The sequence below is a fragment of the Mycobacterium kyorinense genome, from assembly GCF_001672775.1.
In the GTDB taxonomy this organism is placed as follows: Bacteria; Actinomycetota; Actinomycetes; order Mycobacteriales; family Mycobacteriaceae; genus Mycobacterium; species Mycobacterium kyorinense_A.
On sequence record NZ_LZKJ01000145.1, the window covers coordinates 1 to 88,617 of the forward strand.

The 88,617-nt window shown below is 66.8% G+C and carries 88 protein-coding genes, 2 pseudogenes and 1 riboswitch; of the genes and pseudogenes, 51 read left to right on the forward strand and 39 right to left on the reverse strand.

Annotation, left to right across the window (positions count from 1 at the left end; translation table 11 throughout):
* Positions 1–1,123, reverse strand: a 1,123-nt coding sequence (locus tag A5707_RS16095; protein WP_156658028.1) for an Hsp70 family protein, incomplete at its 3' end; no start/stop codon positions are given.
* 380 nt (positions 1,124–1,503) lie between these two features.
* A complete protein-coding gene (locus A5707_RS24195; protein WP_065015462.1) occupies positions 1,504–1,929 on the reverse strand; it encodes a hypothetical protein in 426 nt (141 codons plus the stop codon).
* Positions 1,930–1,937: 8 nt separating this feature from the next.
* On the opposite strand from A5707_RS24195, the gene A5707_RS24975 reads away from it, so the two are divergent.
* Positions 1,938–2,423, forward strand: a complete 486-nt coding sequence (locus A5707_RS24975; protein ID WP_197495343.1) for a hypothetical protein — start codon at positions 1,938–1,940, stop codon at positions 2,421–2,423.
* Positions 2,424–2,613: 190 nt separating this feature from the next.
* Here the strand turns inward: A5707_RS24975 and A5707_RS16110 are convergent, their stop codons facing one another.
* The 7 genes from A5707_RS16110 to A5707_RS16140 all read right to left on the reverse strand — a co-directional run bounded on the left by A5707_RS16110 (position 2,614) and on the right by A5707_RS16140 (position 9,160).
* Entirely contained in the window at positions 2,614–3,117 is a 504-nt protein-coding gene (locus A5707_RS16110) for a hypothetical protein (protein WP_065015463.1), read from the reverse strand.
* 18 nt (positions 3,118–3,135) lie between these two features.
* Positions 3,136–4,074, reverse strand: a complete 939-nt coding sequence (locus tag A5707_RS16115) for an LLM class F420-dependent oxidoreductase (RefSeq protein ID WP_065015464.1) — start codon at positions 4,072–4,074, stop codon at positions 3,136–3,138.
* 17 nt (positions 4,075–4,091) lie between these two features.
* Positions 4,092–4,649 (reverse strand): hypothetical protein, encoded by a 558-nt coding sequence (locus A5707_RS16120; protein WP_197495344.1) that lies wholly within the window; start codon positions 4,647–4,649, stop codon positions 4,092–4,094.
* A 138-nt stretch (positions 4,650–4,787) separates the two neighbouring features.
* Positions 4,788–5,258, reverse strand: coding sequence for a (2Fe-2S)-binding protein (locus A5707_RS16125; RefSeq protein WP_065015465.1), 471 nt, complete (start codon positions 5,256–5,258; stop codon positions 4,788–4,790).
* Positions 5,251–6,126, reverse strand: a complete 876-nt coding sequence (locus A5707_RS16130; protein ID WP_065015466.1) for an FAD binding domain-containing protein — start codon at positions 6,124–6,126, stop codon at positions 5,251–5,253. The genes A5707_RS16125 and A5707_RS16130 overlap by 8 nt, the downstream gene beginning before the upstream one ends.
* Positions 6,123–6,815 (reverse strand): SRPBCC family protein, encoded by a 693-nt coding sequence (locus A5707_RS16135; protein ID WP_065015467.1) that lies wholly within the window; start codon positions 6,813–6,815, stop codon positions 6,123–6,125. The genes A5707_RS16130 and A5707_RS16135 overlap by 4 nt, the downstream gene beginning before the upstream one ends.
* Before the next feature lie 11 nt (positions 6,816–6,826).
* Positions 6,827–9,160 carry a xanthine dehydrogenase family protein molybdopterin-binding subunit gene (locus tag A5707_RS16140; protein WP_065015468.1) on the reverse strand — a complete coding sequence of 778 codons (2,334 nt, stop codon included), beginning with the start codon at positions 9,158–9,160 and terminating at the stop codon, positions 6,827–6,829.
* Between the two features lie 108 nt (positions 9,161–9,268).
* Here A5707_RS16140 and A5707_RS16145 point away from each other — a divergent pair, with 108 nt between their 5' ends.
* The 5 genes from A5707_RS16145 (at position 9,269) to A5707_RS16165 (ending at position 15,146) form a co-directional block, all read left to right on the forward strand.
* Positions 9,269–10,396, forward strand: a complete 1,128-nt coding sequence (locus A5707_RS16145; protein WP_065015540.1) for an XdhC family protein — start codon at positions 9,269–9,271, stop codon at positions 10,394–10,396.
* A complete protein-coding gene (locus A5707_RS16150) occupies positions 10,393–11,037 on the forward strand; it encodes a nucleotidyltransferase family protein (RefSeq protein WP_082969503.1) in 645 nt (214 codons plus the stop codon). Before A5707_RS16145 ends, A5707_RS16150 begins: the two co-directional genes overlap by 4 nt.
* A gap of 8 nt (positions 11,038–11,045) precedes the next feature.
* Positions 11,046–11,645 carry a TetR/AcrR family transcriptional regulator gene (locus A5707_RS16155; protein WP_065015542.1) on the forward strand — a complete coding sequence of 200 codons (600 nt, stop codon included), beginning with the start codon at positions 11,046–11,048 and terminating at the stop codon, positions 11,643–11,645.
* Between the two features lie 181 nt (positions 11,646–11,826).
* Positions 11,827–12,231 (forward strand): MmpS family transport accessory protein, encoded by a 405-nt coding sequence (locus A5707_RS16160; RefSeq protein ID WP_065015543.1) that lies wholly within the window; start codon positions 11,827–11,829, stop codon positions 12,229–12,231.
* Complete coding sequence (locus tag A5707_RS16165; protein ID WP_065015469.1) at positions 12,228–15,146, forward strand: RND family transporter; 2,919 nt, start codon at positions 12,228–12,230, stop codon at positions 15,144–15,146. The genes A5707_RS16160 and A5707_RS16165 overlap by 4 nt, the downstream gene beginning before the upstream one ends.
* 55 nt (positions 15,147–15,201) lie before the next feature.
* Here the strand turns inward: A5707_RS16165 and A5707_RS16170 are convergent, their stop codons facing one another.
* The 4 genes from A5707_RS16170 to A5707_RS16185 are packed head-to-tail and all read right to left on the reverse strand — an operon-like array spanning position 15,202 to position 18,174.
* Positions 15,202–15,870 (reverse strand): enoyl-CoA hydratase-related protein, encoded by a 669-nt coding sequence (locus tag A5707_RS16170; protein ID WP_419866435.1) that lies wholly within the window; start codon positions 15,868–15,870, stop codon positions 15,202–15,204.
* The gene (locus A5707_RS16175) at positions 15,866–16,504 is read right to left on the reverse strand and encodes a TetR/AcrR family transcriptional regulator (protein ID WP_065015544.1); all 639 of its coding nucleotides are present in this window, start codon (positions 16,502–16,504) and stop codon (positions 15,866–15,868) included. The genes A5707_RS16170 and A5707_RS16175 overlap by 5 nt, the downstream gene beginning before the upstream one ends.
* A 42-nt stretch (positions 16,505–16,546) precedes the next feature.
* Positions 16,547–16,729 (reverse strand): hypothetical protein, encoded by a 183-nt coding sequence (locus tag A5707_RS16180; RefSeq protein ID WP_065015471.1) that lies wholly within the window; start codon positions 16,727–16,729, stop codon positions 16,547–16,549.
* The gene (locus A5707_RS16185) at positions 16,726–18,174 is read right to left on the reverse strand and encodes an amino acid permease (RefSeq protein ID WP_065015472.1); all 1,449 of its coding nucleotides are present in this window, start codon (positions 18,172–18,174) and stop codon (positions 16,726–16,728) included. Before A5707_RS16185 ends, A5707_RS16180 begins: the two co-directional genes overlap by 4 nt.
* A gap of 163 nt (positions 18,175–18,337) precedes the next feature.
* Between A5707_RS16185 and A5707_RS16190 the strand changes: the two genes are divergently transcribed.
* Complete coding sequence (locus A5707_RS16190) at positions 18,338–20,074, forward strand: acyl-CoA dehydrogenase family protein (protein ID WP_065015473.1); 1,737 nt, start codon at positions 18,338–18,340, stop codon at positions 20,072–20,074.
* A 4-nt stretch (positions 20,075–20,078) separates the two neighbouring features.
* Here the strand turns inward: A5707_RS16190 and A5707_RS16195 are convergent, their stop codons facing one another.
* On the reverse strand, positions 20,079–20,375 hold the full coding sequence (locus A5707_RS16195) for a type II toxin-antitoxin system RelE/ParE family toxin (RefSeq protein ID WP_065015474.1): 297 nt from the start codon (positions 20,373–20,375) through the stop codon (positions 20,079–20,081).
* Positions 20,372–20,623 (reverse strand): type II toxin-antitoxin system ParD family antitoxin, encoded by a 252-nt coding sequence (locus A5707_RS16200; protein ID WP_065015475.1) that lies wholly within the window; start codon positions 20,621–20,623, stop codon positions 20,372–20,374. Before A5707_RS16200 ends, A5707_RS16195 begins: the two co-directional genes overlap by 4 nt.
* Before the next feature lie 310 nt (positions 20,624–20,933).
* On the opposite strand from A5707_RS16200, the gene dnaK reads away from it, so the two are divergent.
* From dnaK to A5707_RS16220, 4 genes are read left to right on the forward strand one after another with little or no spacing between them, the layout of a single operon-like run.
* Positions 20,934–22,790, forward strand: a complete 1,857-nt coding sequence (gene dnaK / locus A5707_RS16205) for a molecular chaperone DnaK (RefSeq protein WP_065015476.1) — start codon at positions 20,934–20,936, stop codon at positions 22,788–22,790.
* On the forward strand, positions 22,787–23,431 hold the full coding sequence (grpE, locus tag A5707_RS16210) for a nucleotide exchange factor GrpE (protein WP_065015477.1): 645 nt from the start codon (positions 22,787–22,789) through the stop codon (positions 23,429–23,431). Before dnaK ends, grpE begins: the two co-directional genes overlap by 4 nt.
* A 41-nt stretch (positions 23,432–23,472) precedes the next feature.
* On the forward strand, positions 23,473–24,651 hold the full coding sequence (gene dnaJ / locus A5707_RS16215) for a molecular chaperone DnaJ (protein ID WP_065015478.1): 1,179 nt from the start codon (positions 23,473–23,475) through the stop codon (positions 24,649–24,651).
* Positions 24,651–25,037 (forward strand): heat shock protein transcriptional repressor HspR, encoded by a 387-nt coding sequence (locus A5707_RS16220; RefSeq protein ID WP_065015479.1) that lies wholly within the window; start codon positions 24,651–24,653, stop codon positions 25,035–25,037. Before dnaJ ends, A5707_RS16220 begins: the two co-directional genes overlap by 1 nt.
* Positions 25,038–25,111: 74 nt before the next feature.
* On the opposite strand, the gene A5707_RS16225 is transcribed toward A5707_RS16220, so the two are convergent.
* The 3 genes from A5707_RS16225 to A5707_RS16235 form a co-directional block, all read right to left on the reverse strand.
* Complete coding sequence (locus A5707_RS16225) at positions 25,112–26,002, reverse strand: aldose 1-epimerase (protein WP_065015480.1); 891 nt, start codon at positions 26,000–26,002, stop codon at positions 25,112–25,114.
* 26 nt (positions 26,003–26,028) lie between these two features.
* A complete protein-coding gene (locus A5707_RS16230; protein ID WP_065015481.1) occupies positions 26,029–27,201 on the reverse strand; it encodes an FAD-binding oxidoreductase in 1,173 nt (390 codons plus the stop codon).
* 67 nt (positions 27,202–27,268) lie between these two features.
* Positions 27,269–27,940, reverse strand: coding sequence for a GAP family protein (locus tag A5707_RS16235; RefSeq protein WP_065015482.1), 672 nt, complete (start codon positions 27,938–27,940; stop codon positions 27,269–27,271).
* 125 nt (positions 27,941–28,065) lie between these two features.
* Between A5707_RS16235 and clpB the strand changes: the two genes are divergently transcribed.
* The 8 genes from clpB (at position 28,066) to A5707_RS24780 (ending at position 36,924) form a co-directional block, all read left to right on the forward strand.
* Positions 28,066–30,612: an ATP-dependent chaperone ClpB gene (clpB, locus tag A5707_RS16240; RefSeq protein ID WP_065015483.1), complete on the forward strand. Its 2,547-nt coding sequence runs from the start codon at positions 28,066–28,068 to the stop codon at positions 30,610–30,612.
* Between the two features lie 140 nt (positions 30,613–30,752).
* Positions 30,753–31,565 (forward strand): trehalose monomycolate transport factor TtfA, encoded by an 813-nt coding sequence (gene ttfA, locus A5707_RS16245; protein ID WP_065015484.1) that lies wholly within the window; start codon positions 30,753–30,755, stop codon positions 31,563–31,565.
* Between the two features lie 24 nt (positions 31,566–31,589).
* The gene (locus A5707_RS16250) at positions 31,590–32,366 is read left to right on the forward strand and encodes an SDR family NAD(P)-dependent oxidoreductase (RefSeq protein ID WP_065015485.1); all 777 of its coding nucleotides are present in this window, start codon (positions 31,590–31,592) and stop codon (positions 32,364–32,366) included.
* Positions 32,335–32,901 carry an orotate phosphoribosyltransferase gene (gene pyrE / locus A5707_RS16255; protein ID WP_065015486.1) on the forward strand — a complete coding sequence of 189 codons (567 nt, stop codon included), beginning with the start codon at positions 32,335–32,337 and terminating at the stop codon, positions 32,899–32,901. The genes A5707_RS16250 and pyrE overlap by 32 nt, the downstream gene beginning before the upstream one ends.
* A gap of 5 nt (positions 32,902–32,906) precedes the next feature.
* Positions 32,907–33,797 carry a hypothetical protein gene (locus A5707_RS16260; protein ID WP_065015487.1) on the forward strand — a complete coding sequence of 297 codons (891 nt, stop codon included), beginning with the start codon at positions 32,907–32,909 and terminating at the stop codon, positions 33,795–33,797.
* The gene (locus A5707_RS16265; RefSeq protein ID WP_065015488.1) at positions 33,794–34,444 is read left to right on the forward strand and encodes a TrmH family RNA methyltransferase; all 651 of its coding nucleotides are present in this window, start codon (positions 33,794–33,796) and stop codon (positions 34,442–34,444) included. The genes A5707_RS16260 and A5707_RS16265 overlap by 4 nt, the downstream gene beginning before the upstream one ends.
* A 12-nt stretch (positions 34,445–34,456) precedes the next feature.
* On the forward strand, positions 34,457–35,572 hold the full coding sequence (locus A5707_RS16270) for a glycoside hydrolase family 76 protein (RefSeq protein ID WP_065015489.1): 1,116 nt from the start codon (positions 34,457–34,459) through the stop codon (positions 35,570–35,572).
* On the forward strand, positions 35,572–36,924 hold the full coding sequence (locus A5707_RS24780) for a 3-oxoacid CoA-transferase (RefSeq protein WP_065015490.1): 1,353 nt from the start codon (positions 35,572–35,574) through the stop codon (positions 36,922–36,924). Before A5707_RS16270 ends, A5707_RS24780 begins: the two co-directional genes overlap by 1 nt.
* A 3-nt stretch (positions 36,925–36,927) precedes the next feature.
* Here the strand turns inward: A5707_RS24780 and A5707_RS16280 are convergent, their stop codons facing one another.
* Positions 36,928–37,605, reverse strand: a complete 678-nt coding sequence (locus tag A5707_RS16280) for a DedA family protein (RefSeq protein WP_065015491.1) — start codon at positions 37,603–37,605, stop codon at positions 36,928–36,930.
* A gap of 153 nt (positions 37,606–37,758) precedes the next feature.
* On the opposite strand from A5707_RS16280, the gene fbaA reads away from it, so the two are divergent.
* On the forward strand, positions 37,759–38,793 hold the full coding sequence (gene fbaA, locus A5707_RS16285; protein WP_065015492.1) for a class II fructose-bisphosphate aldolase: 1,035 nt from the start codon (positions 37,759–37,761) through the stop codon (positions 38,791–38,793).
* Positions 38,794–38,796: 3 nt separating this feature from the next.
* Here fbaA and A5707_RS16290 read toward each other — a convergent pair whose 3' ends face one another.
* Entirely contained in the window at positions 38,797–39,669 is an 873-nt protein-coding gene (locus tag A5707_RS16290; protein WP_065015493.1) for a hypothetical protein, read from the reverse strand.
* 110 nt (positions 39,670–39,779) lie between these two features.
* On the opposite strand from A5707_RS16290, the gene A5707_RS16295 reads away from it, so the two are divergent.
* Positions 39,780–40,196 (forward strand): DUF3151 domain-containing protein, encoded by a 417-nt coding sequence (locus A5707_RS16295; protein WP_065015494.1) that lies wholly within the window; start codon positions 39,780–39,782, stop codon positions 40,194–40,196.
* On the opposite strand, the gene A5707_RS16300 is transcribed toward A5707_RS16295, so the two are convergent.
* The 5 genes and pseudogenes from A5707_RS16300 to A5707_RS24980 form a co-directional block, all read right to left on the reverse strand.
* Positions 40,197–41,078, reverse strand: a complete 882-nt coding sequence (locus tag A5707_RS16300) for a cation diffusion facilitator family transporter (protein ID WP_065015495.1) — start codon at positions 41,076–41,078, stop codon at positions 40,197–40,199.
* Between the two features lie 39 nt (positions 41,079–41,117).
* Positions 41,118–41,897: a site-2 protease family protein gene (locus A5707_RS16305; RefSeq protein ID WP_065015496.1), complete on the reverse strand. Its 780-nt coding sequence runs from the start codon at positions 41,895–41,897 to the stop codon at positions 41,118–41,120.
* Between the two features lie 9 nt (positions 41,898–41,906).
* Entirely contained in the window at positions 41,907–42,557 is a 651-nt protein-coding gene (locus A5707_RS16310) for a peptidase M50 (RefSeq protein ID WP_065015497.1), read from the reverse strand.
* Between the two features lie 69 nt (positions 42,558–42,626).
* Complete coding sequence (locus A5707_RS16315; RefSeq protein WP_232000739.1) at positions 42,627–43,802, reverse strand: hypothetical protein; 1,176 nt, start codon at positions 43,800–43,802, stop codon at positions 42,627–42,629.
* 153 nt (positions 43,803–43,955) lie between these two features.
* Positions 43,956–44,063, reverse strand: a pseudogene (locus A5707_RS24980) (DUF2510 domain-containing protein); the annotation flags it as partial.
* 215 nt (positions 44,064–44,278) lie between these two features.
* On the opposite strand from A5707_RS24980, the gene A5707_RS16320 reads away from it, so the two are divergent.
* The 7 genes from A5707_RS16320 to A5707_RS16350 all read left to right on the forward strand — a co-directional run bounded on the left by A5707_RS16320 (position 44,279) and on the right by A5707_RS16350 (position 51,519).
* The gene (locus A5707_RS16320; protein WP_065015499.1) at positions 44,279–45,580 is read left to right on the forward strand and encodes an adenylosuccinate synthase; all 1,302 of its coding nucleotides are present in this window, start codon (positions 44,279–44,281) and stop codon (positions 45,578–45,580) included.
* Positions 45,577–46,215: a PaaI family thioesterase gene (locus A5707_RS16325; RefSeq protein ID WP_065015500.1), complete on the forward strand. Its 639-nt coding sequence runs from the start codon at positions 45,577–45,579 to the stop codon at positions 46,213–46,215. Before A5707_RS16320 ends, A5707_RS16325 begins: the two co-directional genes overlap by 4 nt.
* Before the next feature lie 9 nt (positions 46,216–46,224).
* Positions 46,225–47,397, forward strand: a complete 1,173-nt coding sequence (locus A5707_RS16330) for an XdhC family protein (protein WP_065015501.1) — start codon at positions 46,225–46,227, stop codon at positions 47,395–47,397.
* 5 nt (positions 47,398–47,402) lie between these two features.
* Positions 47,403–48,623: a formate-dependent phosphoribosylglycinamide formyltransferase gene (gene purT / locus A5707_RS16335; RefSeq protein ID WP_065015502.1), complete on the forward strand. Its 1,221-nt coding sequence runs from the start codon at positions 47,403–47,405 to the stop codon at positions 48,621–48,623.
* A gap of 13 nt (positions 48,624–48,636) precedes the next feature.
* Positions 48,637–49,050: a rhodanese-like domain-containing protein gene (locus A5707_RS16340; protein WP_065015503.1), complete on the forward strand. Its 414-nt coding sequence runs from the start codon at positions 48,637–48,639 to the stop codon at positions 49,048–49,050.
* Positions 49,047–50,276 (forward strand): O-succinylhomoserine sulfhydrylase, encoded by a 1,230-nt coding sequence (locus tag A5707_RS16345; RefSeq protein WP_065015504.1) that lies wholly within the window; start codon positions 49,047–49,049, stop codon positions 50,274–50,276. The genes A5707_RS16340 and A5707_RS16345 overlap by 4 nt, the downstream gene beginning before the upstream one ends.
* An 88-nt stretch (positions 50,277–50,364) precedes the next feature.
* On the forward strand, positions 50,365–51,519 hold the full coding sequence (locus A5707_RS16350) for a 1,4-beta-xylanase (protein WP_065015505.1): 1,155 nt from the start codon (positions 50,365–50,367) through the stop codon (positions 51,517–51,519).
* Here A5707_RS16350 and A5707_RS16355 read toward each other — a convergent pair.
* From A5707_RS16355 to A5707_RS16365, 3 genes are read right to left on the reverse strand one after another with little or no spacing between them, the layout of a single operon-like run.
* Positions 51,516–52,910, reverse strand: a complete 1,395-nt coding sequence (locus tag A5707_RS16355; protein ID WP_065015506.1) for an NAD(P)/FAD-dependent oxidoreductase — start codon at positions 52,908–52,910, stop codon at positions 51,516–51,518. The genes A5707_RS16350 and A5707_RS16355 overlap by 4 nt on opposite strands.
* 40 nt (positions 52,911–52,950) lie before the next feature.
* Entirely contained in the window at positions 52,951–53,808 is an 858-nt protein-coding gene (locus tag A5707_RS16360) for an SDR family oxidoreductase (protein ID WP_065015507.1), read from the reverse strand.
* 44 nt (positions 53,809–53,852) lie between these two features.
* A complete protein-coding gene (locus A5707_RS16365) occupies positions 53,853–55,349 on the reverse strand; it encodes a potassium/proton antiporter (RefSeq protein WP_065015508.1) in 1,497 nt (498 codons plus the stop codon).
* Between the two features lie 163 nt (positions 55,350–55,512).
* Between A5707_RS16365 and A5707_RS16370 the strand changes: the two genes are divergently transcribed.
* Complete coding sequence (locus A5707_RS16370) at positions 55,513–56,187, forward strand: potassium channel family protein (RefSeq protein ID WP_065015509.1); 675 nt, start codon at positions 55,513–55,515, stop codon at positions 56,185–56,187.
* Here A5707_RS16370 and A5707_RS16375 read toward each other — a convergent pair.
* Genes A5707_RS16375 through A5707_RS16395 form a run of 5 tightly spaced genes read right to left on the reverse strand, consistent with a single transcriptional unit; the run spans position 56,156 to position 60,653 of the window.
* Positions 56,156–56,794 (reverse strand): TetR/AcrR family transcriptional regulator, encoded by a 639-nt coding sequence (locus A5707_RS16375; protein WP_065015510.1) that lies wholly within the window; start codon positions 56,792–56,794, stop codon positions 56,156–56,158. The genes A5707_RS16370 and A5707_RS16375 overlap by 32 nt on opposite strands.
* Complete coding sequence (locus A5707_RS16380; RefSeq protein WP_065015511.1) at positions 56,794–57,939, reverse strand: acyl-CoA dehydrogenase family protein; 1,146 nt, start codon at positions 57,937–57,939, stop codon at positions 56,794–56,796. Before A5707_RS16380 ends, A5707_RS16375 begins: the two co-directional genes overlap by 1 nt.
* Positions 57,936–59,108: an acyl-CoA dehydrogenase gene (locus tag A5707_RS16385; protein ID WP_156658035.1), complete on the reverse strand. Its 1,173-nt coding sequence runs from the start codon at positions 59,106–59,108 to the stop codon at positions 57,936–57,938. The genes A5707_RS16380 and A5707_RS16385 overlap by 4 nt, the downstream gene beginning before the upstream one ends.
* Positions 59,105–59,836 (reverse strand): SDR family NAD(P)-dependent oxidoreductase, encoded by a 732-nt coding sequence (locus A5707_RS16390; protein ID WP_065015513.1) that lies wholly within the window; start codon positions 59,834–59,836, stop codon positions 59,105–59,107. Before A5707_RS16390 ends, A5707_RS16385 begins: the two co-directional genes overlap by 4 nt.
* Positions 59,837–59,849: 13 nt before the next feature.
* Entirely contained in the window at positions 59,850–60,653 is an 804-nt protein-coding gene (locus A5707_RS16395) for an enoyl-CoA hydratase-related protein (RefSeq protein WP_065015514.1), read from the reverse strand.
* 55 nt (positions 60,654–60,708) lie between these two features.
* Between A5707_RS16395 and A5707_RS16400 the strand changes: the two genes are divergently transcribed.
* The 7 genes and pseudogenes from A5707_RS16400 to A5707_RS16430 all read left to right on the forward strand — a co-directional run bounded on the left by A5707_RS16400 (position 60,709) and on the right by A5707_RS16430 (position 65,865).
* Entirely contained in the window at positions 60,709–61,077 is a 369-nt protein-coding gene (locus tag A5707_RS16400) for a DUF3054 domain-containing protein (RefSeq protein WP_065015515.1), read from the forward strand.
* 50 nt (positions 61,078–61,127) lie between these two features.
* Complete coding sequence (locus tag A5707_RS16405; protein ID WP_082969504.1) at positions 61,128–61,421, forward strand: type II toxin-antitoxin system Phd/YefM family antitoxin; 294 nt, start codon at positions 61,128–61,130, stop codon at positions 61,419–61,421.
* 4 nt (positions 61,422–61,425) lie between these two features.
* Positions 61,426–61,821 carry a PIN domain-containing protein gene (locus tag A5707_RS16410; protein ID WP_065015516.1) on the forward strand — a complete coding sequence of 132 codons (396 nt, stop codon included), beginning with the start codon at positions 61,426–61,428 and terminating at the stop codon, positions 61,819–61,821.
* Positions 61,822–61,863: 42 nt separating this feature from the next.
* Positions 61,864–62,346: a GNAT family N-acetyltransferase gene (locus A5707_RS16415; protein ID WP_065015517.1), complete on the forward strand. Its 483-nt coding sequence runs from the start codon at positions 61,864–61,866 to the stop codon at positions 62,344–62,346.
* Positions 62,343–63,419: an LLM class flavin-dependent oxidoreductase gene (locus tag A5707_RS16420; protein WP_065015518.1), complete on the forward strand. Its 1,077-nt coding sequence runs from the start codon at positions 62,343–62,345 to the stop codon at positions 63,417–63,419. The genes A5707_RS16415 and A5707_RS16420 overlap by 4 nt, the downstream gene beginning before the upstream one ends.
* Complete coding sequence (locus tag A5707_RS16425; RefSeq protein WP_065015519.1) at positions 63,416–64,537, forward strand: LLM class flavin-dependent oxidoreductase; 1,122 nt, start codon at positions 63,416–63,418, stop codon at positions 64,535–64,537. The genes A5707_RS16420 and A5707_RS16425 overlap by 4 nt, the downstream gene beginning before the upstream one ends.
* A pseudogene (locus A5707_RS16430) lies at positions 64,534–65,865 on the forward strand (NtaA/DmoA family FMN-dependent monooxygenase). Before A5707_RS16425 ends, A5707_RS16430 begins: the two are co-directional and overlap by 4 nt.
* Here A5707_RS16430 and A5707_RS16435 read toward each other — a convergent pair.
* Both A5707_RS16435 and A5707_RS16440 read right to left on the reverse strand, forming a co-directional pair.
* A complete protein-coding gene (locus A5707_RS16435; RefSeq protein ID WP_156658037.1) occupies positions 65,841–66,227 on the reverse strand; it encodes a heme-binding protein in 387 nt (128 codons plus the stop codon). The pseudogene A5707_RS16430 and the gene A5707_RS16435 overlap by 25 nt on opposite strands.
* 300 nt (positions 66,228–66,527) lie before the next feature.
* A complete protein-coding gene (locus tag A5707_RS16440) occupies positions 66,528–67,283 on the reverse strand; it encodes an MBL fold metallo-hydrolase (RefSeq protein WP_065015521.1) in 756 nt (251 codons plus the stop codon).
* Positions 67,284–67,318: 35 nt separating this feature from the next.
* Between A5707_RS16440 and fgd the strand changes: the two genes are divergently transcribed.
* From fgd to A5707_RS16465, 5 genes are all read left to right on the forward strand, one after another.
* Positions 67,319–68,329, forward strand: a complete 1,011-nt coding sequence (gene fgd, locus A5707_RS16445) for a glucose-6-phosphate dehydrogenase (coenzyme-F420) (protein WP_065015522.1) — start codon at positions 67,319–67,321, stop codon at positions 68,327–68,329.
* 1 nt (position 68,330) lies between these two features.
* Positions 68,331–70,397, forward strand: a complete 2,067-nt coding sequence (gene pta, locus A5707_RS16450) for a phosphate acetyltransferase (RefSeq protein ID WP_065015523.1) — start codon at positions 68,331–68,333, stop codon at positions 70,395–70,397.
* A complete protein-coding gene (locus A5707_RS16455) occupies positions 70,394–71,539 on the forward strand; it encodes an acetate kinase (RefSeq protein WP_065015524.1) in 1,146 nt (381 codons plus the stop codon). The genes pta and A5707_RS16455 overlap by 4 nt, the downstream gene beginning before the upstream one ends.
* Before the next feature lie 61 nt (positions 71,540–71,600).
* A complete protein-coding gene (locus tag A5707_RS16460; RefSeq protein ID WP_065015525.1) occupies positions 71,601–73,442 on the forward strand; it encodes a serine/threonine-protein kinase PknD in 1,842 nt (613 codons plus the stop codon).
* 51 nt (positions 73,443–73,493) lie between these two features.
* The gene (locus tag A5707_RS16465; RefSeq protein ID WP_065015526.1) at positions 73,494–74,357 is read left to right on the forward strand and encodes an endonuclease domain-containing protein; all 864 of its coding nucleotides are present in this window, start codon (positions 73,494–73,496) and stop codon (positions 74,355–74,357) included.
* An 83-nt stretch (positions 74,358–74,440) separates the two neighbouring features.
* Here the strand turns inward: A5707_RS16465 and A5707_RS16470 are convergent, their stop codons facing one another.
* From A5707_RS16470 to glnX, 3 genes are read right to left on the reverse strand one after another with little or no spacing between them, the layout of a single operon-like run.
* Positions 74,441–76,714, reverse strand: a complete 2,274-nt coding sequence (locus A5707_RS16470) for a serine/threonine-protein kinase PknG (protein ID WP_065015527.1) — start codon at positions 76,712–76,714, stop codon at positions 74,441–74,443.
* Positions 76,714–77,685 (reverse strand): glutamate ABC transporter substrate-binding protein, encoded by a 972-nt coding sequence (locus A5707_RS16475; protein WP_065015546.1) that lies wholly within the window; start codon positions 77,683–77,685, stop codon positions 76,714–76,716. The genes A5707_RS16470 and A5707_RS16475 overlap by 1 nt, the downstream gene beginning before the upstream one ends.
* A complete protein-coding gene (gene glnX / locus A5707_RS16480) occupies positions 77,682–79,001 on the reverse strand; it encodes a protein kinase G-activating protein GlnX (protein WP_065015528.1) in 1,320 nt (439 codons plus the stop codon). Before glnX ends, A5707_RS16475 begins: the two co-directional genes overlap by 4 nt.
* A 121-nt stretch (positions 79,002–79,122) precedes the next feature.
* Between glnX and A5707_RS16485 the strand changes: the two genes are divergently transcribed.
* The gene (locus A5707_RS16485; RefSeq protein ID WP_065015529.1) at positions 79,123–79,746 is read left to right on the forward strand and encodes an NUDIX hydrolase; all 624 of its coding nucleotides are present in this window, start codon (positions 79,123–79,125) and stop codon (positions 79,744–79,746) included.
* Here the strand turns inward: A5707_RS16485 and thiE are convergent.
* Positions 79,718–80,389 carry a thiamine phosphate synthase gene (gene thiE, locus A5707_RS16490; RefSeq protein ID WP_065015530.1) on the reverse strand — a complete coding sequence of 224 codons (672 nt, stop codon included), beginning with the start codon at positions 80,387–80,389 and terminating at the stop codon, positions 79,718–79,720. The genes A5707_RS16485 and thiE overlap by 29 nt on opposite strands.
* 32 nt (positions 80,390–80,421) lie before the next feature.
* A riboswitch (TPP riboswitch) is annotated at positions 80,422–80,530 on the forward strand.
* On the opposite strand from thiE, the gene thiO reads away from it, so the two are divergent.
* The 9 genes from thiO to A5707_RS16535 all read left to right on the forward strand — a co-directional run bounded on the left by thiO (position 80,521) and on the right by A5707_RS16535 (position 88,479).
* The gene (gene thiO / locus A5707_RS16495; RefSeq protein ID WP_065015547.1) at positions 80,521–81,537 is read left to right on the forward strand and encodes a glycine oxidase ThiO; all 1,017 of its coding nucleotides are present in this window, start codon (positions 80,521–80,523) and stop codon (positions 81,535–81,537) included. Its footprint overlaps the riboswitch before it by 10 nt.
* Entirely contained in the window at positions 81,534–81,731 is a 198-nt protein-coding gene (gene thiS / locus A5707_RS16500) for a sulfur carrier protein ThiS (RefSeq protein ID WP_065015531.1), read from the forward strand. The genes thiO and thiS overlap by 4 nt, the downstream gene beginning before the upstream one ends.
* Positions 81,724–82,482 (forward strand): thiazole synthase, encoded by a 759-nt coding sequence (locus tag A5707_RS16505; RefSeq protein WP_065015532.1) that lies wholly within the window; start codon positions 81,724–81,726, stop codon positions 82,480–82,482. Before thiS ends, A5707_RS16505 begins: the two co-directional genes overlap by 8 nt.
* A complete protein-coding gene (locus tag A5707_RS16510) occupies positions 82,479–83,231 on the forward strand; it encodes an SGNH/GDSL hydrolase family protein (protein ID WP_065015533.1) in 753 nt (250 codons plus the stop codon). Before A5707_RS16505 ends, A5707_RS16510 begins: the two co-directional genes overlap by 4 nt.
* A 41-nt stretch (positions 83,232–83,272) precedes the next feature.
* Complete coding sequence (locus tag A5707_RS16515) at positions 83,273–84,289, forward strand: anti-sigma factor RsbA family regulatory protein (RefSeq protein ID WP_197495346.1); 1,017 nt, start codon at positions 83,273–83,275, stop codon at positions 84,287–84,289.
* Positions 84,289–85,125, forward strand: a complete 837-nt coding sequence (locus A5707_RS16520; protein WP_065015534.1) for an MEDS domain-containing protein — start codon at positions 84,289–84,291, stop codon at positions 85,123–85,125. The genes A5707_RS16515 and A5707_RS16520 overlap by 1 nt, the downstream gene beginning before the upstream one ends.
* Positions 85,126–85,145: 20 nt before the next feature.
* A complete protein-coding gene (locus tag A5707_RS16525; RefSeq protein ID WP_065015535.1) occupies positions 85,146–86,096 on the forward strand; it encodes an anti-sigma factor RsbA family regulatory protein in 951 nt (316 codons plus the stop codon).
* Entirely contained in the window at positions 86,093–86,959 is an 867-nt protein-coding gene (locus A5707_RS16530) for an MEDS domain-containing protein (RefSeq protein WP_065015536.1), read from the forward strand. The genes A5707_RS16525 and A5707_RS16530 overlap by 4 nt, the downstream gene beginning before the upstream one ends.
* A 35-nt stretch (positions 86,960–86,994) precedes the next feature.
* Entirely contained in the window at positions 86,995–88,479 is a 1,485-nt protein-coding gene (locus tag A5707_RS16535; RefSeq protein WP_065015537.1) for a M28 family metallopeptidase, read from the forward strand.
* Positions 88,480–88,617 lie beyond the last annotated feature (138 nt).

An 88,617-nucleotide genomic window follows, 5' to 3' on the forward strand; every position in this document is an offset into this window, starting at 1 on the left:
CGCTCGGCTCGACCTCGTCGAAACCGCGCGGTTCTACCGGGGCGGCGACGGTGGGTCCCGCCGCCGTCGGTGGGGCCGCGGCAGCCATGCCGCCCGCAGACGATTGCTGCTCGGCGAGGACCGCCGCGCCGATGGCGGCGCTCAGGGTGGGTTGCGGCGTGGTCACCACCGGGACCTGCAGCCGCTCCTCCAACTGGTGAGTGACCAACGGGATGCACGCCCCACCGCCGACCGTCGCGATCGCCGCCAATTGGGTCCGTTGGATCTCCTTGCGCCGCAACATCTCTTGGACGCAGCTGACGAACCGGCCGAGCGGTCCGGCGATCAGCTCCTCCAGCTCCGCGCGGGTGAAGCGCACCTCGTCGCCCAGGCCGGGCATCTCGGCGGGCACCACAGCCACCGTCGCCGCGGACAGTTGCTCCTTGACACGCCGGCATTCGTCGAGGCGGCGGACCGGGGACCCGACCGGCCCGGTGCCCACCGCGTCGCTGCTGGCGGTGCCGCGGGCCTGCAGGCGGTTGAGGATCGCGCGGTCGACTTGGTCGCCGGAGAATTCGGTGTAGCGAACGGTCTCACCGATGTGCCGAAAGTTCGCTGCTGCATCGGTGAGCGTGAGGCTGGTGCCGCTGGCACCGAAGTCGCACAGCGCGACGACGCCGTCCGTCGGGAATCCCGGCTTCGCATACAGCGCGGCCAGTGCCGTGGTGGCGTCGGAAATCAACGCGGGCATCACACCATTGGGGGCCAGCGCGGGCTTGGCGCGCACTGCCTCGCGCAGCGCAGCGACCGCGTTTTGGCCCCAGTGCCCGGGAACTGCGACGGCCGTTGGAGCGCCGCCGCCGGCGGCGCGAGCCACCGCATCGAGGGCTTCGGCGGCCAACACATCGCTGCGATGAGTCGACCCGTCGGGCCCGATGAACGGCGCCGGGTCGTCGACTCGCTCGATGAATCCGCTCAGGATCAGCCCCGGTTCGTTCAGCTTCGGGTTGTCCTCCGGCACACCGACCTCGGGTGGCCGGTGGTCGAAGACCGTCAACACCGATCGCCGGGTCACCGGCGCGCTGCCCACCCGCGCTGCCACCAGGTTTGCCACCCCGACCGACAGCCCGAGCGGGTCGCTCATATCGCGCACCTCTGTATCCCACCTATGGCCGACGGCCGAGACCCCCCAAGCTCACAGCGTCGGCACTGCCCCACGATCCCTATATGCAGTCCCCCGTTACGGCGCGGTCTAATCCGGTGAAGGGCTGAACTACGGCCGAGACAACATGGGAAACAGCTGGGGGATTGCTGTGAGTCCCCGGCTCGGTGGCGACGGCCGAACAGGGGGTACCGTGGCAAACTCATTGCTGGACTTCGTGTTTGTTCCGGTGCGCGATCCCGATGCCGCCGCACGCTGTGCCGCAGATCCCGCACAATCGATCGCTGACACCACCTTACCGATGCGGCCGATGTTGCCGGCTGCCCCGGGATTAGGGCCGCGGAGGACTCGGCGCTAACGGCTCAGGGGATAGAGGGCACGTGGATGTTGGGCAGGTCCTGCCACCAGTGACGGCGCGGCGGTTGCTCGGTCGCCGGTGGGTTCGTCACCGGCGGTGCCGGTTCCTCTTCGGTGGTCTCCGGCGGGACCGTCGTGGTGGTAGTGGTGGTGGTCCTGACCGTGGTGGTGGTGGTCGTCGTCGTGGTGGTCGTGGTTGTGGTCGTGGGTGACGGCTTGGTGGTGGCGGGCGTGCCGCCACCACCGCTGGCCAAGATGACCAGGCCGTAGATGATCACCGCGATCAGGATCGCGACCAGCACGCCCCAGCCGGCTAGCACCCAGGGTTTGAGAAACCAGGGCGACGGTTCGTCGGTGCGGCTGAACAGGTCGTCACTATCGCCGTTCGAGCGTGAGTCGTCGGCGTTGCCAGGTGGTTCGCTGCCCCCCACGGCGAGCGATGTTATCGCTTCAGAGGCCCGGCGGCAGCGTGATTGCCGTCGGTATCGGCGGCAGGGTGATCACCGACGGCGCGTTGAACGCTCCGGGCGGGGGTGCGCTGGCGGTCGTCGTCGTCGTTGTGGTGTCGGTGGTCGTCGTCGTTGTCGTGGTTGTCGTGGTCGTCGTCGTGGTTGTGGTGGTGGTCGTCGTGGTGGTGCTCGTCGGTGCCGTCGTGGTGGGGGCGGCCGTGCTGGGCGGCACAACCGGCGCGGCGGTGGTCGTGGGCGCCGCTGTGGTGGTTGTGGTGGTGGTCGACGACGTGGTCGTGGTCGACGTACCGCCTCCGCTCACCAGTTGCACAATGCCCCAGACGATCAGCGCGATGAGAACGGCGACCGCCACACCCCAAGCGACCAGTGCTGCGGGCTTGCGGTACCACGGCGTGGGTTCAGGTTCCGGCTCTGGTGCGGTCGCGCCGCCGTCGTCGTATTCCGGGCCCGTCTGATACTCGCTGTAGTTGCCGGCGTATTGGGTCGGGTCGCCGCTTTGGCCGTAATTGGGCGCGTACTGAGTCGGCTCGTCGCCGCCATTGCCGGGGGGTTCGTAGCCTGTCACGGTGGCTGATGGTAGCTCTGGCCACCGCAGCAGCACCGGTGCCACGCGGGCGGAAGGCCGACCCGTCGCTGGCGTTCGGCTCAGATGCCCGGCGGCAGGGTGATCACCGTGTGCGGCAGGGTGATCGTCGACGGTATATGCGGCAACGGCGGCAGCTTGGGCAGATGCGGAGGCTGGTGCGGCGCAGCCGGTGCGGGCTGCCGTGGGACGGGCGCGTTCTGAGCCGGCGGCGGTGGTGGCGGCGGCGGCTCGCTCGAGCTGGACGGTGCCGGGGTCGTGGTGGTCGTCGTTGTCGAGGGGCTGGTGGTCGTTGTCGACGTCGACGATGTCGTCGGGGTCGGCGCGCCCCCGCCACCGGTGGAGAGTTCGACGAGCCCGTAGATGATCAGCGCGACCAGGATCGCCACCACCGTGGCCCACGCGGCCAACAGCGAGCGTTTGCGATACCAGGGTGTTGGTGGGGTGTCAGTCTCGGCGAGCTGGGCAGATTCGATGGGCCCGGTCGGCTGTTGTGCGGTTGGGTCGTAGTCGGCCCGCTGAGTGGGCTGGTTGCTGGGGTTATCCGGGGGACCGTAGCGGGCCACGGATCGATCCTACGACTGTCACAGCTGGGGTAGCACCTCGTCGGCGAATAGCTGCAGGTGCTCCAGATCCGATATGTCGAGCAGTTGCAAATACACCCGCTGCACGCCGATCTCGGTGAACGGCCCCAGCCGGTCGACGATCTCATCGGGGGTGCCTACCAGTGGAGAGTTGTCCCGCAGCTCGTCGAGATCACGGCCGATGGCGGCGGCCCGCCGGCGGATCTCGGCGTCGTCGCGCCCGGCGCACACCACAAACGCCGCGGAATAGGTCATCGCGTCCACCGATCGGCCCACTGCCTGCACCGCGGCGCCGACTCGATCGAATTGGGTACGGATGGTGTCCAGCGGCGCGAACGGCACGTTGAACTCGTCGGCGAATGTCGCCGCCAGCCGCGGCGTCCGCTTGGCGCCCATCCCGCCGATGATGATCCGGGGTTGCGGTTGTTGCACCGGCTTGGGCAGGGCGGGGGAGTCGTTGATCGCGTAGTGGGCGCCGGCATAGTCGAACGTCTCGCCCTCCGGTGTGGTCCACAGTCCGCTGATGATCTCCAATTGCTCGGTCAGCCGGGCGAACCGCTCGGCCAACGGCGGGAACGGGATCGCATAGGCCCGGTGCTCCCGCTCGAACCAGCCGGCGCCGATGCCGAATTCGACCCGCCCGCCGCTCATCTCGTCGACTTGCGCGACCGACACCGCCAGCGGGCCCGGATGCCGGAAGGTCGCGGAGGTGACCAGCGTGCCGAGCCGGATCGTCGAGGTCTCCCGGGCGATACCGCCCAGGGTCACCCAGGAATCGGTCGGGCCGGGCAGCCCGTCACCGCTCATCGCCACGTAGTGGTCGGAGCGGAAAAACCCGGAGAAGCCCAACGATTCGGCGGTCTGCGCGACGGCGAGCTGGTCGGCGTAGCTGGCGCCCTGTTGCGGTTCGACGAAAACGCGGAAGTCCACGCCCGACAGACTACGGGCGCTGCGGCTCAGAACGTGTCGACGTGCTCGATGCTGACGAACATGCCGTGACCGGTGCGCTCGTTGGTGAATCGGGTGCCCTTCTCGGAGGCGTCGATCGTCCAGCCCTGGGCGTCATAGGTGCGGTAATCGATGGTGACGACAGGGATGTCGCCCAGGTTGCCGAGCACCCACTGCACGTCGCCGCTGGCGGTGATACTGACGCCGTTGGCGTGTTCACCGTCCTTGAGCGGCGAGTTGGTGAACTGCGCTTCGCAGCCCACGCTGTCCGTCGCGATCTGGCAGCGTGTCTGACCGGATTTGGTTTCGATGAAGACGTAACCGCTCTGGTCGGGCGGCAGCGCAATAGCGCCGCCCGGCGCGGTCGGGCTCGGCGAGGGACTGGGCACGGAAGGCTTCGCCGTCGGCCGCATCGACGGCCTGGCGGTCGGGAAGGACGGTTCGGGCGCCCCGGCGCCGGGGACCGCCACCGGCTTGCCGTCGGTAGACGTGCTGCAGCCGGGGGCCAGCAGCGCGGCCAGCAGCCACCCGCCGATCAGACCGAGCTTCGCTCCGCGCCCAGACATATCGGCCTCAGCCTACGCAGGAAGTGGCGCAAGTGATTGCAGTGACGCACCTTGTGGCGAGGTTGCCCGCACAATTCCGCGAAAGTGCATCCAGCGACGGCCTTACTCGGCAAACGCGTCGCCAGTTGCACTTTCGCGCTAGGAAAGGCCCGCGGCGCGGTGGACGGCGTTGACGATGCCCTGATAACCGGTGCAGCGGCAGAAGTTGCCGGACAGGCCCTCGCGGATCTCGGTGTCGGTGGGCTGCGGGTTGTCCCGCAGCAGCGCAGTAATCGACATGACGAAACCCGGTGTGCAGAACCCACATTGCAGGCCGTGGCATTCGCGCAGCGCCGATTGCACCGGCGACAACTCACCGTCGGGGGACGCGACGCCTTCGACCGTCGTCACCTCCATGCCGTCGGTCTGGACGGCGAAGATCAGACATGACCGCACCGCCGCCCCGTCGAGCAGCACCGTGCACGCGCCGCAGGCGCCGTGCTCGCAGCCCAGATGGGTGCCCGTCAGCCCGCAGTGTTCGCGCAGATAGTCGGCCAGCGTCAGCCGCGGCTCGACGATCGCTTCGGTCGGGTGCCCGTTGACCGATACGCGGACCGGCAAGTCATTCATTGCATGCCTCCTGAATCGCCTGGGTCCAGGCGCGGCCCACCATCGTCGCGCCCACTCTGGTCCGGTATGCCGCCGATCCCTGCAGGTCGGCGGGGACATCGTCGAGATCGGCCATGGCCAGTTCACCGATCTGCTGGGGTGTGATGTCGTCGACGGGACGGCCGAGCACCGCCTGCTCAGCCGCCGACGCCCGCGCCGGAGTCGAGCCCAGCCCAAGCAGCCCGATACCGCACCGACTGATCCGGTCGTCGCCGTCGACTTGGACCGCCACCGCGGCGCCGGCGATCGCGAAATCGCCGTGGCGGCGGGCGAACTCCTCGATCGCGAAACCCGACCGGCCGCCCCACACCGGAAAGCGCACGGCGGTCAGAATTTCGCCCGACTGCAGCGAGTTCTCCCACAGCCCGGTGAAGAAGTCGTCGGCGCCGATCTCCCGGCTGCCCGTCGACGACACCGCCTCCATCTGCGCGCCGAGCGCCAACGCCACCGCGCCGTATTCCGCCGCCGGATCGGCGTGGGCGATCGAACCGCCCAGGGTGCCGCGGCTGCGAATCTGAAAGTGTCCGATCAACGGCGTGGCACGGGTGAGCAGCGGAACGGAATCGGCGACCTCGTCGTCCATTCCGACCAATGCGTGCGGGGTGGCCGCACCGATCCGCACCTCGTCGCCGCACAGGTCGATGCCCACCAACTCGTCGACCCGCGAGATGTCGACGAGATTCTCGAAGTAGGTCAGCCGCATCGCCAGCATCGGCACCAGGCTCTGCCCGCCGGCCAGGATCTTTGCCGCGTCGCCGTATTCGTCGAGCAAACCGACCGCCTCTTCGACCGACTCGGGGCGGTGATAGGCGAACGGGGCGGCTTTCATGACAGCAGCCGGACCAAGGCGGCCTGCAGATCCTCGGCCAGTACCGGATGGGCATGCGCCCGCCGGTTCCGGCGGCCCAGCAGCAACCCGAGCGCCGTGCCCGCGGCAAGACCGGCGAGCACCGGCATGGCCCGCTTGGCCACCGGAAGCGCGACCACCTTGAGAAGGTCGACCGAGTCGCTTGTGGCATCCTGCACCGGCGGCGCGGATACCGTTACCGCCGAGGATGTTTCGGCGCCTGCTTGGTCGCCGAGCAGATCGGCCTCGAGCCGTTTGGCGAACTGGGCGATCAGATTGCTCGACACGTCGGCCAACACCCCGCGGCCGAACTGTGCCGCCTTGCCCGAGATGGTCAGGTCGGTGGTGATGACGACGGCGGTCGCCCCTCCCTCGTCTTTGAGCTGCGCGGTCACCACCGCGGCGGCGTTGCCGTTGCCGCGGGTCTCTTTGCCGTTGGCCTTGAGCACCACCCGCTGGGCGGCCGCGTCCTTTTCCTGGAAGAAGGCGATTCCCTGGTACGACACGGTGATTGGGCCCACCTTGACCTTGACCGCGCCGGTGAACTCGTCGCCGTCGACGCTCAACAAAGTGGCGCCGGGCAGACACGGGGCGACCCGTTCGACGTCGGTGAGCACCTCCCAGGTCTTGGCCGGCGGTACCGCGACACGAAATTCGTTGTTGAGCTCCAACTTCGGGATCCTTACTTGTCGTGAGCTTGCTCGAGCAGCGAAACGATCGACGCCGGGCTGGCGGGCAGATGAGTCAGCGTTACACCCAACGGCGCCAGCGCGTCGTTGATTGCGTTGATCACCGCCGGCGACGATCCGATGGCCCCGCCCTCGCCGACCCCCTTGTAGCCGCCGACACCGGGGCCGGGAATTTCGACGTGGCCGAACTCGATCGGCGGCACCTCGGTGGCCGTCGGCAACAGGTAGTCGACGAACGTCGACGACAACGGGTTGCCGTCGACGTCGTAGACCAGGTTTTCCATCAGCGCTCCGCCGATGCCCTGCACCGTCCCGCCGGCGATCTGGCCTTCCACCACATTGGGATTGATCATCGGGCCGACGTCTTCGCTGACGATGTAGCGCAACAGCTTGACGTGCCCGGTCTCCACGTCGACCTCGCAGGTGCAGGCGTGCGTAGCATTGGCCCAGTGGATCGGCGCCTGCGAGGTGAACCGTGCCGTCGCCTCCAACGACGCCGACGTCCCCGGCGGCAACTGCTGCGGCTCGTAGTAGGCCCGGTACGCCAGATCGGCGAAGCTCACGCTCTTCTCGGGATCGTCGTGCACGGTGGCGCGTGAATTCGCCAGTTCCACATCCGTTTCCGCCACGCCGAGATAATGCGCTGCCATCGCCACCACCTGCGCGCGCAGCATGCCGCCGGCCTCGTTGACCGCCCCGGCCGTCATCGGACCGCTGCGGCTGCCCTGGGTACCCGCCCCGTACGGCGTGACCGCGGTGTCACCCTGGATGCACGCCACGTCGGCGATGTCGGCGCCCAGCGCGTCGGCGGTCAACTGGACGACGGTGGTCTCGATGCTGTTACCGGTCGAGCCGCCGTTGACGTAGACGTTGATCTTGCCGGTCGACTCGATGCGGATAGTCGCGCCCTCGGTGGCCAGGTGGCCGGTGGCGGCGCCGGTCGGCTCGATGTAGGCCGAAAACCCAAGCCCGAGATAGCGTCCCTGCGCCAGTGCCTCGCGCTGCTCTTTGCGGAAGCCTTCGTGGTCGAGGATCTTCACCGCCTGCTCGAACGTGTCGGCCGGCGCGACATGGTCATACGGCATGCCGTTGGGATTGAAGTAGGGCATCTCGTCGCCGCGAAGGATGTTGCGCCGCCGCAACTCCACCGGATCCATGTCCATCTTGCGGGCGGCGATGTCGAGCAGGATCTCCCGCGCCAGCGTTTCGTATTGCCACGGCCCGCGGTAGGCCGCCAGGCCGGCGGTGTTGGAGAACACCGTCTTGTAGTTGAAGCTGGCCTTGGGTACTCGGTAGGGACCGGGGAAGAACATGCCGATCGCGGCGGTGGTCAACACCGGATAGGGGGTGGGATAGGCGCCGATGTCCTGGGCGAAGTCGATGTCGGCGGCCAGCAGGGTGCCGTCGTCGTCGAAAGCCATTCGGGCTCTGCCGTTCACGTGGCGTGCCTGCCCGGCCGACATCAGGTTCTCACGACGGTCCTCGATCCACTTCAGCGCCGCCGGCACTTTGCGCGCGGCCAGCATGATGCACATGTCCTCGCGCATCGGCACCACCTTCTGACCGAAGCCGCCGCCGGTGTCGCGCATGATGACCCGCACCCGCTGCGCCGGGATGCCCAGCAGGCGCGCGGCGAATGCCCGCAGTTCGTGCGGCGTCTGAGTGGAGGCCCAGACGGTGAGTTCGTCTGCCGCAGAAGACCATTCGACGACGATGCCGCGTGTCTCGATCGGCACCGGCAGATAGATCTGCTGATAGACGTTTTCGGAGACCACGCACGCGGCGGCCGCGAAGGTCTCCTCGTCCGGCGGCGCTCCGGCCATGCCGCCGGCGACGTTGTCGGGATACGCCTCGTGGACCACGACGTCGGAGCCTTGCGCCGCGGTGAAGTCGGCGATGGCAGGCAGTGGCTCGTAATCGACCTCGACCAGTTCGACCGCGTCCTCGGCGACATACCGGTTCTCGGCGACGACGAGGGCAACGGGGTCGCCGACGAACTTGACCTCGCCTTCGGCCAGCGGCGGGCGCGGTGTGTCGGGGACGTCCTTGCCGGCTACCGCGTGCCAGGCTTCCTTGACGCACGGGTTGAGGTCGGTCGCCACGAACACCGCCCGTACGCCGGGCAGTGCCAGCGCCGCGCAGGTGTCGATGCTGTTGATGCGGGCGCGGGCGAACGGGCTGCGCACGAAACAGCCGTGCAGCATGCCCGGCCGCGAGACGTCGTCGACGAAGGTGCCCCGACCGGTGAGCAACCGGGTGTCTTCGACCCGATGTACCCGAGTGCCGGCGTATCGAGGGGCGACGGTCCGTTGCGCCAGGTCAGCCATGCCATCGCTCCATCTCGATTCAGCAGGTTATCGCATTATGAGAAGTGCAATGCCATTATATGAGAGTGCGGTTATCACAGTCGATAGCCCGGGTGCCACGGAGTGATCGTGCGTGACGTCTTGCCGGAGTTGACCTCTGTCTGGAGAACCGGCGGCATCGCGGGCGTCGCCACCGTGGTGCGCACGCTGGGCTCGTCGCCGCGGCCGGCGGGTGCGGCGATGATGGTTGCGCCGGACGGAACGGTCGCCGGGTCGGTGTCCGGTGGCTGCGTGGAGGCGGCGGTCTACGAACTGGCCACCGCGGTGGCCCGCGCCGGGCGGCCCGAGCTGCAGCGTTACGGCATCAGCGCTGACGATCCGTTCGCTGTCGGCCTGACCTGCGGCGGGGAGATCGACATCTTCGCCGAGCCGATCTCCCGGCACACCTTTCCGCAGTTGCAGATGGTGGCCGATCGCATCGCCACCCACCGCCCGACCGCGGTGGCCACCGTGATCGCCCATCCCGACCCCGGCCGGCTGGGCGGTCGGATGGTCATCACCGCCGACGCGGTCGACGGCTCGCTGGGCTCAGCGCGTACCGACGCCGCCGTCGCCGACGACGCCCGCGGCATGCTGGTCGCCGGACGCACCGGTGTGCTGACCTATGGACCGGATGGCGAACGCCAGGACGTCGGCATGGAGGTGTTCGTGGCCAGCCATGCGCCGCCGCCAAGGATGCTGATTTTCGGCGCGATCGACTTCGCGGCGGCGCTGGCACGGCAGGGTGCCTTCCTTGGATACCGGGTCACGGTGTGTGACGCTCGCCCGGTGTTCGCCACCCGGGCCCGATTCCCGACCGCCGACGACGTCATCGTCGGCTGGCCTGACCGCTACTTGCGCGCGCAGGCCGCCAAGGGGGGCATCGACGCGCGAACCGTCATCTGTGTGCTGACCCACGACCCCAAGTTCGACGTACCGCTACTCGAGGTGGCGCTGCGGCTGCCCGTCGTCGGCTATGTCGGTGCGATGGGTTCGCGCCGCACCCACGACGATCGGCTGGAGCGACTGCGTGCGGCCGGACTGACCGAGGCCGAGCTCGGCCGGCTTGCCAGCCCGATCGGCCTGGATCTCGGTGCTCGTACCCCGGAAGAAACTGCGGTGTCGATCGCCGCTGAGGTCATCGCCCGCTGTTGGGGCGGCGGTGGGAGACCGCTGACCGAGGTCGACGGCCGGATCCACCACGACGTGGAGCCATGAGACGCGCCGACGACGATAGAGAAGGCAGCGACGAGGCGGGGGTCTCCCCGCTTGCGGGGGCGAGCGGCGCCATCAGGACTGTCGGGGTGCTGCTGGCCGCTGGCGCCGGCCGGCGCTACGGCAAGCCGAAGGTGCTCGTCGACGACTGGCTGCAGATCGCGGTGCGGGCGCTGCGCGACGGGGGATGCGACGACGTGGTAGTGGTGCTCGGCGCCGCCGAGGTGCCGGCCCCCGCTGATGCCACCGCGGTTACCGCGCATGACTGGCAGGACGGGCTGAGCGCAGCGGTGCGCACCGGGTTGGCCGCGGCCGATCGCGTGGGGGCCGACTACGCCGCACTGCACGTCGTCGACACCCCCGATGTCGGAGCCGACGTAGTGAGCCGAGTCCTGCAGCGGGCGTTGGCATCTCGCGGTGGGCTGGCGCGCGCGACGTTCGGCAGCCACCCCGGCCACCCCGTCGTCATCGCGCGCCGGCACTGGCCCGAGGTGCTGGCCCGCTTGACCGGCGATCAGGGCGCGGGCGCTTACCTGCGCGACCGCTCGGATGTCGAGAATGTCGACTGCAGCGACTTGGCCAGCGGCCGTGATATTGATGAGCCGCCTGAACCCGCCGGTACGGTACTGGACAGTACTAAATGAGGGACTCTATTGTGGGCGCTGTGACCCAGGTTGCCGACTGCGCAGCGGACCCCTCGCCGTGGTCGCCACGCGAAACCGAGTTGCTTACGGTGACATTGCAACTGCTGCAGGAACACGGCTATGACCGACTGACGGTGGATGCTGTCGCCGCCACCGCCCGAGCCAGCAAGGCCACCGTGTACCGGCGCTGGCCGTCGAAAGCCGAATTGGTGTTGGCCGCGCTCATCGAGGGGATCCGCCAGGTCGCCGTTCCGCCCGACACCGGCACGCTGCGTGGCGATTTGCTGCGCTTGGGTGAGCTGGTCGCCCAGGAGACTCGCCACCATGCCAGCACCATTCGCGCGGTGCTGGTGGAGACGTCGCGCAACCCGGCGCTCAACGAAGTCTTACAACGCGAATTCGTCGACGAACGGAAGGCCCTCGTCCGTCACGTGCTGCAGCAGGCCGTCGACCGCGGTGAGATCGCCGAGGGGGCCATCAATGACGAACTGTGGGATCTGCTGCCGGGCTACCTGATCTTCCGGTCGGTCGTCCAGGACCGGCCGGCCAGCCCGCAGACGGTGCAAACCCTCGTCGACGACGTCATCCTGCCCAGCCTGACCCGCTAGGGCGACCTTGCCCGACCTCCGAACTGTATACGGCAGCGTCTCTTGTGCAGTCCGGTCCGGTACCGTACTGTTCTCCTAGGTTTCCTGCCCAATACAGCGACGATGACCTCGGCGTCACCGGTGATCGAAAGGCCAACGGGTGAAGCGGCGTTCAGTCTTCGACCTGGTCAGGCGCTGGTGGATGGTGCTGGTCACCGTCGCGGTGGTGGCGCTCGCGGGGTTCGGCGTGTATCGGCTGCACGGCATCTTCGGCTCGCACAACGACACGTCCACTCCGACTGGCGTCCTCAACGACAGCGTTCCGTTCAACCCCAAGCGTGTGGTCTACGAGGTCTTCGGCGACCCGGGAGCGGTGGCCACCATCAACTACCAAGACATCCACGCGGTGCCGCAGCGCGTCGACCGCGCTCCGCTGCCGTGGAAATACGAGGACATCACTACCGACCCCGCGGTCATCGCCAACCTGACAGCGCAAGGCAACAGCAGCACGCTCGGCTGCCGAATCATCATCAACGACGAGGTCAAGGACGAGAGGACCGTCAACGAAGTGAACGCCTACACCTACTGCCTCGACAAATCCGGATGAGCGACCACCGCGCCCCGCGGGGCTTCGTGCCGCATACCATCCGCCGGCTTGCCGTACCGATCATCCTGTTGTGGGTCGGCGTGGCTGCCCTCACCAACATCGCGGTACCGAACCTGGAGACCGTGGCCAAGGCGCATCAGGTGGGCATGAGTTCCCCCAGCGCGCCGGCGCTGCAGGCGATGAAGCACATCGGCAAGGTGTTCGAACAATTCGACTCCGACAGCGCGGCGATGATCGTGCTGGAGGGCGACAAGCCCCTCGGCGACGACGCCCACCGGTTCTACGACACCTTGATCCATCGGCTCGAGCAGGACACCAAGCACGTCGAGCACATCCAAGACTTCTGGGGCGACCCACTGACGGCGTCGGCCTCGCAGAGCAACGACGGCAAGGCCGCGCTGGTTCAGGTGTACCTGGCCGGTAATCAAGGCGACGCGTTGGCCGGCGAGTCCGTCGACGCGGTGCGCGACATCGTCGACCACACACCAGCGCCAAAGGGCGTCAAGGCTTATGTCACCGGCGCGGCACCGCTGATCACCGATCAGTTCGAGGTGGGCAACAAAGGCATCCTCAAGGTCACGCTCATCACGTTCGTGGTGATCGTGACGATGTTGCTCTGGGTTTATCGTTCCGTGGTCACCACCATGCTGGTGCTCGTCACGGTCCTGGTCGAGCTCGCCGCGGCGCGGGGAGTCGTTGCCGTGCTGGGGAATTACGGCTTGATCGGACTCTCGACGTTCTCGGTCAACATCCTCACGCTGCTGGCGATCGCCGCCGGCACGGACTACGCGATCTTTGTCCTGGGCCGGTATCACGAGGCGCGCGGAGCCGGCGAAGACCGAAAAACCGCCTTCGACACCATGTTTCACGGCACCGCCCACGTCGTGCTGGGCTCGGGCCTGACGATTACCGGCGCGGTGTATTGCCTCACGTTCGCCCGGCAGCCCTATTTCCAATCGATGGGCGTTCCCTCGGCGGTGGGAATGCTGGTTTCGGTGATGACCGCGCTGACCTTGGCGCCCGCCGTGCTTGCGGTGGGCAGTCGCTTCGGTCTCCTCGAACCCAGGGTCACCATGCGGACGCGGGGGTGGCGGCGCATCGGCACCGCGATCGTGCGCTGGCCGGCGCCTATCCTCGTGGTGACTATCGCGGTCGCGCTTGTCGGGCTGCTCGCCCTACCGGGATACAAGACGAGTTACGATTCCAAGCCCTACCTACCGGCCGCGACCCCGGCCAAGATCGGATACGCGGCCGCAGAGCGGCATTTCTCCCAAGCGCGGCTGAATCCCGAGCTGCTGATGGTCGAGGCAGACCACGATCTGCGCAACCCGGCCGACATGCTCGTGTTGGAACGGATCGCCAAAAACGTCTTCCACACCCCGGGTATCGCGAAGGTGCAGGCGATTACCCGGCCGCTGGGCACGCCGCTTGACCACAGCTCGATACCGTTTCAGCTCAGCCAGCAAAGCGTCGGTCAGGTGATGAACCTGAAATACCAAAAGGACCGGGCGGCCGACTTACTCAAACAGGCCGGCGAGCTGAGAAAGACGATCGACATCTTGCAGCAGCAGTATGCCCTTCAGCAGCAGACAGCCGCGGCGACCCACGAACAGACCCAAAGCTTTCACGACACGATCGGCACGATCACCGACCTGAGAGACAAGATCGCGAATTTCGAGGACTTCTTTAGACCCATTCGCAGCTACTTCTACTGGGAAAAGCACTGCTACGACATCCCGGTCTGTTTCGCACTGAGGAACGTCTTCGATGCCATCGACGGCATCGACGAACTCACTGAACAGTTCGAAAGCATCACCGCGTCATTGGACAAATTGGATGCCCTGCAGCCGCAACTGGTGGCGCTGATTCCGCCCCAAATCCAAAGCCAGATGACGAATCTCGAGCTGACGCTGTCCAACTACGCGACCAATTCCGGGATCAACAACCAGTCGGCCTTCGCGAACGACAACCCGGCCGCAATGGGGCAAGCCTTCGACAAAGCCAAAAACGACGACTCCTTCTACCTGCCGCCCGAGGTGTTCTCCAACCCCGATTTCAAGCGAGGTCTGAAACTCTTCATGTCGCCGGATGGCAAAGCGGCGCAAATGATCATCACCCATGAAGGGGATCCCGCGACGCCCGAGGGCATCTCGCATATCGACGCCATCAAAAATGCGGCGAAAGAGTCCGTCAAGGGAACGCCGCTGGAGGGCTCCCACATCTATCTCGCGGGAACCGCCGCGACCTACAAAGACATCCAGGACTCGGTCAAATATGACCTGATGATCGTCGGGATCGCCGCGCTGAGCCTGATCCTGCTCATCATGATGATCATCACCCGAAGCCTCGTCGCCGCGATCGTCATTGTGGGCACGGTGGCCCTGTCGTTGGGCGCATCCTTTGGGCTGTCCGTGCTGGTGTGGCAGGACATCCTCGGTATGCAGTTGTACTGGGTTGTGCTGGCGCTAGCCGTCATCCTGCTGTTGGCAGTCGGATCCGACTACAACCTCCTACTGATCTCCCGGTTCAAAGAAGAAATCGGCGCCGGGTTGAAGACGGGCATCATCCGCGCGATGGCCGGCTCCGGTTCGGTGGTCACTACCGCCGGGCTGGTGTTTGCCGCCACGATGTCGTCATTCGCCTTCAGTGCGTTGGTGATTCTCGGACAAGTGGGCACCACTATCGCGCTGGGCTTGCTGTTCGACACCCTGATCGTCCGCTCCTTCATGACGCCGTCCATCGCAGCGCTGCTGGGGCGCTGGTTCTGGTGGCCGCAGCGGGTGCGTCCACGGCCGGCCAGTCAGATGTTGCAGCCGTACGGATCACGGCCCGCGGTGCGCCAACTGCTGCTCTGGGACGACCCGGAGGAGGACGACGCACCAGTGTCGAGTGTGAAACGTGGGATTCGAGTGTGAAACGCGGGCGGGATTTTCGCCCCCAGCCATCCCTGAGTTCACACTCAATGTCCAGCTAGTCCGACGATGCGGCGGCATCCGCGATCAGCGCCTCCGCGGCGGGGCCGAACATCGTTTGCTTGATCGCCCCTAGCGTGCCGGGATCCTTCCCGCCCAGTGGCCGCAGCAGGTCAACCGCCGCGGCGGTCACCGCACCTTCGCCTGCGGTCGCGTCGACCAGGCCGTGGCTCGCCGCGTCGTCACCGCCGAAGCGCCGACCGGTGGTCATCGAGGCGACCGCCGCCTGCGGGGTGAGTTTGGCCTGGATCAGTGCGGCCATCCCGGGCGTGAACGGGATGCGAATATCCGCTTCGGGAAAACAGAAGTAGCCGCGGTCGGCCCGCATCACCCGAAAATCGTGTGCCAGAGCCAGCATTGCTCCGGCGCCGAATGCGTGGCCGACAATAGCGGCAGCGGTCGGAACGGGCAGCGTCAATATCCGGGCCAATATGGCCTGGACCTGCCCGACGTACCACTGGGTCTGCTCGCCATGGGCGGCCAGCCAGTCCAGGTCCAGACCGTTGGTGTAGAACTTGCCGGCCGCTGTGGTGACGAGGCCAGCTGCACCGGACCCGACGATCTCGTCCAGGTGGGAGTTCATCTCGTCGAGAAACACTGGCGAGAACCGGTTTTCGCCGTCGCCGAGGTCCAGGACGGCGATCTTTCCGTCATACTTCAGGCTAATTCCCACGGCTTTTTCCCTTCCCATGCGGCGGTGGCCCGACCGCTAGAACCGCCCGTACTGCCGCGCGCAAATGCTCACGTGCTGTGGTGTTGCCCAGGCGGTCACGGCGCAACAGGATGGCGGTCGGCAGGTCGACGACGCATGTGGTGATGGTGTCTACGGCGGCGGCGTCTTTGCGGTCCCACGCACCGGCCGCGAGCCGGATCATCAAACCCACGAGCAGTTGCTCGAGATCACGTAGTTCAGTGGCGATCTCGTTGGGCAGGTCCTGGCTCAGCAACTCTTCACGACGCACTGACATCAATAGCTGAGACGAATGCGGATACTGCTCGGCGAATACCACCGGCACTTCGGCCGCGGCCACTACCGCCTCCACTGCGGCCTGTGGACCCGCAGCCGAGAGTGCCCGATCGACCGATGTGGTTTGCTCCGTGAGAAATCGCCGTCCTGCGCGCAACCACGCTTGGCCGATCAGGCCGGCGCGTGACCCGAACGTGTGATACACCGCGCCGTTGGAAACCCCGACGGCAGCGCTGATTGCGCGGATCGTCACCGCGGCAGAACCGTAGGTCGCCGCCAGGGACTCGACGGCATCGAGCACCCGATCGGGTTCATACACGCGAGGCCGGGGCATCGGCACACCGTAACAGAGCACTCGCTCTGTTACAACCTGCCGTTATGAGAAGTCGCGGAAGGCGAGCGCGAAACCCGTCACCGCGATCACCGCGGCGGCTCCGTAGCCCAGAATCGACCACCAGCCGGCGTGCAGATACGCGGTGACGGCGACAATCGCGATCGCGAGGAAGACCATCGCCATTCCGTAGAGCGGAGGCGTGGCCGCATATCGGTTGCGGCTCATTGGTTTCCCTCCTTAGCGGTAGCCATCACCCGGTGGCGGACCAAATACCAGCCTCCGATCAAGGCCGGGATCCCCACCGCCAGCGTGCCAATGATCCAGTGGCCGCGCCGATGGTCGAGCATCATTAGCACCAGTACGGCCGCTAGGAACGCCAATGTGGCGTAGCCGCTGTAGGGCGCCAACGGCATCCGGAAGTTGGGCCGCTGCATCGTGCCTGCCTTCGCTGCCCGGTGCAGCCGCAGCTGACACGCCACGATCGTGGCCCAGGCCGCCATCACGCCCATCGCCGCGATGTTGAGCACGATTTCGAAGGCCTGGCCCGGTTTGACTGCATTGAGCACGACGCCGAACAGTCCGATCATGCTGGTCAGCAGGATACCGCCGTAGGGCACACCGTTTTTCGACATCCGCGCGGTGAACTTGGGGCCGCTGCCGTTGATCGCCAGCGAGCGCAGAATCCGGCCCGTCGAATACAGTCCGGCGTTCAGGCTGGAAAACGCCGCGGTCAAGACCACCACATTCATCAGGGTCCCCGCGCCGCCGAAGCCGATCTTGGAAAAGAAGGTGACGAAAGGGCTTTCGTGTTCTTTGTAGGCGGTGTATGGCAGCAGTAGCGCCAGTAGCGCAACCGACCCGATGTAGAAGATCGCGATGCGGGCCACCACCGAGTTGATGGCACGGGGCATGACCTTCTCGGGCTCGGCCGTTTCACCGGCGGCGGTTCCGACGAGCTCGACTGCGGCATAGGAGAATACGACTCCAGACGTCACGAGCACCAGCGGCAGCAGACCGGTCGGCAGGAACCCGCCGTGCTCGGACCACAGACTCAGCCCGGTGTCCTGGCCGTCGACCTGGTAGCGCCCGGCCAAAAACACCGTCCCGACGACCAGAAACGTCATCAGCGCGACCACCTTGATCAGCGCGGCCCAAAATTCCAGCTCACCGAAGAGTTTCACCGAAATCATGTTCACCGACACCACCGCCACCAGCGCGATCAGCGCGAGAGTCCACTGTGGGACCACGTGGAACGCCGTCCAGTAGTGGAAGTAATTCGCGATCGCAGTGGAGTCCACGATCCCCGTCATCGACCAGTTCAGGAAGTACATCCAGCCGGCGACGAAGGCCGCCTTCTCGCCGAAGAATTCGCGGGCGTAGGAGACGAACGATCCCGACGAGGGGCGGTGCAGGACCAGCTCGCCCAGTGCGCGCAGGATCAGGAACACAAAGCCCCCGCAGATCCCGTAGACGAGGAACAACCCCGGCCCCGCCGACTCCAGCCGTCCGCCCGCCCCCAGGAACAAGCCGGTTCCGATGGCGCCGCCGATCGCGATCATTTGCAGCTGCCGCGGCCGCAGCTCCTTGTGATACCCGGCGTCTTCACGAGTCAAAAAGTCCGGGGCCGTCTCGCGTACTGCCGGCGTAGGCGCGTCGGGCAGCGGTGGCATCGGGATTCCTATCGTCGTGATCAGGCGTACACGGCGACGCCGGGGCTACCCGTGCAACGGGCTGGGGGAAAGGGTATCCGACTGCCCCGCCTGGATGGTCCGGCATTCGCTGAGCTGCGGTTTTCGATCGTCTCGGCGCTACCGACTGCTAGATTCAAACGCCATGGCGAAGTCCACCGGACTGTTGTTCAACCCGAACGTCTACGACCCCCGCCAGTTCGACCCCGAGACGCGGCGTCAACTCCGGGCCGTGATCGACTGGTTCGAAGGGCGCGGCAAGCGAAAGCTCCTACAGGACGATCTGGACGCCGTATGGGTCTCGGACTTCCTGGACTTGATCAAGCGAGAGCGAATCTTCGCGACCTTCCTCACGCCGTCGGAGTATGGCGGTGATGACCCGAACAAGCGGTGGGACACCTCGCGCAATGCGGCGCTCAGCGAGATCTTCGGGTTCTACGGGCTGGCCTACTGGTACGCCGAGCAGGTCACGATCCTGGGCCTCGGGCCGATCTGGCAGAGCGACAACATCAAGGCCAAGGAGCGCGCGGCCGAGCAACTCGAGGCGGGCGGCGTGATGGCATTCGCGCTCTCCGAGCGCGAGCACGGCGCGGACATCTACAACACCGACATGGTGCTGACACCCGGCGATGACGACGAGGGGGTCGTCTTCCGGGCGTCGGGGGAGAAGTACTACATCGGCAACGGCAACGTCGCAGGCATGGTGTCGGTGTTCTCGCGCCGGGCCGACGTCGACGGAGCCGACGGCTACGTATGGTTCGTCGCCGACAGCACGCACGAGAATTACGAACTGATCGGCAACGTCGTGCACGGCCAGATGTACGTCAGCAATTTCCGGCTCAACGACTACCCGGTGCACGAGGAGGACATCTTGTGCGCCGGACCCGACGCATTCTCGGTCGCACTCAACACCGTCAATGTCGGCAAGTTCAACCTGTGCAGCGGCTCAATCGGCATGTGCGAGCACGCCTTCTACGAGGCGATCACGCACGCCAACAACCGCATCCTCTACGGCAACCCGGTCACCGACTTCCCGCACGTGCGGGCCAGCTTCGTCGAGGCCTACGCGAGATTGGTCGCGATGAAGCTGTTCAGCGACCGCGCGATCGACTACTTCCGCAGCGCCAGCCGCGACGACCGTCGATACCTACTGTTCAATCCGGTCACCAAGTCCAAGGTGACGTCGGAGGGCGAGACCGTCGTTACCCTGCTGTGGGATATCCTGGCTGCCAAGGGCTTTGAGAAGAATACCTATTTCTGCCAGGTCGCGCGGCTGATCGGTGCGTTGCCGCGGCTCGAAGGTACGGTGCACGTCAACGTGGCGCAGATCCTAAAGTTCATGCCCAACTACATGTTCAACCCCGCCGACTATCCCGAGATCGGTACCCGCAACGACCCGGCCGATGACGTGTTCTTCTGGGCGCAAGGCCCGGCCCGGGGCGCGTCCAAGGTGCAATTCGCTGATTGGGCCCCCAGCTACGAAAAGTTCCTGGATGTACCGAATGTCGCTCGCTTCTATGAGCAGGCCGGGGCGTTGAAGGAACTGCTGGCCACCGCTGCGCCCGACCCAGACCAGATGCGCGACCTCGACTTTCTCCTCGTTGTCGGTCACCTGTTCACCCTCGTTGTCTACGGGCAGCTGATTCTCGAACAGGCCGATCTGATCGGGCTAGATCATGAGTTGGTGGACCAGATCTTCGACGTCCAGATCCGCGACTTCTCCGCGCATGGCGTCGCGTTGCATGGCAAGCCGAGTTCGACTTCGGCACAACAGGAATGGGCGCTATCGGCGGTGCGCAGGCCTGTTGTGGATGCAGACCGCTTTGACCGGGTTTGGCAGCACGTCAAGGCGTACGACGGCGCCTACGTGATGCGGCCCTAGAAGCTCAGATGTGGCGGTCGACGTCCATCCTTTGGTGCAGGATGCGCACGATGTCGACGACGCCTTCGGCGGTCACTCGGTAATACAGCGTGTGTGATCCGGCGGCGAGCTTTCGATAGCCGGGTCGGATCTCATCGCAGGCTCGGCCGATCAGCGGATTCGCCGCAGCGCGGCCGATGGCATGTTGAAGTTCGCGCAGGTACTCCTCGGCCTGGTCGACACCCCAACGGTCGTTGGTGTAGTCCCAGATCTGCTCCAGGTCTGCTCGCGCGGCAGGGGAGAGCAGGTATCGGCTACTCAACCCTCGCGCGGGGCCTCGGCCCGCTTGCGGTCGAGGAAGTCGTCGAAGTCGAAAGGTGTCGAGGTGCCGCTGCGTTCGCCGGCCTCAAGGGCATCGCGCAGCGCCCGTAGCTGGGTTTCGCGGTCCTCGAGCAGCCGTAACGCGCAGCGGACAACATCACTGGCCGACCGGTAGCGGCCTGCTGCGATCTCGCCGTCGATAAAGGCGCTGTAATGCTCGTCGAGCGAGAAGGACGTGTTCTTACCCACGAGCGCACTGTACCAATTATTGGTATTCGACGCGTGTGCGCTGTCGTGACCGGGCGTAATGCGGTGACGCCGGGGTACCCGTGCAACGGGTTGGGGGAAGTATCCGACGGCGCCGGCCGACAGCGCGGCTAACTCGTCGACGGCGGTCGGGGGAACAAACCGGCAACCGCTGCCGTTGACCCCATCGACAACTTGAGCGAACCAGACTCAATATTTGGCTTGACAGCGCCGTGGCAGCGGAGGCAGTCTTGAGCGAGGTTCACTCAGTGTAGTGCAACTGGCAAAGCTCGATAATCAGGGAGGATTCACTATGGCTCGTGCGGTCGGTATCGACCTCGGGACCACCAACTCCGTCGTCGCAGTTCTGGAGGGCGGCGACCCCGTCGTCGTCGCCAACTCCGAGGGCTCCCGGACCACACCATCGGTCGTTGCGTTCGCCCGCAACGGTGAGGTCTTGGTCGGTCAGCCCGCCAAGAACCAGGCCGTGACCAACGTCGACCGCACCATCCGGTCGGTCAAGCGGCACATGGGCTCGGACTGGTCGATCGAGATCGACGACAAGAAGTACACCGCGCAGGAGATCAGCGCCCGGGTTCTGATGAAGCTGAAGCGCGACGCCGAGGCCTACCTCGGTGAGGACATCACCGACGCGGTGATCACGACACCCGCCTACTTCAATGACGCTCAGCGGCAGGCCACCAAAGAGGCCGGCCAGATCGCCGGGCTGAACGTGCTGCGGATCGTCAACGAGCCGACCGCCGCCGCGCTGGCCTACGGCCTGGACAAGGGCGAGAAGGAGCAGCGGATCCTGGTGTTCGACCTCGGCGGCGGCACCTTCGACGTCTCACTGCTGGAGATCGGCGAGGGGGTCGTGGAGGTCCGCGCGACTTCCGGTGACAACCACCTCGGCGGCGACGACTGGGACGACCGGATCGTCGAGTGGCTGGTCGACAAGTTCAAGGGCAGCAGCGGCATTGACCTGACCAAGGACAAGATGGCCATGCAGCGGCTGCGGGAAGCGGCCGAGAAGGCCAAGATCGAGTTGTCGTCGTCTGGCAGCACCTCGATCAACCTGCCCTACATCACCGTCGACGCCGACAAGAACCCGTTGTTCCTCGACGAGCAGCTGACCCGTGCGGAGTTCCAGAAGATCACCCAAGATCTGCTGGACCGCGCCCGTAACCCGTTCCAGTCGGTGATCAAGGACGCCGGCATCGCGGTGTCCGAGATCGACCACGTGGTGCTGGTGGGTGGGTCCACCCGGATGCCCGCGGTGTCGGAACTGGTCAAGGAGATGACCGGCGGCAAGGAGCCCAACAAGGGCGTCAACCCCGACGAGGTGGTCGCGGTGGGTGCCGCGCTGCAGGCCGGTGTGCTCAAGGGCGAGGTGAAAGACGTTCTGCTGCTTGACGTCACACCGCTGAGTCTCGGTATCGAGACCAAGGGCGGCGTGATGACCAAGCTGATCGAGCGCAACACCACGATTCCGACCAAGCGGTCGGAGACCTTCACCACGGCCGACGACAATCAGCCGTCGGTGCAGATCCAGGTCTACCAGGGTGAGCGCGAAATCGCTTCGCACAACAAGCTGCTCGGCTCCTTCGAGCTGACCGGAATTCCGCCGGCGCCGCGCGGTGTTCCGCAGATCGAGGTCACCTTCGACATCGACGCCAACGGCATCGTGCACGTCACCGCCAAGGACAAGGGCACCGGCAAGGAGAACACGATCAAGATCCAGGAGGGCTCCGGCCTCTCCAAGGAGGAGATCGACCGGATGATCAAGGACGCCGAAGCGCACGCCGATGAGGACCGCAAGCGTCGCGAAGAGGCCGACGTCCGTAACCAGGCCGAATCGCTGGTGTACCAGACGGAGAAGTTCGTCAAGGACCAGCGCGAGGCCGAGGGCGGATCCAAGGTCCCCGAGGACACCTTGACCAAGGTCGACGCGGCGATCGGCGAGGCGAAGAAGGCGCTGGAAGGCACCGACATCGGGGAGATCAAGGCCGCGATGGAGAAGCTGGGCCAGGAGTCTCAAGCGCTGGGCCAGGCGATCTACGAGGCCACCCAAGCCGAGCAGGCTGCCGGCGGCGGCGCTGAGGCCGGCCCGAGCGGAGCCGATGACGTCGTCGACGCGGAGGTGGTCGATGATGACCGGGAGGCCAAGTGACCGAAGGCAACCCACACGAACCGGTAACCGTCACCGACAAGCGGCGGGTTGATCCCGAGACCGGCGAGGTACGACACGTGGCTTCCGGTGCGGCCCCAAGCGGGCCGCCACCGGAGGCCGCCGGGTCCGAAGGGCCGGCCGATGCCGACAAAGTCGCCGAGCTGACCGCCGATCTGCAGCGGGCACACGCCGACTTCGCCAACTACCGCAAGCGGGCGCTGCGCGACCAGCAGGCGGCGGCGGATCGGGCCAAGGCCACCGTGGTCAGCCAATTGCTGGGCGTGCTCGACGATCTCGACCGGGCACGCAGCCACGGTGATCTGGAGTCCGGTCCGCTGAAGTCGGTCGCCGACAAGCTGACCAGCACGCTGACCGGGCTTGGCCTGGCGGCGTTCGGTGCCGAGGGCGACGATTTCGACCCCGAGCTGCACGAGGCGGTCCAGCACGAAGGCGACGGAGGCGAAGGCTCGAGGCCGGTGATCGGCAACGTCATGCGGCAGGGCTACAAACTCGGTGACCAGATTTTGCGGCACGCAATGGTCGGCGTGGTTGACACCCTCCCGGAAGAGGCAGCCGACACCGCCGATAACGACGCCAATAACGCCGAGCAGACCGCAGAATCAGAACCAACGGAGAATTAACGACGAGACAAATGCAGAAAGGTGAGAGGGGGTGACGCGAAATGGCCCAACGGGAGTGGGTCGAAAAGGACTTCTACAAGGAGTTGGGCGTCTCTCCTGACGCCAGCCAAGATGAAATCAAGCGGGTGGCCCGCAAGCTGCTCGCCGAGAATCATCCCGACCGCAACCCTGGCAACAAGGCGGCCGAAGACCGCTACAAAGCGGTGTCCGAGGCCAAGGAAGTCCTGACGGATCAGGCCAAGCGCAAAGAGTACGACGAAACCCGCCGCCTGTTCGCGGGCGGCGGGTTCGGTCGCCGGTTCAACGGCGGCGACTTCGGCGGCGGCTTCAACGTGGGCGGCGACGGCGCCGAATTCAATCTCAACGATTTGTTCGACGCCGCCGGGCGCAGCGGCGGCACCAATATCGGTGACCTGTTCGGCGGCTTGTTCGGCCGGGGCGGCGCCCCGCGTCCGAGCCGGCCGCGGCGTGGCAACGACTTGGAGACCGAAGCCGAGCTGAGCTTCCTGGAAGCCACTAAAGGTGTGGCGATGCCGTTGCGGCTGACCAGCCCGGCGCCGTGCACGAATTGCCATGGCAGCGGCGCACGCCCGGGCACCAGCCCGAAGGTATGCGCCACCTGTAACGGCTCGGGCGTGATCAACCGCAACCAGGGCGCGTTCGGCTTCTCCGAACCCTGCACCGATTGTCGCGGCAGCGGCTCGATCATCGAGCACCCCTGCGACGAGTGCAAGGGCACCGGTGTCACCACCCGCACCCGCACCATCAACGTGCGGATCCCGCCGGGCGTGGAGGACGGGCAACGCATCCGGTTGGCCGGCCAGGGGGAGGCCGGGTTGCGCGGCGCCCCGTCGGGTGACCTGTATGTGACCGTGCATGTGCGGCCCGACAATGTCTTCGGCCGCGACGGCGATGACCTGACCGTGACGATTCCGGTCAGCTTCTCCGAATTGGCGTTGGGCACCACGCTTTCGGTGCCGACGCTGGACGGACGGGTCGGTGTTCGGGTGCCCAAGGGCACCGCCGATGGCCGCATCCTGCGGGTGCGTGGGCGCGGGGTGCCCAAGCGCGCCGGCGGCAGCGGCGATTTGCTGGTGACTGTCAAAGTCGCTGTCCCGCCGAACCTCGAGGGCGACGCCCAAGATGCGTTAGAGGCCTACGCCGCCGCCGAGCGGTCCAGCGGTTTCGACCCGCGGGCCGGATGGGCAGGTAACCGCTGATGGCTAAGAACCCCAGGGAACAAGACGCTCGCACGTTTCTGATCTCGGTGGCCGCCGAGCTGGCCGGCATGCATGCGCAGACGCTGCGCACCTACGACCGGCTCGGACTGGTCAGCCCGCAGCGCAGTTCCGGTGGCGGACGGCGGTATTCGCAGCACGACGTCGAGCTGCTGCGTGAGGTGCAGCGGCTCTCCCAGGATGAAGGCGTCAACCTCGCCGGCATCAAACGGATTATCGAGCTGACCAATCAAGTCGAGGCGTTGCAGTCGCGGCTCAGCGAGATGGCCGCCGAGATCGAGGTGTTGCGGGCGAATCAGCGGCGTGATGTCGCCGTGGTGCCCAAGAGCACCGCGGTGGTGGTCTGGCAACCCCGCCGCCCGCGCTGACGCCTGCTCTCTTGCCAAACAGAAGCCACGGCTGTGATTTTCGCTGCTCTACGACCCTGGCTTCTGTTTCGCGATCAGATCCGAATCGAGAACTGGGCGATCGCCGAGTCGCCCGGCTGCGCAACCCGGTAGCCGCCACGCCGTAGCGCATCGGTCGGGGCGGCCATCGGCTCGAAGCACACCACATCCTCGCCGGGTGGAGCGAAGATCTGCGCCGCGGGATAGCCCAGCTCGAAGTGCACTTCGATGCGTCGGCCCCCGCCCGAGACGGCGAACACCGCGCCCTCGGCCACCTGGTCATAGCCGTCGTCAAATGTATTGTCGCCCAGAGCTTCTTCGTGGGCCGGCTGCAGTGACGACTCGCCGGTGGGCAGACCGCGCTCATCGAGATGCAAGTGTCGCAGCCGCGGGGTCTCGATAATCCACTCGCTGCGCGCCACGTCCGGCAACTGGAGATAGGGATGAAAGCCGAAACACAGCGGCACGGCGGCGTTTCCGGTCGGCGTGATCGCCGTCCGCAGCGTCAACGTCCGCTGCGAGAGCCGCACGGTCAACGCCAGCAGATGCGGGAACGGGAAACTGGACAGCAGTTCGGGATCCGCGCCGAAATCCACCTCGGCGGTCAGCTCGTTCTCGGATTCGGCGACCACCCGCCAGCGTGGATAGGCCGCCAGCACGCCATGGATCGGCAGTCCGTGCGGGTCGGGCCGCACCCTGTTGCTGCCCGGCACCAATGTGACCGTCTCGCCCTCAGCGCGATAAGTGTTGGCCCCCAATCGATTCGCCCACGGATAGAGCACGGGGATGCCCATCGTCTTGCCGTCGGTGACGTAGGCGTCCAGTCCGCGGCGCTGGCCGAGCAGTTGCACACCGGAGTCGGTGAGCGAGACGCCGATCATCCCGGCATCGGGCACGAACTGCGCCTGCACAGGTGACGACGGGTCGTGCAGCGTGACGATGTGCACGATCGCCAGCCTATGCCGCAGCGGGTCTAGCTGTGCAACGGGTCGTGCTGGATGTGCTCGGGCGGGGCGCCCTTGGCGATCAGCGCCGCCTTGGTGGCGCGCACCATGTCCGGCCCACCGCAGATCAGGATCTGGCGATCGCCCCAGCCGCCGTATCGGGTCACCACGTCAGGCAGTCGGCCCGTTTGGCGCACATGCAGGCCGCGCGGCGGGGTCACGTCGAGGTAGTCGGCGGCCCAAGCCGGGTCACCGGCGTAGTCCGACACGGGGGACACCGACAGCCACGGGTTGTGCGCCGCGATCTGCCACAGCGTGGGCAGATCGTAGAGCTCGCACGGGTAGCGGCCGCCGAAGAACAGGTGCACGCGCGGATTCTGCCCAAAGCGCGCGAGGTCCATCACGATCGACCGCAGCGGCGCCAGGCCGGTGCTGCCGGCCACCATCAGCACATCGCCGCCGTCGCGGTCGACGTGCATCCCGCCGTGCGGACTGGACAGCCGCCAGCGGTCGCCGGGCCGGGTTTCGCCGACGATGGCGGTGCTGACCAGGCCGCCGGTCACGGCGCGGACGTGAAATTCGATCGCGCCGCTGTCCTCCGGCGGGATGGCCGGGGTCAGGTACCGCCATCGCCGCGGGCATTGCGGGACTGCGACGTTGACGTACTGGCCGGGGTGATAGTGCAGCGGGCGGTCCAGCTGCAACCGCACCACCGCCAGGTCGCGCGACACCCGCAGGTGTTCGATCACGGTGCCGTCCCACCAGGCGGGGCCCTCGTCGGCGTCGGCGGCACCGCTCATCACCCCGGTGATCAGGTTCAGCGACTGGCGGGCGGCCTCGTCGACGGCGTCGGTCCAGGCGTCGGACAGCCTGTCGCGCAGCGTCGAATACAGCGCGCGCCGCAACGTCTCATAGTGCTTGGGGATGACGCCGTATTTGCGGTGGTCGCGGCCCAACTGAGCCAAAAACGCCACCGGCGACTGTGCGCGCTGCGCGACCAGTTCGCCGTAAACCCAATGCAGCGCGTGGGCGAACGCGGCCCGCTGCCCGGCCATGTCCGGCGGAAACAAATCGCGCAGTGCGACGTCGAGGGCAAACCAGCGGGCATAGAACTGGCCGACCAGCCCGTCGGCGTCGGATTGGGCCTCTCCGTCGAACGCGGCGTGCAACACCTGCAGCGCATCTCGGTCGTCTAGGCCCACGGCCGACGATTTTAGGCCTGATTAGGCACGTCGTCGCCTCGGCGAACAAGGTGACCAAAGCGTCGGCCTAGAGCGCGTGGAGTCCCTTGTAGAGCACCAGCAAACCGATCACAACCAGGATCACCGCGAGCATCGCGGCGTTGTGGCGCTCCATCCAGTCCCTGAGTCTGCTCAGCGGATCGTGAAGGCGCTCCCCGGCAGCGGCGTAGGCCAGTATCGGGATTGCGACCGACGATGCGGCGACCGCGACGAAAAACACCGCCGAGATCCATGCCCGGGTGGCGCCCAGCCCGGCGCTGCCGATCGCCAAACCGGCTGCCGCGCAGATCAGCAGCACCTCGAGCCGCACCACCGCCAGCACCGCTCCCGTCACTCCGGCCCGCAGCGGTGTGAGCGTGGTCAGCGACCGCATCCAGCGCGGCGTCTCCGTGTGGCGGTGGCGGCTCAGCCACCGATAGACGCCGAAGAGGATCAGTGCTGAGCCGACGACAATCCGCAACCACGACGCCCAGGCCGGTGGCGACTCGCGCAGCCCGCCGAGCAGCCCGGACACCGCGACGAACAGCGCCGTCAGCCCCGCCAGGAGCGCCAGCCAGCCACCGAGAAACGCAAGGCCAGTCGCTCGCGGTCGGGGTGTGTGCAACACCAGCACAGCGGGAATGATCGACAGAGGCGAGAGGCTGATCACCAGCGCCAGGGAAAGCAGTCCGGTCAGGGCCGAACCCCAGCTGCCTGTCACGCCAGCACGTTAGCCCCCCGCTCAGCATCCCGATAGACTTGAGCGGAACAGACTCAACCTTGACGGCGTTGAACATCGCGACAAGCATTTTGCCAACCCCTTTTTGACCACAAAAGGAGGCCGTTGTGGACTCTTTCAACCCGACAACCAAGGCACAAGCGGCGCTGACATCGGCGTTACAGGCGGCTTCCGCCGCAGGTAATCCGGAGATCCGGCCCGCTCATCTGTTGTTGGCGCTGCTGACGCAGAACGACGGGATCGCTGCGCCGCTGCTGGAGGCTGTCGGCGTCGAGCCCGCCACCATCCGCGCCGAAGCTCAACGCCTCCTCGACCGGCTGCCGCAGATCAGCGGCGCCAGCTCGCAGCCGCAGCTGTCCCGCGAATCGCTTGCGGCGATCACCACGGCCCAGCAGCTGGCCACCGAACTCGACGACGAATACGTCTCCACCGAGCACCTGATGGTCGGGCTGGCCACCGGCGACTCCGAGGTCGCCAAACTGCTGAGCGGTCATGGCGCGTCCCCGCAGGCTCTGCGTGAGGCGTTCGTGAAGGTCCGCGGCAGCGCCCGGGTCACCAGCCCCGACCCCGAAGCTACCTACCAGGCGCTGGAGAAGTACTCCACCGACCTGACCGCGCGCGCCCGGGAAGGCAAACTCGACCCGGTCATCGGTCGCGACAACGAGATCCGTCGCGTCGTGCAGGTGCTGAGCCGTCGGACCAAGAACAACCCGGTGCTCATCGGTGAGCCGGGCGTCGGCAAGACCGCGATTGTCGAGGGCCTGGCCCAGCGCATCGTGGCCGGCGACGTGCCGGAGAGCCTGCGCGACAAGACCGTCGTCTCGCTGGACCTTGGTTCGATGGTGGCCGGCGCCAAGTACCGCGGCGAGTTCGAGGAACGGCTCAAGGCGGTGCTCGACGACATCAAGAACTCCGCGGGGCAGATCATCACGTTCATCGACGAGCTGCACACGATCGTCGGCGCCGGCGCCACCGGCGAATCGGCGATGGACGCCGGCAACATGATCAAGCCGATGCTGGCCCGCGGCGAGCTGCGGCTGGTCGGCGCCACCACGCTCGACGAATACCGCAAGCACATCGAGAAGGACGCCGCGCTGGAACGCCGCTTCCAGCAGGTCTTCGTCGGTGAACCGTCGGTGGAAGACACCGTCGGGATCCTGCGCGGGTTGAAGGACCGCTACGAGGTGCACCACGGGGTGCGCATTACCGACTCGGCGCTGGTGGCTGCGGCCACCCTGTCCGACCGCTACATCACCGCAAGATTCCTGCCGGACAAGGCCATCGACCTGGTCGACGAGGCCGCTAGTCGATTGAGGATGGAGATCGACTCGCGGCCCGTCGAGATCGACGAGGTCGAGCGGCTGGTCCGCCGGCTGGAGATCGAAGAGATGGCACTGGCCAAAGAGGAAGACGCGGCGTCGCGCGAAAGGCTGGAGAAGCTGCGCGCCGAACTGGCCGACCACAAAGAAAAGTTGGCCGAGCTCACCACCCGTTGGCACAACGAGAAGAACGCCATCGACGTCGTCCGCGAACTCAAGGAGCAACTGGACACCCTGCGCGGCGAATCCGACCGCGCCGAACGCGACGGCGACTTGGCCAAGGCCGCCGAGCTGCGCTACGGCCGCATTCCCGAGGTGGAGAAGAAACTCGACGCGGCGCTGCCGTCCGCGCAGGCCCGCGAGGACGTCATGCTCAAGGAGGAAGTCGGGCCCGACGACATCGCCGACGTGGTGAGCGCGTGGACCGGCATCCCGGCCGGGCGGCTGCTGGAAGGCGAGACCGCCAAGCTGCTGCGGATGGAAGACGAGCTGGGTAAGCGGGTTGTCGGTCAGCGCAAGCCGGTGCAGGCGGTGTCCGACGCGGTGCGTCGCAGTAGGGCCGGGGTCGCCGACCCCAACCGGCCCACCGGGGCGTTTTTGTTCCTCGGGCCCACCGGCGTCGGCAAGACCGAGTTGGCCAAGGCGCTGGCCGACTTCCTGTTCGACGACGAGCGGGCGATGGTCCGCATCGACATGAGCGAGTACGGCGAGAAGCACTCGGTGGCCCGCCTGGTCGGGGCGCCGCCGGGCTACGTCGGTTATGACCAGGGCGGTCAGCTGACCGAGGCGGTGCGCCGCCGGCCCTACACGGTGGTGCTCTTCGACGAGGTGGAAAAGGCCCACCCGGACGTGTTCGACGTGCTGTTGCAGGTCCTCGACGAGGGCCGGCTCACCGACGGGCAGGGCCGCACGGTCGACTTCCGCAACACCATCCTGATCCTGACGTCCAACCTCGGGTCGGGCGGCAACGAGGAGCAGGTGATGGCCGCGGTGCGGTCGACCTTCAAGCCCGAGTTCATCAACCGGCTCGACGACGTGCTGATCTTCGAGGGCCTCAACCCCGAGGAGCTGGTGCACATCGTCGACATCCAGCTCGAGCAGCTGGCCAAGCGGCTGGCGCAGCGACGGCTGCAGCTGGAAGTGTCGCTGCAGGCCAAGCGGTGGCTGGCGCAGCGCGGGTTCGACCCGGTCTACGGGGCGCGTCCGTTGCGGCGGCTGGTGCAGCAGGCCATCGGCGACCAGCTGGCCAAGATGTTGCTGGCCGGCGAGGTCCACGACGGCGACACGGTGCCGGTCAACGTCAGCCCCGACGGCGAGGCCCTCATTCTCGGATGAGCCGCGCTCGAACGTCGACTTGTTGTGGATATTTCCCCAGAAATCGCCCAACAAGTCGACGTTCGGCACTGGGAGGCGTGACGGGGTTGTGACCTGCAAGCATTCGTGATTCTCCACGAAAAGCAAGTAGGCTACGTGCGATGGTCCCGCTTTGGTTCACGCTCTCCGCGTTGTGCTTCGTCGGCGCGGTGGTGCTGCTGTACGTCGACATCGATCGACGCCGCGGGCGTGGCCGACGCCGCAGATCCTGGGCGCGTTCGCACGGATTCGACTACGAACCCGAATCCACCGACATCCTCCAGCGCTGGAAGCGCGGCGTGATGTCGACCGTCGGCGACATCCCGGCGCGCAACGTGGTGCTGGGCCAGATCCGCGGCGAAGCGGTGTTCATCTTCGACCTCGAAGAAGTCGCCACGGTGATCGCGCTGCACCGCAAGGTGGGCACCAACGTCGTGGTCGACGTCCGGCTCAAAGGGCTGAAAGAGCCGCGGGAGAACGACATTTGGCTGCTCGGCGCGATCGGGCCGCGAATGGTGTACTCCACCAACCTCGACGCAGCCCGCCGCGCATGCGACCGGCGGATGGTCACTTTCGCCCATACTGCACCGGACTGCGCCGAGATCATGTGGAACGAGGAGAACTGGACGTTGGTCAGCATGCCGATCGCCAGTACCCGCGCCCAGTGGGACGAGGGCCTGCGCACGGTGCGCCAGTTCAACGACCTGCTGCGGGTGTTGCCGCCGGTGCCCAAGCAGGCCGCGCTGACCCCGTCGGCCGGCCGCCGTAACGCGGCGCCGAGTCGCCCGCTGGCCCCGACCGCCCGCGCGGAGGCGGCGCCCAAGCGGGCCGAAGCCGCCGGGCGATCCGAACCCGCTCGGCGGGCACCCGACGAGGCCGTCCGTCGCCCGCCGCCGGACCGCAACGGCTACCAAGCCACGCATTATCAGCGTTGATACCCGGCAGCTACGCTGTCGGTCATGCCGTCGCCCGTCGCCCTGATCACCGGGCCCACATCGGGGATCGGCGCAGGATTCGCGCGCCGCTTCGCCGCCGACGGTCACGACCTGGTCCTGGTTGCCCGCGATGCTGAGCGGCTGGAGCAACTGTCGGCCGAGCTGCGCGACGAAGGCGGCCGCAACGTCGAGGTGCTGCCGGCCGACCTGGCTGACGCCGCCGACCGCGGCAAAGTCGCCGAGCGGCTGGCTGCCGGTGTCGACGTACTGGTCAACAACGCCGGCTTCGGCACCTCCGGCGAATTCTGGACCGCCGATCCCGCGCTGCTGCAGGCCCAGCTGGACGTCAACGTGACCGCGGTGATGCAGCTGACCCGCGCCGCGCTGCCGGCCATGATCGATGCGGGGTCGGGCACCGTCATCAACGTCGCCAGCGTCGCCGGTCTGGTGTCGGGCCGCGGGTCGACGTACTCGGCGTCCAAAGCCTGGGTGGTGTCGTTCACCGAAGGGCTGGCCGGTGGACTGAAGGGCACCGGCGTAGGGATACACGCGGTGTGTCCAGGCTTCGTACACACCGAATTTCACAGCCGTGCCGGCATCGACATGGCTTCGATGCCGTCGTTCATGTGGCTCGAGGTCGACGACGTGATCCGGGAAAGCCTGGCCGACATCGCGCGCGGCAAGGTGATCAGCGTTCCGGGGTTGCAGTACAAGGCGCTCACCACGGCCGGGCGGATGGCGCCGCGAAGCCTGGTCCGCGGTTTTACCAATGTGTTCGGGCGGGGCCGTGGCCGCACCTGAGGCCGCCGAGCGCGACGAGTTGGCCGACCTGGTGCGCCGACTGTCGGTGGTGCACGGCCGCGTCACGCTGTCCTCGGGGAAGCAGGCCGACTACTACGTCGATCTGCGCCGGGCCACCCTGCACCACCGCGCCGCCGCGCTGATCGGCCGGTTGATGCGCGAACTCACCGACGACTGGGAGTATGCGGCCGTTGGCGGTCTGACCTTGGGCGCCGACCCGGTAGCCACCGCCGTCATGCATGCACCGGGACGCCCGATCGACGCGTTCGTGGTGCGCAAGTCGGTGAAAACCCATGGCATGCAACGCCTTATCGAAGGCCCCGACATCTCCGGTCACCGGGTGCTAGTGGTCGAGGACACTAGTACCACCGGCGCTTCGGCGCTGACTGCGGTACGGGCGGTGCGCGACGCCGGTGCCGACGTGGTCGGCGTAGCGACCGTGGTGGATCGAGACACCGGCGCGGCCGAAGCCATTCAAGCCGAGGATTTGCCCTACCGCAGTGTGCTGAATCTCGCGGATCTGGGGCTGCGCTGAACATCGTGCGGGCTCTGATCGCAATAGTGACGACGCTGGCGCTGGTTTCAGCCTGTTCCGGTGCGGCTCACGACGATCGGGTTTACGGCGCGCAGCCTGCCCGGCTAGGCGAATCGCTGGCAGTGCTGGGTTGGAACGTCGCCGTGTCGAATCTGCGCTGGAGCGCCGACTACGTTCTGGTCGACGTCGACGCTGCCCCGGCCGACCCGGCCGCAGCGCACGCGAAACCCGAAGACCTTCGCTTCGGGCTCTACGGCGCGCTGGCTCACCCGATGGAAGCCACCGGAATCGGTAGCTGTGAAGGCGCGAAAAATGTTGTAGTGCAGCATCTCTCGGCGCCCACGCCGGACCGGCTGACTGGCACGGTGTGCCTGGGCCCGCTCAAGGACCGCAGCGCGGTGCGTGGGGTGTACATGTACTCGCCGCGGGACCGCATCGCCGGCACCGCGGCGGCGTATCCGGCGACGTTCCCGGTGGGCATGCTGCCGACCAAGGAGAACGACATCGGCATGGTGGTCAAGACCACCAGCGTGTCGGCCTGGCGCGCCGACGGCACCCAACTCAGTCAAGAGTCGCTGGGCGACCCGGCCGTATTCACCGGCAACGGCTATATGCTGCTGGGCCTGGTCGCCGACGCCGTCGCGGCACGCTACCGCGAGGAGTCGGCCGCCCGCGGCGGACCGATGATGCTGCTGGCCACCCCAACCTTGCCCGCGCCGGGGCTCAGCGCCGCCTGCGCGGCGTACGGGTCGTCGGTGTTGCTGTTGCCCGAGGCGTCGCTGGACGCCGTCCACGTCGACGCGTCGCTGTGCACCCAGGGCGAGATCAACCAGGCGCTGCTGTACGCGACCGTCGCGGTGGTCGGCACCCACGCCGCGGTCTGGACCACGCCGTGACTGAGCCCGGTCCCACCGAATGGGGCGCACCCAACGCGGGCGTGGGCCCGTGGGAAGGCGACCTTCCGGACGATCCGCGGTACGACCCGGCGCTGCTGCGCGACGGCGACACCCGCAACGTCGTCGACGCCTACCGCTACTGGACACGGGAGGCGATCATCGCCGACATCGACCAGCGCCGACACCCGCTGCACATCGCGATCGAGAACTTCGGCCACGACGCCAACATCGGCGGGGTGGTGCGCACCGCCAACGCGTTCGCGGTGGACACCGTGCATATCGTGGGCCGCCGCCGGTGGAATCGCCGCGGTGCCATGGTGACCGACCGCTACCAGCGGCTGTCGCATCACGACCACATCGCCGACCTGCTGGAGTTCGCTACCGGCGCCGGGCTGACCGTGGTAGCCGTCGACAACGTGCCCGGCGCCGCCCGGCTGGAGCAGACGCCGCTGCCGCGCGATTGCCTGCTGGTCTTCGGCCAAGAGGGGCCCGGCATCAGCGACGACGCCCGCGCCGGCGCGGCGCTGACCGTCTCGATCGCTCAGTTCGGCTCGACCCGCAGCATCAACGTCGCGGTGGCCGCCGGGATCGCCATGCATGCCTGGATCACCCAGCACGGAGACGTCGCCAAAGCCTGGTCAACCTAGGATCAAGTGCATATGGATCAGCTATGGGCCAACCGGGCGGGCAGCGCCGAAGCGGCGGTGACCGCGCGGCACCTCAGGCGACTGTGGGCGTTGCCGGGCACCCAGTTGGGCGTGGTGGCCTGGCCGCCGCTGCGACGTGACCGGCTGTTCGGTCACTGGCATTACTGGTGGCAGGCCCACCTGCTGGACTGTCTGGTCGACGCCCAACTACGCGACCCAACTCCGGAGCGGCACAAAGAGATCAAACGTCAGATCCGCTCACACCGGCTGCGCAACATCGGGCGATGGGTCAACGACTACTACGACGACATGGCCTGGCTGGCGCTGGCGCTCGAGCGGGCATCCCGGTTGGCCGGCATCGACCGCCATCGCGCACTGGACACACTGACCGACCAATTCGTCAAAGCCTGGGTGCCCGAGGACGGCGGCGGCATCCCGTGGCGCAAACAGGACCAGTTCTTCAACGCCCCGGGCAACGGACCCGCCGGAATCTTTCTGGCCCGCTACGGCGACCGGCTCAAACGTGCCCAGCAGATGGCCGACTGGATCGACAGGACACTGATCGACCCGGAGACACACCTGGTGTTCGACGGCATCAAAGCCGGCTCCCTGGTTCGCGCGCAGTACACCTACTGCCAGGGCGTGGTGCTGGGACTGGAAACCGAATTGGCCGCGCGCACAGGCGATCCGCGACACGCGCCGCGGGTGCACCGGCTGGTCAACGCCGTCAACGAGCACATGGCGCCGGCGGGGGTGATCAACGGCGCCGGCGGCGGCGACGGGGGACTGTTCAGCGGGATTACCGCCCGCTACCTGGCGCTGGTCGCCACCACGTTGCCGGGCGAATCGGTCGAGGACGTCGCGGCCCGCGACACCGCGCGCGAATTGGTGCTCGACTCCGCGCAATCGGCCTGGGACTACCGGCAGTCCGTGCAGGGGCTGCCGCTGTTCGGACCGTTCTGGGATCGCACCGCCGACCTGCCGTCGACGGTCGGCAAGCAGGCCGAGTTCGTCGAGGGCGCGGTGACCGGTTCTGAGGTCGCCGAGCGCGACCTGTCGGTGCAGTTGTCCGGCTGGATGCTGATGGAGGCCGCCCACGCAGTCAGCGCAGTAGGAAGGAATGCCTGATGACTAAAGTCCATCCCGACGCGGAGACCGCATTGGACGGCCTGCTGAAGGACGGGATCACCGTAGCCGCAGGCGGTTTCGGCCTGTGCGGTATTCCGGAGAACCTGATCCAGGCTCTGGTGGACAGCGGTGTCAAGGACCTCACGATCGTCGGAAACAATGCCGGCGTGGACGATTTCGGTATGGGCCTGCTGCTCAAGGCGCGGCAGGTGAAAAAGGTGATCGCGTCCTACGTCGGCGAGAACAAGGAGTTCGAGCGCCAGGTGCTGTCGGGTGAACTCGACCTCGCTCTCACCCCGCAAGGGACACTGGCGGAGAAACTGCGCGCCGGCGGGGCAGGCATTCCGGGCTTCTACACCCGCACCGCCTTCGGCACCAACCTTGCCGAGGGCAAAGATACCCGGGTCTTTGACGGCACCGAATATGTTCTGGAAGAAGGCATTCGCGCCGACGTGGCCATCGTCAAGGCGTGGAAGGGCGACACGGCAGGCAATCTCGTCTACCGCAAGACTGCGCGCAACTTCAATCCGATGATCGCCACCTGTGGAGCGGTGACGGTCGCCGAGGTGGAAGAACTCGTCGAAGTCGGTGACTTGGATCCGGATCAGATTCACACCCCCGGCATCTACGTCGACCGCATCATCGAAGGACCCAGTTATGAGAAGCGCGTCGAATTCCGCACGGTGACAAGCGGTTCCGCACTCAAGCAGGACAGCCCGATCCGCGAGCGGATGGCCCAGCGCGCCGCCCAGGAACTGCGCGACGGCTACTACGTCAACCTGGGCATCGGAATTCCCACGCTGGTAGCCAATTTCATTCCGTCGGGGATCAGCGTGACGCTGCAATCGGAGAACGGGCTACTGGGAATCGGCTCCTACCCGACCGAGGATGCGGTAGACCCCGACCTCATCAACGCGGGCAAGCAGACCATCACCACTCTTCCCGGATCGAGCTTCTTCAGTAGCGCCGATTCCTTCGCGATGATCCGCGGGGGTCACATCGACCTGTCCATCCTGGGTGGCTTAGAGGTGGCCGAGAACGGCGATCTGGCCAACTGGATGGTGCCGGGCAAGATGGTCAAAGGGCCGGGCGGCGCAATGGATCTGGTGTCCGGCGTGAAGCGCGTGATCGTGGTGATGGATCACACCGCTAAAGACGGCAGCCCGAAGATCCTCAAGCAATGCACGCTGCCGATCACCGGCAAGGCCGTCGTGGACATGATCATCACCGATCTGTGCGTCTTCGACGTCGAACCCCACCGGGGGCTGACCCTCACAGAACTGCATCCCGGAGTGACAGTCGAGGACGTGCGCGCCAAGACCGGCTGCGACTTCACCGTCGCGCTGGACTAACGGCTACTCGGGCACCGTGAGCTGCTCGGGGTCGCTGTTGGCTGCCCGGCGGCGGTTCAGATAGCTTCGCCCGACCGCGATCAATGCCGGCAACAGCGACACGAACAGGATGCACAGGATGATCGCTTCCAAGTTGCGGTGGACGAAGTCCACGTTGCCCAGGAAGTAGCCCGCCACCGTCGCGCCGCCACCCCAGGCGATGCCGCCGACGATGTCGAACGCCAGATACGTCGGGTAGTGCATGTAGGACACACCGGCGACCACCGGGGTGAAGGTGCGCACAAACGGCATGAACCGGGCCAGGATGATGGCCATCGGGCCGTACTTCTCGAAGAACGCGTGCGATTCCGTGACGTGATGCTGCTTGAAGAAGCGGGAATCTTCCCGCTTGAACAACGCGGGCCCGATCCGGCGACCGATGAAATACCCGGTTTGGTCACCCAGCACCGCGACCAGCGCGACCGCCGGGGCCAACACCCAGATGTTCATCGTCCCGTGCGCGGCCAGCAGACCGCCGGTGAACAGCAGAGATTCGCCGGGCAGCAGCGGGAACAGCAGGCCGGTCTCGATGAAGACGATGAGCAGGATCGCGGGCAAGACCGCCGACGCGAACAGGCCCTGCGGACCGATCCAGTACATCGGGTCCATCAGGTCGGGCAAGGCCAATACGGCGGTGTCCATGAGGACCCAAGATACCGGCGTCCGGGGGCGCCCCTGACCAGACGCGGCCCGGGTGGGCTGTCGACGCCTGCGCGGTGTTGCGATACTGGGCGGACACGTCTTCAGGTGCAGCCGCCCACCGGCCCCGCTTCACCGCAGCTCAGGAGGAGTTTCATGCCGATCGCAACACCCGAGGTCTATGCCGAGATGCTGGAGCGGGCCAAGCAGAACAGCTACGCCTTCCCTGCCATCAACTGCACATCCTCGGAGACCGTCAACGCCGCGATCAAGGGGTTCGCCGACGCCGGCAGTGACGGCATCATCCAGTTCTCCACCGGTGGCGCGGAGTTCGCTTCCGGCCTCGGCGTCAAAAACATGGTGACCGGCGCGGTGGCGCTGGCCGAGTTCGCCCACATCATCGCCGAGAAGTACTCGATCAACGTGGCGCTGCACACCGACCATTGCCCCAAGGACAAGTTGGACGGCTACGTGCGCCCGCTGTTGGCGATCTCTTCGGAGCGGGTGTCGGCCGGCAAGAACCCGCTGTTCCAATCCCACATGTGGGACGGCTCGGCGGTTCCGATCGACGAGAACCTCGACATCGCCCGCCAGCTGCTCAAGGACGCGGCCGCCGCCAAGATCATCCTCGAGATCGAGATCGGCGTCGTCGGCGGCGAGGAGGACGGCGTCGCCAACGAGATCAACGACAAGCTGTACACCACACCGGACGACTTCGAGAAAACCATCGACGCGCTGGGCCACGGCGAGCACGGCAAGTACTTACTGGCCGCGACGTTCGGCAACGTGCACGGGGTCTACAAGCCCGGCAACGTCAAGCTGCGTCCCGACATTCTCGACCAGGGCCAAAAGGTGGCGGCGGCCAAGCTCGGATTGTCCGACGACGCCAAGCCGTTCGACTTCGTCTTCCACGGCGGCTCCGGGTCGGCGAAGTCGGAGATCGAGGAGGCGCTGCGCTACGGCGTGGTGAAGATGAACGTCGACACCGACACCCAGTACGCGTTCACTCGCCCGGTCGCCGGCCACATGTTCAGCAATTACGACGGCGTGCTCAAGGTCGACGACGAGGTCGGCAACAAGAAGGTCTACGACCCGCGTAGCTACCTGAAGAAGGCCGAAGCTTCGATGACCGAGCGGGTCATCGAAGCCTGCAACGACTTGCACTGCGCCGGAAAGTCGCTGTCCGGCTAACCGCTAGCCGGTGGACTGGCAGATCTTCCACTGGTCGTCGCGGTATTGCAGGTCGAAACTGCGGGTGGAGCGGACCTGCGGGGCGTAGGCCATGAACGCGGTGACGTTGGCCTCGGCATGACCGTCGTTGACGACAATCTGGTCGATGCTGGCCACCACCGGATACTGCTTGGCCGCCGCGACGCGCTGATAGGTGTCATCCCAGGCGTGCTCGTCGTAGTTCACATAGCCGTCGCGTGCGGTGCCGCAGGTCAAGCCGCGCAACGCGGCCAGGTCACCGTTTTGCACAGCGACGTCGAAACTTTGGATGGTGCTGCGAACCTCGTCCTCCTGGGACGCGGCCTTCTTTTTGTTTCCGTGCGTCAGCAACACCGTTCCCAGCACCGCGATCGCCGCCAGCGCCAGGATGATCAGGATCAACGCCAGCACCCAGCCCCAGCTGCGTTGGCTCGTCGGACGCAGCTTGCCCCCCAAACGCGGCGGAATCAGTTGTGGCACAGCAGCTCTCGGCGTTGACCGGGTCTGGCCGACAGGCTGTGCCTCACCCGACTGGAAGACCTCGGTGGCCGGCTCCGGGCCGGCGTCGATGACTGCGGTCTCATTGGCGTCGAAACCCGGTGCGGTGAAACGCCGTTCACCGCGCTGAAGCTGCGGTTGGGCGTCCTCGTGCTCGGTGTCGTGGCCTTTGGCGATCACCTCGGTCGCGGGCTCGGCATCCGACGGTGCTCTGCGGTAGGCCTCGGTGGCCTCGTCGTCGGAGCCAGCGTGCCCACCGGCGGGATCGGCGCCCGGACCCGCCGAGTCTCTGCCGGCGTCTGGATCGAATCCAGCCTTGTTCGACCTGCTGTCGCGGTCGGGCCCTGGTGACGTGGGCATGAGCGCTGCTGTCCTCCCCGCAGTCGAATCGGTATGTGGGAGCTTAGCGACCCGACCGAGTTTGTGTGGCGACGCCGCGGCGAGATCGGTGCCACGGCAAGATAGAAGTCATGACCTCCATGGGTGACCTGTTAGGACCGGACCCGATTCTGCTGCCGGGCGACAGCGAGGCCGAGACCGAATTGCTGGCCGGGGAGAAACCGGCCATTGTCGCCGCCGCACACCCGACGGCGTCGGTGGTCTGGGCGGTGCTGGCCGAGGAGGCGCTGGCCGACGACCAGGCGGTCACCGCGTATGCCTATGCCCGTACCGGCTATCACCGCGGTCTGGACCAGTTGCGCCGCCACGGCTGGAAGGGTTTCGGTCCGGTGCCCTACGCGCACGAGCCCAACCGTGGCTTCCTGCGGTGCGTGGCCGCGCTGGCGCGGGCTGCCGACGTCATCGGCGAGACCGACGAGTACGTGCGCTGCCGTGATTTGCTCGACGACTGCGACCCGAACGTGCGCCCCGCGCTCGGCCTGGGCTAGTTACCAGCTGGCTTCGCAGCCGGCCGCGCCGCCCGTCGGCTCGATCTGGACGGTGGCATGCGCCAATCCGCGGGCGCCCAACACCGCGCGGGCCTCGTCGAGCACCCGGGCCGCGTCGCCGTGGCTGGTCAGGTGTGCGGTCGCCATGTCCTTGCCCGGTACCAGCGTCCAGACATGCAGATCGTGGACGTCGGTCACGCCGTCGACGGCGCACAGTGCCGAACGCAGCTCCTCGACGTCGATGTGGCTAGGCGATGCTTCGGACAAAATTTGCAACGCGCCGGCGGCCAGTGAGACCGCCCGCGGCAATACCCAGAGCGCAACGACGACGGCTACCACCACGTCGGCGTACGGCCAGTGCGTGGTGACGGTGACCAGCCCGCCGATCAGCACGCCCACGCTGCCGATCGCGTCGGCGATGACCTCCATGTAGGCGCCCTTGACGGCCAGGCTTTGGGCGGCGTGCGAGCGCAGCATCAGCGCCACGACGGCGTTGGTGGCCAGCCCCAGCAGCGCGACCACGATCATCGGTACGCCCGGCACCGCCGGGGCGTCGCCGAGCCGGCGAACCGCTTCGTAGAGGATGAACGCCGCCACCCCGATCAGCAGCGCCGCGTTGGCGACGGCGGTGAATACTTCGGCGCGGTGCCAGCCGTAGGTGCGTCGCGGCGAGGAGCTGCCGCGGCGGGCCAGCAGCACAGCGGTCAACCCCATGAACGCAGCCACCACGTCGGTCAACATGTGCCCGGCGTCGGCCAGCAGCGCAATCGAGCCGATAGCCAGTGCGGTGGTGATCTCGACGGCGAAGAAGCCGCTCAGCAGAGCCGTCGCGGCAAGCAATCGGGATACCCGGGCGTCGAGTTGTTGGTGAGCGGCGCCCATGCCAAGAAATATATGCGTGTTAACGCATATATAGCAAGGTCACATCCACGCGCTCCAGAACCGGGTCAGCTGTCCGCCGGCGCCTGCCAACATCGCGGGCACTCCGGATAGCTCGAAGAACCAGTAGACGATGCCGAAGAACCACTGGTTCAGCACCGGCGCGATGAGCAGCACCAACAGCGCCAGTAAGCCCCACGCTTTGACGGGTTCCAGGGCGCGCTGCGTTTCGGGACTCAAATGTGGTTCCAGCGCGCCGTAACCGTCGAGGCCCGGAATCGGCAAGAGGTTCAGCAGGACCGCGGTGACCTGCAGGAAGCCGAGGAAAGCCACGCCGGCCCACAACACCGGGTGGTCCGGGTCGTAGCAGATGCGGGTCAAACCCAGCAGCAGCACCGCCAGCAGCAGGTTGGCGGCTGGCCCGGCCAGGCTGACGATGGTGCGCCGCGCGGCCGTCATGAACGAGGTGCGCACGTAGACCGCGGCGCCGGGTAGTCCGATCCCGCCCAGCGCGATGAACAGCATCGGTAGGCCCAGCGACAGTCCCGGGTGGGCGTACCGACGCGGATCCAGCGTCAGATACCCGCGCACCGCGACGTCGTGGTCACCGAACCGCCAGGCGGTGACGGCATGCCCGAACTCGTGCAGGCACAGCGACACCACCCAGCCGGCGATCACCATGACGAACACCCCGGCGTAGGCCAGCGGTGCGATGTTGGCTCCCGCCAGCCACGCCAACACACCGCCCAGCACCGTCAGACCGACGATCGCCAGAAAGATCGGGCTGGGCCGCACCGATTGGTGCACACCACGAATGCTCACGTCACGACGCTACCGGACCACCAGCCAGCCTTCGGTATTCCGGTAGAACGTCGAGCGCCGCACCGGACGGGCGGCCGGTATCCCGTCGCGGATCACCGTGGCGCCGGTGGTGCCCAGCTGCGCGGCTCGTCCGGTCACCCAGCGGCGCCGGCCAGCCAGCCGCGCGCGCAGGCCAGGCACCGTCGCGGTCGGCTCGATTCGCGCCCCGCCGAAATGGCCGTCGAAGAGCACGGTGTCGTCGACGACGGCTTCGCCGTGCAGCAGCTGCGCGTCACCGGCCGGTTGCCACTCGGCGGCCCCGACGATCACCGACCCGGTCTCGTCGCGGATCAACGGCACCCGCTTGGCGGTGCCGCGCCGGGCCCGACGGGCAGCGCGCCACCGGGCCGGCAGCCGATAGGCCCGGGTGGCCGGGGTGCGGCGACGCGGCACGTAGGCCACCTCGACGCTCAACAACTCGGCGCGCAGCAGCCGGGTCAACACGGTCGCCAGGTCGGCATCGGCACCGACCACGACCAGCCGCTGACAGGGTTTCGCCGCAGCGTCCACGTCGGCCGGGCTCGTGACCCGGTGGGTGGTCAGGCTGCGCAGGGGAGTGGGGGCACGACGATCGCCGAACAACAACACCGCCACGCTGGCGGCGTTCCCGCCGGTATTCATGGATTCCGCGCAACCTCCTGGCGCAGCCCTGAGGCTTCGCGATCGAGTTCAGCGATCATCCATTGTGGTCTAGTTCCAACCGATCAACGTCATCTGGTTGAGATCGAGGTCGCTTTGTGCGGCGATGCGGTTGGACTTGTTGTCGCCGCCGACGTCGACGACGTACAGGCCGCCCGGCGAGTTGGTGTTGATAAACGCGATTTTGGTGCCGTCGGGATTGGCTACCGGCTGGCTCACGTTTTGGATACCTAAGTCGAAAACCTTTGTGGCGTCCTGGTTGTTTTGGTTGACCGTAGGGCAGCCACTGCCGCTGGTGGCGACGGGGTACTTGACGATAGCGAACCCAGAGGAGGAACTGGTGCTGCTTCCGGGAAGACCGATCGTCGTGGCGACCGTCATCCGGCTGTCGGACCCGAGCCACTGTCCAGGAAGATCCGGGCAGTCGAAATTCAGGGTGCCGTCTGGGTTCCGGAGGGGAGTGCCCGCATTTTTGGGCGTCGGCGTGACCTCTTGCGGATCCGATGTTGATCCTGCCGGCAGCTTGTAGAGGTGGACGTTCTCTATACCATTACCTTGAGTTGCCCGGTAGTAGAAGTTTCCCGCTCCGTCGAAGACCGGTGAGCTGTAGGTCGGTGGCAGACTTTGCTGAAAATCGCTCGCCGGTGGCGCGGCGGGACTGACTGCGGTGAATTTGCCGCTGGTATCAATCCATCCGGCACGAGGCGGTGAGCTCATTGACGAGCCCGCGGTGCTGTCATCTGTCTGAACGGTGGCCAATTTGGTCAGATCCGGAGATACCTGTTCCAAAGCATTGGTCACTCCCGATCCTGCTCCCCCAGCCTTGAACGTCGAGACAACAGCGTATTTGCCGCTGTCGGGATCAATGTAGCCAAAGTTGAGGCCCGAGCTGTCATTCGACATCACCAGAAGTCCCGACGTCGGTGCTCCTCCTCCATGGCGCGCACCCTTGTGGTGTGTACCGGCAGGCCCCGCCTGGGCGCCTTGACCGGTCTCTTCGCCGAAGAAGTGGCTGTACACCGGGTAGACCACTTTCGAGCTCGCCGGTATCGCTACGACGACGACGGCCACTATCGCGGTGACCACCAAGGCTTTGTACGCAACGGATCGCTGCGACCGCAGCGTGAAGAACGCGATGATCGCCGCGATCGCGGCGACAATCAGGATGGCCGGCCAAAACGTTCCGAACTGGATGCGGCCGGCCACGTACGCCGCAATGACCACCACCAGCGCAACGCCCGCGAGGATGGCCGCGGTCTTGACGGCGCCGGACGTGACCCGAGACGCGGCAGGCGGCTGCTCCTGGGTGGGTGGCGGCGCGGACTTGCCGGCCGGCTGTTCCGGTGGGGGAGGCTGCTGCCGCGCCGCGGGCCGCGTGGCCTGCTTTCGCTGACGGTGCGGCGTCCAGTCTTGACCGTCCCAGTAACGCTGGGCGTTCGAGTCATTGGGGTCGTCGTACCAGCCGGGCTGGCGGGATGTTGTCGTCATTGCTCTCTCCCCTGTGAAGGTGTGCTACGGGGCTGGCAAAGTCTCGAGCAGACGTCTTGGAACTTTCTTGACGCGGATCGTAACGCCGACAGGGCACGGCTAGTGGCGGTTTGTCAGATGCGGACAGATGCGGGCTGCCGGGCGGTTCAGCGGCCTCACCGCAAACGGCTGAGATAGTGTTGGTCACCGGCTGGACCACAATTCACAGGAGAACCATGCCGGCAATCGTCCTGATCGGCGCCCAATGGGGCGACGAGGGCAAAGGCAAGGCCACCGATCTACTCGGCGGGCGCGTGCAGTGGGTCGTGCGCTACCAGGGCGGCAACAACGCCGGGCACACCGTCGTCTTGCCCACCGGCGAGAACTTCGCCCTGCACTTGATCCCGTCGGGTGTGCTCACACCCGGCGTCACCAACGTCATCGGCAACGGCGTAGTCATCGATCCCGGCGTGCTGCTCGACGAGCTCCAAGGCCTCGAGGACCGCGGCGTCGACACCTCCCGGCTGCTGATCTCGGCCGACGCCCATCTGTTGATGCCTTACCACGTGGCCATCGACAAGGTGACCGAGCGCTACATGGGCAGCAAGAAGATCGGCACCACCGGCCGCGGTATCGGGCCCTGCTATCAGGACAAGATCGCCCGGATGGGCATCCGGGTCGCCGATGTGCGTGACCCCGAACAATTGGCTCACAAGATCGAGGCCGCCCTGGAGCTCAAGAACCAGATCTTGGTCAAGATCTACAACCGAAAGGCATTGGAGCCCGAGCAGGTCGTGCACACCCTGCTGGAGCAGGCCGAAAGTTTCAAACACCGCATCGCCGATACCCGCCTGCTGCTCAACAATGCGCTGGAGGCCGGCGAAACCGTGCTACTGGAAGGCTCGCAGGGGACCCTGCTCGACGTCGACCACGGCACCTATCCCTATGTGACGTCGTCGAATCCGACCGCGGGCGGCGCGGCCGTCGGCTCGGGCATCGGCCCGACCCGGATCACCACCGTGCTGGGAATCCTCAAGGCCTACACCACCCGGGTCGGCTCGGGGCCGTTCCCCACCGAATTGTTCGACGAGAACGGCGAATACCTCTCCAAGACGGGCGGCGAGTTCGGGGTGACCACCGGACGGCGTCGGCGCTGTGGCTGGTTCGACGCCGTCGTCGCCCGCTACGCCACCCGGGTCAACGGGATCACCGACTTCTTCCTGACCAAACTCGATGTGCTGTCCAGCCTGGAAACTGTTCCGGTCTGCGTCGGCTACACCGTCGACGGCAAACGCACCCACGAGATGCCGATGACTCAAAGCGATTTGGCCCGCGCCGAACCGGTTTACGAAGAGTTGCCGGGCTGGTGGGAGGACATCTCACACGCCCGGGAGTTCGACGACCTGCCTGCCAAGGCGCGTGACTACGTGCTGCGATTGGAAGATCTTGCCGGAGCGCATGTTTCGTGCATCGGAGTCGGTCCGGGCCGAGACCAGACCATTGTGCGCCGCGATGTTTTGCAGGAGCGGCGCCGATGACCGTAGATCAACCGGAGTCGGCCGACCCCGATTACGGAAAGCACGGCGGATTTCCCCGTTACGAGGCCGCCGACCCCGGGCCGGGTTTCGCACGATTCGTCACCGCGATGCGGCGGCTGCAAGATCTGGCGGTGTCCACCGACCCCGACGATGACACCTGGGACAGCGCTGCCGAGCGGGCCGAAGAACTTGTCAAGCTGCTCGATCCGTTCCAAGCGCCGGAGGGCGTGGCGCCAGCGGGCCGGGTGCCGTCGATGCCGGGCATGGGCAGTCTGTTGATGCCGCCGTGGACGATGTCGAAGTTCGACCCCGACGGGGTCGAAATGCGCGGGCAGTTCAGCCGCTACTACGTCGGCGGCAACTCGGCCGTGCACGGCGGTGTGCTGCCCCTGATCTTCGATCATGTCTGCGGCATGGTGGTGCACGCGGCTTCCCGGCCGATCAGCCGCACCGCATTCCTGAAAGTCGACTACCGCAAGGTCACTCCGATCGACACCCCGCTGATCGTGCGGGCGCGCATCGATTCCACCGAGGGCCGCAAGGCGTTCATCTCCGGGGAGCTCGTCGACTCCGAGGACACGCTGCTGGCTGAGGTGCACGCGTTGATGGTGCGGTTGCTGCCCGGCCAGCCGTAGGTTGGTTTCGTGCGCGACGTGCTCGCCGACCTGATGTCGATCTGGCACGCCGGGGGCACCGCCGGCGTGGCGACCGTCGTGCGGACTTTCCACTCCGCACCGCGCTCGCCGGGCGCGGCGATGGTGGTGGCTCCGGACGGATCGGTGAGCGGATCGATATCGGGCGGTTGTATCGAGGGCGCCGTCTATGAGCTCGCCGCCGAAACGGCGCGTAGCGGGACGCCGCGGTTGGAGCGCTACGGCATCAGTGACGACGATGCGTTCGCCGTCGGGCTGACCTGCGGTGGTGTCATCGACGTCTTCATCGAGGCGATCTCCGAGGAGGCGTTTCCGGAACTCGGCGCGGTAGCCGACGATCTCGACGCGCACCGGCCGGTGGCGATTGCCACCGTCATCGCCCATCCCGATCCCGCGCGGCTGGGCCGCCGGCTGGTCGTCCGCCCCGACGCGGTGTCCGGCTCGCTCGGTACCGCGCGTGCCGACGCCGCGGTCACCGATGACGCGCGCGGATTGCTGGCGACCGGGCGTAGCGAGGTCCTGCGCTACGGGCCCGACGGCCAACGGCTGGGCGAAGGCATGGATGTGTTCGTGGCCAGCCACGCGCCGCGGCCGCGGATGCTGGTGTTCGGCGCCATCGACTTCGCCGCGGCACTGGCACGGCAGGGCTCGCTGCTGGGCTACCGGGTCACCGTCTGTGACGCCCGCCCGGTGTTCGCGACGCGGGCGCGTTTTCCCACCGCCGACGAGGTCGTCGTCGACTGGCCCAACCGCTATTTAGCGGCGCAGGCCCAGGCCGGTGCCATCGATCGGCACACGGTGATCTGCGTGCTTACCCACGACCCGAAGTTCGACGTGCCGGTGCTCGAGGTGGCACTGCGCTTGGATGTCGGCTACGTCGGGGCGATGGGATCGCGCCGCACCCACGACGACCGGATGGTCCGGCTGCGCGAAGCGGGGCTGACCGACGCCGAGCTGAGCCGGTTGGCCAGCCCGATCGGGTTGGATCTCGGGGCCCGGACCCCCGAGGAGACGGCGGTGTCGATTGCCGCCGACATCATCGCCCGGCGCTGGGGTGGCGGCGGCGGTCGGCTGGTCGATATCGGCGGCCGCATCCACCACGACAGCGGTCCTACCGGCAACCCGGCGACCAGTTCAGCGCTTACATTCCCGCTCTATCCTTGAGCAGCATGCAGGCCGAACCGGTCGAGGACGAGGCGCTTCGCCCCGATGACGTCCAGCGCACCAAAGTGATGTTGCTCGGTGCGGGCGAGTTCAGCCGGGAGCTGGCGGTGGTTTTTCAGCGCCTCGGCGCCGAGGTGATCGCGGTGGAGCGGCATGCCGACGCGCCAGCGCACCGGGTTGCCGACGAGTCGGTGGTCGTCGACCTGACCGACACCGACGAGCTGGCCGCGGTAATCGGGCGGTTGCAACCGAGTTTCGTGGTGACCGTGACCGATGTGGTCGCTGCTGACGCGTTGACGGCTGCCGCCGAAACCGGTTTCGCGCAGGTGTTTCCGACCGCCCGCAGCGCCCGGCTCACCGCCGACCGGGAGGGCCTGCGGCGGCTGGCCGCCGACGAGCTCGGGCTGCCCACTGCGCCGTTCTGGTTCGCCGGATCGCTCGAGGAGCTCCGCGCGGTGGCCGACTACGCCGGGTACCCATTGCAGGTCCAGCCGGTCGCGCGAATCGACGGCCACGCAGCGACGGTGGTCTCCGCACCGGATGAGCTCGAAGCGGCCTGGCAGCGCGCGGTGGCGGCCGGGGGCCCGCGCACACCCGATCGGGTGTTGGCCGAGACCGTCGTCGAATTCGACTTCCGGGTCACCGTGCTCACGGTGCGCAGCGAGGGACCGACCGGTCCGGTGGTGGAGTTCTGCACGCCGATCGGGCACGGCGAAACCACCGGCGACGTGGTGGAGTCATGGCAGCCGCAGAATCTGACGCCGGCCGCGCTGGATGCCGCCAAGTCGATCGCCGCGCGCATCGTCAAGGCACTGGGCGGGCGAGGCGTTTTCGGGGTCGAGTTGATGGTCCGCGGCGACGAGGTGTACTTCTGCGACGTCAGCGCCTCGCCGTACGAGAGCGGGCTGGTGACGCTGCGCACGCAACGGCTGTCGGAGTTCGAGTTGCAGGCCAGGTCGATCCTCGGCCTGCGCACCGACACCATCATGATTTCGCCGGGCGCCGCCGACGTCGTGTACTCCGAGGCGGTCGAGCAGGCCGGAACCATCGGCAGCGGCCTGCGTGAAGCGCTGGCCGTCCCGGAAAGCGATGTGCGGGTCTTCGGGAATGACGCCGACGGCCGGCGCCGGCTCGGGGTGGCGATTGTCACCGCCGACGACGTGGACACCGCGCGGGACCGCGCCCGGCAGGCGTCGGCCGCCCTGCGCAAGCATTGGGGGTCGTGAGAGACTCCTCCGAGTGAGTTACGCAGGAGATATCACGCCGCAGCAGGCCTGGCAGCTGCTCAGTGAGAATCCCGAAGCGGTGTTGGTCGATGTGCGCACCGACGCCGAATGGCGCTTTGTCGGCATGGCCGACCTGTCCAGTCTCGGCCGTGACGTCGTGTACATCGAGTGGAACCGCGTGGACGGCACCCGCAACGAGGATTTTGTTGCCGAACTGCTGGATCGGGTCCCGGCGCGGGACGACCGGCCGGTGGTGTTTTTGTGTCGCTCGGGTAACCGCTCCATCGGCGCGGCGGAGGCCGCCACCGAGGCTGGCATCGCGCCGTCTTACAACGTGTTGGACGGGTTCGAAGGACATCTCGACGAGGCCGGCCACCGCGGCATGACCGGCTGGCGGGCAATCGGACTGCCGTGGAAGCAGTCATGACTAGCGCCGACGACGACCGTTCGATCCGCACGCCACCCCCGCTGCCCGAGGGTGTCGGGCCGGCCACCATCGGGGTGCGTGGCGGGATGTTGCGCTCGCAGTTCCACGAGACCGCCGAGGCGATGTATCTGACTTCCGGCTATGTCTATGAATCCGCGGCCGCATGCGAGCAGGCGTTCACCGGGGAGGTGGACCGGTATGTGTACTCCCGCTACGGCAACCCGACCATCACCATGTTCGAGGAACGGCTGCGGCTGATCGAAGGCGCGCCGGCAGCGTTCGCCACCGCCACCGGCATGGCGGCGGTGTTCACCTCGCTGGGCGCACTGCTGGGTGCCGGTGACCGACTGGTCGCATCCCGCAGTTTGTTCGGTTCGTGTTTCGTGGTGTGCAACGAGATCCTGCCGCGCTGGGGTGTGGAGACCGTGTTCGTCGACGGCGACGACCTCTCGCAATGGGAGCAGGCACTGTCGGTGCCCACCCAGGCGGTGTTCTTCGAAACACCGTCGAACCCCATGCAGTCACTGGTCGACATCGCCGCAGTCACCGAAATGTCGCATGCCGCCGGGGCGAAGGTGGTGTTGGACAACGTCTTCGCCACGCCGCTGCTGCAGCAGGGCTTTCCGCTGGGCGTCGACGTCGTGGTGTACTCGGGGACCAAACACCTCGACGGGCAGGGCCGGGTGCTGGGCGGGGCGATCCTCGGTGACCAGGAATACATCGACGGTCCGGTGCAGAAGCTGATGCGGCACACCGGCCCGGCGATCAGCGCATTCAACGCCTGGGTATTGCTGAAAGGTCTTGAGACGCTGGCAATTCGGGTCGATTACGCCAACTCGTCGGCGCAGCGGGTGGCCGAGTTCCTGGAAGGCCACCCGAGCGTGCGCTGGGTGCGTTACCCCTATCTGGCATCGCACCCCCAATACGACTTGGCCAAGCGGCAGATGTCCGGCGGCGGCACCGTGGTCACGTTCGAGCTCGACGCCCCGGCCAGCGTGGTCAAGCAGCGGGCCTTCGACCTGTTGGACAAGTTGCAGCTGATCGACATCTCCAACAACCTCGGCGACGCGAAATCCCTTGTCACGCATCCGGCGACCACCACCCACCGGGCGATGGGCCCCGAAGGCCGGGCCGCGATCGGCCTCGGCGAAGGGGTCATCCGGATCTCGGTGGGGCTGGAAGACACCAACGACCTGATCGCCGACCTCGACCGCGCGCTGAGCTGACGTCGACGAGATAACAGTTCTCGCATAACTATCGCGGCGCGCGGGCCAAATGCCGGGGACACCGCCTTGGTCAACATATCGTCATTTTGTGTATCGCCGAACCGTCTTGAAGCTGCCGCTGCTGCTGGCAGCCGGCGCGGCGATGGCTCAGGCACCGCACGCAGCTGCGGACCCACCCCGCGCCTCTGGCGAGTCGAGTCGGTGGTCAGTTGACCGCGCCAACCGGTGGTATCAAGCACAGGGTTGGCCCGTCGGCGCGAACTACAGCACATCGACCGCGATCAACCAGCTCGAGATGTTTCAGCCCGGCACCTACGATCCGCGGCGGATCAACACCGAACTGGGCTGGGCGCGGTTTCATGGACTCAACAGTGTGCGGGTCTTCCTGCACGACCAGCTCTGGGCCCAGGATTCTCGCGGCTTCCAAATGCGCCTGGCGCAGTTCGTCAACATTGCTGCCCGTCATCGCATCAAACCGCTCTTCGTCTTCTTTGACTCGTGTTGGGACCCGTTCCCCAGGCTGGGCCGGCAGCATGCACCGAAACCCGGAGTGCACAACTCCGGTTGGGTGCAAAGCCCGGGTGCGGAACGTCTCGATGACCGCGGCTATCAGCGCGTTCTGCAGTCCTATGTCACCGGGGTGATCAGCCAGTTCCGCAACGACGATCGTGTTCTGGGCTGGGATCTGTGGAATGAGCCCGACAATCCCGCGAATCAGTATCGCAGCGTCGAGCGGAGCGACAAGCTGGAACTCGTCGCAGATTTGCTTCCCCAGGTTTTCGGTTGGGCGCGCGCCGTGGAGCCCAGCCAGCCACTGACCAGCGGCGTGTGGGACGGCGAATGGGGAGATCCCGCTCGCCGTAGCACCATCAGCAGTATTCAGCTCGACAACTCCGACGTGATCACCTTCCACTCGTATGCCAAGCCGGCGACCTTCGCCAGCCGGATCGGCGAGCTTGCGCCGCTGGGCCGCCCGATGCTGTGCACCGAATACATGGCCCGGACCCAGGGCAGCACGGTCGAGGGGATCCTGCCAATTGCCAAGCAGCACAATGTCGGAGCGTTCAACTGGGGTCTGGTCGCCGGAAAGACCCAGACCTACTTCCCGTGGGACTCGTGGAACCACCCCTACACGTCAATCCCGAAAGTGTGGTTCCACGACCTGCTGCGGCCCGACGGGCAGCCCTTCCAGGGCAGCGAAATTCAAACGATCCGGACGCTGAGCACCGGCCAGGTGTCTTAACTCGCCGCCTCTTGTTCGGCGTGCTCGGCCTGTTCGACCGCCGCCAACGCGCCCGCCTGCTGCTCACGCACCCTGCTCATCGCCAGCCGGGCGTAAATCATCTGGCTGGTGATGGCCATCTGCCCGCGCCCGCGACCCAGGAACGACACGGCCCATGCGACCACGGCGGTGAACCGATTCTTATGTCCCACTAGGTAATACAAGTGCAGCACCAGCCAGGCCAGCCACGCCAGGAAGCCGCCGAATTCCAGCTTGCCGACCTGTGCGACGGCGCTGTACCGCGACACCGTCGCCATGCTGCCCTTGTCGAAGTACTTGAACGGCGCCCGCTGCGCCGGGTCGTCGCGGTCTTTCAGTGCGCGCTTGATGCACTTGGTCGCGTAGGTCGCGCCCTGAATTGCGCCCTGCGCCATCCCGGGCACGCCCGGCACCGACATCAGATCGCCGACCACGAACACGTACGGATGTCCTTTGACGGTCAGGTCGGATTCGACGACCACGCGTCCGGCGCGGTCCACCTCCGTCCCGTCGGACTGCTCGGCGAGCATCTTGCCCAGCGGGCTGGCCTGCACGCCGGCCGCCCATACCTTGCAGGCGCATTCGATGCGCCGCTCGGCGCCGTCCTTGTCCTTGACCGCGATCCCCTGATAGTCGACGGCGGTGACCATCGCGCCGAGTTGGATCTCGACGCCCATCTTCTCCAGCCGGCGTTGCGCTTTGAGGCCGAGCTTTTCACCCATCGGCGGCAGCACCGCGGGGGCGGCGTCGAGGAGGATCACCCGGCAATCGGTCGGCTCGATGGTGCGAAACGCCCCGGCCAGCGTGCGGTCGGCGAGCTCCGCGATCTGCCCGGCGAGCTCGACGCCCGTCGGCCCCGCGCCCACCACCACGAAGGTCAGGCGGCGTTGCCGTTCGGTGTGGTCGGTGGTGACCTCGGCGGCCTCGAAAGCGCCGAGGATCCGGCCGCGCAGTTCCAGCGCGTCGTCGATCGTCTTCATACCCGGCGCATACGTGGCGAATTGGTCGTTGCCGAAATACGACTGCTGCGCGCCGGCGGCGACGATGAGGCTGTCGAACGGCGTCACCGTCTGCATGTCGATCAGCTTCGACGTCACGGTGCGCGCCGTCAGGTCGATCGCTTCCACATCCCCGAGCAGTACCCGGGCGTTCTTCTGCTTGCGCAGGATCAGCCTGGTGGCCGGGGCGATCTCGCCTTCGGACAAGATCCCGGTCGCCACCTGATAGAGCAGCGGCTGGAACAGGTGATTGGTGGTCTTGGAGACCAGCGTGACGTCGACGTCGGCGCGCTTCAACGCCTTGACCGCAGTCAGGCCGCCGAAGCCCGATCCGATGATGACGACACGGTGACGCTGGGATGCAGGCGGGCTCACCTCATCGAGGCTAAACCGACACACCCGGTCAGGCCAGCGCTCAGTCCTTGTGCTCGACGACGCCGGTCGCGTGCTGCGCCCGGTCCTCGTAGGCCGCGCGAGCAGTGGTGTCGAAGTTGAGGAACACGGTGTCGGTGCCCATCTTCTTGCCCAGCCAGCGCCGGCCGCGAGACGGCAGCAACATGGTGATGATGCCGATGAACCGTGACGAGCCCGGCACGGACACTTGGGCTTTCGGCTTGTCGAGCACCTTGACGATTGCGGCAGCGACGTCCTCAGGCTGCACCGGCTTTGTCGCGGCGGTAGTAGCGGTACCGGAGATCAATTCGGTGTTCGTGAAGGTCGGCAACACGGCGCTGACGTTGACGCCCTGCGGGGCGAATTCGTCGGCCATCGCGCTGGTGAGTCCCACCACGGCGAACTTCGTGCCGGCGTAGACCACCTGGCCCGGGACCGCCACCATGCCGGCCATCGATGCGATGTTGACGATGTGGCCGCTGCGGCGCTTGACCATTTCCGGCAGCACCAGTTGGCAGCCGGTGAGCACGCCGTAGAAGTTGACCTCGATCGAAGAGCGGATGGCCTCGGCGGACTGCTGCAAAAACGGGCCCACCGGCATCACACCGGCGTTGTTGATCAGCACATCGATGTGCCCGCCGCCGTCGGCGCTGGCCTTGTCGAGAAAGGCCGCGAACGATTCCCGGTCGGTGACGTCGAGGGGATGGCCCGACACCGCACCGAGGCCGCTCAATCCCGCGACCGCCTTTTCCAGCACGTCGACGTCGCGGTCTCCGATGACCACCCGCGCACCGCGGGCCAGCAGCGCCTTCGCGGTGGCGTGCCCGATCCCCCGGGCAGCGCCGGTGATGACGACGGTCTTACCCCTGATGTTGTCCATGGCCAGGGACTTTACAGGTGTCAAGTTCGGTGTGGAACCGGGTCTCAGTCTGGTTCGCCGTACTCGTCGAACCAGTACGCGAGCTTGCCGCGGCGGCTGACCGCCCGCAGTCGCCGCTCGGTGGACGCACGTGTCTTGGCGGTGGTGACGATGAGCAGCTCATCACCGGCTTCGATGCGAGTGTCGGGCTGAGGCACGAACGTGCTGCCGTCTCGGATGATCAGAGTGATGGCGCTGGGTTCGGGCAGCCGCAACTCCAGAAGCGAAACGTTGTGCAGCCGGGACGCCTTGGACACAGTCATCGTCAACAGCTCAGCCTCCAGCACGTCCAGCGGCGCCGCTTCCACCTGGATTTCCCGAGTGGCGTCGCGCGAGATCAGCCTCATCCAGTGAGCGATCCAGCCCAAGCTGGGGCCCTGCACCAGGGTGAACACCACCACCAGGATGAAGACGATGTTGAGCAGTCGGTAGCTGTCCGCAACGCCTTCGACGATCGGAAACGTCGCCAGCACGATCGGGACCGCACCGCGCAGGCCGGCCCACGACAGGAACACCTGCTCGCGCAACGGCATCCGGAACCAAGCGAGTGAGGCCACGACCGACAGCGGTCGGCCGAGCAGCAGCAAAACGGCTCCGGTGACGATCGCCGGCACCAATTCACCGGCCAGTTGGCTCGGGCTCACCAGCAAGCCGAGCAGAACGAACAGGCCGATCTGCGCGAGCCAGCCCAGCCCTTGCGCGAAGGACCGGGTGGCCGAGCGATGCGGCAACCCGGAGTTTGCCAGCACAACTCCGGACAAGTAGGCGGCCATGAACCCGCTGGCGTGCAGGCTGCCCGCTGCGGCGAAGGCGACCATGCCCAGTCCGAACGTCGCGAGTGGGTAGAGGCCCGAGGCCGGCAACGCCGCGCGGCGCAGTGCGATCGCACCAACCAGCCCGCACGCCAATCCGATTGCGGCGCCGGCAATCAACTCGTACACCACCCCGGCGATAGCGGGCCCGGGCGCAAAGGTCAGCGGCGTGGCGCTGAGCATCAAGACGAGAATGGCCGCCGGTGCGTCGTTGAATCCGGACTCGGCCTCCAGCAGCCCCGCCACGCGCCTGGGCAGCGGCAGGACCCGCAGGATGGAAAAGACCGCGGCGGCATCGGTGGGCGAAACGATGGCGCCCAGCAGCAGCGCGAGTTGCCAGTTGATCCCGAGTAAAAAGTGCGCACCGGCAGCGGTGACCACCATGCTGACGAAAACGCCCAGCGTGGCCATGACGCCGGCGGGCGCCAGCAGTTTCCGGATATCGGCGAACCGAGTGGTCAAACCGCCTTCGATGAGGATGACGGCCAGCGCCGCAGTGCCCAGGTCACTGGCGAGCTGAACGTCGCTGAAGTCCAGCCCGAGCCCGTCGTTGCCGAGCGCGACGCCGACCGCGAGGAACAGCAACAGGCTGGGCAAACCCACCCGGGCGGCAAACCGAGTGGCGACGATGCTGGCCAGCAGCACAACGCCGCCGATCAGCAGCGCCACATACAGCTGCTGCAGGGTCATGTCATCCTCGTCGGGCCTGCGCACGTGCGACGGAACAACCCGCCTACTGCGTGCAGCAAAGGACACCGGAGTTGCGTTCAGGCCGGTGAATCAGTACCAACGCTAGTGAATGCTGTGGTACTGACGGAGTACCACCCCGGCAACGGCGGTGAGGAGACCAGAGGTGCGGATCGGGATCGCCGGCGCAGGCGCTGTCGGTCGGTCCGTCGCGCGGGAACTGCTCGACGACGGGCACAGAGTCTTGTTGATCGAGCGCGACCCCCGGCACTACGAACCGCGCGCCGTGCCCGACGCGGAGTGGTTACTGGCCGACGCGTGTGAGCTGACTTCGCTCGAAGAGTCCGGAATCGAGATGTGCGACGTGGTCATCACCGCCACCGGCGACGACAAGGTGAACCTTGCTGCGGCTTTGTTGGCCAAGACCGAGTTCGGCGTGGACAGGGTGGTGGCCAGAGTCAACGAGTCACGCAACGAATGGCTGTTCACCGATGCCTGGGGCGTCGACGTGGCGGTCTCCACCCCGACGGCGATGGTCGCCGGCGTCGAGGGCGCCATCGATGTCGGCCACCTGGTGCGGTTGATGGGGCTTCGGCGGGGCCAGGCCAACCTGGAAAAGCTGACGCTCCCTGCGGACAGCCCGCTCGTCGGACAACGGGTCCGTGACTTGGCGCTACCCGAGAACACCGCGCTGATCACCGTGCTGCGCGGCGACCAGGTCATCCTTCCGCAACCGGACGACGTGCTGGAGGCCGGCGACGAGATGTTGTTCGTCGCCGGCAGCGCCGTCGAGCATCAGATCCGGGCGGTCATTCACGGCCTCGACGCCGCAACGAGTTGAGCACGTGCTGCGTCTGTAGGCGGATGTAATCGTCGAGGCTGTAGTTGGGCCCGAAATGCCAGTGTTTCAAGGCCCATCCGTGGGCGAGCAGCATGATGTCGAAGACCACCAGATCCACGTCGGCGTCGCGAAACGTGCCGTCGGCGATACCGGTCTCGACCGCCGCCCGCAGCGGCGCGGCGGTGGCGATCTCCAGTTCTTTGATCTGGGCACGTCCGGCCGCGTCGAGGGTGCGGCTCTCCCGATAGGTCAGCACCACCGCGTCGAGGTTTTCGTCGACGATCTCGATGTAGCGCCGGATCCCGGCGGCCAGTTGTTCGGCGGGATCTGCGCCGGCTGCTTCCATGACCGGTGCCACCTGGTCGCGGAAGGCATCCTGGATCCGCACGATCGTCGCCAGCAGCAGATCCTCTTTGCCGCCGAAGTACTTGTAGATCAGCCCGACGCTGACGTTGGCCTCGGCCGCCAAATCCTGCATGGACATTTGGTGAAAGCCCTTCTGGCCCATCACCGTAACTGCAGCGTCGAGCAGTTGGCGGCGCCGTGAGCTGGCGCGTACGGCGCGCACGGCCTCCTCGACCGGCAGCTCGCCGTAGTCGAGCACCATCAGAAGCCCAGATCCTTGGCGATGATGGTCTTCATGATCTCGGTGGTGCCGCCGTAGATGGTCTGGATGCGCGCGTCGACGAACGCCCGCGACACCGGGTACTCGCGCATATAGCCGTAGCCACCGTGCAGCTGCAGGCAGCGGTCGGCCACCCGCACTTGCAGTTCGGTGGTCCACCATTTCAGCCGGGCGGCTCGTGCGGTGGTGAGCTCACCAGTCAGGTGTTCGGCGATGCAGTCGTCGAGATAGGTCCGGGCGACGTCGAGTTCGGTGGCCAGTTCGGCGAGTACGAATTGGGTGTTCTGAAAGTCGGCGATCGGTGCGCCGAACGCCTGTCGCTGCCGGACATACTCCAGGGTCTCGGCCAGCACTCCTTCGGCGGCGCCGACGGCACCGACGCCCAGCGAAAGTCGTTCTTGGGGAAGGTTGCTCATCAGCTGGTAGAAGCCCTTGCCCTCTTCCTCGAGCAAGTTGTCGACGGGCACCCGCATGTCGGTGAAGGTCAACTCGCTGGTGTCCTGGGCGTGCAGGCCGATCTTCTCCAGGTTGCGGCCGCGGCTGAAGCCCGGTGTGTCCGGCTCGACCACCAGCAGCGACAGGCCCTTGTGCTTTTCGGGTGCGGTGCGTACCGCGATGACGAACAAATCGCCGTTCTGCCCGTTAGAGATAAAGGTTTTCGCGCCGTTGACGACGTAGTGGTCGCCGTCTCGTACTGCTGTCGTGCGGATGCCGGCCAAATCGCTGCCGGTGCCGGGTTCGGTCATCGCGATGCCGAGCACGGTCTCGCCGGTCACCACTCCCGGCAGCCAGCGTTGCTTCTGTTCGGGGGTGGTCATGTCGGTGAGATAGGGCAGCACGACGTCGTTTTGCAGCGAGAACGCGATGGCCTCGGCGGCAGCGCCGGCCCGCTGCAGTTCTTCGATAACGATTGCGTGGTAGCGAAAGTCGTGGACACCCGGCCCGCCGAGGTCTTCGGACACCGGAAAGCCCAGCAGCCCGAGTTTCCCCGCTTCGGTGAACAGCGACCGATCCCAACACCCGGCCCGTTCCCAGCTCTCGTGGGCCGGCAGCACGGTCTGTTGCACGAAGTCACGCACCAACTCGCGGAACTGGTGGTGTTCGCTGGTGTAGCTCAGCGCGCTCATCGGAAGGCGTCCAGGCCGGTGAAGGCCTGCCCCAGTATCAGTTGGTGCATCTCCGGGGTCCCCTCATAGGTCAACACCGATTCCAGGTTGACCATGTGCCGGATCACCGGGTATTCGAGCGATATCCCGTTGCCGCCCAGAATGGTTCGGGCGGTGCGGCAGATCTCGATCGCTTCGCGGGTGTTGTTGAGCTTGCCGAAGCTGACCTGCTCCGGGCGCAGCCCGACGCTGTCTTTGAGTCGGCCCAACTGCAGCGACAGCAGCTGTCCTTTGTGCAGTTCGACTGCCATGTCGACGAGTTTGGCTTGGGTCAACTGGAATCCCGCGATGGGGCGGCCGAATTGGGTGCGCTGGGTGGCGTAGTCGAGCGCGGATTGCCAGGCTGACCGCGCGGCGCCCATCGAACCCCAGATGATGCCGTAGCGCGCTTCGGACAGACAGGCCAGTGGCCCGCGCAAGCCTTTGGCGTTCGGCAGCATCGCGTCGTCGGGGAGCCGAACGTCGTCGAGCACCAACTCGGAGGTGATTGAGGCGCGCAGCGACAACTTGTGGTGAATGGTGTTGGCCGTGAAGCCGGGTGTGTCGGTGGGCACGATGAATCCGCGGATTCCGTCTTCGGTGGACGCCCACACGATCGCGACATCGGCCACCGTGCCGTTGGTGATCCACATCTTGCGGCCGTTGAGCACCCAGTCCGAACCATCGCGTCGCGCACGGGTTTTCATCGCGGCCGGATCGGACCCGATGTCGGGCTCGGTCAGCCCGAAGCATCCCAGCAGCTCGCCGGCGGCCATGCCCGGTAGCCACTGCTGCTTTTGCTCTTCGGAGCCGTTGTTCCAGATCGCGAACATCGCCAGCGACCCCTGTACGGACACCAGTGAGCGGATTCCGGAGTCGGCGGCTTCGAGCTCGGTGCAGGCCAGCCCGTAGTGCACCGCCGACGCGCCACCGCAGCCGTAGCCCTTGAGATGCATGCCCAGCAGGCCGAGCTCGCCGAACTGCTTGGCCAGCTCGCGGGCCACCGGCAGGTCCCCCGCTTCGAACCAGTCGGCGACATACGGCGTGACATTTTCGGCGCAGAAATCACGGACCGTCTGCCGCACCGCGATCTCGTCGTCGGACAGCGACGCATCCAGGCCGAGCGGGTCGTACGGGTCGAAGCTCATCATCCCGCCATCGTAAGTCCGCCGCTGACGCTGATCACTTGACCAGTGATGAACGACGCGGCGTCGGAGGCGAAGAACAGGACTGGCGCGGCGACTTCCTCGGGGCGGGCCAGTCGGCGGAACGGGATCGCTTTGACCAGAGCCTCTCTGAGCTTGTCCGGTTGCGCCGCGAACAGTGGGGTGTCGGTCGGGCCGGGGCACACGCAGTTGACCGTGATCTGGTGGCGGGCCATTTCCCGGGCCAACGACTTGGTCAGCGCGATGACGCCGCCTTTGGCGCCGGCGTAGATGGTTTCGCCCGCGCTGCCTACCCGTCCGGCATCACTGGCCAGGTTGACGACCCGGCCGCCGCCGCCGGTGTCGATCATGCCCGGCAGGAATGCGCTGCACATGTGCACCGGCCCGAGATAGTTGATCGCCACCACCTTTTCGGCGAATTCGGTTGTGGCATTAAGGAACTGATCGGTTCGGTCCCAGCCGGCGGCGTTGACCAACACGTCGGGGACACCGACCTCGGCGTGGGTGCGGTCACGCAGAGTGTCCACTTGTGCGCGGTCGGCGACGTCGACCGGCAGGGCGGTGATCAACTCGGGGTGTTCCTTGGCGGTGGCCTCGGCAGCGGCTTGGTCGAGGTCGGCGGCGACCACCCGGTCGCCCTGGGCGGCGAACCCCAGCGCGATCGCCTTGCCGATACCCGATCCGGCGCCGGTCACCAGTGCGAGCTTGCTCATCTGCGGCTTCTCCTCAGGCCGTGACGTAGCGGCCGAACTCGGCGGGACGCTTTTCGGCGAACGCCTGCGCGCCTTCTCGGCCTTCGTCGGTGTGCACGAAGATCTCCAGCGCCGACATCGCCATGTTGCTCAACCCGGCCTGGTGGTCGGTGTCGGCGTTGAACGACTGCTTGAGGAAACGCAAGGCGGTCGGGCTCTTTTCGGCGATCTCGGCGGCGATCGCCTTGGCCTCGGTCATCAGTTGGTCGGCGGGCACCACGTAGTTCACCAGGCCCCAACGCTCGGCGGTGGCGGCGTCGTAGCGGCGGCACAGGAACCAGATTTCCCGCGCCCGCTTCTCGCCAACCACCCGCGCCAGATACGCCGATCCGAAGCCCGCGTCGAACGACCCGACTCGCGGTCCGGCCTGGCCGAACGTTGCGTGCTCCGCGGCGATCGACAGGTCGCACAGCACATGCAACACATGACCGCCGCCGACCGCGACGCCGTTGACCGCGGCGATCACCGGCTTGGGCACGTCGCGAATCAGCTTGTGCAGGTAGCCGATTTCGAACATGCCGCTCTCGGTGGGCCCGTAGTCACCGGTCTCCGCGCGCTGCTTGACGTCGCCGCCGGTGCAGAACGCCTTGTCCCCGGCACCGGTCAGGATGATCGCCGACACTCGGGTGTCGGCCCACGCGGCGCGGAACGCCCTGACGAGTTCTTCGACGGTCTTGCCAGTGAAGGCGTTGTAGCGGTGCGGTCGGTTGATCGTGATGATCGCCGCGGCGGCGTCGATCTCGTAGGTGATGTCTGCGTAGGGTGAATTGCCGTTCATTCTGGACGAATCTAGATTCATTCTGGGTGGCGGTCAAGCCCGGTACTGTCGCGGCATGCGAGTACCGCGGGCTCTGGGTTGGCTGATCCTCGACGTCCTCGGTGTGCTGGTGTTCTGTGCGCTCGGCCGACGCAGCCACGATGAAGGACTCGACGTTGGCGGTCTGGCGGCGACGGCCTGGCCGTTTTTGAGCGGCACCGTCCTGGGCTGGGCGCTGTCCCGGGCCTGGCAGCGACCGACTGCCCTTGTGCCCACCGGAGTAAGCGTGTGGGCCTGCACTGTCGTTGTCGGGATGCTGCTGCGCAAGCTCAGCTCGGCCGGGGTAGCGGCCAGTTTCGTGGTGGTGGCCTCGTTGGTCACCGCTGTGCTGTTGCTGGGCTGGCGGGCGGTTGGCACCGTGGTGCAGCGTCGCTCCGCGGCGTGACGACGCGTTATGTGCTACGCGGTGTAGCACATCGGTGCTACAGTATCGACATGAAGAGCACCATCAGCCAGCGCGAGTTGCGCAACGACAGCGGCACGATCATGCGCCGGGTCGAGCGCGGGGACAGCTTCACGGTGACGAGAAACGGCGTTCCGGTGGCGGACCTGGTACCGCATGAGCGCACTGGTGCAGGCGAGCGGCCACGTTTCGTCGCAATAGCGGAAATCACTGCCGGCGCCGCCGGACTTCCCGTCTGGGACGCGGAGCATTTCGCTCAGGAGTTGCATGCGCTTGATGACATCGTCGATGACAACGACATCGATCCGTGGCGCAACGCCAGGTAACCGAATGCATGAACGCGTATTGCTCGACACATCCGTCGTGATCGACTTTCCCGCTGATGCCGTCGCCGCGCACGCCGCAACCGCCGCGGTCAGCACCATCACGCTCGCCGAATTGTCTTACGGTCTGCACACCGACGATCCGCTCCTCAACGCCGCTCGCGAGCAGCGATACCACTGGATCGCCAACACATTCGCGCCGATTCCATTCGACGCGACCGCCGCCCGTGTCTATGGCGCACTGTGCGCGAATGTCCGGGCTATCGGCCGAAACCCCAAGCCGCGCCGATTTGACTTGCTCATCGCTGCGGTGGCAGTCGCTTTGGGAGTTCCGCTCATCACCCGTAACGAGGCGGACTTTCTGCGCGTACATCGCACATTGAAAATCATTGCTGTGCCGTGACCCGGGAATGCGGATGGGCGATCCACGGTAGACAGTTAGGTGATGTCGGAAACTCTCCAGTTCGTGCCGGTCGTCCAGGACGATCCGCTGACGCAGCCACTGCTGACCGAGTTGGCCGCTGAGTACGCCCAGCGTTACGGCGGCGCACCGCAGGCCGTGCTGACCTGGCTGCGCGACTATCCCGCAGCCGAATTCAGCCCGCCCGACGGTGGTTGGCTGATCGGCGTGCTGAACGATGTGCCGGTTACCGGCGGCGGCTTTCGTCGTTTCGACGCCGAAACGGCTGAGTTGAAGCGGATTTGGACCGACCGCGCACACCGTCGCTGCGGGTTGGCGGCAGCACTGCTGGCCGAACTCGAGGCGGCGATCACCGCTCGCGGTTACCGGCGGATCTACCTGATGACCGGCGATCGCCAACCCGAGGCTGAGGCGCTGTATCACGCCGCGGGTTACACCCGGCTGGCCGAGCCGCTGCCATCCACGGAACCGGTCTACCCGGTCGCGTTCGCCAAGGAGCTGTCGTGACCGAGCGGCTGCACCTGGGCGTGGCCCTCGACGGCTACGGCTGGCACCCGCAGGCCTGGCGCGCCACCCCGGACCCGGTGGCCGAATCGATGCTCACCGGCGGTTATTGGGCCGACGTGGCCGCCACCGCCGAACGCGGACTGCTCGACTTTCTCACCATCGACGACACGCTGATGCCCCAACCCGGGCGCCGTGAAGCAATCGATCCCCGCCGGCTGGCCGGACGCGGGGACGCGGTGTTGGTCGCCGCCCGCATCGCACCGGCGACCCGGCACATCGGGCTGATCCCGGTGGCCACCGTCACCCACACCGAGCCGTTCCACATCTCCAAGGCCATCGCCACGCTCGACTACGTGTCGCGCGGGCGGGCCGGCTGGCAGGCGCGAGTCAGTGCCACCACCCACGAGGCGGCGCTGTTCGGCCGCCGCGAGGTATCCGGCGACCTGTTCGACGAGGCCGTCGACTATGTGGAGGTGGTGCGCAGGCTCTGGGACAGCTGGGAGGACAACGCGGTGATCCGCGACGCGGCCACCGGTCGCTACATCGACCGCGACAAATTGCATTACATCGACTTCACCGGAAGATACTTCGCGGTCAAAGGCCCGTCCATCACGCCGCGACCGCCGCAGGGCCAACCGGTAGTGGCCGCACTGGCCCATGCCTCGCGCATTTACGAATTCGCAGCCGCCAGCGCTGATCTCGTGTTCGTCACCCCCACCGATGACACCCCGCTGCGGGCAATTCTCGACGAGTTAGACCAGCGGTTGAAGGTCTACGCCGATGTGGTGGTGGCCTTCGGGGGTGACACCGACTTCAGATCGGATGCTCATGTATTTGGCGGCAGCGCAGCAGAATTGGTGGACTTACTACTGGATTGGCAGCAGCAAGGCGTCCATGGGGCGCGACTGCGACCGGCCGTCAACGCCGTCGACCTGCCGGTGATCGTGGACACGGTAGTGCCGTTACTGCAGCAGCGCGGCGTGTTCCGCAGTCGTTACCGGGACGGTGAGACATTGCGCGAGCGGCTCGGGTTGCCGATAGCGCCCAACCGATACGCGGCGGTGCCCACGTGACCAACGTCTCGTTGTCCGTCCTCGACTTGGCGCCGATCAGCGCCGGCAGCGACGCCGCGACCGCGCTGCGCAACACCGTCGACTTGGCGCAGCACGCCGAACGGTGGGGATATCGGCGATACTGGATTGCCGAACACCACTTCGTTGCCGTCGCCAGCTCGTCGCCGGCGGTGCTGATCGGCCAAATCGCCGCCGCTACCAACACGATTCGGGTCGGCTCGGCAGCGGTACAGCTCAGCCACACCACCGCGGCCGCCGTCGTGGAAAGCTTCGGGATGCTCGAGGCCTTCCACCCGGGCCGCATCGATCTCGGCGTGGGCCGCTCCGGGCAACGCCGCAGGACTAACAAGCCGCGCACGCCACGGCCGAAGGTAGAACTGCCTCGCGAGTGGCGCGAGATCGACGGGGTAGTGGTGCCACCGCCGTTCGACCTGCGCACGGTGCTCAACAAAGAACGCGTCCAGGCCACCATGGCGCTTCTGCAGCAACCCGAAGCCGTCGCACCCGACTTCGCCGAACAACTCGGCGACATCTTGGCCATGCTCGACGGTAGCTACCAGACTGAGGGATTCGACGTGCACGCGGTGCCGGGTGAACGAATCGGCTTGACGCCGTGGATCTTCGGCAGCAGCAAGGGCAAAAGCGCGCAGCTGGCCGGCGCGCTCGGGCTACCCTTCGTCGCCAGCTATCACCTCACCCCGGCCACTGCGCTGGAAGCCGTCGACGCCTACCGTGCCGCGTTCACACCGTCGGCGACACTGACAAAGCCCTATGTGGTGATCTCGGCCGACATCGTCGTGGCCGACGACACCGCCACCGCTCGGCGGCTGGCTGCCAGTTACGGGCAGTGGGTGTACTCGATTCGGGCCGGTGACGGCGCGGTACCCTATCCCGACCCAAACGACTGCCCGCCGCTGACCGACGAGCAGCTGGCGGTGGTAAATGACCGGCTGGCAACGCAATTCGTCGGCAATCCTGACGAGGTGGCCGAGCGGTTAACGGCGCTGCAGCGGGTCAGCGGCGCCGACGAGCTCGTCGTCACCTCGGTCACCCACCGCCACGAGGACCGGCTGCGCTCGCACGAGCTGATCGCGCAGCGCTGGGGGCTGTGCGAATGAAGCAAGTTCACCTGGCCGCGCACTTCCCGGGTGTCAACAACACCACGGTGTGGGCCGACCCGGCCGCGGGCAGCCAGATCGAATTCGCCTCGTTCACACATCTGGCCCGCACCGCCGAACGCGGCCTGTTCGATTTCTTCTTTCTGGCCGAAGGACTGCGACTGCGCGAGCACCGCGGGCGCATCTACGACCTGGATGTGGTGGGCCGCCCAGACACCTTCACCGTACTGGCCGCGCTGGCCGGCGTCACCGATCGGATCGGCCTGACCGGCACCATCAACACCACCTTCAACGAACCCTTCGAAGTGGCGCGGCAATTCGCGACCTTGGACCATCTGTCGGATGGCCGGGCCGGCTGGAACATCGTCACCTCGTCAGATGCGTTCACCGGGGCAAACTTTCGCCGTGACGGATTCCTCGACCACGCGGACCGATATTAGCGTGCCGAGGAATTCCTTGCAGTTGCACGCCAATTCTGGGACAGCTGGGCGTCCGACGCCATAGTGGCCGACATCGACGCCGGCATCTACGTCGATCCCAGCCGCATCCGGACCGTCGAACATCATGGTCCGCAATTCGATGTACGTGGGATGGCGACACTGCCGGCCGGTCCGCAGGGCCATCCAGTGCTGCTGCAAGCCGGCGACTCCCCGGAAGGCCGAACCTTCGGGGCGCGGCACGCAGACGCCATGTTCACGCTGCATGGCTCGCTGGAGGACGGGCAACGTTACACCGCCGACGTCAAAGGCCGCGCAGCTGCGGCCGGCCGAGACCCCAACGCGCTCAAAGTGTTTCCCGCAGCCACCTTCGTGCTCGGCGACACTGCTGCCGACGCGGCCGAGAAGGCGCGGCACATCCGTTATCAGCAAGTCAGCGGCCCGACCGCGATCGCCATGCTCGAACAGGTGTGGGGCCGCGACCTGTCGGCCTACGACCCCGACGGCCCGCTGCCCGACGTCGAACCAGCCGGTGACACCGGCATCACGCAGGGCCGGGTGCGGCACGGCGACCCAGTCGCGGTGGCCAAGCTCTACCGGGACCGTGCCCAGGCAGAAAACCTGACCATCCGCGAACTGGTGATCGCCGTGACCAGCCGGCAGCAATTCGTCGGGACTGCCGCCCAGATCGCTGACGAGATGAACCGCTACGTGCAAGCCGATGCCTGCGACGGGTTCATCCTGGTGCCACACCTGACCCCGCATGGCCTCGACGAGTTCGTCGACCGGGTTGTCCCGCTATTGCAGGACCGCGGTGTCTACCGCACCCAATACACCGGCCGAACTCTGCGGGATCACCTCGACGTTCAGCCGGCCATGAATTCGTCGTAGGCCGACTGCAGCTCGGGTGAGAGCACCGTGGTGTTGCACTGGCGTTGCGTGTCGCCGATCGGTGCCAGGATGCCTCGCAGGTCGTGGTATTCCTGCGGGTGGCCGGTGAAGTAGCTGCGCAGATTGGCCGCCGCCTCCGGACGCGGCCGGCTGAACGCATCCGTCACCGCGGCGTTGGCATCCGGGTGGCCGTTGAGGTACTGGCGAGCCGATCCGGTCGCCGAGTTGACGGTGTTCTGCACCCCCGCAGGGCTGCAGTCCGGCGCTGCGGACGCCGTCGGCGCCGCAATCGTGGTTGCAGCCAGGCTCCCGAGAAGGCAGCAGGCAGCAGAGATGCCGGCGGCGTGCCGGCGCGCGGTCATACCACGGAGTTTCGTCATTGGTTGTTTCCTCGAATTGCACATTGGCTGTGATTTGTGATCGCCCGCCTCCTGCTCAAGCGGGGGGCTGCGATGGCCCGACGCCCAAAGTACGCGCGGCTCGAAGGGCGTCAACTGTGTGAAAGTCCGCGAAAAGCGCTGCCGCGGTGCGGCACCGGCGCGCGCGCGTGAAATAAGTCTCAATTGCGGCCGTTTTCGGTAAGCAATCGACCAGAGCGGTAGCGAAAGTGTGAGAGCTCTTAACGAATCGTGATGTGCACCGTGACCGAATTGTGACCGCGCTCAGCGGCCTTGGGCCAGCGCGCGGGCCTGTTCGGCGGCTCGACGGACCGGACCGCGCCACAAGTCGCCGTGACCCGGAGCCAGGATTTCGGTCTCCAGCAATCCCAGCGCCGCCAGGCTGCGAATGCAGTTGTCCTGGCTGTGGCTGAACACCGCCGGCAGCAGCTGTGGGCCGCTGCGGGCCAGCAACGGATGTCCGGTGATCAAGGCATCGCCGCTGGCCAGCACACCGTCGACCAGATACGAGCAGTGTCCGCCGGTGTGCCCGGGCGTGGGAATGGCCATCGGTTTGCCGGGCAGGCCCGCGGCCACCTCCGCGGTCAACGGCTGCGCGGTCGGGATGCCTTCGCGAGTCAGGCCGCCGCTGCGGACCACGTGCGCGGCCCACACCGCCCAGCGGGGCCGCCAAATCCGCAGCGCGACGTCCAACGGCGACGCCTGCTCCAGATACTCCCGCTTGGTGTGGCCCACCTCGTCGGGATGGCAATAGACCGGGGTGCCGTGGGTTTTGGCGAACCAGATCGCCGAGCCCAAGTGGTCGATGTGGGCGTGGGTGAGCAGGATCGCGCGGACATCGCCGGCCTGATATCCCAGTTCACGCAGCGAGGCCAGCACGTCGTCGCGGTCACCGGGATAGCCCGCGTCGATCAGCATGACCCCGGTGTCGTCGGTGACCAGCAGCCAGTTGACCGCCTCGCCCTGGGCGAGATGCACGGTTCCGGTGATCGGAACAAGCCTCGGGAGCGCCGGTGCCATGTTGGCGAGTCTAAGGGTGGAGTAGAAACGACAGCGTGGCTGAACTGAAACTCGGATACAAGGCATCGGCGGAACAATTCGCGCCGCGGGAGCTCGTCGATCTGGCGGTTGCCGCCGAGGCTCACGGGATGGATAGCGCCACGGTCAGCGACCATTTTCAGCCCTGGCGGCACGAGGGCGGGCACGCCCCGTTCTCGCTGTCCTGGATGACCGCGGTCGGTGAGCGCACCAAGCGCATCACGCTCGGCACCTCGGTGCTCACGCCGACATTCCGCTACAACCCCGCCGTCGTCGCCCAGGCGTTCGCCACGATGAGCTGCTTGTACCCGGACCGCATCTTCCTGGGGGTGGGCACCGGGGAAGCGTTGAACGAGATCGCCACCGGCTACGAGGGCGACTGGCCGGAGTTCAAGGAGCGCTTCGCGCGGTTACGCGAATCGGTGCGGCTGATGCGCGAGTTGTGGCGCGGCGACCGGGTCGATTTCGACGGCGACTACTACCGGCTCAAAGGGGCGTCGATCTACGACGTGCCCGAGGGCGGGGTGCCGATCTACGTCGCCGCCGGCGGCCCGGCGGTGGCCAAGTACGCCGGGCGGGCCGGCGACGGCTTCATCTGCACCTCCGGCAAGGGTGAGGAGCTGTATCGGGAGAAGCTCATCCCGGCCGTGCACGAGGGTGCCGCCGCCGCTGACCGCAATGTCGAGGGCATCGACAAGATGATCGAAATCAAGATCTCCTACGACACCGACCCGGAGCTGGCGCTGGAGAACACCCGATTCTGGGCGCCGCTGTCGCTGACCGCCGAGCAGAAGCACAGCATCGACGACCCGATCGAGATGGAGAAGGCCGCCGACGAACTGCCGATCGAACAGGTCGCCAAACGCTGGATCGTGGCGTCGGACCCCGACGAGGCCGTCGAAAAGGTCGGCCAGTACGTCACCTGGGGCCTCAACCACCTGGTGTTCCACGCGCCCGGTCACGACCAGCGCCGGTTCCTGGACCTCTTCGAGAAAGACCTCGCGCCGCGCTTGCGGCGGCTCGGCTGACGTGGCCACGTCGGGCGGCGTCTACATCACCTCGCCGGAAGGCGACACCGGCAAGTCGACGGTCGCGCTCGGGGTGGTGCACCTGCTGACGGCCACGGTGGCCCGGGTCGGCGTGTTTCGCCCGATCGTTCGTGGTGGCGCGGAGCGCGATTACATCCTGGAGTTGCTGCTCTCCCACGCCACCGCCGACCTGAGTTATGACCAGTGTGTCGGCGTCGGCTACCAGCAGTTGCACGACGACACCGACGGCGCGATCGCCGAAATCGTCGAACGGTTCCACGCAATGGCCGATGCGTGTGACGTGGTGGTGATCGTCGGCAGCGACTACACCGACGTCGCGACTCCCACCGAGCTGTCGGTCAACGCCCGCATCGCGGTGAACCTCGGGGCGCCGGTGGTGTTGACCGTGCGTGCGAAGGACCGGACCACCGACGACGTCGTCCGCGTCGTCGACGTGTGCCTGGCCGAACTCGCCGCCCAGCATGCTCACACCGCGGCGGTAGTCGCCAACCGCTGTGCGCCGGCTGATGTTTCGGCGGTGGCTGCGGCGCTGCAGCATTTCGAACCGCAAACCTACGTGCTGCCCGACGAACCGCTGCTGGTCGCACCGACCGTCACCGAGATGCAGCACGCCGTCGACGGAACACTGCTCAGCGGGGACAGTGCCTTGCTGGATCGTGAAGTGAGCGGTGTGCTGGTGGCCGGTATGACCGCCGAACATGTGCTGGAGCGGCTGACCGAGGGCGTCGCGGTGATCACCCCCGGCGATCGCTCCGACGTCGTGCTCGCGGTGGCCAGCGCCCATGCGGCCGAAGGCTTTCCATCGCTGTCCTGTCTCATTCTCAACGGCGGGCTGGAGCCACATCCGGCGATCGCGGCGCTGGTGTCCGGGCTGGGGCTGCGGTTGCCGATCATCGCGACCACCACCGGCACCTTCGAAACGGCCAGCGCCGCCGCGACAGCTCGCGGCTGGGTGACCGCGACGTCGCAACGCAAGGTCGACACCGCGTTGGCATTGATGGAACGCAATGTCGACGTCTCGGACTTGTTGGCGCGGTTGGCGATTCCGATTCCGTCCGTCACCACGCCGCAGATGTTCGCCTACCAGGTGCTGGAACGAGCGCGTTCGGACCGCAAGCGCATCGTGTTGCCCGAGGGCGACGACGACCGCATCCTGCACGCGGCCGGGCGGCTGCTGCGACGACGGGTAGCGGATCTGACCATTCTCGGCGACGAAGCCGAGATCCGGTCCCGCGCAGCAGAGCTCGGGGTCGACCTGTCCGACGCCGAGGTGCTCGATCCGAGCAGTAGCGAGCTGCGCGACAAGTTCGCCCACCAGTACGCCGAGCTCCGCAAAGCCAAAGGGGCCACGGTCGACTGGGCGGGCGAGGTCATGCAGGACGTGTCGTACTTCGGCACGATGCTGGTGTACAACGCTCACGTCGACGGCATGGTCTCCGGTGCGGCGCACACCACCGCGCACACGGTCCGGCCCGCGTTCGAGATCATCCGGACCGCGCCCGACGTGGCCACGGTGTCCAGTATTTTCCTGATGTGCCTGCCCGATCGGGTGTTGGCGTACGGAGACTGCGCGATCGTCCCGGATCCGACGGTCGAGCAACTGGCCGACATCGCGATCAGTTCGGCGCGCACCGCCGCCCAGTTCGGCATCGAACCGCGGGTCGCGATGTTGTCGTATTCCACCGGCGAGTCCGGCTCCGGCGCCGACGTCGAGAAAGTCAGGTCGGCAACGGAATTGGTGCGCAACCGGGAGCCTGATTTGCTGGTCGAAGGCCCCATCCAGTACGACGCCGCCGTCGACCCGTCGGTGGCGGCCACCAAGTTGCGCGACTCGGCGGTCGCCGGCCGGGCCACCGTGCTGATCTTCCCGGACCTCAACTCGGGCAACAACGCCTACAAAGCCGTGCAGCGCAGCGCCGGCGCCATCGCGGTGGGTCCGGTGCTGCAGGGCTTGAACAGACCGGTGAACGACCTGTCCCGCGGGGCATTGGTCGAGGACATCGTCAACACCGTGGCCATCACTGCTATCCAGGCCCAAGACACATGACCGGGCGTGGTGTGCTGGTGATCAACTCCGGCTCGTCGTCGCTGAAATACCAGCTGATCCAACCCGATTCGGAAACATCGCTGGCCGAGGGCATCATCGAGCAGATCGGCGAGCCGTCGTCGCCGGTCGCCGACCACGACGCGGCGCTGCGGGCGGCATTCGACCGGTTGGCCGACGACGGCATCGACCTGAACGATTGCGGACTGGCCGCGGTCGGGCATCGCGTTGTCCACGGTGGCACCAAGTTCTATCGCCCCACCATCCTCGACGACGCAGTGGTCGCCGCGCTGCAGGACTTGTCGTCGTTGGCGCCGCTGCACAATCCTCCGGCGCTCAGCGGTATCGAGGTGGCCCGCAAGATGCTGCCGCAGCTACCGCATGTCGCGATCTTCGACACCGCCTACTTCCACGACCTGCCCGCGGCAGCCGCGACCTACGCCATCGACCACGAGTTGGCCGAGAAGTGGCGGATCCGCCGGTATGGTTTTCACGGCACGTCGCACCAGTACGTCAGCGAGCAGGCCGCGGCGTTTGTAGGCCGACCGCTGGACACGCTGAATCAGATTGTGCTGCATCTGGGTAACGGCGCGTCAGCATCGGCGATCGCGGGCGGGCGGCCCGTCGACACGTCCATGGGTCTGACTCCGTTGGAGGGTCTGGTGATGGGCACGCGCAGCGGTGACATCGACCCCGGCATCATCGGCTATCTGTGTCGGGAAGCCAAGCTGAGCGTCGACGATGTCGAGTCGATGCTCAACCAACGCTCCGGGATGCTGGGACTGGCCGGTGAGCGCGACTTCCGCCGGCTGGGGGAGATGATCCAATCCGGCGATGCCACAGCACAGTTGGCCTATGACGTGTTCGTGCACCGGCTACGCAAGTACGTCGGCGCGTACTTGGCGGTGCTCGGGCATACCGACGTGGTGACGTTCACCGCCGGCATCGGCGAGAACGTGCCGGCGGTGCGTCGCGATGCACTGATCGGACTTGGCGCGCTGGGAATCGAGATCGACGAACGGCGCAATGACAAACGTGGCAGCGATGCGCGACGGATTTCCACCGACGACTCAGCCGTTGCCGTGCTGGTGATTCCGACTAATGAAGAGTTGGCCATCGCCCGCGATTGTCTCAGCGTGATTTAAGACGGTACGTCGTACCTAAAGGCTAGAGTTTGGAATTGCTTGGGACTTTAGGGGACACGCAATGGGGCAGCAGCCCGATGACGCACGAGTCGGGACGCGATTCGGCCGCTACGAGATACGGGCGGTGCTCGGCCAAACCGGCGTGGGCCGGGTTTACCAGGCCGTGGAAACCGGGCCGGACACGGCCGGGGAGCGCACGGTCGCGGTTACCGTGTTGCCGCCCACCCTGGATCGCGAGCGGTTCTTCCGCGAGTTGCCGATTGTGGCGGGACTCTCAGATCCGCACCTCCTGCCGGTTCGCGATTGGGGCGAGACCGACGGCGTGGGCTATATCGCGACGGCGTCGACATCCGGTGAAACATTGCGGTCGCTGCTGACCATGTATGGACCGATCGCCCCGGCTCGCGCGGTGGCGATCGTCGAGCAGCTCGCCGCGGTCCTCGACGTCGCTCACGCGGCCCGGCTGACCCACCGGGATATCAAGCCGGAGAACATCCTTGTCACCGGCGACGACGTCGTGTACCTCCTCGGCCTCGGCATCGCCGACACAGCACTCGACGGACGGGGGCCGACGGCGGGCACTTATGCGTACACGGCGCCGGAGCGTTTCGACAACGAGCGGCCGACCAGCCGCGCCGACGTGTACTCGCTGACCGGCGTGCTGTGCGAAATGCTGACCGGTGACAGCCCCTTTGCCGGCGCGGTGACGGTGAGCCAGGTGATCAAGGCGCACCTGACCGCCGCACCGCCCAAGCCCAGCCTGCTGCGGCCGCGTGTCATCCCACCTCGATTCGACGCCGTGATCGCGCGCGGGATGGCCAAGAATCCGCAGCAGAGGTTCGCCACCGCTGGCGATCTGGCCCGCGCTGCCCGCGATGCGCTCTCGGCGCCGCCGCACGACGCACCGACGATGGTTCGTCGCACCACCGACCATCCCCCGGCGCGCATCCGCAATCGGCCCGCGGAGCCGATCCCCGAGTTCGACTTCTCTTCGGACGAGGTCGCCGAGCCCGGGCCGCAGGGTCCGAAGCTGCTGCCGCTGGCGATCGTGGTGGTGGTGCTGCTGTTGACCGTCATCGGCCTGCTGGTGTGGTGGATCGCGTCGTCGGGCAGTGACCAGCACGGCCGAGGTGCGAGATCCACACCGACGACGTATCAACCAGGCGTGCTTCCGTTCAGCGGTCTCACCGGACCGGAGGGTGTGGCCGTGGACGCGTCGGGCAACGTGTACGTCACCAACATCGACAACGACCGGGTGATGAAGCTGGAGGCCGGCTCGACCCACCAGACCGTGCTGCCATTCACCGGCCTGAAGGAACCGTATGGCTTGGCGGTAGACACGGACGGCGGCGTGTACGTCGCCGACACCGACAACGATCGGGTGCTGAAGGTGGCGGCCGGGTCGGATAGCCAGACGGTGGTGCCGTTCACCGGACTCAAACGCCCGGCGGGTTTGGCGGTGGATGGGTCGGGCAGCGTCTACGTCGTCGATACCGGTCACGATCGGGTGCTGAAGCTGCAGGCCGGGTCGGAGGACCAGACGGTGTTGCCGTTCAACGACCTGGAACGGCCGAAGGGCGTGGCCGTCGATGGGTCGGGCAGCGTCTACGTCGTCGACACCGGCAACAATCGGGTGCTGAAGCTGGCGGCGGGGGCGGCCGGCCAGACGGTGATGCCGTTCACCAGCCTCAAAGATCCGTCCGGTTTAGCCGCCGATGCAGCCGGCAACGTCTACGTCACCGACGGCAGCAGGCTGGTGAAGATGGCGGCCGGTTCGACCAAGCAAACCGTGCTGCCGGCCAGCGATCTCGGCTACACCAGGGGAGTGGCGGTGGATGCCTCGGGCAACGTCTACGTCACCGACTACGGCAACGATCAGGTGGTGAAGCTGACGCCGGGCTGAGCCTGTGGACTGAGGTCGGCGCCGCATCGGGTCTGCGTGCAATCCTCCGGCATGTGCGGGACGGGACGCAGCCCTTTCCTCGGCAGTGCGGCGATGGCGGGTGGGGTGGTGAACCGGCATCAACTGCGGTCGCGCTATCGCGTCGTGTTCCCGGATGTCTACGTGCCGAAGGACCGTCAGGTGTCGCTCGAGCAGCGCATTGCAGCGGCCTGGCTATGGGCGGATCGTAAGGCGGTCATCGCGGGAGCCGCCGCTGCGGCGCTGCACGGCGCCAAGTGGATCGATGTCGACATCCCGATCGAGTTGATCCATCCCAATAATCGCCCACCGCAAGGCATTGTGACCCGGCGCGACGTATTGGGCGATGGCGAAGTGACTGAGGTGGCCGGGTTCACGGTCACCAACCCGGCGCGGACCGCGTTCGACATCGGTCGGCGGGAGCCGCGGCGAGCCGCGGTGGCGCGACTCGATGCACTCGCGCGTGCTACGGGTTTCACACCAGACGACGTCGCAGCCGTCGCCGAGCAGCATCGCCACGTGCGTGGGCTGCGACGGTTGGAGACGGCGTTGGATCTGGTTGACCCCGGGGCGCAGTCGCCGCGCGAAACCTATTTGCGGCTGCTGCTCGTCGACGCTGGATTGCCCCGGCCGCAAACGCAAATCGCGGTGGCTGGTGGCGACGGTCTGACGGTGGCCTACCTCGATTTGGGCTGGCCGGAATACATGGTGGCAGTCGAATACGACGGCGACCACCATCGCAGCGATCGAGCGCAATACGTCAAGGACATTCGGCGGCTCGAGATGCTCGAACGCATGGGCTGGCTGGTGATCCGAGTAGTAGTCGAAGATCGGCCGGTCGATATCCTGCGGCGGGTGCGACGCGCGCTGCAAGCGCGGGCATCGACTGTGCGCTAACGGTTTTGAGTGTGAATCGTTGGCGGAAATTCGGCCGAAATTCCGCCAACGATTCACACTCAAAGCCAACGATTCACACTCAACTAGAAGGTGCTGGGCGGTCGAACCCGGTTGGCCATGTCGACCAGCGTGTAGCGGTGCTGCTGGGTGGGCGCCACCCGCGCCAGGCCGCGCAGCGACGCCTCCACACCCAGCCGCAGCCCGTGCTCGGTGAACGGAAAACCCAGAATGTGGTTGGTGCTGGCCTCGTGCTCCTCCAGCCAGTCCATCGCGCTGCCCAACACCAGGGCCCGGATCTGCAATACCCGCGGTTCGGTCGGCGGCAGCGCCTCCACCCGTCGCGCGGCGTCGCGGATCTGCTCCTCGGTGATCTCACTGGTCGACCGGCCGGACAGCAACGTCACCGCACTGGTCAGTCGCGCAGTGGTGAAATGCCGTGAGCTGGCCGGCACTTCGTCGAGTGTGCGCACCGCGCCGGCCCGGTCGCCCTCCACCGACAACGCCCGCGCCAGCCCGAAGGCCGCCGAGATCACGCCCTCGTCGGTGCTCCACACCGTTTCGTAGAACTTGTGCTCGTCGGCGCCGCCGGCCAACTCCGCGGTGGCGGCCAACGCCATCTTCGGGGCCAATTCGCCGGGGAAGGTGTCGAGCACCTCGGTGAAATGCTTGATGGCAGAGTCATAGTCGCCGGTGAGTAACTCGGCGACGGCGCGATACCACACCAGCCGCCACCGCCAGCCGACCCGCTCGGCCAGGTCGTCGAGTTTGCGGGTGGCCTTGGCCACGTCGCCGAGGTCGAGCAGCGCCCGCACTTCCATCAGCGGCAACTCCACCGACTCGGACAAGTCGATGCCCTCCGACTCCAGCGAGCCGTGCCGGACCGCGCGCAACGAGTCCAGGGTTTGCACCGGCTGGGACAGCACCGTCGCCGACAGCACCGGCGCCGCGACGTCGGCCGGATCGACCAGCGGCACCTGCAACGCCGTGACGATCTCCTTGGCGGTCAGCTTCTCCGAATGCACCCGCCCGTCCAGGTACACATCGGTGTGGGCGACCAGCAGGTCGACGCCGAACGTGGCGCGCGAGCGAGTGAAGATCGTCGACAAACCCGGCCGCGGCACTCCGGTGTCTCGGGCGACGACCTCACGCAACACGCCGATCAGCTGACCGGACATCTCCTCGGCGCTCGCGAACCGCCGGCGCGGATCGGGATCGATGGCACGGCGCAGCAACCGGGCGAACGAGTCGTATTCGGTCAGCACCGGGTCGTCCTCGGGCAGCCCGTCGACATAGCGACCGCTGCGAGTACGCAATTTCATCGTCAGTGCGGCCAGTGTCCGTCCCACCGTGTAGATGTCGGTGGCCACCGTCGGCCCGGTGCGCACGATCTCCGGCGCCTGGTAGCCGGGCGTGCCGTACAGATAGCCGAACGAGTTGATCCGCGACACCGCACCGAGGTCGATCAGCTTGAGCTGCTCCTCGGTGAGCATGATGTTCTCCGGCTTGAGGTCGTTGTAGACCAACCCGATGGAATGCAAATACCCCAGCGCCGGAAGGATTTCCAATACGTAGGCGATGGCCTCGGCGACCGGCAGGTTCTCACCGCGGCCGCGCTTGAGCGACTGCCCGCCCACGTATTCCATGACGATGTAGCCGACCGGGTCGCCGTGCCGGTCGGTGTGCTCGACGAAGTTGAAGATCTGCACGATCGACGGGTGCACCACCTCGGCGAGGAACTGCCGCTCGGCCATCGCGATCGCCTGCGCCTCGGCGTCGCCGGAATGCACCAAACCCTTGAGCACCACTGGGCGGTCGTTGACGTTGCGGTCGACGGCCAGGTACACCCAGCCCAGCCCGCCGTGAGCGATGCAGCCCTTGATTTCGTACTGGCCGGCGACGACGTCACCCGGATTGAGTTGCGGCAGAAACGAATACGGGCTGCCGCAGTATGGGCACCAACCCTCTGACAGGGCTTTGCCATCTGGGCTGGACCGGCCCACCGGCCGACCGCAGTTCCAGCAGAACCGTTTGGACTCCGGCACCACCGGATTGACCATCAGCGCTTCGCGCGGGTCGGTGTCGGGTACCCGCGGAATCTCCACCAGGCCGCCGCCGAGACGCCGAACCGGCTGCACCACTCGCGTCGGTGGCATCACGCGTTCTCGCGGCTCGGTGTCGACGGTGTGATCCGAGGCGAAGTCCTCGTCCTCGTCGTCGTCGAAATGCGGGCGGTAGAGCGCCTGGGTGGACACCGGCCGCATCGTCGGGAGGGAGTCGGCCATCGCGTCGGCGGGCTGGGTGCCGGGGGCGATGTCGTCGTCGCCGACGTGCTCGCGTTCTGAACCGGATGTGCTCATCAGTCCAGATACCTCGGGGCGGGCGGAGCCGGCGCCGGGCCGAGCACGTTCAACCATTTGCGGTACAACGTGTTCCACGTTCCGTCACGCCGGATGCGTTCCAGGGTGCCGTTGACGAAGCGGACCAGCCCGGTGTTGTCTAGATTGATTCCGATGCCATAAGGCTGGGTGTCCATGTTGGGCCCGACGATATGCAAATACGGATCCTGAGACACCAGCCCGGCCAGGATCGTGTCATCGGTGCTGACCGCGTCGACCTGACGCTGCTGCAATGCCACCAGGCAGTCAGCCCAGTTGACCACCGACACGACCATCGGCGGCGGGGTGATCTCCCGGATCCGGCGCAGTGATGTAGTGCCCTTGGCCACGCAGACCCGCTTGCCCGACAGATCCGACGGCTTGGTGATCGCCGAATCGCCGGGAGCCAGAATGCGTTGGTTGGCATCGAGGTACACGGTGGAGAAGTTCACCAGCTTGCGCCGCTCACAGGTGATCGTCATGGTTTTGACGACGATGTCGACCTGCGACTTCTGCAGCGCGGTGATGCGCTCGGCCGACGAGAGGATCCGGTACTCGGTCGCGGACGGGCTGCCGAAGATGTCGCGGGCCACCTCGCCGGCGATGTCGACGTCGAACCCGGTGATCTGGCCGGTGATCGGGTCGCGGAAGGACAGCAGGTTGCTGCCGATGTCGAGACCGACGATCAAGCGGCCGCGATCGCGGATGGCACCCACCGCGGCGTCGGCCTCGGCCTTGGTGGGAAAGGGCCGCAGGCTGGCGGTGACGTTGCAGTCGTCACCGGATTTCTGCGGCGATTGCGGCGGCTGCGGCGGCAGCTCCTGCATGCCGGCCGGGGTGGGCGGCGGCAGCGTCGGCGCCGTCGCGATCACCATGGACTCCGAGCGGCCGCAGCCGGCCAGCACGGAGGCGATCGCCAGCGCGGCACACAGCATCCGCGATCGCCGCATCATCGGTACTCGTTCAGCCGCGGCCACAGGCCCAAGGCGACGGCGATGGCAGCGCTGAGGCTGAGCACCGCGCCGCCGGCTGTGGCACCGGACAGCCCGCGACGTGCGTTGAGGATGTCGTTGCGGAGTTGGTTGCGGCTTTGCTCCATGGTCTTGCGCAGCGCGCTGTCGAGTTTGTCGAACGCCGGGCTGGAGTCGTTCTCACCGCTGCCGAGCGCAACCTGGGTGGCGGCTTGATAGTTGCCCACCGAGATGTAGGAGTTGATCCGGTCGTTGGCCCGGCGCCAGCGGATCAACAGCTCGTCGGCGTCGCGCAAGTCGGTTTTGTCGACGGCGTCGGCGCGGGCGAGATACTGGTCGAGCTGCTGGTGCATGGTGTCAATGCGTTGATAGAAGGACTGCTGGCGGACCTCTTCGTCGCCGCGCCGGATCAGCGACAGCGTCTCGTCGGCACGGGCCTGCTGGGCGATGATCGACAGGTTGGTGACGGTCTTGAGCGATTCTGCCGCAGTGTCTTTCGCGCTGCGACTCCCGGAGGTGGAAATCGTCAGAGCCGTCCCCACCCACACCACCATAATGAGAATCGCCAGGCCGCCCGCGACAAGTCCGGGGTTGATTCGCCGTTGGGTACGACGGGCCAGCCAGCGGTGCGCGAACGCCCCGAAGATCACCGTGGCGACGACGATGAGAATCACCGGCGCCGGGATCTGAGTCGACGCAGTGGTTTCGGCGTCGACCCGCTCCGACGTCGCGTGGTAGAGCTGCTGCGCGTCCGGCAGGATCCTCGACTGCATCAGCGCCGACGCTTCGGACAGATACGACGAACCGACCGGATTGCCGGCCCGGTTGTTGGTCCGCGCGATCTCGATCAGCCCGGTGTAGACGGCCAATTCGGCGTTGATCCGGCCCAGCAGTTCCACCAGCGGCTCGTCGGTCAGCCCGCTCGACGCGCGGGTCACCGCGACCGCGGCATCGGTGATGGCTTGTTCGTAGCGCGCCCGAACCGTGCGCGGTTCGGCCTGCGCGATGAACGCGGTGGCCGCAGCCGCGTCGGCCACCGACAGCGTCGTGTAGAGCCGTCCGGCCGCGAACGCCAGCGGTTCGGTATGGTTCAGCACGGTGGCCATCGCCTGCCGGCGCTGGTTGATCGTCGTCGAGGTGGCGAACGCGCTGAGCCCGCCCAGCATCGCCAGGATCACGCCGATCGACAGGATGCGGCCCGGCGTCGTCGAGATGAACCACCAGCGCGGGTGGGCCGGTTCCGTGGCCGACCGCACTCCCAGCGGCTCGGTCGACGGATGCGCCAGCTCAACGGTCACGTCGGTTCGGACCCCAATTCTTCAGGACGTGCGTCCCACGAACTCTATAAGCGAAGTCTAAGAGTTGGCCGTACCGATGCGTGGCACGTCGGCGCTTAACACCCCTGCTTATCCTGAACGCGTGCGCGGCGACGGTGACGGCTGGGTGATCTCCGACACCGGCGTGCCGTACTGGGGCCGCCACGGTGCGGCCGGTCTGCTGCTGCGCGCGCCGCGCTCCGACGGCACCCCGGCGGTGTTGTTGCAGCACCGAGCGCCGTGGAGTCATCAGGGCGGAACCTGGGGATTGCCCGGCGGGGCACGCGACAGTCACGAGAGCGCCGAGCAGGCCGCTGTCCGGGAAGCCTTCGAGGAGGCCGGGCTGCCCGGTGAGCGGCTGTCGGTGCGCGCGACGCTGGTCACGGCCAGCGCCAGCGGCACCGGCTGGACCTACACCACCGTGATCGCCGACGCCGGAGAGCTGCTGCACACCGTGCCGAACCGGGAAAGCGCCGAGCTGCGCTGGGTGGGCGAGGACGAGGTGGCCGCCCTGCCGCTGCATCCAGGGTTTGCCGCCAGCTGGCAACGGCTGCGGACCGCTCCGGCGACCGTGCCGCTGAGCACCGGCGACGAGCGGCGCCGCCACCTGCCGCGCACCGTCGAGATCGAGGCGGGGGTGTTCCTGTGGTGCACGGCCGGCCTGCCCGACCAGGCGCCCTCGCAGCTCAGCTACCGGATCAGCTCGCTGCTGCAAGCGCCGAACTGAGCTGCTCGGCGGCCGCTCGCGGATCCTCGGCGGCAGTGATCGCCCGGACCACGACAATCCGGCGGGCACCCGCGGACAGCACCTGGGCCAGTCGCTCGGTGTCGATCCCCCCGATCGCGAACCACGGTTTGCCGCCGGCCGTCGCGGCGGCCGCGCGGACCAGCGGCAGCCCCGGCGCCGGGCGGCCGGGCTTGGTCGGCGTCGGCCAGCACGGCCCCACGCAGAAGTAGTCGACTTCCTCGGCGACCGCGGCGGCGACCTGGTCGGAGTCGTGGGCAGACCGGCCGATCACCACGCCGGACCCGACGATGTCGCGCGCCACTGCCAGCGGCAGGTCGTCTTGACCCAGGTGCAGCACGTCGGCGCCGGCGGCCCGGGCGATATCGGCGCGGTCGTTGACGGCGACCAGCGCACGGTGCCGACGGGCCGCGTCGGCGAGGATCTCCAGCGCCGCGAGCTCGTCGCGCGCCTCCAGCGGGCCGAACCGCTGTTCGCCGGCCGAGCCCTTGTCGCGCAGCTGGATGACGTCCACACCGCCGGCCAGCGCGGCGTCGGCGAATTCGGCCAGGTCGCCGCGCTCCCGGCGGGCGTCGGTACACAAATACAGCCGCGCGTCGGCCAGCCGGCTACGAGGTTCGTGCACACCGCGACGCTAGCGGCTAGCGTGGAAAGCTGACGAATCACGGGAGTCCCAGGATTACGGGGGCTGAGAGTGGGCACGCCTGCCCTTACCGTTCGACCTGATCCGGATCATGCCGGCGAAGGGAGCAGAGCATGGCACCCGACCTCGGATCGCTGGCCGTCGTCGGCGGCGGCGTCATCGGGCTGTCGGTGGCGCGCCGGGCGGCCCAGGCCGGCTGGTCGGTGCGGGTACACCGCACCGGCGAGCACGGCGCGTCCTGGGTGGCCGCCGGGATGCTGGCCCCGCACAGCGAAGGCTGGCCCGGCGAAGAACAGCTGCTGCAACGCGGCCTGGAGTCGCTGCGGCTCTGGCATGAAAGCGGCTTTCTGGACGGTTTACCGCCGCAGGTGATCACCGCCAGGGAATCACTGGTCGTTGCCGTTGACCGCGCCGACGTCGCCGATTTGCACACTGTCGCGGACTGGCTCTCGGCGCAGGGCCACCCGGTGATCTGGGAGTCGGCCGCCCGCGACGTGGAACCCTTGCTGGCACAGGGTATTCGGCATGGTTTCCGGGCGCCCACCGAGTTGGCGGTGGACAACCGCGGCGTGCTCGATGCCCTGGAAGCGGCCTGCCGGCAACTCGACGTGCAATGGGCCGGACCGGTGAGCGACCTGGCCGCCGTCGAGGCCGACGCGGTGGTGATCGCCAACGGCATCGACGCCCCGAAGCTGTGGCCGGGCCTGCCGATCCGGCCGGTGAAAGGCGAAGTACTACGGCTGGCCTGGCGTAAGGGCTGTATGCCGGTGCCGCAGCGCGTCATTCGGGCCCGGGTGCATGGTCGGGCGGTGTATCTGGTGCCGCGCGCCGACGGCGTGGTGATCGGCGCTACTCAGTACGAGCACGGTCGCGACACCGCCCCGGCGGTATCCGGTGTGCGCGACCTGCTCGACGACGCGTGCGCGGTCTGCCCGGCGCTGGGTGAGTACGAACTGGCGGAGTGCGCCGCCGGGCTGCGTCCGATGACACCCGACAACCTGCCGCTGGTGGGCCGTCTGGACGCGCGCACGCTGGTGGCCGCCGGGCATGGCCGCAATGGCTTTCTGCTGGCGCCATGGACCGCCGAACAGATTGTGTCCGAACTCGTTCCGGTAGGAGCCCACTCGTGATCATCATTGTAAACGCAGAACAGGTCGAAATCGAAGATCAGACCACCGTGGCGGCGCTGCTGCAGTCGCTGGGCTATCCCGACCGTGGGATCGCGGTCGCGCTGGACCGGGCGGTGTTGCCGCGGTCGGACTGGGCGACAACGCTTTCCGATGGTGCGCGACTCGAAGTGGTGACGGCGGTGCAGGGTGGCTGACTCGAAACTGACCATTGCCGGCCGCGAGTTCTCGTCCCGGCTGATCATGGGCACCGGGGGAGCGACGAGCCTGGCGGTGCTGGAGGAAGCGCTGGTGGCGTCGGGCACCGAGCTGACCACCGTCGCGATGCGCCGAGTCGACGCCGAGGGCGGCACCGGCATGCTCGACCTGCTGGGCCGGCTGGGTATCACGCCGTTGCCCAATACCGCGGGTTGCCGAAGCGCCGCGGAGGCGGTGCTCACCGCGCAACTGGCCCGCGAAGCGCTGCACACCGAATGGGTCAAGCTGGAAGTCATCGCCGACGAACGCACGCTGCTGCCCGATGCCGTCGAATTGGTCCGGGCTGCTGAGCAATTGGTGGACGACGGCTTTGTGGTGTTGCCCTACACCAACGACGATCCGGTGATGGCCCGACGGCTGGAGGACACCGGTTGCGCTGCCGTGATGCCGCTCGGGTCGCCGATCGGCACCGGGCTGGGTATTGCCAACCCGCACAACATCGAGATGATCGTCGACGCGGCGGGTGTCCCGGTGGTGCTCGACGCCGGCATCGGCACCGCCAGCGACGCCGCGCTGGCCATGGAGTTGGGCTGTGACGCGGTGTTGTTGGCCACCGCGGTGACTCTGGCCGCAGACCCGCCCGCGATGGCCGCCGCGATGGCCGCCGCCGTCACCGCGGGCTATCTGGCGCGTAATGCCGGGCGTATCCCGAAGCGATTCTGGGCGCAAGCATCCAGCCCCGAGCTATGACGAAACGATATGTGGCGCTGGGCAGTTCCATGGCCGCCGGGCCCGGCATCCGGCCGCGCGCCAAAGGCGCGCCCTGGGGATCGGGACGATCGGCCCGCAACTATCCGCACCTCGTCGCCGAGCAACTCGGCCTCGAGTTGGTCGACGTCACGTTTTCCGGGGCGACCACCGCTCATGTGCTGGCGGAGCGTCAGCGTGGCGCACCACCACAGGTGGATGCGCTCGATGGTTCCGAACAATTGGTCACGATCACGATCGGCGGCAACGACGTCGGCTACATCCCGCTGTTGATGGCCGCATCCCTGCCGCGCGTGGCGCGGCTGTTGCCGAATATCGCTGCCCTACTGGACCGCGGCGCCCGCGATCAAGCGCTCAGCCAAGTCGGCGACTCGCTGCGCGCGGTTGGCGCAACGGTCCGCCGACGCGCCCCCAATGCACGGGTGATGTTCGTCGACTATCTGACGATGCTGCCACCGAACGGCCAACGCGCGGCACCGCTCTCAGCCGTCGACGCCGATCTCGGCCGCCACGTCGCCGCGCGACTGGAGGAACTCACCGCGGCGGCCGCGCAGGCCACCGGCTGCGGCATTGTGCGCGCCGGCCAGGCCAGCCGGGATCATCACGCTTGGTCGGCTGACGCCTGGGTGGTCGGTGCGGCATGGCCGCTGCCGTGGCGTCCGGCACCGTTTCATCCCAACGCCGCCGGGATGCGCGCGGTCGCCGAATTGGTCGTGGCCGCAACGCACTGATTAGTGCACCGCCGCAGCGGGTAGGCGATCGCGGACGCCACATGTGCCGTCGCGTGTATTCGGCGGCCGACTCGAGCGGAGCCGCTGACGTGACGATGAGCAATCCGGCTGCAAAGCCCCGCTTCGACCACACGGCGTTGTTTTATTGTGCACAAGACGAATACCTCGGCGCGGTCGTGCCGTTCATCAGTGAAGGGGTGCGCGCAGACCAGCCCGTGTGGGTGGGAGTACCCGAGCCCGGGATGGCTTTGTTGCGTGGCGCATTGGGCGACACGGCCGACGGCGCGACATTAATCGACATCACCGAGATGGGCCGTAACCCCGGACGGATTCTGGCCGCGGAGTTGGCATTTGTGGAGCGCCACCCGAATCGGCCCGTTCGAATGATCGCCGAGCCGTTGTGGCCGGGACGCACCGAGGCCGAGTACTGCGCCTGCATCCAGCACGAAGCCCTGACGAATCTCGCGTTCGGCGAGTCCGAGGTAGCGGGTTTGTGCCTGTATGACGCGGCCCTCCTCGACGACGACGAGAACGGCGTGCTTGCCGACGTCCGCGCCACTCATCCATCGGTCCGCCGGAAGGGGTCGCAAGAGCCCAGCACGGGCTTCGCCGTCGACGCCGCACTGCAGCGCTGCAACCAACCGTTGGCCCGCAGCCCGGCCGCAATCACGTACACCGTTTCGGTCGCGCGCGATTTGGCCGGGGCGCGGCGGCACGGTACCCGATACGGCCGGCTGCTCGGGTTGTCCGCCGACCGGATCGCCGATCTGCAGCTGATCATCACCGAGTTGGCGACCAACAGCATCCAGCACGGCGGGGGCGCGTGCCGGCTGGCGTTTTGGGAGGACGACGGCCATCTGGTCTGCGAGGCGCGGGACAGCGGGTTCATCGACGATCCGCTGGCCGGGCGGCGGCCGCCACGCAGCGATCGGCCGAGCCAGGCCGGGCTCTTCGTCGTCAACGCGATCGCGGATCTGGTGCGCATGCACACCACCCCGGCCGGCACGACCATTCATGCTTACCTACGAATCGACCGGCGCGCCGACGAGGACATCTGATGCGCCGCCACGGCGTGCTGTCCTCTGCTGCCGGCCTGGGACCGTTTGCACACCTGGGTTGGGGCTATTGCGGCCAGGAGGAGTTTCGCGTCCGCGCCGGCGAGTACATCTCCGATGGTCTGGCCGCTGACCAATGCATCGAATACGTCGCGGATCGCGATGGCCAATCGCTGCGCGCAGAGCTGGCTGAGATCGGCTTCGACGACGCCGTCAAATCGGGGCGGATCCACGTCACGCCCGCCGAAGATTTCTTTGCGTTCACCTCTGACGGCCTTGTCGATCCGCGCGCCACGATCGCCAAACGACTCGGCGCCACCGAGCATGCGGTCAGCACCGGCTACAGCGGCTTACGCGCAGCAGTCGACGACACCCCGGTCGCGCGGACACCGGAGCAGCGCGAGGCCCTGGCCTGCTACGAGCAGCTGCTGGACCGGGAAATGCTGACCGCCCCATTCTCGGCGCTGTGCGCCTATGACACGACCGTGCTGCGCGACGCCGCCGGGGAGTTGATCTGCTTGCACCCGTTCGTGGGCGGCGGTGCCGTCGGGTTCCGGCTCTTTGCCGAACAGGACGCCGGTTTCGCGTTGGCCGGGGAGATCGATGTGACCGACAGCGACACCTTCGTGACAGCGATCGGGCGTGTTCTGGCTGTGCAGGGGCGCGACGCTCTGGTTGTCGACGCATCCGGTTTGGACTTCACCACTCACCACCAACTGCTTGCCTTGGACCGCCATGCGCGCGCGGTAGACCGGCAGGTGGTATTGCGGACCGGTCAACCCGTCATCGCCCGGCTGGCCCAGCTGCTCGAGCTGACCAATGTGAGGGTGGAGGAGTGAGTGGGTACCCTCCGCCCGACATGACGACTACTCATAACGCGAACCGGCCGGTGCACGGAGCGCTCTTTTACTGCTCGGAGCGCGAATATATCGATTCCGTGGTGCGGTTTGTCAGCGAGTGGTTGAGTGTGGCCCAACCGGTGCTAGTCGCCGTACCTGGGGACAAGATCGGTTTGCTGCGCGACGCGCTGGGCCCAGCGGCGAGGAAAGTGACGATGATCGACATCACCGAGGAGGGCCGTAACCCCGGTCGTCTCATCGGCCTGCTCGCGACCTTCGTGGAACGGCACGGGCACCAGCCGGTCCGGATCATCGGCGAGCCGATTTGGCCCGAGCGCAGCGCGGTCGAGTACCCGGCCTGCGTGCAACACGAGGCGCTGGTCAATGTCGCGCTCGCCGATCAGGACGTGACCGGTGTGTGCCTCTACGACGCGACGCGGTTGGGTGACGGCGCGTTGGCGGACGCGCGGCGCACCCATCCGACGATCTGGCAGGACGGGTCAGCTGAGGTCAATCCCGACTACGCGGTCGACGACGCCCTGGCTCAGTGCAACCAACCGCTTTCGACCAGTCCCGTTGCGGTGACCTCCACCGTCTGCCAGCCGGCGGATCTGGCCAACGCCCGCCGCTGCAGCACGCGATACGGCCGGTTGCTGGGCATGTCCTCAGACCGGCTCGCCGACCTGCAGCTGATCACCACCGAACTGGCCACCAACAGCCTCGACCACGGCGGTGGGGTTTGCCGGCTCGCGTTCTGGCACGAGGCCGGACACGTGGTCTGCGAGGCCCGCGACATCGGATATCTGACCGACCCGCTGGCCGGGCGCCGACGGCCGAATGCCCGGCACGCCGGGCCCTACGGGCTTTTCGTCGTCAACGCGATCGCGGACCTGGTGCGCACTCACACCACACCGGACGGCACGACGATCCAGGCCTACCTGCAGCTGGACCGCCCATTGGTCGAGGCATGACCCGCCGCCAGGGTGCCGTCGCCTCCGTCGCAGGCCTTGGTCCGCACGCGCACGTGGGCTGGGGCTACCGCGATCGATCGGTTTTTTTGGCCCGCGCCGCCGAATACATCGCCGACGGCCTTCGACGAAACCAACGGATTCTGTATGCCTGCGACGGCAGCCGCACCGAGCTGCTGAAAGAGCTGACCGAGATGGGATTCGCCGACGCGATCCAGGCCGGCCTGATCTCGGCGACACCGGTGGACGAGCACTACCGGTTTGTTCCGGGCACCGACGTGGTGGATCCCGAGGCGACCGTGGCCTATGCAGTGGCGGCCTTGCAGCGGATTGTCGCGACGGGGTGTAGCGGTTGCCGGGCAGTGGCCGACGGGGCCGCGTTCGTCCGCACACCGGAGCAACGCGAAGCATTCAGCCGGCTGGAGTACCTCGTCGACCAGAAGATGACTGCGCTACCGTTCTCGGCGCTGTGCGCCTACAACCTGGAGATCTTGGGTGACACCGCGAAAGAAGTGGTTTGCCTACATCCCTTTGTCAGTCGGGGCGCATCCGGGTTCCGCATCTACGCCGAACAAGGCATCGATTTCGCGTTGGCCGGCGAGATCGACGCAGCCGACGATGCGGCGTTCAGCGCTGCGCTGCAACGGATCTGGCCATTAACCGGCGCTGACGAGGTAACCGTCGACGCGCAGTGTCTGGACTTTGTCACCCACCGGCAGCTGTTTACCCTCGATCAGTTGGCCGGTGCCGACGGTCGTCAGGTGGTGTTGCGAACCGACCAGCCGATGGTCGCGCGACTGGCTGAGCTGCTGGAGCTGACGAACCTGCGGACGGAAATCCTGCCGCCGTTCTTTGCCGCCGGCTGAGGCGCACCGCCGTCGGCAGCGGCTAACGTGGGCGCGTGGACACTAAGCCAAAGCTCATCCTCGTTGTGACCGCCGCCGTTGCGTTATTGATCGGCGGGTGCGGGGACTCACCGGATTCCAGGCCGGCTGTCTCGTCGTCGGCTGCCAATTTCGCTTCCGCGCTGCGGGAGAGGGTCGGCACCGACGCGATGATGGCTCACCTGAAGAAGCTGCAAGACATCGCCGGGGCGAATGACAATACCCGCGCGGTGGGCACTCCGGGGTACGACGCCAGCATCGACTACGTGGTAAATAAGCTGCGCGACAAAGGCTTTGACGTGCAAACCCCAGAATTCAAAGCGCGGGTGTTCCATGCCGAGACCGGATCTGTGGCGATCGGCGACAAGACTTTCGAGGCGCGTGCGCTGGAGTTCAGCTTGCCCACTCCACCCGACGGCGTGACCGGGCCGCTCGTGCCTGCGCCGATCGACGACAGTCCCGGCTGCACTGCCTCCGACTACGACAAGCTGCCCGTGAAAGGTGCGGTCGTGCTGGTGGATCGCGGGACATGCCCGTTTTCGGAGAAGGAGGATGCCGTGGTGCAGCGCGGCGCCGTCGCGCTGATTGTCGCCGATAACGTGCTCGAGGAGAAGATGGGCGGGACGCTGGGCGAGACGACCGATGTGAAGATCCCGGTGGTCAGTGTCACCAAAGCCGCCGGCGCGGAGTTGCGCGCCAGGCCGGGTCCGATCACCGTCAAACTCAAAGCCGAGACCAAGAACATCGAGGCCCGCAACGTGATCGCGCAGACGAAAACCGGGTCGGCCAACGATGTGGTAATGATCGGTGCGCACCTCGACAGCGTCCCCGAGGGGCCGGGCATCAACGACAACGGCTCGGGGGTGGCCGCTGTGCTGGAAACTGCACTGCAGCTGGGGAGTTCGCCGCAGGTGCACAACGCGGTGCGATTCGGATTCTGGGGCGCAGAAGAACTCGGGCTGATCGGCTCGCGGAAGTACGTGGAGTCGCTGGATGCCAACGCGCTCAAGGACATTGCGCTGTACATGAACTTCGACATGCTCGGCTCGCCCAATCCGGGCTACTTCACCTACGACGGGGACCAGTCGCTGCCGTTGGACCAGCGAGGCCAGCCGATAGTGCCCGAAGGCTCGGCGGGTATCGAGCGATCGCTGGCTGCCTACCTGAATTCGGCCGGTAAGACGCCGCAAGACTTCGCATTCGACGGTCGGTCAGATTACGACGGGTTCACGATGGCTGGCATCCCGGCCGGTGGACTGTTCTCCGGTGCCGAGGCCAAGATGTCCGAAGAACAGGCCAAGCTGTGGGGCGGTGACGCGGACCAGCCGTTCGACCCCAATTACCACAAGGACACCGACACCTATGACCACGTCGACCGCACCGCGCTGGGCATCCACGGCGGTGGCGTCGCGTATGTGACCGGGCTTTACGCCCAGGACCTCGGCGGCCACAACGGTGTCCCAATTCGCGCCGACCGCGTTCGGCACGAGCTGGCCAAGTGACGGGAGTCGGCTCGCGGCCGACTTGTCGCCGGGGTGTGGCATAATCGAACGCATGTTCGAAGAAGGTGCTGACCTGCTGGAATGCATGGTGGCGGCGTCGCGGGCCGAAAACCAAGCGGCCGGTCAGCGGCTGGCAGC

What these genes read in the sequence shown, in the direction of transcription:
- dnaK (WP_065015476.1), top strand. Translation starts at nt 20,934, where the DNA reads ATGGCTCGTGCGGTCGGTATCGACCTCGGGACCACCAACTCCGTCGTC.
- A5707_RS24975 (WP_197495343.1), top strand. Translation starts at nt 1,938, where the DNA reads ATGTTATCGCTTCAGAGGCCCGGCGGCAGCGTGATTGCCGTCGGTATC.
- A5707_RS16250 (WP_065015485.1), top strand. Translation starts at nt 31,590, where the DNA reads ATGCCGTCGCCCGTCGCCCTGATCACCGGGCCCACATCGGGGATCGGC.
- A5707_RS16360 (WP_065015507.1), bottom strand. Translation starts at nt 53,808, where the DNA reads ATGGACAACATCAGGGGTAAGACCGTCGTCATCACCGGCGCTGCCCGG.
- A5707_RS16130 (WP_065015466.1), bottom strand. Translation starts at nt 6,126, where the DNA reads ATGAAAGCCGCCCCGTTCGCCTATCACCGCCCCGAGTCGGTCGAAGAG.
- A5707_RS16515 (WP_197495346.1), top strand. Translation starts at nt 83,273, where the DNA reads ATGTGCCGTCGCGTGTATTCGGCGGCCGACTCGAGCGGAGCCGCTGAC.
- A5707_RS16460 (WP_065015525.1), top strand. Translation starts at nt 71,601, where the DNA reads ATGGGGCAGCAGCCCGATGACGCACGAGTCGGGACGCGATTCGGCCGC.
- A5707_RS16390 (WP_065015513.1), bottom strand. Translation starts at nt 59,836, where the DNA reads ATGAGCAAGCTCGCACTGGTGACCGGCGCCGGATCGGGTATCGGCAAG.
- A5707_RS16410 (WP_065015516.1), top strand. Translation starts at nt 61,426, where the DNA reads ATGCATGAACGCGTATTGCTCGACACATCCGTCGTGATCGACTTTCCC.
- A5707_RS16470 (WP_065015527.1), bottom strand. Translation starts at nt 76,714, where the DNA reads ATGAGCACATCCGGTTCAGAACGCGAGCACGTCGGCGACGACGACATC.
- A5707_RS16380 (WP_065015511.1), bottom strand. Translation starts at nt 57,939, where the DNA reads ATGAGCGCGCTGAGCTACACCAGCGAACACCACCAGTTCCGCGAGTTG.
- A5707_RS16525 (WP_065015535.1), top strand. Translation starts at nt 85,146, where the DNA reads ATGACGACTACTCATAACGCGAACCGGCCGGTGCACGGAGCGCTCTTT.
- A5707_RS16520 (WP_065015534.1), top strand. Translation starts at nt 84,289, where the DNA reads ATGCGCCGCCACGGCGTGCTGTCCTCTGCTGCCGGCCTGGGACCGTTT.
- A5707_RS16395 (WP_065015514.1), bottom strand. Translation starts at nt 60,653, where the DNA reads ATGAACGGCAATTCACCCTACGCAGACATCACCTACGAGATCGACGCC.
- A5707_RS16530 (WP_065015536.1), top strand. Translation starts at nt 86,093, where the DNA reads ATGACCCGCCGCCAGGGTGCCGTCGCCTCCGTCGCAGGCCTTGGTCCG.
- A5707_RS16475 (WP_065015546.1), bottom strand. Translation starts at nt 77,685, where the DNA reads ATGATGCGGCGATCGCGGATGCTGTGTGCCGCGCTGGCGATCGCCTCC.
- A5707_RS16175 (WP_065015544.1), bottom strand. Translation starts at nt 16,504, where the DNA reads ATGCCCCGGCCTCGCGTGTATGAACCCGATCGGGTGCTCGATGCCGTC.
- purT (WP_065015502.1), top strand. Translation starts at nt 47,403, where the DNA reads ATGCAGGCCGAACCGGTCGAGGACGAGGCGCTTCGCCCCGATGACGTC.
- A5707_RS16385 (WP_156658035.1), bottom strand. Translation starts at nt 59,108, where the DNA reads ATGATGAGCTTCGACCCGTACGACCCGCTCGGCCTGGATGCGTCGCTG.
- ttfA (WP_065015484.1), top strand. Translation starts at nt 30,753, where the DNA reads ATGGTCCCGCTTTGGTTCACGCTCTCCGCGTTGTGCTTCGTCGGCGCG.
- A5707_RS16120 (WP_197495344.1), bottom strand. Translation starts at nt 4,649, where the DNA reads ATGTCTGGGCGCGGAGCGAAGCTCGGTCTGATCGGCGGGTGGCTGCTG.
- A5707_RS16455 (WP_065015524.1), top strand. Translation starts at nt 70,394, where the DNA reads ATGACCGGGCGTGGTGTGCTGGTGATCAACTCCGGCTCGTCGTCGCTG.
- A5707_RS16415 (WP_065015517.1), top strand. Translation starts at nt 61,864, where the DNA reads ATGTCGGAAACTCTCCAGTTCGTGCCGGTCGTCCAGGACGATCCGCTG.
- A5707_RS16150 (WP_082969503.1), top strand. Translation starts at nt 10,393, where the DNA reads ATGAGACGCGCCGACGACGATAGAGAAGGCAGCGACGAGGCGGGGGTC.
- A5707_RS16270 (WP_065015489.1), top strand. Translation starts at nt 34,457, where the DNA reads ATGGATCAGCTATGGGCCAACCGGGCGGGCAGCGCCGAAGCGGCGGTG.
- A5707_RS16310 (WP_065015497.1), bottom strand. Translation starts at nt 42,557, where the DNA reads ATGAATACCGGCGGGAACGCCGCCAGCGTGGCGGTGTTGTTGTTCGGC.
- A5707_RS16375 (WP_065015510.1), bottom strand. Translation starts at nt 56,794, where the DNA reads ATGGTGCTCGACTACGGCGAGCTGCCGGTCGAGGAGGCCGTGCGCGCC.
- A5707_RS16295 (WP_065015494.1), top strand. Translation starts at nt 39,780, where the DNA reads ATGACCTCCATGGGTGACCTGTTAGGACCGGACCCGATTCTGCTGCCG.
- A5707_RS16400 (WP_065015515.1), top strand. Translation starts at nt 60,709, where the DNA reads ATGCGAGTACCGCGGGCTCTGGGTTGGCTGATCCTCGACGTCCTCGGT.
- A5707_RS16125 (WP_065015465.1), bottom strand. Translation starts at nt 5,258, where the DNA reads ATGAATGACTTGCCGGTCCGCGTATCGGTCAACGGGCACCCGACCGAA.
- A5707_RS16300 (WP_065015495.1), bottom strand. Translation starts at nt 41,078, where the DNA reads ATGGGCGCCGCTCACCAACAACTCGACGCCCGGGTATCCCGATTGCTT.
- A5707_RS16365 (WP_065015508.1), bottom strand. Translation starts at nt 55,349, where the DNA reads ATGACCCTGCAGCAGCTGTATGTGGCGCTGCTGATCGGCGGCGTTGTG.
- A5707_RS16435 (WP_156658037.1), bottom strand. Translation starts at nt 66,227, where the DNA reads ATGACCGCGCGCCGGCACGCCGCCGGCATCTCTGCTGCCTGCTGCCTT.
- A5707_RS16510 (WP_065015533.1), top strand. Translation starts at nt 82,479, where the DNA reads ATGACGAAACGATATGTGGCGCTGGGCAGTTCCATGGCCGCCGGGCCC.
- fbaA (WP_065015492.1), top strand. Translation starts at nt 37,759, where the DNA reads ATGCCGATCGCAACACCCGAGGTCTATGCCGAGATGCTGGAGCGGGCC.
- A5707_RS16140 (WP_065015468.1), bottom strand. Translation starts at nt 9,160, where the DNA reads ATGGCTGACCTGGCGCAACGGACCGTCGCCCCTCGATACGCCGGCACT.
- A5707_RS16220 (WP_065015479.1), top strand. Translation starts at nt 24,651, where the DNA reads ATGGCTAAGAACCCCAGGGAACAAGACGCTCGCACGTTTCTGATCTCG.
- A5707_RS16160 (WP_065015543.1), top strand. Translation starts at nt 11,827, where the DNA reads ATGGTGCTGGTCACCGTCGCGGTGGTGGCGCTCGCGGGGTTCGGCGTG.
- A5707_RS16185 (WP_065015472.1), bottom strand. Translation starts at nt 18,174, where the DNA reads ATGCCACCGCTGCCCGACGCGCCTACGCCGGCAGTACGCGAGACGGCC.
- A5707_RS16280 (WP_065015491.1), bottom strand. Translation starts at nt 37,605, where the DNA reads ATGGACACCGCCGTATTGGCCTTGCCCGACCTGATGGACCCGATGTAC.
- A5707_RS16440 (WP_065015521.1), bottom strand. Translation starts at nt 67,283, where the DNA reads ATGGCACCGGCGCTCCCGAGGCTTGTTCCGATCACCGGAACCGTGCAT.
- A5707_RS16290 (WP_065015493.1), bottom strand. Translation starts at nt 39,669, where the DNA reads ATGCCCACGTCACCAGGGCCCGACCGCGACAGCAGGTCGAACAAGGCT.
- A5707_RS16405 (WP_082969504.1), top strand. Translation starts at nt 61,128, where the DNA reads ATGAAGAGCACCATCAGCCAGCGCGAGTTGCGCAACGACAGCGGCACG.
- A5707_RS16345 (WP_065015504.1), top strand. Translation starts at nt 49,047, where the DNA reads ATGACTAGCGCCGACGACGACCGTTCGATCCGCACGCCACCCCCGCTG.
- A5707_RS16165 (WP_065015469.1), top strand. Translation starts at nt 12,228, where the DNA reads ATGAGCGACCACCGCGCCCCGCGGGGCTTCGTGCCGCATACCATCCGC.
- dnaJ (WP_065015478.1), top strand. Translation starts at nt 23,473, where the DNA reads ATGGCCCAACGGGAGTGGGTCGAAAAGGACTTCTACAAGGAGTTGGGC.
- A5707_RS16190 (WP_065015473.1), top strand. Translation starts at nt 18,338, where the DNA reads ATGGCGAAGTCCACCGGACTGTTGTTCAACCCGAACGTCTACGACCCC.
- A5707_RS16465 (WP_065015526.1), top strand. Translation starts at nt 73,494, where the DNA reads ATGTGCGGGACGGGACGCAGCCCTTTCCTCGGCAGTGCGGCGATGGCG.
- pyrE (WP_065015486.1), top strand. Translation starts at nt 32,335, where the DNA reads ATGTGTTCGGGCGGGGCCGTGGCCGCACCTGAGGCCGCCGAGCGCGAC.
- A5707_RS16320 (WP_065015499.1), top strand. Translation starts at nt 44,279, where the DNA reads ATGCCGGCAATCGTCCTGATCGGCGCCCAATGGGGCGACGAGGGCAAA.
- A5707_RS16325 (WP_065015500.1), top strand. Translation starts at nt 45,577, where the DNA reads ATGACCGTAGATCAACCGGAGTCGGCCGACCCCGATTACGGAAAGCAC.
- A5707_RS24780 (WP_065015490.1), top strand. Translation starts at nt 35,572, where the DNA reads ATGACTAAAGTCCATCCCGACGCGGAGACCGCATTGGACGGCCTGCTG.
- A5707_RS16180 (WP_065015471.1), bottom strand. Translation starts at nt 16,729, where the DNA reads ATGAGCCGCAACCGATATGCGGCCACGCCTCCGCTCTACGGAATGGCG.
- thiO (WP_065015547.1), top strand. Translation starts at nt 80,521, where the DNA reads ATGGCACCCGACCTCGGATCGCTGGCCGTCGTCGGCGGCGGCGTCATC.